A 115,343-nucleotide genomic window follows, 5' to 3' on the forward strand; every position below is an offset into this window, starting at 1 on the left:
CAGGCTTCAAATCCAACCAGCTTTCACAAGAAGACAGGATAAAAGCCATCGCGAATAATAATAATTTTATACGTGTTTTCATCTCTTTATTTTTTAGAATCCGACATTCAAGGTTAAACTATAATTTCTGGCATAAGGATAACTGATTCCCCGTTCCTCTTTCACACTTGACCAACGTCCCAAATCATTCGCATTAAAACGTATTCCCAAAGAAGCCAAATGCCACCTGCTAATCAAATTAGTGGGGAAGTCATATCCCATAGACAGACTATTAAAAGACAAATAATTATAATCTTGCACGAAACGAGAAGTCGGACGAATATAAGGATTCGCTTTCATATCATAATAAGGCACCCTGTTCCCCGGTTGTCTCCAACGTTCAGCCAATACCCGTTTATCCACATTTTTATTTGTAATATCGGCATTTTCAACCCGATTGATCAAAGTCTCATTATAAGTCTGTCCCCCCCATTGGAAAAGGAAAGAGGCATTCAGGAAAAATCCTTTATAAGATACATTCAACCCGAAAGCCCCTTGAGCATCCGGAGTCTCGTCGCCAACAACAACCTGATCATTGGCATCCCATGTATAGGTACTGGTCCCGTTCTTTTTAATAAACTTTTCCTTACCGTTAGACGGATCTATTCCGGCAGAACGAACGGCATAAATTGCTGTTGTAGAAGCCCCCACCGTGTATCTTTTTAATGGAGCACTCCGTAAATCGACATAATAACCATAATCTTTTTGATCATTATAGTTCTCATCCAAAGCCTTATTGTAAGCCTCTGCCGCTTTACCTAATTTAGTTATTTCATTACGATTGGATGCGACACTACCGATAACTGTTACCATCCAGTCTTTATCCCTATATAGTGTGGCTCTTAAATCAACTTCCACACCTTTGTTCACAACAGTCCCCGCATTCGAATAATAAGTTGAAAAACCCGATGATTGGCGTATTGAAGTTTCATCAATCATATCTTCCGTTTCCTTATGGTAATAATTTACCTTCACGTCCAACAATCCATTCCATAAACCGAATTCAATCCCGGCATCAAGAGTGTTAGTCGTTTCCCACTTCAATTTCTCATTTCCTAAATAATAAAGATAAGAAGCAGGTCCCGTGTAATACCATGCGTCACTATCCATTGAATAAGTAGTTACTGCCGTATAAGAAGGAAAATTCACCTTACCGGTACTTCCGTATGATCCGCGAATCCTTAACAAGGTAATCATTCCCATGTTTTTCAAGAAATCATAGTTATGAATATTGATACCGGCACCCACAGACCAAAAAGGAGCAAAACGCTTATCCGCACCAAATTGAGAAGAACCATCCAAACGCCATGATCCGTCAAAAAGATAAATATCATTATAAGAATAGTTCACACTAGCCAATAAACCGAACAAACGAGAGTTCGTTTCATCATGTTTTGTTTTGTCCTTTTGCTGAGCGGCAAATTCGGAAGAATGTACCGTTCCCATAGGAAAGCCCTCAAAAGTCATACTATTCGTTGAAGAGTGGGATTCCACCGCTTCAATTCCGGCAGTTGCATTAATAAAATGTTTTTTAAACTGACGATTGTACAGAAAAAGACCTTTTGCCGTCCAACTGTAACTTTCTGTCAAAGCTCGATCCAGTCGTCCCAATTCGTCAATAGTATTAAATACTCTTTGCGTGTCGAAATACGGGTCCCGAGGGTCCTTAAACGTTTCTGCTTTGGTATCCGTTTTCGTGATACTAAACTGTCCTTTAAACTGCAATCCTTCCGCTAAATACCAATTAATATTAAAATTGTCTATCAACTCGTTATATCTGGTCTTTCCACTATAACTATCTAATGTAGCACTGTATAACGGATTAGCAATATCACGACCTAATAGAGGTCTGTACGATTGTATCAGTTTACCCTCATCATCATGAATTCGCCAATAAGGCAACATATCAACGTAGGTACTAAAATTTCCATAAGGAGAATTTTGAGAACGGGTTGAATTATAAGAAACATAATTACGTATTTGCAATTTATTATAGCGATAATCCAAGGTTAATCCTGCCCCCATGCGATCCCGATATGACCCCTTCATCACTCCCCCATTCGTTTCATATTTCAAATCAACCCCATAACGAATACTTTCAACACCCCCTTCGACATATACACTGTGTTTATGATTAAACACATTCCGCAAAGGTTGAGCCATCCAATCCGTGTCATACCCTCTTAACACTTGTTGCAACAACTCATTATATTTCATCTCGTAATCCACAGCAAGAGACTCATTATCTGGACTATACACCCCACACAAACGTTCCAATTCAAGTTTCTCCGCGGCATTACATACATTATAATCAGAAAGATCCGGAAGATCTAAAGAGAATGTTCCATTATAACTCACCATCAATTGTCCCGGTTTGGGTGCGATTGTCGTGATAACCACAACACCATTCGCGGCACGGGATCCATACATTGCCGTGGCCGCAGCATCTTTCAATATGGTAATCCCCTCCACCCGGTTCATATCCATATCATACACTTTCTGCACGTCTACTTCAAAACCATCCATAATAAATATCGGGAGATTCGGGTTATCCTTCAAATCGGTATGTTGTTCTTGTTTCATTTGTTCTACATCCAACCCTTTCTTCATACCGATACTCGATTCACCCCGAATATTAAACTCGGGCAATGCATTCGGGTCTGAACCCCACATCGAATTTTCCCGGATGCGAAAAGAAGGATCAAACACCTGAAGCGCACTGATAATATTCTTATTATTCGTTTTCATTAACTCACTCCTTGTCACCGCAGTCGCGTTTCCCGTGAAACTCGATTTCCTGATATTGTTGTACCCCGTCACGACCACTTCATCCAAAGCCTCCACGTCCTCTTCCATCATCACGTTAATCTCCTTCTGGTTCGTTACCTTCACTTCCTTGGAAATCATACCTATAAACGAGAATACCAGCGTAATGTCTTTCTGATCCGGCAACGTGATTTTATACACTCCAGCCGTATCCGTCACCACACCTACTGAAGTACCTTTGATCAACACTGTGACTCCCGGAAGCACTTCCTTTTTATGATCCGTGACCTTTCCCATGATCGTCTTGGCTTCCTTTTTCTCATCCTTGGGAGCCTCCTTGATAATAATCATGTCATTCTCGATCTCCGCGATAAATCCGGTACCTCTCAAAGCGTTTACAAGGACTTCGGACAACAAGGCATTCCGCATTTTTACAGTGATATTATTCACCGTTTTAATCTTGTTATAATCATACAAGAATCCCATGTCGCACTGACTTTTGATAACGGTAATCAACTCCTCGATTCCCGCATTCCTCAAATCAACCGTGACCCGTTGATTTTGTGAATGAACGGCGGCATTCAATCCGAAATTAAACACCAGCAAAAAGATACAAAGCTGTTTCATTAATAAAATCATTTTTTTACACCACCTTTTTTTGAAAGGCGTGCACATTTTACCTCTTTTTTTCATAGATTTGTGTTGTAAAAATTAAACAATCGAATAAGCTTGCCGGCTTATCGTGTGACAGGGGAATATTGCCGTATTCTCCTGTTTCATTTTTCTATCTCATCACCTGTACTACTTTTTTATCTATTACAAATTTCACATCACTCGTGCGTTCTATCAAACTCAACAAATAGCTGAAATCACCAAATCGTTTTATTTCTCCCGAGAACATAACATTCTTCACGTCTTCACTCCGGTAGAAAACTTGAAAATCATACCAACGTGCTAACGTGGTAAGAATATCTTCCAAACGCTTTTGCTTGAACACGTACACACCATCTTTCCAAGCAACGTATTCCGCCACATCCACATTCCGTTCCGTCACCACACCGCTTTCCTTATTAAAAGCAACTTGCATCCCCGGTTGTAAAACATAGCTTTTATCCGTTTTTCTAAAATTGACTTTCACTTTTCCCGAAACCAAAGTCGTATAGTCGCTCACCTCACCCGCGTAACAAGTAACGCCAAAACTTGTTCCCAGAACAGTGATATCCTGTTCTCCGGCATGAACGACAAATGGTCTTGCCGTATCCCGCTTTACCTCGAAATAAGCCTCACCCTCCAAGTACACTTCTCTGCTCTCTCCGGCAAAAGCAACCGGGTAATTCAGCCGGGAAGCAGAGTTAAGCCACACCCTAGTCCCGTCCTCCAGTTCTATCTGGTATTCTCCCCCTCTCGGTACACTCAATTTATTATACACGATTTCTCTTGTGCCTTGTTCTTCTTGTGGCGACACGTAACTCAATCTTGTACTATCCGCAATAATCCGATTTCCGGTTTTCTCTTGAAGTGAATAATGTTTCTCTCCCAGATAATACACTGCCCCATCCGCCAACTCCAATACCGCAGTATTCTGCCCAGGTACAATCTTTTGAACGACAGATTGTATTTTGAGATCCGAGCGTTTATACGTGTACAAAAACAGACAACAACCCAACACGACAGCCACAGCCGCTGCGATTCCCGTACCCCAGATAAAAAAACGCTTCTTCTCTACTTTTCTCTGCTTCTGCATCCGGTTTTCAAATATCGACCATGCTTCCTGTAACTCGGTCTTCGACAACTCCCGTTTTTCATCCCGTAGCAACTCGTCCCGTATCTTCTCGTAATAACGACGATGTTTCACGTCTTCATTCAACCACGTGTCAAAAATCTTCTCCTCTGCCGGAGAGAGAAATCCTTCTATCTTTCGATATATTAACCGGGTTGATATTTGTCTGTTTCCCATAATTCAATGTTCAAATACACCCCTATAACGGCTTGCCCCTTGTTTTGTGTGACAAGAATTTTATTTTTTTCGGGAAAAAATCATTTTTCACTCGTGTAAATTATTCTTTTAGCCAAACCCATTTCACTGCATCGGCGGTTAACTCTTGAGAAATAACTCTATCGTTCATTTTTATTTGCTCTTTTCTATCCCTGTCACTTAAGGTCACTCTCGCCTCTTTCGTAAAATCAAACACACCTAAAGAGATCCATCCCACGTCATCTCCATTCACGAACGCCACCACCTCATGCTCCCCGTTTCCGTCGAAAATGGAGTAATAAAACTCTTGTTTTCCATCCATATCGATATACGTTGGTTTTGCATGATGAAAAAATACTTCATATTTACCCTCTCGAGGCAATTCGGTACTCCATTCCACTTTTTGCTTGCCTGTCCCCGCCTGCTTCACATACGCGCTTCGAATGGGATAACCATAAAAACCGCCATTTATCACGGGAGTCCATGTAGTTTGACGAGAATATTTGGCATCATATTCAGGACGTTCTTCATCTTTTCGCAGCAAAGACAAGAGATTAAAATCTTTTGACTTCACCACCCTGAAGCCGGGATCCTCATTATCAACGATAATCTCATCCGCATTTCTATTTTGAAAGAAAACGGAAGAATCGACACTAACCACACGAGTCGCAGTATCCACCCATCCTCGAACATCCTTCTCTAACGACAACTTCCAACTATCCGGAAGATTTTGAGCTAAAGGTGTCTCGATACAATAAAAATTCCATATCCTCCCTCGATCCCTTGCCGTGATCATCCTCCCCTCGCGCGGTGGGATTGTCCATACCTGAAAGTCACTTGTCGCAATAAGCCCCGGCACATCACCCCGGTTAAACACTTTAAAACAGAACACCACGTCGGTATTTTTCTCTCCGAACTTGATTGCACGTGCATCCCGGATGTCAAACAAAGGCAACCGATTGGAGCCATACCAGCGCTCAGCGAGAGAATCCAAACGCAAACCGAAAGATTGATAAAATTGTTGACAATACTCTTCCCAAGCCACCTCTTTAAAACTATTTTTCTTCAAAATGTCATGATGAAATTTAAGGAATGAGTCACTTTTGACATTTAACATGATAGACATACATAATTCTTCGCTTTTCTTTTGAATTATACTTCGCAACACTTCCGGGGATAACGACCTATCATGCAACGCATCCTTTAAACTTCCATGTTTCAAGTATTCTATCACATCAAAATTATTCTCTTCAAAATAAACAATACTCCGTTGACAACGAAACAACGCATAATTTATAGCTTCATTGATTAGTGGTATCTCGGCAGAGGAAATAAAAGTCGTTTTTCCGCGGAATGCAGGTCTTATATTACAACTTCCTTTCCCGAAAATCGGGTCAAACGTCTCGTACTTGAACATCCTCATTACTCCTTTTTTCTCCTCTTCCCCCTTTGGAACCTCATACCGGTAATTTCTCACGGTATGTAATTTTTCTGGGAGAAACACAAGACCGGCCTGTTCTCTTTCCCCGGTTAATTGCATCAAATCGGGGAAAACATGATAGCCACACGGTACTTCCAAAAGGGTAAACCACCGGTACGGGTAATGACGGGTCGGGTCAAAACCTTTCCTCTCGAGAACGATTTCAAAAGCCTCTTTTAAATCTCTGGAACTGTCTTTCAACTTGTACACCATCGCCCAATCTTCCTTCGTGAATTCTTCACCAAAACTCAAGCACTCCTCTTGTTCCAATATACCCTTCATATCCTTCAATTTCATGGCAATTTCTTCATCGGGAAAATCATATCGTTCGAGAAGATACTCGTGCCCCGGATGATAATAGAGTGTCAATCGGGTTGTATCAAACTGAAGACCTAGTGCGATCGTTATTGTCCGCTTTTTGTAATTACCAATACAAAGGCTAATGCCGGGCATGTCATGAGTAAAACGGAACGAAGTTACCCCTTTTCCCTCTTCAATTGTTTCTCCTTGGGCTATCGCGATTAACGCGGGATCATGCTCCACCCTTAACGAATACCGGGTAAAATTCAAATCCATTCCTCCCGAGGCACCGTACGGGGGAAGTCCCACGGGATACCACAAACACTTCGGGGGCAACAATTTGTACCCTTTCTCGCAAAAGGCTGAAGTATTACCGTGACGAAAGATCCCGCCGACATTCACGTCCGGGGAATAATACTCGTCGGAAGATACGTCCAAATAACAAAAGGCATTTTCAATATTCCCCTCGTAATCAATCAAAACTTCCAACGAATCGCCGGGAACCAGTTTTTCGTCCACAAGCACAGCCTGATGCTCCCTCCGGAAAGAAACAGGCTGCCCCTCCACCTTGATAGAAGTAACTTTCAAACCCGGATTCAAGTACATAATCAAAGGCATCTCGCCCGAAGTCCTATTCTCAACGGTCATCCGGCTATTCACGGAAATCCCTCCGTCTGCAAGTTCCTTCACGTGCAAGTCATTGCTTGCCACCCGAATCTTGGAATCTCGTTCATATTTCTCGTACACCCCCTTGTAAACTTCCCTTAACTCTTCTTTTTTCCCGTACCGACCAAGATAAATAAACACTCCTCCTGCGGCAAACACGAGTAAAATGCAAGCAATGCTTAAACAGACTTTCCGAGTCCGCACGTAATTAAAGATTCTCGGGTAAGGAATAATCGAGAACACCGCGAAACTACCTCCCATCAACAAAATACTTCCTCTTTGCAACAAATAATTCCCCGGATTCACGTGTCCCGTGAAATCTGAAAACATATTCGGGAGATAACGGGCACAAGGATCCAGCACCCCATGTAAAAATCCGGCACCTAAAAAAGTTATCCCGCCCAGTAACAAAAACGACACAATTAAACTTATCCCCGGATTACGGATAACACGAACTACAAGACAAGAAAAACCAAGAAAATAAACAGAAGCAGGTAACGTAAGAGTGATCCAATAGAATAAATAATAAAACAAATTAAAAGACCCGGGATACAAGACAAGATTAAAAATAATTGAAGTCAGGAATAAAAACCAATTGAGCAGGGTAAAAACAAGCAATAGCCCCAAAGCATACCCCGTAACCATCTCGCTGTTCCCCTGTGAACGAACGTACAACGCATCTCTGGTACCCATGTTTAGCATTCTCCAATCGTTCACCACAAAACACACGACAAAAAGTAACTGGATAACATTAAAGTAATAAGCACTTTTAAAAGGTATTGCCGAGGATAAGGCCAAAGAAGTCCAATCCGGAGCAAATTGCAACACATACTTTACCGAACCGGAATCACTGCTTCCTAAAGATGTGAACTGGTAAAGGATAAGCCCACAAATTGCCAAAACCAGAAATAATCGAAATAAGATACTCCTGCGTGCACGTCTAAATTCGTACAATGCCTCAATCCAAATGTTACTTTTGTTCATGCTTTTGAGTTGTTTATAAAAAAGTACAAACTTGTCTTCTATACTCCCCTCCTTGTTTCTCACAATTCAATGTTCAAACGCACTCCTATAACGGCTTGCCTCTTGTTTTGTGTGACAAGAATTTTATTTTTTTTGAAAATTACAACTAATTTACTATCAAAGAGTATTCTTCACTGTATATAAATGACAAGAATTAATGTATCCCTTTCATTGGACAATATATCCCTTAATTTCTTGTATCCCCGGGAAACTTGTGTACGAATCGTATTGATTGATATTCCTAACTCTTCCGAGATTTCCAAATATTTTTTACCCTCGATTACATTCAATTTTATAATCAAGCGACATTGTTCCGGTAAACTTTCAACAGCTTGATTTACCCGATCATATATTTCCTCATCAACATTCTCATCCACATCCTCAGCCACGATCATAGCGTCAGCCATCAGAAATTTATGACGATCTATCACCTGCAAATGACGTAAATAATCCAGTGCGGCATTTCGAGCAACTTTATAAAGCCACGATTTCAAATTAAAGTTATCCGGTAAAGAACGACTGCTCTCAAACAATTTGAAAAAAATATCCTGTACTATATCTTGCGCAACATCCTGATCTCCAACATGTCGATTCACAAACACGAGAAGTTTCGGATAATATTTCTTAAATATTATCTCATAAACACGAGGATCTCGCTTTCGCAACCCATGTACATCATCCGGATTAGATAAATCAGTCAACTCCAATTATTTATATTCACATCTAAATTCCATTAAATGAACGTTTGTTAAGATATAAAATCATAAAGATTATCCAAAATATCGAATATGGATAAGTTGTTGTGTTACAAATTAATGTATAAAAAAGACTTAGACCTTAGTAAATAATGAAATTCGTTTTTTGGCACATCATCAAACGTTCATTTCTTGCTATCAAAAATAGCTAGAAATTCCGTTCACACAACACCTCATCTCATTTTTTTTTGAACCGTTTATTTAAAACGAACAAACCGCCCCGTAAACAGGGCGGTCTTATAAACCGAAAACAAACAAATAATCTTACAACTGCCTCTCCAACTCCGTGAAATAATACGACACGTAATCAACATTAGCCTGAATATTCAAATTCGGAATAAACGCTTTCCCAATCTCCACGAATTCCTTCAACGCCTCTTTATCTTCCTGTGACCGGAAATAAACAGACACAGGCATAACCATCATCATCACATCGGCATCCGAGAAGCGGGGAAATTCCTTGCGGCATAGCTTCAACAACTTACCCGTATCCTTCTTTTTATAGGCATTTGCCATAGCCACGTAGGCTAATAATCGTTTCTTCTGGTCTGTTTGCAACTCACGGATAACACGTTCCATCACTTTAACATCGTCCGGAGTCGTTTTAGTATCCCGCCCCCAAACAATAGAGGAAAGCACTCCCGCGTATAGATTTGCCAAGCGGGTATCTACCTTTTCTCGCCCCACGTGCCGATAGAACTGTTTTCTGTTTTCCAGTAAAAAATGATAATTAGCAGAACCGAAAGGAGCCAGATCATTATTATCAAACAAACTCCAACACGCCGGTTCAACCTTTTCCGTGTCAGTCAATTGCTCTGTCAACAATGCGGCAACTTCCCTCACTTGCCGGATATCGCTTACCTTCAACAAAGCCTCCACATACTCCAATAGAAATTGTTTATCCCGTTCTCCCCGCTCGTAACGCACGTTTAAAGTCCCCACGGTCTTCTCGCTTTTCATGGAATTTTCCACCCGGTTGATAATTCCGGCAACATCGGAACCGCCGACCAATTTATCATGCACAGTCCCGTCCGGTTTTATCAACACGAATGTAGGGTAAGCTCCAATTCCCAGTTTCTTTGCTAAAGCGGGTCCTTCTCCTTTTTCCATGTCATACTTCACGTTGACAAAATGGATATTGAAGAAGTCCCCCGCCTCCGCTCGTGTAAACACTTTCTCTGCCATCATTTTGCAAGGACCGCACCAAGATGTATAGGCATCCAGAAAAATCCAACGATTCTCCGCTTTCGCTTTCTCCAAGGCTTCCTGAAATGTCAACTCTTCAAACTTCACCCCCTCCTGCGCCCAAAGCCATCCGGACAACAGAGATATTATCAATATTAAAAATGTTCTTTTCATGATGTATTTTTTTAGTCCGTAAAGTCTATAAGGTCCGTAAGGTCTTTGGTCTCCCCTGCGGGGTGCTTTTTTATAATAGCAAAGCTGCCGATAGACTTGTCTGAAGGATACCCATGACCTTATGGACCTTACAGACTTTATAGACCTTATGGACCTTAGTCCCCCATTCTACTCCTTATACCCGTCAAATCTCTCACGATACCTATTACCGGCAGCCTGAATATCCCAATTGTATTCCTTGAAATATTTGGTAATCACCTCGTATTTCAAAGCACGGGATTTACTGTTATCCAGATACTCCTTCTTAATATTCTCGTAAGATTCCATAACCAACAAGCGAAGCCATTCCGCGAAATCCCCCTCGAACGAGCGGGAAGAGCCTCCTGTAATATATCCCCCGTTCCGGCACAATTCAGCCACGGCTTTTTTATACTTGATCACGTAAGGGCGACTGTTCACCTCATCTTCGTCATCATCATTCGCGTCCGGATTCTCCTCTTTCCAAGCATCCTCATCCTTATCGAACTCATCTCCCAGCTTCTCGTAAGCCACTCCGTCATCATACGCCTTGCCTGCCGCCACGAAATCTTTCAGAGGCTCCTCCATCCGGGCAACAATCATGGTACCTATTTTTCTCCACACCTCCGACGCCAACACGGAATCCCGGTAATAGTGATTCACGGGATCGGTCACCTCTATCGCCCCTTCCGACGTGTTCGGCCACATCAGAATCAGCCTGCTCCGCCCCAACGCTTTCACCGGGTAAATCCAATAAAGCGAACCGTATTCCTTCACGTAAAACAACTCCAGCGGGAAATACGAGTTAGCGTATTCTTTTGACACGTTACTCAACAATGCTTCCGAGTAATACAACACTTCCGGGATTTTCTCCTCGTCCAGATTCTTCGCCCCTCTCATGGCCACAAGGGCGTCCTGCGCAAGAATAGCATTCGTCAACTCGTCGATACTACTGAAATAAGTACGCACCCAAACCCCGTAATCGTTATACATCGATTTCACCCGGGGATCGGCATTCTCGTCCGGACCAAACATCTCGACGATACCCAAATCATCCGTCGGGGACAATTTACTCTCCTTGTTACAACCGCTCAAAAACAACACAAGCGCGGTCAACATCAAATATATAGTCTTAGATTTCATCATGATATACATTTACAAATTTATAATCCGTCATCTATCTCGGGTTTATCGGCATATTCGGGCTATTCAATTGTTCAGACAACGGTATCTGTAACACGTAACGCAAATCCCCTTGATTCAACGTGTGTACCTGCCCGTTCTCGTAAGCATGCCGGATACCCGGCTTACCGAGCCGCCTCAAATCAAACCAGCGCATTCCCCCGTCGAATGCCAATTCCACCCGACGTTCTTCCAAAACCCGCTGCAAGGCGGTTTCTGCCGTGAAATCAGCCTTATCCAGTGCCACGTAATCCGTTTTCTTGATACGAGTCACCAGCAAACGGTTCAAATCCTCGATAGCCAAATCCTTCTCTCCCGTCCGGGCGTAAGCTTCCGCGCGAGTCACGTAAGCCTCGCTCAACTTCAACCCGATATAATAACAATCACTCTGCTGAGTCGCGAACATCCGGTACACCGTCGGTCCCTGTTCCGCGTAATCGGCACTCCCCGGATCGGCATTCGATTCGAAAATATACCTCCGGTAATCCACCACACCGGGATCACGCTTGCAAAGATTCAACAACTCTTCCGTCGGTTTAAAACGGGTTTTGTAATAATAATACGGGTTCCCGTTTCCCTTGCCGCCCACGAAGAACAACACCTCGTTCCGGTAATCCGTGTCAATAAACCCGTAAGTATAGCTGAAAGCGTTTGAAATCTTATCCAACCCGTCCAAGTAAGACTGTATCTCGTTCATGTCGAACAAAGACTTCGCGTCGATCACGTAACTTGCCGCCTCGATCGCTTCCTTGTACTTACCCGTGAACAAATAGACACGAGCCTTGAAAGCCTGCAAGGCGATATAATCAAAACGATACTTGCCCTTACTTTCCTTGCCTACCAAGTCCTTGGAAGCCTCGTCCAAATCCTTTTCGATCTGTTCCCACACCTTCCCGACGGACACGCGCACGTTATTCTGGGTATTCTGGTGCACGTCCGAGGCACTCAGCGGCATCGGGACACCCGGTTTATCCATGTTCTCGTCCGCGTAATTCTCGGCGTAAAGATTCACCAGATAAAAATAGCAATAGGCACGCAGGGCATAAGCCTCCCCCCGAACTGTTTCGAACAAAGCCTTTTCTTCCGTGGTGGGAGTCTTCCCGGCGAACTCGTCCAGCACCGTGTTGGCGTAAAATACAGACGAGTACAATTGTTTCCAGTACGTATCCTCCGCCTCGTTATACTGGTGCGTTGCCGCCCAGACGAACCATGGTTCATACGACTTGGTAACAGCCGACGTGGCGCTCAGGTTCGCGTACACGTTATCGGTCGCCAAATCGGTATTGATAAAGAAATTCTCCCGGGGATAGCCGCCCAGCAGGACAGATTCGAAATCCTCCACGCTCTTCGGCAACATACTGTTCACCGGTTTTATATCGAGCAAATCACAACCGCTGAACAACGTCAGCAGCAAAAACACGGATGTATAAAATATCTTCTTCATAATCAAAAGCATTAAAATTGTACAGATACTGAAAACGAATAAGAACGGGGCAACGGTAAATAGGTGTTCCCGAAAGAAACATTCGCGTTACTCGCCGAACTGTATTTCATGATAGCTCCCGTCGCTTCCGGGTCTTGTCCTTTCAGCCTAGAATTCTTCCACACGTGCAAATTATTTCCCTGCAACATGAAACGGATACTCTGTATCCCCCACTCTTTCAACTTTGCCAGTTTCAGGTCATAACTCAAAGAAACATTCTGCAACCGCACGAAATCACCTTTTACCGTCCGCAGGTCACTATTATTGTACATCGTGGCATTTGACGGGTAAGGATAGAACACGGCATCGTCAAATTCGTTCGCTTCCAACCGCGGGATATCCGTGTGTGCCTCGTCACCCGGGTTCCGCCATCTGTTCGCCCATTCTCTCGACATATTCTGTGTCGCTTCCGGGTAAGCGAAAGCCTGTCCCGTGGTCATATTCCTCAAGCGGATCACGTTCCCGAAATTGCCCACGAGCAACACGGACAACGCCAGATTCCTGTACTCGAAAGTATTCGTGAATCCCCCTTGTATCTTCGGCATCGTCGTCCCGGAATACACCAAGCCTTCGACATCATTCATACCCTTCAACACTTTTTCATCCTCGGCGTCATAGAATTGCGCCCGTCCATCTTCATTCAACCCGGCATAGCGGTATGACCACAATCCGTTGATCGGCTTACCCACGATAGCCGCCGACGCGTAATCCGTCCGCTGGGCATTGGTCATAGAACCATACGTCGGGGTGGAATACACGTCCAGTATCTCGTTTTTATTATAACCGAAATTCAAATTGGACGTCCACCGGAAATCCTGCAAATCAATATTCACCGTGTTCAAGGCAAACTCCCACCCCGTGTTTTTCATCGAAGCCCAGTTCACCGACACCGACGGGAAACCGGAAACGAGAGATACCTCTTTCTTACCCAACAAATCCACAGCCTTCTTGTAATAGTATTCCAACGAACCGTACACCCTCCGGTTGAAAAGCCCGAACTCCAAAGCCAAGTTCGTCGAGTAATTCTTTTCCCACTTCAAATTCGGGTTCTTCGGCGCCTCGATCACCAGATAATTCTCCTTCTTCACGGCATCGATAGTACCTACCTTCGCTACTAGATCGGAATAAGCATCCGCCACGTTCCCCTGACTGCCGTAAGAACCTTTCAGCGTCAGGTAAGTCAACCATTTCACGTCCCGCAAGAAATTCTCTTCCTTCACCTGATAGTTGAAACCGACAGACCACAGCGGTTGGAAAAGATCGTTGGTCTTCACCCCGAAACGATTCGAGCCGTCCGTGCGGGCATTGAAACTCACCGTGTAGCGATTCATAAACGTGTACCCCGCCACGCCGAACCACGAAACGGCAGCCGACTCGTTCAAGTTCTCCACCCAATAAGGCTCCCCGATTTTCGCCATCAAATCCAATTGCAAAATTTGCTGGTGTCCCCTATCATGGGCATAACCGTAAATCTGCGTGGTTTCCTCCTCGTACTTCGTGGTCCGTATCTCCTGTCCCACCATCACGTCGAAGCGATGATCCTCGTTAATCACCGGCATATAAGTAAGCTGGTTACGGAAAGTAAGCGAACTGTTATTCGTTCCCCTGCTCCGGCGGTATCCCCCGTCATGCCACACGGACTCGTACGTCGTGTTATCCTGCATCGTCTTCTGGCGGGAACGCACGAAATAACTATCCTCCGTGGCGATATCCACGTCCGTGGTATTCTGTTTCGAGAACGAGAACAAGCTGCTGAATGTCAAGTCGGATAATATCTTCCACTCGATATCCACCGTTCCTTTCAACCCGTAACTCTTTGACTTGCGCCAACTTTGTTCCCTATTCTCCAGAAAGTTAAATTTCAAATCATTATAATACATGTAATTGAAATCCCCGTTCTCGTCGTAAGCGTTATGGGCACGAGTCGTGTAAATCGCCCACTCGTAAGGATTCTCCCGTGAATCCACCGCGAAGAAACTCTTGTTATTGCGCATATTCACGTCGAGCATTCCGCCTACCCGTAAATTATGCCTTAACTTGGTAAACACCTTGGCTGCCATCGTGTACGTTTCCATCCCGACATCCTTCGCGGTTGCCTGCTCGTCCATGTAACTACCGGAAAGATAGAACGTCGTCGTTTCCGAGCCGCCGGAAATACTGATACTATGCCGTTGCGTGATCGCGTTACGGAAAAGATACTTGAACCAATCCGTGTTCACCGTTTCCAACCGATTCACTTTCTGCTGGAACTGTTCCCACGTCATCTTGTGATCATGCACGTCGATAAAATAACGCTCGAAATCGGAAACCGTACCGTATTCGCCCGCTTTATTGGAATTTGCCTTCAGCAATCCTTTTTCCAACATCTCCATGTTAATATCCACCCGTTCCTTCGAGTTCAACATATACGCGTCTTTCAACTTCGGACGCATTCCCACGCTCACGCTACCGTTATAAGTCACACGGGTTTTCCCCGCCGTTCCCTTCTTCGAGGTAATCACGATGACACCGTTTGCCGCACGCGTACCGTAAATAGCCGTGGCTGCCGCGTCCTTCAACACGTTGATCGACTCGATATCATCCACGTTCACCCCCCCGATACCGGAAGCGATCAAGTTCCGGTTATTCAGCAAATCGTCCACGTTCGCGTCTACCGGGTCTTCCAGCACGATACCGTCTACCACCCACAACGGCTGCACGTTCCCGCTAATCGTGGAAGTACCCCGTATCCGGATTTGCGGAACAGCACCCGGGGCACCGCTCGTGCTCACGATCGTCATACCCGGCACCTGCCCTTGCAGCAACTTGTCGATACTCGGCTGGTTTACCATTTTCAAGCGATCCATATCCACCGTCGTGATAGAAGAAGTCAATTTACGACGTTCTATCTTCTGGTATCCCGTTACCACCACTTCCTCCATCTGGCTCACGTCCTCTTCCAGCACCACGTTTATCACTTTCTGTCCCGTGTACGTCACGGCTCTCGTCTTCATACCTATAAAAGAAAATTCCAACACGATAGAAGCCTGTTCCGGGAGCGACAATTTATACTCCCCGTTAATATCCGTCGCCGTACCCGTGCTCGTCCCCTTCACGAGAACCGTCACACCCGGCAGCGGTACGCTATCCTTATCCATGACCATCCCCGTGATGGTGACGGACTTCACCTGTTCCTGATTCACCGGTTTGTAAGAAATCACGATCACGTTATCCACCACCTCATAACTATAATTCCTCCCGAACACCAACCGCACGAAATCAGCCAGCGAGCCGTCCACGAGCTCAACGGATACTTTCCTGTTCACGTCGATCTCCTGTTTATTGAAAAAGAAGTCCTGTTTCAACTGCTTTTCCGCTCCCCGCACGGCTTCTTCCAACGTAACATCTTTTAATTTAAGGTTGAGCACCGTCTGGCTCACCACGGTGGCAGACACGTGTACCAGCCCCACCAACAAGATCATAAACACTACTTTAGTCACACGGAATAAGTTAAAAAATTCCCTGTTCGTGCCGGAATGGCACAACTTTCGTACTTTTTTCATAACTTTGAATTTCAAATTAATATTGAGGTTCTTCTTCGGGAGAATCAGATGAGGATTGTTGACGGCAATCCTCATTTTTCTCCGGTTCAGTTCTTAATTGCTACATATATTTTTCTTCCTTGAACATTAAATATCACGTTACTCGTCTTCTCCACGAGCGACAACACCTTGCGCAAATCCATATCCCGGTTGATCGCTCCCCGGAATTCATACCGCCTTACCTCGGGAGCCTGATACTTCACCTCGATATCATACCAACGTTTCAATTGGTGCATCAACTCCTCCAAGGTGGTAGATGGGAATACAAAGCGTCCGTCCCTCCAAGCGATAAACTGGTTCACATCCACTTCCTTCACTTCCGTTTTTCCGGATTCCACGTTCCAGACACTCTGCATTCCCGGTTGCAACACAATTTGTTCCCCGCCTCTCTCTTCCGAGAAACGCACGGAACCTTCCACCAATGTAGTGTATATATTCTCTTCGTCCTTGTAAGCCTTTATATTAAAAGATGTCCCCAGCACCGTCACGCTCGACTCGTTCAAATAAACCCGAAACGGACTCATCGTATCCCGCTTCACTTGAAAATACGCCTCTCCCTTCAAATATACATTCCGCCCGTTCACGGCAAAACGCACGGGAAACCGTAATTCGGATTCGGAATTGAGCCACACTTTCGTCCCGTCCGCCAGTTCCAGTTGGTAGAAACCGCCCGTCGGCACCTTTAACGTGTTGTACACCAATTCTTCGCTCTCGTTCACTTGTGCCTGCACGTAAGTCAATCCCCGCAAGGAATCATCCCGTATCCCGGACACGACATCATTCCCGATACGTTTCCCTTTCCCGTCAAGCACGACCTTCTCCCCGTTATCCAGAATCAACTCCACCGCGTTGCTTCCCGGCTTGAAACTCCCGGCTTGCTCAGCCAACCCTATACTCCTCTCTCCCGGCAGACCTCCCGCCATCCAAGTCACATACCACCCCAGTAACAGAATAATTGAAGCCGCAACCGATGACCACGTCATGATCCGACGACGACTTTTTCTCCCGATCGCTTTCTCGAACCGGGTATACTCTTTCGCCCGCTCCCTCTCGAAATCCACGTGAACATATTGCCCGTGAAGTGCCGATAATTCCTTCAACAACTCCACGTGTCCCGGCTCGTCCATCCACTTCTCCACCTGCCCGTCGTCCAACTTATTCCGGTGCGCAAGTATCTGATTTGCAAACTCTATATCTTCTTCTCTATGCTTCATTTCTTTTCGCTTTTCACAGCTAATACACGTACCCCCCGAAAATGGGCGACAAGAAAAATAAAGTTTTTTCCTTTTTTTATCATGAATCAACCCGACCGATACCCATAAAGAGGATACGCTCCCGTTATCCTATAACGTAACATCCCCGTGATTTTTGAATAGCCCCGGCGAAAGGCAAATCCACAGAAACACCAGATGTGTTAAACTTGTTTATTTTTCACTAAAACGTGGGCTAAGTGTGGGCGAACTACGGGCTAAGAGTGGGCGATGCCGCCTAAAAGTCGCCTAAAACCCTAGCGAAAGCCACCTAAAAATAGAGTAATACCCCAGCAACGGGGTAGGTCAACCCCGAATTATACTTTATTTTCCCAATATAAAAAGTAGTACCAAATCATCCTGCAACTCGTCCCGCAAGAATTTCAACGCACGGGTAATATGCGTTTTTACCGTGTTCAAACTGATGTTCATCTCTTCCGCCACCTCTTTATATTTCTTCCCGTCCACGACACATTTCACCAACGCCTCCCGTTGTTTCTCGGATAACAATGCCAATTTCTCCTCCAAGCGTTCCAGACGTTTCTCGTAATCATCCAACTCTTCCGCCGCCGACTCCAACAGCTCCCCGACCATTCGTTCGTTCACCTCGATTACCCGCAAATGACGTAAATAATTCAACGCGCTGTTTTGTGCCAGAGTAAACAGGTAAGACTTTACCGGATACACCGGATTCAAGTGTTTCCGGTTCTTCCAGAGCGTCAGGAAAACATCATGCACGATATCTTTCGCCACCTCCTCGTCCCGCACGTAATTATACACGAACCCCGCGAGGTTGTTGAAATGCAACCCGAATAACTCCTCAAAACCACGATTATCCAAAAGTTCCTGCTTCATTTTACATTTTTCTCGTAATGGACGCTCCCAACTTCACATTCACAAAAATATACTTTTTATTAAATTAAAAAAAGAGTCTGAGAAATTATATGTTTACAAAAAAAGAGGAATTATCTTTTTCACAAGACAATTCCTCTCCAAACATCAAAATGAGTATTGTTATCTACCAAATAATTCCATCAATTTCGTATCCAGCCACCCGCCGCGAGCCGTCATGTGAACCACTTTTCCGTCCGGGTCAATCAGGAAACCGCTAGGAACCCCACTCACTCCAAACATTTGCACACACTCTTTATCGAATTTCTGTCCTTTGGCTCCGCAAACCTGAGTCCAAGCCATTCTTTCTTCCTTTAATGCCTTTTGCCATTTAGCCGTATCGTCATCAATGGAAACACTCACGATATCAAAGCCTTTATCATGGAAACGCTTGTAAGTCTCTTTCAAATGCGGAATATCATGTCGGCAAGGACCACACCATGAAGCCCAAAATTCAACCAATGTATAACGCCCTTTTTTCACGTATTCCGACAATTTCCTCTCTTGCAAATCAACGTCCAACACGGTGAAATCCGGCATAGCATCATTTATATACAACGGCTTGCCTGCCAACACGTCCTCCACTTGTTTTCCGGCTTCGCTTGCCCGCACTTGGGGTGGGAAAAACTCTAAAATCTTTCGCGCATCCGCACGCCCGTAACGTTCAACGGCTAAATTCCCCACAACATATAGAGCTACCGGAGAATCCCCGTGTTCCCGAATAAAATCCACTCCGCGGTAATAAATACTGTCGCGAATAGCATCCATCTCTTTCACGCATTTAACCATGTCTTCTTCACTGCCTTTCTTACGATAATACACCTGACAATATCGATCGAAAACCTCTTCGTACTTCAAGTTTAAAGGCTCTACCTGTTGAATGTAAGTTGCAAATAAATCATGCGTGACAGAACCTTCAACACGCAAAGATGCAGGCGTTTTCTTGTCCAGCTTCGAAGGCATTTCAGCAAAAGGAATGGCGATATGAACTTCCGAATTATCCAAATAAACGGGAAAACGCAAGATATTAGCCCAACCATAAACACGTTGAGCGGGATCCTTGTAAAAAACGATATTCCGCAACTCCGGGGAATCCAGTTTCCCCCGGAATTCGAAACGTCCCTTCTTTATTTGTACACTATCATAATAGACCCGTTGCTTCGCGTCAGTTAAAAATATCCATTCATTCTCGGGAGCTCCTTCAAGTTCCCCTTTAATAATAAAACCGTCGGATTTTGCCTGACACCCCACGATAGTCAGCCAACTGATTATAATTGCTATTAATTTCATTCTATCCTATATTTAAAATTTCGCGTACCCCGAACACAAGGGGGGAATTTCCACATATCTCCCCCGTGTAAAGAGAATTTTTATTAACTTACATATCTGATTAAAGAAAAACAAAATCCGTTATTTCGCCAAAACCTTCATGCACTTGTTTTGCCGGGAACACTCCGTTGTCCGAGCCAATATACCCGTTGGCCGAAAGGTTCAGAACAACAAAGTCACACGTACCGTCTTCCATTTCAAAAGCAATTCCCAAGCTACGGGATAAATCATACCCGTAATTTTCATACCCGATTGTTATATTAGCCGCTTTCTCCGGCTCTGTACGGGCAAATTCCATGTGGCGGATTCTCTTACTGCCCGGATGAGTGTACACCGGAGTTGCCTTACCTCCTGTTTGCTGAAAATCAAAACGATATAGAGTATTACCCGATGAATAGAAAAGAATACCGCTATAATCCGATGTCGATGCGAAACAACTATTTTCATCCAACCCCTCGGGCTGATTCAACCGGTAGTATGCCCGAAATGCAGGCGAACCTTTTTTATTATAACCGATACCGTAGGCGTCGAACTCGTAAACAAAACAACCGCCCTTGCCGTCTATTGCCAAAGCATTGGCATACATGTATATGTCATTCGACGACTTATAAAAATACCCCGGACCGATAAACAGCACTTTGTGTTCGGGATCAAGACTATTCGGATCGGCATCCGTGTTATTATCACTCCGAACAGGTATCGAAGCCAATGTACGAGCCGACGGATTGTCATTATCCGCCCAAACTTCCGGATTCGGATTTCCCCCACTACCAAAATTATACCACTGGGCAAAACGATGCCCCGCTTGATCATACATCAAGGTAATTTGTCCGATTTTTGCTGCATGTGAGATATATACATCCCCGGTGAGCTTTTCATCAATCTTCGGTTCATATATCTTCATGGCTGCCGGGGTCTGGTAAAAACGTCCGTTTGAAAGCAGCAACCCTTGCCGTGTACCCTGCCCGTCAATATTTTCCACCTTGCTGAAATCAAAGTTAATTTGGGCATTCTCGTAAACCATACGGCTCAGACTGTCTTTTTTCTCGAATTTGTACAGTTGATTATACACGCCGGCTTCATCGGGAATATCCGTGATGACAGAAAACATATTAATCGAACTGGAATTATAATAACTACATCCCTGTTTAACACGTCCCAAACATAACGGCTTCCCTTGAAAGCGTTTACCCGTCGCATCGTAATAAACATCTTCTTTTACTATCATTTCCTCGCCGACATACTCCACTGCACCTAACTCCGTCTGCCCGTCTTTACTGTGCAATATCATCCATGCCCCGTCATACGGTTTACCCAATTTCAATTTTGTATTATACTGGTACTCGATCCCTGTTGAAGTATCGTACACCGTAAGCCGGAAATAATGCTCGTATTTCAAGTCCGGGTCTTCCAAATCTATCGTGAATCGCAATTCTTCCGTCTCGCAAACCGTATCCACTTTTGATTGCACCGAAGAACCCACGTAAAAATTAGTGCCTGTCGTGGAATGCAACCACAAAAACTTCAGATTCTCTTTGTTCTGCTCGAGAGATTGAGATAATTTCGGGTCTATCGTCACTATCGTTTCATCCGTGAAACGATAGTACACTTCCTCCAACCCGGACTCCACTGTATTAACGTCGGTATAGTCGTAATTACCCTTGTCGTCGTAACAAGAAGCCAAAAGTAAAATGATCAATATATAAATGTACTGTTTCATAGCTTTTCATTTTTATGTACTAACTTGCTTGCTCGGGAAACGCGATCCACTCTCCCGTGTCCTTGTCGATGAACTTTGGCATCGAATCGTCCTCCGCGCACTTCGCCTTGTACTCTTCCAAATCCAGATAAAACCGGTTTGCTTTACCAAGTGCCGTTATTTTACTAACCCACTTCTCGAAAGATACACAACCGTATTGTGTCATCAGGTATCTGGCTTTCACTTCACCGAAACCACCCAAATACTTCTCGTAATTATTCCACAAAGCTTCATCATATTGCCACAACTTTTCAGTCACGATATCCTCGATAATCAACTTCACCTCTTGTCGTTCCTCGAACCCTCTGGTAAAATCGGAATTAGCGTAATCAAAAGTCAAAACAGCCGTATCGCTAACCTGCAAAGCAGGGCGTTTGATCACGATCGCGAAGGTCGCTGCAAACGTATCAGCCTTTACGACATACCCTTCTTCCTCCGGGAAAATAATTCCGAATGTATCTGTCGATGAAGGTTTAACAGCCAACGCCACCCGACGCGGGTGAGCAACGACATCTCCCATGATCTTCACTGCCAACCTGACCGTATCGTACATCAGATTTTCACCCTGTTCATTAATACCGAAATTAAATTTATACAACAAAGTAGCACTTTCCGACCATACCGGACCTTTCCCCGTGTAGTCGGTTGCCCATGCTGCATCCGCGAGGAAATTGATTTGTCCTCCCTCCTCGTATTGCACCATCTCGTATTCGTTACAACTACTTAAAAGCAACAAGGCAAACAACAAACTGTATATTATCTTTTTCATAAACTCGAATCTAAAATTTATTTCCCTGTTTGTCCAAACAACACTTCATTATCCGGCCAACTGAACATGTAATTATCTTCCGTCATATTCGTCATCGGTTGGTCCAAAAAGCTCTTGTACGCGTGACGTTTATAGAAGAAAAACAATTGTCCCTCCCCGTAAAACTCCTTCCGGTACTCTTTTTCAATCTCGTTCAACCGATTCAATTCCGAACGGTCGCTTACCGGGTCAATTCCCCGCACGCCTCTCACGACATCCAGATACCCGGCTGCCTCTTCAGCAGTCGCGGCACATTCTGCCAGAATATAATACATCTCCGCCAACCGGATCAATACAATCGTGTTCTCGGTAGAAGGCCACTTGTTATCCTGATTGTACTTCAACATTCTCATTCCCGAATTTGTACTCTCGAAGCTGACACCTTCCTTTAAGCGAAAATCATTCATTCCGTCATGAGTCACGTCAAATATCAATTTCAGATGTTCCTCGTTAACCGTGTAAGAAGTCGTTGTCATCCATTTCGCCACCTGTTGATCAAAATCATCGATATAGATAGAAAAGATAATTTCTTTTGAGCGCAACACGTCATTGTCTTTATTCAACAATTCGAACTGTTCGCTATTAATTACCTGCTTGGCATAATTCCCGGCTTCCGTTTTGTCTCCGGCATACAGGTATACGCGGGCAAGCATCGCTTTCACGGCAAACAGATTCATACGCTTGTGACGATAGACAAGAAAACGGTCTCCGGCCATATTACTCTCTTCCAAGGTAGTCGTGGGAAAGTCAAAATACAACGGGTCGGTATCCGCCAACAACGCTTCCGCCCTTTTCAAATCGGCAATAACACTATCGACAACCGCACTGGACGGATCCATCGCCTGCACATCCTTGTTAAATTCCGTACGATAAGCTATCCGTTTCAAGGTCGGATGTTCCGAGTAAATCGGTCCGTACATCCGCAGCAGGTCAAAATGCAGGAAAGCCCGTACCCCCAAAGCCTCTCCTTTAATAATCTCGTAATAATTCTCTGTCGTGAACACGTGGCGATTCTTGTCACAGTAATACAATATATTATTCAAGTTGGCAATAATATTGTACATCTCTCCCCAGATACTCCCCACCCGGTTTTCATTCTTATCCGACGGATACACGTAATATAAATAATCATCACTTCCGGGAGTATAACGTCTACCCAGAATATCTATAAAACCGTAAGTCATATCTCTTCCATACAATCCGGTGGAAGCCATTTTAATGTAAACACCGGTCAGAGCCTCTTTGAATCCTAATTCACGGCTGAAGACTTCCTCTTCCTTCACTGTCGTTTTGGGATCCACGTTCAACCAATTCGAGCAGGAAGAAAAGAATATCGTGCAAAGGCAAATTCCTATAATATACTTTTTCATACGCTATAAATTTAAAAGACTAAATTTAAGGACATGGATACTTGACGGGAGAACGGGTAATCAACCCCTCGCTCCATCTTAATCGTCGAGAAACGGCAAATATCCTCCATGTACAAACCGATAGTGGCAGAGCTGATGCCCGCACGCCTCAGCCAACCGAATTTCTGCGCATTTGCCCGGTAGGACAAATTTATCGTGGAAAAATAGAACTCATTATCATCCATCACAAAACGGGAACTCTCTTTGGTATCTGTCGCGTAAATCGATTTATTAATCGCTTTAAAGAAAGTATGATCTCCCGGTTCCTGCCAACGATCGTACAAAGCACGACGATCGGCATTCAATCGAAGATTGGCATTTTCCACCTTGTTAATCAATGTCTTGTTGAAAGTCTGTCCACCCCAATGGTATTGCCCCGCCAGAGTCAGACTGAAACCCCGGTAAGTAAAAGTGGTAGAAACCGACCCCGAGAATTTGGGTTCACTATCCCCGTAGGGTACCTGATCGAAAGACGAGTATTCACTTGTTCGTTTCCCGTCACGAGTCAGAAATACTTCCTTACCGGAAGCCGGGTCGATACCCAAGGAGCGTACTACCCAAATGGTGGTTTGCGAGTAACCGTTTTCATAACGGGGTAACGGGTATTTCTCACGCTTTTCATCCAAATTCGACGTACTCTCGTATTGGTCAGCCAATGCCATTTGCTTCTCGTTCATCACCTTCAAGGCGTTGGATATTTCCTCGATCCGTGACTTATTCCGCGAGCCGGTAAAAACGACATTCCAATAAGCCTGATTCGACGGGTTGCTGTAAGGCATCAAACGCAGTGTCACCTCGTACCCTTTGTTCGAGATCTTACCCAAATTCTCTTTCATCGTTGAAAAACCGACCGAAGGAGCCATGGTAAAATCCAGCAGGGTATTTTTCGTGTATTTCTCGTAATATTCAAACTTCGCACTAAAAATATTGTGAAACATGGTAAAATCCACGGATGCATTATAGTTTTGAGTCTGTTGCCATTTCAAATCTGGATTTCCCAAACCGTATATTTCCGTACCGATCACGTCCGAACTTTTATACGTCTTCAACAACTTGGCGTAAGTATACATCTGCAACGACTGGTAAGGCGTAAAACCCTGTGAACCGGTAATCCCGTAGGTACCCCTCAACACCAACTCGTCAAAAATACCCAGATTACCGATAAACTCCTCTTTATTGGCATTCCAACGTGCCCCCACTGACCAGAACGGCGCGTAACGATTATTCTCACCAAACTCGGAAGAAGCATTGATACTCATACTATAATCGACAGCATACCGTTGTTTATACGAATAATTCAATGTCATCATAAAATCCAGTCCCCGGGACACGCTCTCGCTACCACCCGTCGTCTGGTATTCCGTTCCCATGTACACTTCACTCAGTTTATCATTGGGAAAACCTTTCATGGTGATAGAAGTTACTTTGTTGGTATTCTCCTTTATACTGTAACGGGCGAAAGCCGAGAACAAATGGTCTTCCCCGAAATTCTTATTATAAGAAGCCTGTAAACTCAACCGGTAACTACTTCCCTCCGACTTCGACCAATAATAAGACCCCTTCTCCGCGGGATCTGTTACCGCGTAAAAATCATTATGCTGTGCCGATTTGAAAGTTTCCACGGTTCCGTCTTTCCGCGTCAACGTGAAGTCCAGACTCAAACGCAAAGCATCTATCGGTAAATATTCCACCTTCAACGCTTCCCGCAACGTGAAACTACGGCTATCGTCTTTCGAATCAAATTGTGCATTCCAGAGAGGATTCAACGTCGGGGTTTTATAATCGGCTATATACGTGTCCCCTACCCGATGATCATCCAGCACCTGCTTGATATTCCCGTTATCGTCCGTCTTGCGGTAATAAGGATTGATTTTTGCATAATCTTGAAAACTCCCGTAAGGTGAGGTACGAGCCCCATCAGAATAATCTACCGACAAAGAATTATTAATCAACAATTTGCCAAAACGGTAATTCAAATCAATCTTTCCGGTCTTCGTGTTCAGGTCCGATTTTTTCATAACACCCGGCGACCATTTGGCTCCCAGATAAATTTTATAACGCAAAGACTTATCTCCACCTTCCGCCGTCAAACCGTGACGATGAGCGAAAGCTGTCTGTACCGGTTCTGATAACCAATAAGTATTCACCCCTCTCAACACATCCTGCTGGATTCTATTGTAATATGCCTGCAACGCCACATCATTTTTATTGCTGTAGAACCCGGACAATTCCTCCACCCGTAACTTTTCTTCCGCGTTCATCAAATCGTACACGCTCAAATCCGGCCATTGCAGTTCGTAATTACCATTATACGTAAACCGTAATTTCCCGGGTTCCGGGGCTTTGGTTTCCACCACAACCACCCCGTTAGCCGCTTCCGAACCGTAAATCACCGTCGCTGCCGCATCTTTCAATAGCGTGATTGATTCCACCTGTTCCGGGTCAAGGTCCATAATCGTCGTGGCATCCACCCCGATCACCCCGTCCAAAACAAACAACGGCTGGTTCGGGCGGGAATTTACATCACCGCGCAACACCACGACATCATTACTTTCATAATTACCGATACTCGCCTGCCCGCGCATCTGAAAATCGGGAATAGCGTTCGGGTTCGAACCTGCCAGATTACTGGTATTCATTTTAAACCCCGGGTCCAACATTCCCAAGGCCTTCAACACGTTTCCCGAAGTCATGCGCTTCAGTTCTTCGCCCGTCACTCTCGTGGCAGACCCCGTAAAACCTTCTTTCTTACGAGTAAAAATACCGGTTACTACCACTTCTTCCATTGTTTCCACGGCTTCTTTCATCATCACGTTAATCGTTTCCTGTCCCGTGAATTTCACTTCCATCGTCTCCATACCGATAAAAGAAAATACCAGTACAATATCCCCTCCTTTAGCGAAAGCCAGTTTATAGGCACCATCAATATCCGTGGCTGTACCAAGACTCGTGCCCTTGACCACAACCGTCACTCCCGGCAATAACTCCCCTCGCGTGTCTTTTACCACTCCCGAAACGGTCACCTCCTGTAGCTTTGCTTTCTCCACTTTCTTTTTTATCAATATAGATCCCATCTCGAAGCGGTATTCAAAAGGAGTACCCGCGAATAGTTTGATCAAAACGGAATCCACCGTCACGTTTTGCAGGTCTAAAGTAACCTTCGACATCGAAGACAATTGATCCGGATCGTAAACGAAATTCAATTTCGTCTGTTCCTTGATTTGCCGGAATACAACCGAAACGTCCACTTGTTTTACTTTAATCGTAACTCTCTGCTGCTGTGCCATTCCCAAAAAAGGCAAACACAGAAACACGACCAGCAGGATTACCCAATTCCCTCGTGAAAGCTCTGACCTTTTTCGTTCAAAAAAATCAGAAAAAACAAATCGAATCTTGTTTTTTTTCATACATTTGTAAATTAACGATTTGAACTAACGGATGCTACAACATCCTTTACAAAACCGTAAGCTGTTGACGCACCTTACGGTTTTTATTTATCTCTAACTCTTATTTTATATTTCCAGCCGCTTGCACCGTAACCGTGTTACCCTTCACTTCAAAACGCAATGTGGCAGGTCCCTCTATCAAACGAAGTACCTGCTCTATATCATCATAACGGTCGATCACTCCCGTAAATCGTTTTTGTTTCACGCTTTCATTCGTGTAAAATACCTTCACGTCATACCAGCGACTCAGCCGCTCCATAATCTCCTCGATCGTTTCACGCTCAAAAACAAACTCACCGTTTCTCCACGCGATATAAGCATACGGATCCACATCCTTCACCTGCACCGTTCCGCTCTGTTCCTCAAATTCCGCCATTTGATTCGGTTTCAGTATCACCTCCTTGCCCGTCGAATTTACCCGGATACCCACTTTACCATTCACCAGTGTTGTTTGTATCACACCCTTTTGATAAGTATTCACGTTAAACTCCGTTCCGTATACTTTCACGTTCATATTGTCAGTCGACACGATAAAAGGATGTCCTTCATCATGAGTAACTTCAAAATAAGCCTCTCCCGTCAAGAAAACCTTTCTCTCTTCCCCGTTAAAAGTAACCGGGTAACGAAGTTCCGTCTTGGAATTTAACCAGACTTTCGTACCATCAGCTAACGTCAACCGGTAATATCCCCCCACAGGAATCCGCAAGGTATTAAAAACAGGCTCGATCTTTTCATCTTTTTCCTGCACTCTCGCGTTAGCGTAATTCAACCCGTTCAAAGAATCATTTAGAATACCCGTTTCCTGCATCCCTTCAATTAATGCACCTTGTCGCGTCAGAACCACCCGTTCACCCGTTCCTAAAATCAGTTCGGCTTTTACACCCGGCACCGCTCTTTCCACTCGTGCAATCAATCTCTCCTCGTCCAAATTTCTCCATTCATCTACCGTCCGCCCGATGAAAAGAGCAGCAATCAACACGATTGAAGCCGCCACGGACCAACGCAATGTCATCCATCGCCCCTTCCGATCTACCGCGGATTGTTTCAACCGAGCCAATTCTTCCATTTCCAGATGCCCGAACTCTTCAACAGCCAACCTCTCCCTCACGGTAGCCAACTCATCCAGCAACCGCACGTGTTCCTTATCTTTCATCCACAATTCAACGGCAGCATCATCCAATTCTTCCCGATTCGTCAATATCTGTCCGGCAAACTCTATATCTTCATCACAATATCTCATGATTATTTAAATTTTACAATAACACAACAACACCCGTGAAATGGGTGACAAACAGCTACAATTATTTTATATTTTTCTTTCATTCCGACCAACCGACTATAACAATCTGTTATTCATCAAAATACCCAATACTTCTCAATTCACTTCTTTCAGAAATACAACTTTTTCTGAATCAAATCCCCAAAAATCACAACTTTTTCGGAATGGCACAAAAAAAAGAATGCTCCTTAAAGCACTCTCTATTTTGAACATTTGATGTTCTCAACTCATTTCTTATACTTCTCCAATGATTATTTTAAAGTGAACATCAGCAACACCACATCTTCCCGCAACTCGTTTCTCAAGAATTTCAATCCGCGGGATATATGAGTTTTCAAGGAATTTACACTGATCTCCATCTCGTCCGCCACGTCTTTATATTTCCGTCCCTCGACAAAACATTTCATCAATACTTCCCGCTGCTTCTCCGGCAATTCAGCCAATTTTTCATTCAATCGGTTTAGTCGTTCCTCGTAAACTCCCAGTTCTTCACCTGCATTCTCCAATAAATCCGATACCTCCCTCTCGTTCATTGCTATCACCCGTAAATGCTTCAGATAATTCAACGCGTAATTCCGGGCTAAAGTAAATAAATACGATTTCATGGAGTAGGAAACATCCAGACGCTTCTTGTTTCTCAACAAGGCAAAAAATACATCATGAACGATATCTTTCGCCACCTCCTCGTCATTCACGTAGCTACATACAAATCGCATCAAATCTTGGAAATAAGATTTGAATAAATCTTCAAAAGTGCTATCATTAAAATCAATATTCCCCATGTTTGTATGTCTCAGTAACAATCACATGTCACCACAAAAGTAAACTTTTTTCGGATACGACAAACAAACATTTTTATATTTCACGCGAACAACCGCTATTCCTCGACATTCTCCATCACGATAGAATCACGGATTTCCCCGCTCACCAGCAATAACGACAATTCCGAAACCTTTGCCTGATATATAGCCGACAATTTCCGGTCTACGGCATCAATATAACTACGTTGAAATTCCCGGAACTCGATTCCCGAGAGAGAACCGATCTTGTATTTTTCCAAAGCCGCATCCAGATTTGCCGCCGCGACATCAGCACTCTCGTTTTCGAAATTCACCATCAACAAGTTGTTCTCGTACGTGTTATACAACAACGCCAAATCCCCGAGCATCTCTTTTTCTGCCTCTTGGTATGAAAGCTCGGTATTCTCCAACTCGATCTTCGCGTTTTTAATCTTCGTACGATTCTGTAAACGACTAAAAATAGGTACGTTCAGCGAGAAGCCCCAGTAAAATCCGTTCGTCCTGTTTAACGTGGTCGCGGAAGACGGTGTATCCGTTTTATTATAGTTATACCCGGAAGTAAAATCCAACGTGGGGAACAACACAGCCCGGGTATTTTTCAAATCCAAAGCCGAGATTTTCTGATCCTTTTTTGCCAGCAACAAAGTCGTGTTACTTTGTAACGTCCTTTGTTCCAATACACCTAAAGACAAAAGAGGTCCCAATAAAATCGTATCCCGCACGTATTCCACCAACTGCAAGTCAGTATTCATCAACTTGTTCAACGTGATGTAGGCTCCTTTTAACGCTTCTTTCTGTTTCACGTAAACAGAACTGTCTGCGTTTAAATCTATCTTTGCCTGTTGGGCTTCCAAACCGGAACGATTACCCACCTCGTAGCGGGTCTGTGCTTCCTCGTAGCGTTCATTAGAAACCTCCAACGAACGAAAAGCCGCCTTCAACTTATGCTGTTGCACCAGCACGTTATAATAGGCAGCGCTTACATTCACGATCAGATTCTCCACCGCCTGCTGAACGGCAAGTTCTCCCATCGCCAGCAACTCTTTCTGCTTCTCGTGCGTGGTAAACATCTCCAACCCGTCGAACAAACGCCAGTTCAGTGCAACCCCGGCAGAATAATTATCCGTCTTTATATCGGACATCTTATTCACCTCTCCCGCACTATTTTCCGTTTTGGAATCATTACGCGTCTGTGTCTGTTTTGCATTCGCATCCACGGTAGGTAAAAAAGTAGAGTAATTCAAATCATTCTTTGCCATACGGGCTTCATTCCGGATAATCTTAATAGAATAATTCGACTCCAACGCCTGCGCTATACATTCCGGCAAAGTCTTTCGCTCTTGGGCGAAACAATTGAAAATTGAAAATTGAAAATTGAAAATGAGCAATAAAAATATTGCCTTCAATGCAATTCTCTTATATTGTAACCCACATTTTATCATATCAACTTGTTTTATTCCTTTCAAAAAACTCATGAATATATCCATTTTCAATTTTCAATTTCTTCTATGATCCGCACTTTCTTTGCTGACAAATACGTGTAAATAGCCGGAATCACAAAAAGAGTCAATAACGTGGAACAGACCATACCGCCCACCACGGCTATACCCATAGCGACACGGCTTTCTGCCCCGGCTCCCGTCGCCATTGCCATCGGCAAAATACCTAATATCGTGGATAAACTGGTCATCAGAATCGGGCGCAAACGTGCCACGGCAGAATCCTCGATTGCTTCCCTCATGGATAAGCCTGCCGCCTTACGTTGATTAGCAAATTCCACGATCAGAATACCGTTTTTAGATACCAATCCGACTAACATGATAATACCGATCTGGCTGAAAATATTCATCGTCTGCCCGAAGTACCACAAGGTCACCATTGCTCCGATCAAAGCCAAAGGCACGGTAAACATAATAATCAACGGATCCCGGAAACTTTCGAACTGTGCCGCCAATACCAGATAAATAAATACCAATGCCAACATGAAAGCAAACATCAGACTGGAAGAACTTTCCACGAAATCTTTCGAAGTACCGGACAAAGTAGTCTTAAAATCGTCATTCAGCACCCGGTCAGCAATCCGGTCCATCTCCTCCAATCCTTGTGAAAGCGTTACCCCTTTCGCCAATCCTGCCGATACGGTTGCCGACACGAAACGATCGTAACGATACAACTGCGGCGGCATCGAACTCTCGCTAATAGAAATCAAGTTATCCAGATGCACCAACTCTTTATTGGCATTTCTCACGTATATACCTTGCAGGTCACTCGGTTTATTCCGGTCTTTACGTTCCAACTGGCTCAATATCTGGTACTGCTTCCCGTCCATAATATAATACCCGACACGTTGCTCGCTCATCGTCAACTGCAACGTTTGAGCGATATCCTGCACGGAAACCCCCATGGCTGCCGCCTTATCGCGGTCAATGTTCACGGTCAACTCCGGTTTCGTGAATTTCAAGTTCAAATCGGAAGCCGAGAACATCGGGCTTTTATTCACCTCATCCATAAACACGGGCAGCATCTCTTTCAGATCTTCCAGATTCTTCGCCTGAATCACGTATTCCACGGGCAATCCACCGCGACGTCCTCCGAACGTCTGTTGTTGTGAAACCAAAGTACGAGCCCCTGTAAATTGTCTTACCTTCAAAGCAAGTTCATCGGCAATCTCCTGTTGTGTACGTTTCCTGTCATCCGCATCGACCAACCACAACTGCAAGCTCGCCCGATTCGTCTGTCCGCCCCCGATAAACTCGATGACTTTCTCCTGCTCCGGTACAAAATCCTCAACAAAAGTTGAAATCTCATCCGCGTACCGGCTCATGTATTCGTATGTCGCACCCTCCGGCGCCACGGAATTCAAGCGAATATTGGAACGGTCTTCCAAAGGAGCCATCTCTGACGGTATCAACAACCAAAGAAAATAAATAGCCACCCCGGAAGCGCAAAGGATAATAATGGATACATAACGCACTTTCAAGAACATCTGCAACCATCGTCTGTACATGTCGGTCATCCCCACGAAGAAAGGTTCCGTTTTCCGGTAAAACCAATTCTTGGCAGCATCCCGGGTCAATAATTTAGTGGAAATCATCGGGGTAAACGTCAACGCCACGAATGACGACACGCAAACCGCCCCGGCGATAACAATACTAAACTCACGGAACAACCGTCCTGTCGTCCCTTCCAAAAATACAATTGGAAAGAACACCGCCACCAGCACCACCGTGGTAGCGATTACGGCAAAGAAAATCTCGTTAGCCCCCTTGAATCCCGCTTGCAAAGGCGACATTCCCTGCTCTATCTTCGTAAAGATATTCTCCATCACCACGATAGCATCGTCCACCACCAACCCGATCGACAGCACGACGGCAAGCAAGGTCAGAATATTGATCGTGAAACCGGCAATATACATGATAAAGAAAGAGGCTATCAATGATATCGGAATTGCCAGCACGGGAATCAATGTCGTCCGCCAACTCCTCAGGAACAAGAATATAATCAATACCACCATGATAAACGCCTCGAATATGGTATCCTGCACCTCGTTGATAGAACTACGGATAAATACCGTGTTATCGAAAGCGATTGTCGCGTCAATATCATCCGGCAAATCCTTCTCCAAATCCTTCATCACCACGTATGCCCTATCCGCAATATCAATATAGTTTGCACCCGGCTGCGGTATCAAGGCACACATCACCATCGGTATCCCATTACGCTTGGCTATACTTCGGGTATTCTCGGCATCAACTTCTGCGACACCGATATCGCTAAACCGGATAATCTGTGCACCATTGCGGGCTATCACCAGATTATTGAAATCATCTATCGACATCAAACGCCCCAACGTCCTAATCGTCAATTCCGTGTTATCTCCTTCTATACGACCGGAAGGCAACTCGATATTTTCTTTTTCCACGGCACTCTGCACGTCCATCGGCGTCAGCCCGTAAGCTGCCAGTAACGCCGGGTCCATCCGCAAGCGCACCGAATAACGCTTTTCTCCCCAAATATCCACGCTACTAACCCCGGGTATCGTCTGCAACCGTTCCTTGTAATAACGCTCGGCATAACCGCTCAAGTCAATCAGAGAACGTTGTCCGCTTCGCAAAGAAATAGCAAATATAGGTTGGGCATCCGCATCCGCCTTGTAAACGGTAGGCGGGTCTATATCTTTCGGCAAACGCCGCAAAGAACCGGAAACCTTATCACGCACGTCATTAGCGGCAGTTTCCAAATCCACGTCCAACTCAAATTCTATCGTGATTCGACTCTGCCCGTCACGGCTGGTACTACTTAGCGAACGGATTCCTTGAATACCGTTAATCGCCGACTCCAACGGCTCGGTAATCTGCGTTTCGATCACATCGGCATTCGCCCCCACGAAAGACGTGGAAACCGAAATCACCGGGGGATCAACACTCGGGTAATCGCGTACTCCCAAATACAACAACCCGATTGAACCGACAATCACCAAAAGCAGGTTCAACACGGTAGCCAACACGGGACGTTTTATACATGTCGAAGATAAACTCATCTAATTTTAGATTTTAAATTTTAGATTTTAGATTCCTACCGCACAAGACCGACGCTTAGGATTTCACCTCCATAAGCCCCGCGCCTTTTCATTTTCAATTTTCAACTTTCAATTATTAAGGCTTACATTCACCGCCATCCCTTCACGCAACTGCATCAATCCGCCGGTCAACACGGTATCCCCGATTTGGATTCCTGCCGTTACCTCAACAAATTTATTATCGCGGCTTTCCGTCTGCACGGCGACACTGGTTGCTTTACCGTTTTTCAGTACCCACAAACGCTTACCGTTCATTTCGGGCACCACGGCTTCCGTGGGAATCAAAATAAATTTCAATCCTTCCGCCGTGTTCCATTGTCCCTTCACGAACATTCCCGCCATCAGGTTATCCGTGTTTCGATAACGGGCACGCAATATAGCTGCATGCTTATCATTGATCTGCGGGTCGACGGCATACACTTCTGCGCTAATATCATGATCCAATCCCGCCACTTCAAAATCAATCTTCCTGCCCACGATAGGAACTCCCACGATATATTTCTCGGGTATCACAAATTCTACTTTCAGAAAAGAATTATCCACGATTGTGGATACTTTCGTGCTGGGTTGCAGGTAACTCCCCACGCTCACGTATCGAAAACCCATTTGCCCGTCAAAGGGAGCCCGAATCTCGGTACGGATAATCTTCACCTTCAGAAGTTCGATATCCGCCAGATTCATATTATACTCCGTTTCCAACTGCTGAAATTCTTCCACGCTTATCGACTCCCGCTTCAACAACACCCGCAAACGCTCCAACTTCGCTTCCTGCAATTTCTTTTGAAACTCCAACCGCTCCAACTGTGCCTTCAAATCGGAATCGTCCACCTTCACCAACAAATCCCCCTTCTTTACACGAGCACCCTCCTTAAACGCGATCTCAACAATTTTCCCGGCTGTCTCCGAAACCAACTCCACCTCCTCGTTAGCCACCAACGAGCCCGTCACCGGAATACCGGTTGAAGAAGTTGCAAGAGAAGCCACAATACCGGTTACCGGTAGCGCCCCCCTCGATGCGGCACGGGGTGATGCAGCCGTTTTCGGGCTATCGTCAGCACTATCACTTGAAGAAAAATCCAAACGAGGGATCAATATAATACCCACAACAACAATCGGTATACCTATCTGTAAAACTCTTTTTAATCCTTTGTTCATATTAAAAACATTACATATAATTACCTTAGTGTTCGCTTACTTCACAGGCATTCACGACACTATTGTTAAGACATCAAATATCTTCAAAAGTTTATTGGCAAACCGTTAAGACTTTGTTAAAATACCAAGGATTTTAAATTTAATTTCAGAACCAATGCCTCCACTTGAACACCACGAACCCGAACACGGAAAAAAGAATGGATATCACGATCACGATCAAAAAACCATACGGGTTTTCCTCCAGTGAATTGGGCACGTTCATCCCGTACAAACTGGCTATCAACGTCGGCAACATCAAGATAATAGAGATAGAAGTCAATCGTTTCATCACGATATTCAAATTATTGGATATCACCGAAGCGTAAGCATCCATCGTCCCGCTCAATATATCGCTGTATATTCGGGCGGAATCCTGTGCCTGCCGCAACTCGATCTCCACGTCTTCCACCAGATCCTCGTCAAAAAATTGCCGTTGCACCTTCAACGTCTTCATCTTGATCAGCAAATTATCATTTCCTCGCAACGAAGTGATAAAAAAGACCAAAGACTTCTCGATCTTCAACAATCGCTGCAACTCCTCGTTACGAATGGACTTCTCCAGTTCCACCTCCGCCATGTGCATCTGCGCGTTGATTTGCTTCAAGTATTTCAAATACCAAACCGAAGAAGACAGGAAAAGGCGAAACACCAAGTCCCAGTTATTCTCTATCTCCAGATTTTTCCGGATCACGTAATTGATAAAATCCGGTATCATTGCCGTCTGGTGATAACACACGGTCACGAACACATCCCCCTTCACGATAATACCCAGAGGCACCGTGATAAAAGGAATACTGTTATCTACCGATTTGAAAGGAATACGCATAATCATCAGCGTCCATCCCTCTTCCACTTCCAGACGGGAACGCTCGTCAACGTCCTCGATGTCATCAATAAAAGCCTCGGGAACACCCTTTTCGTCGATTAAATATCGAATATCTTCTTGAGTTGGTGAAACAACATTAATCCAGCAATTGGGTTCCCATATTTTTTTCTCAACGAACCCTACTTTACCCATTAGGAAAGTTCTCATAATAATTCCTCCTTCAATTTATGAATAGAGGCTTTATTCGGAACCCCTACTCAGATTAATACCGTTGATGATAGTCGTCCATATCTTGTTCTATGAATTTTGCTACAAAAGTAATCTTTTATTTTTAAGATAGTTGCTTTACAACTGGTTTTATTTTTTCAGATCAATAAACACGGGAAGATGATCGCTATACCCACCGATATACTTTGGTCCCCTGTAAGTCGGTTTCGGACGTTTTCCAAAACTTCCTTTTTCTTCCTCCATCAAAAAATCGGAAGCCACAATTTCCATTCGCCCGGAAGAACGCAAACCATGTTTCCCGTCCAACAAAGTCCCGGAAACAATCACGTGATCCAGCGTCTGCCACTCTCCCTTGAAACGATAACTTCCCCGAGTCTTTCCCAACAAATAATAACCGGTATTATAAAGCTCGCGGGAGTTTATTTCTTGTCCCTCCGGATTTTTCGTTCCCAACGCCTGTTGTGCACGAGTATTTGCCCGTCCGTTCATATCCCCCATAATCACGATCATCGCTTCCGGCTGACACGATTGTATTGAATCGACTTTCTCCCTTACAACAGAAGCCGCTTTCACCCGTTTCCATTCACTTTTAGCCTCCCCGCCCCGCATGGAAGGAAAGTGACAGACAAAAAAATGCAACGTATCGACTTCCCTCAATACCCCTTTGCAATAAAGGATATCCCGGGTAGTTTCCCCTCTCCCCAATTCCACGGGAAAAAATTGACTTCTCAATTCCCGGAACACCGTTGTATTATACAAAAGAGCCACATCAATCCCTCTCGCGTCGGGCGAATCCTCGTGTACAATCCCGTAATTCCCGTCAACCAATCCGGTTTTTCGAATCAAATCTAATAAAACCTGTCGATTCTCCACTTCCGCGAGACCGATAATCGTCGGCAATCTTTCGCTCGCGAGCAGCACCCTTGACACATTCAATATTTTCCGGTAATAACGTTCTTTCGTCCAATACATTTTTCCCCTCGGGGTAAAACCTCCGTCCGCTATCAAAGAATCTTTACGAGTATCAAACAGATTCTCAACATTATAAAACACCACTCGACAAGAATCCGTCTGTCCTGACACCCTTCCGTGAAGCAGGCAAAAGAGAAGAACGAAACATCCGATAGTCCTTCTCATCAACATATTACAATAAAATAATCCTTTTTTCCAGCAAATGAATAATTTTACTTTTCAACGCATTCGCGTTAATCGGTTTGGCGGCATAAGCATCGAAACCACTCGCCATGATTTTCTCTTCATCCGAGGCATAAGCATACGCCGTAACGGCAATAACGGGTACGGTTGAAGATATTTTACGTATCTTTTGAACCGCCTCGTATCCGTTCAATTCCGGCATATTAATATCCATCAACACCAGATGCGGGCGATGTTCCTCGAACAAATTCACCGCTTCTATCCCGTTCCACGCGTGTAGCAGCTTATAATCTTTCTTCAGAATAGACTCGAAAAGCATGTAATTACTCGGGTTGTCCTCGGCAATCAGAATTTTCAATTTGTCCTTTTCCACCGCCTCCTGTATGATAAACTCGTCTTTTTTGTTCTCCTCGTGATGCAATTTCACGGGATTATAAGGTACTGTAAACCAAAATGTAGAGCCATTACCGATTTCCGACTCCACCCCTATTTTTCCACCCATTCGTTCCACGATAGTTTTACAAATTGGCAATCCTAACCCCGTTCCTTGGGCGAAAGAATTTAATTTCACAAAACGTTCAAAGATAGCCTCTTTCTTATCGGCACTAATTCCGCAACCGGTATCCGTCACGTAAAAATACAAGGTATTCTTTTCCAGCAAATGATACCCGAAGCGAATACTTCCCTTTTCCGTGAATTTCGTCGCGTTATTAATCAAATTCGCTATAACTTGAGTCAATCGGTTCTTCTCCATATGGATACAACATTCCGGCAATCCTTCCTCGAAAACTATTTCCACCGCGGAAGTTGTCAATCGCAACGCGGAGGTTTGCTCCAGTTCATGCAACAAAGCGTTCAAATCAAAATCCGAATAAACAAACTCCATCGAACCGGATTCGATTTTCGAGAGATCGAGAATATCATTAATCAACTGCAAGAGCAACTTGTTATTATTCTCGATGATATTCACGTACTCCTGCTTTTCACGCTCCTCTTCCGCGGAAGCCAATATATTGGAAAAACCGACAATAGCATTCAACGGCGTTCTGATCTCGTGGCTCATATTCGCGAGGAAAGCCGACTTCAGACGATTGGATTCTTCGGCATGTTCCTTCGCCTCCCGTAAATCCAGTTCCATCTTCTTACGTCCCGTGATAACCAAAGAAGAACCGACCAATGATAAAGCCTTTCCGTTCTTATCCTTTTTCTCCACGGCAGCCTGCGCTTCCACCCACTCGAATGAATAATGGTGATTATTCCTGTCCAGAACCCGGTACTCCTCTTTTATCTTTTCCACCTTTCCCTCGATCAAGGCAGAATAAGCCGCACGTACACGTTCCCTGTCATCCTTGTGAATCTTGGAGAAGTATTGATCTTGAGGTACAGACAAAGTATCTTCACTTCCTTGGTAATGTTGCAACTCTATCGGACGATTCACATCACACAACATAGTCCCGTCCTCCAAATTCCAACGCCACGGGATAATATTGGCAACATCCAAAGCCATTGCCAACTTATAATTCACGGACTCCAACAGCGCTCTCGTGTTCCGTAAATCGGTAATATCCACGCAAAAAACATCGATCATCCCGACTTGTTCCGAAGCGACAAGCAACACCTCGAAATATTTCTCGATAGCCTTGTGATAATACTCTATCGTGAAAGACTTCTTTTCGGCAAGCATCGTCTTGTACAAGACAAGATACTCTTTATAATTACTATTCAGAATCTCACTCCCTCTCTTGCCAACAATATTCTCACCACCTTTAAAATACTTGCAAAACATGGGATTAATAACTTGCACGACATAATCCTCCAGTTCCCCCCGACTATTGTATATCAATTTATGCTTCGTATACGCGATAGGCATATTATTAAATAATGCCTCGTATTTTTTCAAAAAAGACAATTCCTTCTCGTGCAAAGACCGTTCCTTCCTCATCAAACGTATCCTCTCCCACATCAAATAAAGAGAAAACAATAAAACGGCAACAACAAATATCATGTACCGGTTCTTGGACCAGAAACTCTCCGGAACAAAAAAGTAATGCGCGTTATCAGGATATATCGACGTGGGAATACCGGCTTTCTGCAATACATTATAACACAAATAATTATCCGGTTCAACTTGTTGCCAAGCAACATCCTTGGGACTCTTTCCCGCCATGATCTCCCGTAATGTCCGGGCGACCGTATGCCCGAACTCTTGTCCCGAATAAAAATATCCTCCCGCCAGCTCTCCATCCTCAATCCCTATATCTTCCAATATAAACACGGGATGATGATCGAAAGTACTTATCGTCTTATGATTATTACATGAAATATATTTATTACCGACCATACCCTCGCGTTGAAACCAAGAGAAATACAGTAACCCAACCTTGTTTATATCAAAAGAAGATATTGAATCCAACATATCATCCATAGTCATCTCCCCTTCCGTGAAATAACTTACTTGAAGATCCGGAAAATACTTCTGACAAACTTCCCGCATTTCGTATCTTACCTGCGCACTAACATAACGATGATCGGAAATAAGGACTACCTTTTCCATTCCGGGAAGCAACAATTTCATTTCATCAATCGTGCCCCTCACGTGAATGGGGCATTCGACAACCGTGGCATTATATCCTTTTATCAGTTCCCGAAAAGATTTCATCTCTCCCGGAACAATCTCTTCTTTCCCCAACACGGAAGTCCACGACGTCACATAATCTTCCTGCACGCAAAAGATTATCGGAACATCTTTCCACACCCCGTTAAAAGCATCTTCAAATAAACACCACGCGGGAGACCCGAGTACCACAATACAACGAGGCAATGGAATCGAATGTTTTTCTATTATCAAACGTTTCCTTTGCCGCGCGATGGAATCCTCCTCGACCAAAAGCATATTGAGGGACTCGACAAGAATATCCTCCTCGATCGAAGGATCTTTCCGAAGGCTGTCAATCACGTAATTCGACCACACGGTAACATCCGTGTACGAATTAATAACCAAGACATTATCCCGATCACGAGCCCACAAGGCCGAAAACTCAAACAAAATAAAAATGAATAAAAAACCGATCCGTAAAATATTCTTTAAGCACATGCCACATTTACCTTTATAAACGAGTACAAAGGTACAAATATAGCTTAAACTAACAACCGGAAAATGAATTAATTTCCCTACCTTGCCCGCACTTCGCAAATCACGGAATCGGCAATCACTAAATCACCGAATATTTCCCCAGTTCCTCCCAATACTCCAACGCCCGCCTCGTGTGGGGAATCACGATAGTTCCCCCGACAAGATTGGCTACCGAGAATATCTCGAACAACTCCTCCGTGGTCACCCCGAGTTGATGACACTTTTCCAGATGATACTTGATACAATCGTCACAACGCAAGACCATGGAAGTTGCCAATCCCAACATCTCTTTCACCTTGGCGGACAAAGCGCCATCCATATATGTATTCGTATCCAAATTATAGATACGTTTGATTACCTTATTATCAGCGGCAAGAATCTTTTCGTTCATTTTAGCCCGGTACGCCCGGAACCGTTCAACCATTTCACTCATAACTCTTTCAATAAATTCCGATCAACTTCAAAATATCATTTATATTCGCGAATAGCAACAAGAATATCAAAAAGAACATTCCCGCTATCTGGGCATTCTCCATAAACTTCTCATTCGGTTTGCGACGGGTAATCACCTCGTACAACAGGAATACCACGTGCCCCCCGTCCAAAGCCGGTATAGGCAACAGGTTCATCACACCCAGAATCAATGACAGGAAAGCCGTCAAATCCCAGAACGCGTGCCAATCCCATACACTCGGGAAAACATTCCCGATAGACACGAAACCACCCAAAGATTTGAACGCCTCCGCGTTTTCAAACAACTTGAACTGCTTCAAATAAGATTTTACCTTATCCACTCCCATGTTGATACCCGCGGGCACGGACTCCAAGAATGAATATTTTTTCACGGCAAATTCGAAATCGGCTATAATCCTCGGCTGTATCCCCATGAGCTTGGAGTCGCCCATATCGAGATAGAGAGTTAATGTATCCTGCCCTCGCAACACTCTCACGTTCATCACGCTATCCCGATGATTCATCACCAGTGACTGGAACTCGTCATAATAAGTAAATCCCCGTCCGTCCACCTCGATAATCGTGTCGGTCGCCAACATCCCGGCATTCCTTGCCGGTGCGTCTTGAGCGAAAGCCACAATCTCACCGTTATACTTGTAACGAGGTGCCAACAAAGCCTTCTGGTCAAAACCATTGGAGGAATAAGCCAGTATCTTCTTGACCAGAGTAGGAGGTATTTCAAGGCTCACAACCCGTTCATCCCGTAGCACTTGCATAGTCTTCGGCTCATCCAGCAAAAGATGAAGCATGATATCACTGAAACGCTCCACTTTTTTGTTATCGAAAGACAAAACGATATCCCCGTTACGCACCCCCGCGTCCAACATAATACTGTCACACACGACACCGTATTTCACGTTTTCCGCCGGCAGATACTCCTCGCCCCAAGTATAAAGCACCATGATATATATAAAAAATGCCAGCAGGAAATTCACCAACACCCCGCCAATCATGATTAGCAACCTTTGCCATGCCGGTTTGGAACGAAATTCATAAGGTTTTGGCGGCTCTTTCATCTGCTCCAAATCCATCGACTCGTCAATCATCCCGGAGATCTTCACGTATCCCCCCAAAGGCAACCACCCCATCCCGTACTCGGTTTCCCCCTTTTTAAAACGGAAAATCGAAAACCACGGGTTGAAAAAAATAAAAAACTTCTCCACCCGTACCTTGAAAAGTTTTGCCATAAAGAAATGTCCCATCTCGTGCAACATCACGAGAATCGACAAACTCAACAAAAACTGTAATATCTTCACTAATACATCCATGTTCTGATTTTAGATTTCTTGATTTCTTGATTTATGATTTTAGATTCCAATCGTCAATCGTAATTCATAAATCGTAAATTATTTATTTTTCAATTGCTCTGCTATTCTCCGTCCCTCCCGGTCGGTCGCTATATAATCCTCCAACGTCGGCTGTCCGATGAAACTGACTTTATCCAGCGTCTTCTCTATCACGTCGGACATCGCCGTGAAAGAGATTTCCCCTTGCAGGAAGGCAGCCACCATCACCTCGTTCGCGGCATTCAACACGCAGGGGGCATTACCGCCGCGGTTCATCGCCTCGTAAGCAAGTCCCAAATTGCGGAATGTCTTTATATCCGGTTTCTCGAACGTCAAGTTAGAACACACGCTAAAATCCAGACGGGGAATATCGGAATGTACCCGTTCCGGGTAAGTCAACGCGTATTGTATAGGCAAACGCATATCAGGTACACCCAGTTGGGCTTTCACGTTCCCGTCTTGAAACTGTACCATCGAATGTACCACGGATTGGGGATGCACCAGCACTTCAATCCGCGAAGGCTCCACCCCGAACAACCACTTCGCCTCGATAGCCTCGAATCCCTTGTTCATCATCGAAGCGGAATCAATGGTCACCTTGGCGCCCATGTGCCAATTCGGGTGCTTCAGAGCTTGAGCGGCAGTTACCGTCCTTAAATACTCGTGATCTTTCCCCCGGAAAGGTCCCCCGGAAGCTGTCAACAATATCTTCTCTATCGGGTTATCATGCTCTCCCGCCAAGCACTGGAAAATTGCCGAATGCTCCGAATCCACGGGCAATATCGCCACCTTGTACTCCTCGACCAAACGATTGATCAAATCCCCGGCGACAACCAGCGTCTCTTTATTTGCCAACGCGATCGTCTTTCCCGCTTTTATCGCGTTGATCGTCGGGAGCAAACCGCTATACCCGACCATTGCCGTTACCACCACGTCAATAGTAGACGTTTGCACGACTTGAGCGATAGCGTCACTTCCCCCGTACACTTTTATATCTTCATCCCGCAACAAATCCCGCAACTCCCCCAACTTCTCCTCGTTCCCGAGCACCACCATATTAGGTTTAAATTGTTTCGCCTGTTGCGCCAACAACTCCACCTGATTATTTGCCGTGAGAACTTCCACGCGAAACCGTTCCGGGTTAGCCTCGATTACCTGTAATGTCTGTGTCCCGATAGACCCGGTCGATCCTAATATTGCTATATTTTTCATTAATTTCTAATCGTAAAAACTCTAATCACTTAAATTTAATAAACGTCTCCGGGTTCAATGCTTTCCCCCCTTGCCACAATTCAAAATGCAAATGCGGTCCCGTTGTTTCCTCCCCGGTATTTCCCACCACGGCAATAGCCTCTCCCGCTCGTACAAAATCTCCCTGCTTCTTCAACAACACCGAATTATGCTTGTATATTGAAACCAGATTCCCTTGATGCTGCACTTGAATAACGTATCCCGTCTTGATCGTCCAGTCGGTAAAGATCACCACACCATCCAGCACGGACAACACGTTAGAATTTTGCTTCGCGACCAAATCGACACCGTAATGACGGGTTCCCTCGTCAAAATGATTCGTCACGATACCGTCCAACGGTGAAAAGAAATGATAGAAATCATCATCCGAAAAACTGACTTGTCCCAACGCCAAATTATACCGCTCCTCTCTCTCCATCACCTCCCGGAAACCCGCTTCTTCTTGCGACACGCCCAACATCGTCGTGTCATAATTAATTTTTACGTTCTCGCTTGAAGCCATGTAATGAGTCGTATCCAACACCTCGTCCCTCAAAATCATCTGGATGGAACGCAGGAAACGATCTTTCTTCTCCACCTCGTTCAATAAAGAATCTACCCGTAAGGCATTCTGGGTAAGCTGTCTTCTCAACTGTTGACTAGGATAACCGGGAATAAATTCTCTCAAATTCGTGAAAGCAATTAACATGATTGTCAAAATAATCAACACCACCGCCAACGAGCTTAAAGCCGTCAGCACCTGCAAGGGGGATAGACGAAGATGCATCACCTCCTCGTAGGTAGACTCATTAAAAATGGTCAACTTGTAGCGATTCTTTAATTTATTCCAGTATTTCCGTTTCTTACTCTTCATCCGAATATTTTTAGCCTCCAAAAATAGTACAAAAATCCAATTTTCCCATCCCGAAGGTTTAGAAAGTTTATAAAGTACCCGCCTTTCGTCCGTATAACCCACAAATTGCCACACCCGCATCACGAGTCAATTCCATTTTTCCCCTCTAAAACAACCCTAATCATACTGAAGACCTACAACAAACGTAAATATATAATGAACTTATCTTACACGTCATTTATAAAATAATCTACACAAATCCAAACCAAGCAATGTCAAAAATCTATCGTCATAGGAGTTTCATGGAAGTATGATGGAAGTATAATAGAAGTATTACCCAACCAACACCCTCAAAAATAGATATAGCAACCTTCCCCGTCCCCTATCTTCTTACTAAAAACCTATTGATTTTCCCCCCTCGTTTACAATTTTGACGGGTACTGGTAGATACGCAAATGGAAATAAGGCATCACGGCAAGCAAATGATCGAAAATATCAGATTGCACTTTCTCGTAAGCCACCCACTCCTGAATGCGTGAAAAACAATAGATTTCCAACGGGATTCCCGTGGCAGACGGTTGCAATTGCCTCACCATATACGTCATATCCATATTCAGATTCGGGTTTGCTTCCAGTTTCCGAACGGCATATTGACGGAAAATCCCCAAATTCGTCAGTCGCCTCTCGTCCAACACATCCCCTTTCCCCTTGTTCTGTTCTGTCAGCACGGGAAGTATATCCTCAATATATCCCTTCAGAACGTCAGATTTTCTCAACATGGCGATCTCCTCGTCCGACAGGAAATGCACCGAATTCATATCTATATTAATAGAGCGCATAATCCGCCGTCCCGCCGATTCCTGCATTCCCCGCCAGTTCGTGAAAGAATTGGAAACCAACTGGTAAGTAGGCACTGTCGTGATCGTCATATCCCAATTTTGCACCTTCACCGTGTACAAATTGATTTCCAGCACCGTCCCGTTCGCGTTATTACTCGGCATCACGATCCAGTCCCCGATACGCACCATCTGATTGGACAACAACTGCACACCCGCGACAAACCCCAGAATCGCGTCTTTGAAAACCAACATCAATACCGCCGCGAAAGCACCCAATCCGACCAACAGATTACGGGGCGACTCCCCGATAAACACGCTCACGATCGTGATAACGACCGCCGACACCACGAATATTTTGATTACCTGCACGAACACCTTGATAGGTCTGTCGCGCGCTACCGGGTAGGACTCGTAAATCCGGTTAATGGCATCCAGTACCGTGACAATCACGTATCCCGCCACCACCAGAATCCACGCCACGATAAAACGGTGGAAAAGCTCAATATGCTCCCACTTCCCGTAAACAATCTTAAAGGCAAAATCAATAAACAGCGGGGGTATCAAGTTAAAAACTCTCTGGAAAACATGTTCATCCAAAAACACGTCATCCCACTTGGTCTTGGTACGCTTGACCACTTTGGCAAGCAACCTCATCACCCCTTTACGGAGAAAAAGAGTGAATAAAAAAGCGATCAGACAAATAACCGCGATCTGCAACATCACCTCCACGAGTGAAGCAGTTTCGGGATCTTTAATTCCCAAGTTTAGCCAAGAAAACCACTTACTTATATTTATTTTCCAAATCATACTATTCCTCTCCTTTTTTATATGCCCTATACGAGAATTGAACAGGAAAAAGTTAAGAATTACAGATTTTTCTGATTCCAAAACACCTGATAAGTTAAAATCATATTAACATATAATCTTTCCGACTACCCCGGGAAGCCTTCATTTTTCTCTATTTTTACAATTCCGCCATAAATTAACGTTAAAGATTTTAAGCGACAGGATAAATTTGCTTACACTTTACTATATTTGCAGACACAAACATTAAAACATTAAAATAATTCGTATGACAAAAAGACTATTAACCGTGTGTGCTTTATTGGCGCTACTCAGCTCTAGCTTGTTCGCCCAATATGACATGAAAGCACCACTTCCCAAAGACCCGAATGTCAGAACGGGAAAATTAGCTAACGGCTTGACTTACTACATTCGCCACAACGCGGAACCCAAGGACAGAGCAAGTTTCTACATCATCCAGAACGTGGGAGCAATCCTCGAAAACGATGACCAGAACGGATTGGCTCACTTCTTGGAGCACATGGCATTCAACGGTACCAAACACTTCCCCGGAAGAAAAGGTATCACCAATATGCTGGAAAAACACGGGGTTGAATTCGGTAGAAACGTGAACGCCTATACCGCGCAAGACGAAACCGTGTACAATATCAGTGATGTTCCCACCACGAACGAAGGACTCTTAGACACTTGTCTGCTCGTGCTTCACGACTGGTCACACTACCTTCTGCTCGTTGACGAAGAAATCGACGGTGAAAGAGGCGTTATTTCCGAAGAGTGGAGAACCAGAAGAGACGCAGGATTCCGCATGAGAGCCGTAACCATGCCGGTTCTTTTGAACGATTCCAAGTACGCAAAAAGAGATGTAATCGGTGATTTGGACATCATCAAAAACTTCAAATACCAGACTCTCCGTGATTACTATCACAAATGGTACCGTCCCGATTTGCAAGCGATTGCAGTTGTCGGAGATTTCGACGCTGAAAAAATGGAGCAAAAGGTAAAGGAATTATTCTCCAAGATCCCGACTCCGGTAAATCCTGCCGTGAGAGAAACTTTCGAAGTCCTTCCCCACGACGGAATCAAGTTCGTGTGCGCCACGGATAAGGAAGTAACCAATTCTTCCATCGCCGTGTACATCAAATACCCGGCTCCCACGAAAGAAGAAAAAGGACTGAACGAAGCCTTGAAGAAAGGACTTGTTCAATCATTCTACAACACGATGTTGGCTCAACGTATCTCCGAATTACTCCAAAAAGGTAATCCTCCCTTCATCAACGGAAGCGCAGGCTTCGCCGGTGGTATTGTGAGAGGCGTCAACGCTTATTACTTCGGGGCAACAGCAAAACCGAACGAGGAAGCTGAAGCATTGGAAGCCATCTACCGCGAAAATGAAAGAGTAAAAAGATTCGGCTTCACGCAAGGAGAACTCGAAAGAGCAAAAACAAACATGTTGGTAGGTTTGGAATCGGCTAACAAGCAAAAAGACAAAACCACTTCCGAAGACTATATCGATGAAATAAAAGAAAACTTCCTTGAAGGAGATCCTATCGTTGACTTCGATTACTATTACGAGTTCGCGAAAGCGGTTATCCCGACAATCACCGTTGACGAAGTTTCCGCGTTGGCAAAACAATATATCGTTCCGACCAACATGGTAATCATCGTGCAAGGACCGGCAGAAGGCGTGAAACACATCACGGAAGCAGAGGCCCTCGCCACGTTGAAAAAAGTTGAAGATTCTCAACTTGAACCCTATCAGGACGAATCTGCCGAAGCCAAACTGATCAACAAAGAGTTGAAAGGCTCAAAAATCATCGCTACCAAGAAATTACCGCAATTCGAAGCAGAAGAGTGGACACTGGAAAACGGTGCGAAAATTGTATTCCGCAAAGCAGATTTCGAGAAAGACCAAGTAGCCGTGGCTTCTTACAGCAAGGGGGGTACCTCTCTGTACGGTGTTGACAAATTAGCCTCCGCACAAGTTGTCGCTGATTTCGTTGGAGCTTACGGATTAGGCGACTATGATGCTATTACCTTGAAAAAATTGTTGACAGGTAAACAAGCAAACGTCGGTATCGGTATCGGCGGATTGTCAGAATCTGTCGGTGGTGGTTCAACTCCCGGGGATTTCGAAACCTTGATGCAATTAATCTATCTGAAATTCGAGGAACCTCGTTTCGACAAAGAAGTCCACAACGCGATCATGCAACGTAATTATGCGGCTATCGCGAACATGAATAACAACCCGAAAAAAATCATGCAGGACTCTATTAACATGATCATGAGCAATTACAGCCCGAGAACCCTTTTGTTTGGGAAAGAATTCTTGGATAAGATCAGTATAGAGCAAATCGAGGAAATTTATCGTGACCGTATCAAAGATATCAGCGACTTCACGTTCTTTATCGTGGGTAACATCGACGCTGAAACCGTGAAACCGTTGGTTGAAAAATACTTGGGTTCCGTGCAGTCCTTCAACCGCAAAGAGAAGTGGGTTGACAACAAGGTAAGAGGCCCGAAAGGAAAAACAGTGAAAGTGATCGAACTTCCGTTGCAAGACCCGAAAGCTACCGTTATCACGAGCTTCTCTAAAGATATGAAAACCAGTATTCACGACAATATCTGCCAAAACATCTTGAAAGGAGTACTCGATCAAAGATACCTGACAAATATCCGTGAAAAAGAAGGCGGTACCTATGGAGTAAGCGTTCAAGCCGGATCATCCAGAGAACCGTACGAAAGTTATAGCATGAGCATGATGTTCGATTGCGACCCGGATAAGGCTGACCACTTGAAATCATTAATCTATGCCGAAATCGACTTGTTAATGAAAGAAGCTCCTACACAGGAAGAGATCAGCAAGGTTATCACGACCATGAAGAAAAACCGTGAACAATCCAAACCTCACAATAACTATTGGATGAGTGCTATCCAAACTTACTACCTCCGCGGTATCGATATTACCGACCCGAAAAACTTCGATAATATCATCGACAAGATCACCCCGAAGGATGTACAGAAATTCACCAAGAAATTATTCAAGGGTGCCGACGTGGTTGACATGATGTTCATACCGGAAGCAAAATAATTATTATTTGATATAGAAAAAAGACCGCTCAAAAGCGGTCTTTTTTTTTAAAACCCTCTATATTCATCTACCATACTCAAAATCAAAGCACCGTAGCGCTCCACTATCTTTTTCCCGATTCCCGGAACGGCAAGCAATTCTTTCGTGTTTGTCGGTAGCAGATTACTGATGCCCAGCAAAGCTTTTTGCTGTAACACCGTGTACACGGGTAGTTTCAAACGTTCGGCTTCTTTATTCCGCCATGTCCGAAGCGTGGTATATAATTTCGGGTGCAATATGTCGGAGGACACTTCCGCCTTTACCGTACCCGCTTTCTTTGCCTTGATTTTCACTTTCGGGGCATCAATCAAGGCTTTTGCCTTCGCCCGTAAATAAGCGGTCACGGAGAAACCATTCCCTATCGTCTTCAAAGTCTCCATTTTCAAGGTTATTTCACCCCGGAAACGTTCCATGGCTTGTTCGACGGACTTCCTTACTTCCTTGTTGTCAATTTCCGGTATCGCTTCCTCCAGAAAGTCCCCGAAAATTGTCTTCGTGTGTTCACGAAAATAAGCCGCACCTTTACGTACCCGTTCCGCGATCACCGGATTGTTCTCGTAAACCCCGTCTTCCGGCATCAAGCCCTCCAACTGGTTTTGAAATCGCTCCGATACCATCAACAGCTCCTCCGCGCAACGGGCTCCCGCCACGCGGTAACGCTCCACCCATTCGGGATACAAGCGACGCAATTGCTCGTCCAGTATTCGGTACAAATAATGCAACCGCCAACGTATAGACTCGTAATCAAATTGTTCCAGCAACAACTCCCGGAAGTACGATTGCCGTGCCTGATGCAGCTCCTCCGTGCCGGGTTCATGTTGCTCCACCTCACTCACGAACTGATCGATAGCATTATCATTGATCAGTGAACGGGGCGTCACGAGAGAACTCAACACCAATCCCTCGAAAGTCTTGCAACGGCTCAACGCCACGTATACTTGCCCGTGAGCGAAAGCCGCATTCGCATCCACGATTGCCCGCTCAAACGTCAATCCCTGACTTTTGTGTATCGTGATCGCCCACGCCGTCTTCAACGGGTACTGGCTGAACCGCCCTTCCACCATCTCGACGATCTCCTTCGTTTCTTCGTCCAACGTGTATTTCGTGTTCGTCCACTCCTCCCGGTTTACCAGAATCCGCATCCCGTCCTCTTTCCCCACGACTTCGATCGTGTTATTGTTAATCGCCGTGATCTTGCCTATTTTCCCGTTATAATAACGTTTCTCCGGGGAGGAATCATTCTTCACGAACATCACCTGTGCCCCTTTCTTCAACACGAGTAATTCATCCGTGGGGTACGAGTACGCCGGGAAATTATCTTTTATCTCCGCCCTGAACGTGTAGGCTTGGGTATTCAATGCCGCCATTTTCAGATCATTAATCCGCTGCGCTTGATGATTATGCGTGGTCAGCGTGATATACCCGTCCTCATCCGAAGGGGTAAATCCCGGTATACATCGTTGATTCAAAGTATTCAACACGGAGGCATCAATCTGTTTTTCCCTTATCCGGTTCAACAGTTCCAAAAAGATACCATCCTGCTGACGGTACACCTGCTTCAGCTCTATCGGCACGTAACGGGTTGCCGCCAACGCCTTGCTATGGAAAAAATAAGCCGACTCGTAATGTTGTTTCAACAACATCCATTCGTCATCCTTCACCACGGGAGCCAACTGCTGCAAGTCCCCGATCAACAACAACTGCACCCCGCCGAAAGCCTCGTTACGGTTCCGGTAACGACGCAACACGTCGTCCACCGCGTCCAGCAAATCCGCCCTCACCATACTCACCTCGTCGATCACCAGCAAGTCGATCGTCTTGATAATATTTATTTTTTCCCGACTGAACTTATTCGTGAAACGAGCCTTCCCGTCATGCGTTATCACATCCGTGACACCCGGTATATACGGCCCGAAAGGCAACTGGAAGAACGAGTGAATGGTCACTCCACCCGCGTTAATCGCCGCCACACCCGTCGGAGCCACCACGATCATCCGCTTCGGGGAACGCTCTTTCAAGTTCCTCAGAAACGTGGTCTTTCCCGTTCCCGCCTTTCCCGTCAGGAACACGTTCACCCCGGTATATTCCAAGAAATTAAACGCCAACTCTAATTGTGGATTACTTTCCATGAATCAACACTTTTCGTGAATTATTACATATTCAGGTCATTACAGACGCCCTACTATGCAAAGATATGGAAAATCTACACATTTTATTAGGATTATTCGTATTATATATCTATTTTCGTGGAAATTTACATGAAATACCATCTATGAAGATTTATCATTTCTTTATGACAAGAAATTACAGGGTGAGAGGCTAACGAAGTCTGGGACTTGTTTTTCCGGCTATCTTGAGAAACTTTCCATTCACGGGAAAGATTCTATTTTCGCATTTATTATTTAAAAAAGAAACGACACATCCCGGGGTGAGATGCGTTTAAGCGTTTAAAATTCATACAAAACAACCATGAATAATTGGAAAAAAGTATTCGCTATTATATGGACAGGACAGTTTTTCTCCATTCTGACCAGTTCACTTGTTAATTTCGCTATCATATTATGGCTGACATTCGAAACCAAATCGGCTGAAACACTGGCATTTGCCACGATATCGGCCTTACTCCCGCAAGCCGTGTTAGGTCTATTCTCCGGTATCCTCATCGATCGCTGGAGCCGGAAATGGATTATGATACTATCGGATAGTTTTATTGCCTTCTGCACCTTCATTCTTGCCGTACTGTTTTACTTCGGGCAGGCAGAGGTATGGGCAATATACACGTTACTGGCATTACGTTCTGTCGGATCGGCCTTCCACATGCCCTCCATGCAAGCGTCCATCCCCTTGTTGGCACCGGAATCCCAGCTTTTACGCGTCGCGGGAATCAACCAGATCATACAATCCGTCTGCAACATCGCGGGGCCCGCTTTAGGGGCATTAGCCATCACGATGCTCGATATGACTTACGTTCTTATGCTTGACGTGGCAGGTGCGTTACTCGCTTGTACCTCGTTATTGTTTGTCACCATCCCCAACCCGAAACCCGGTGAAACGAAAACGAAATTGAACCTATGGCAAGATTTACGGGAGGCGCAAAGGGAAGTCACGAGCCATAAAAGAATGACACTCCTTTTCCTGCTTTCCATACTGGCAACTCTTTTTATCATGCCTATCAGCGTATTGTTCCCGTTGATGACTCTCAATCATTTCTCCGGAAGTGCTTACCAGATGAGTCTGGTAGAGGCAATATGGAGCGTCGGTTCCCTCGCGGGCGGACTCGTGTTAAGCCTCCGTCAATACAAGGTCAATAAAATAGTGCTGATTAATTCAATGTATATCCTGCTAGGTATATCATTCCTGTTCTCCGGGCTTTTACCGCCCACGGCGTTCGTGTGGTTCGTGATACTGACAGCCATAGAGGGCGTATCAGGCTCCGTGTACTACGCCTCGTTCATGACCGTGGTACAAACAAAAGTCAATCCCGCCGTCCTCGGTCGTGTATTTTCCATATTCATGAGCATCAGCATGTTCCCCTCCATGATCGGGCTAATGGGAACCGGATTTATCGCCGACAATATCGGCATCTCGAACACCTTCGCCATCGGCGGACTCGTTGTCTGTGCCATCGGTATTATCTCCTTCTTTATCCCCTCCCTGTTCGCGGTCGGACGATTAACTATCGAAGGAAAGACTCGAAATATTTGAGCAAGCAAAGAGGGGCTTCCGCAATGGAAACCCCTCTTCTCTCTTATTATTAATCAAATCTTATTTGTTGGCACGAGCTTTATACTCTTTCAAACCGTCTTGCAAAAACTTCACGAATGCATCCCGGTCTTTGTTATGACCTCTGGCAGGTTGCAATACATGTGGTTTCAGCTCTTTGTCACTTCCATGACGGCTATCTAGCAATATATAGTTCGGTTGAGCGTTGGATTCAAACATTTTGATCTGGAAATCAGTGTTTTTCTTTCCAAGCGTGTTTTTCTTCTTACCGTCATAGTCGGAAACATATACTTCCTCTGCCGGTAATTTGGTCTTATCGTCCACGTAGAGAGCCACAACAACATAGTCGTTTTTCAACATCTCCATCACGCGAGGATCAGACCATACACTCTGCTCCATCTCTCGGCAATTCACGCAACCGTGACCCGTGAAATCGATAAACAAGGGCTTATCTTGCGCCTGTGCGGCTTTCAGAGCCTGATTGTAATCGAAATATCCATCCAATCCATGAGGCAAGTGCAAGAAGTCGGAATATTTCACCGGCTCATCGGAAACACCGTTGGAAGATTGATTCCCCACCCGGACACCACTTTTCATGATCTCCTTGGCGTTATCGCGAACGATACGGTTAATATCGAAGTCTATCGTTTCTTGTGGCGGGAAGTATCCGGCAAGAGCTTTTAACGGCGCACCGAACATACCCGGTATCAAATAGATCACGAATGACATCGTGATAATAATCATCACCAAACGAGGAACACCTATATGAGTCAATTCACTATCGTGAGCGAATTTGATTTTACCCATCAAGTACAATGCCTGCAAAGTGAATACAGCTACCCAAATAGCGATGTAAACCTCACGGTCTAGCAATCCCCAGTGATAAGTCTGGTCGGCTACCATCAAGAATTTAAGACCTAAAGCGATCTCTATAAATCCTAATACCACTTTCACGGCATTCAACCAACCTCCGGACTTCGGAAGATTGCTCAATTTCGAGGGGAAGAACGAGAAGAACCCGAAAGGCAAAGCCACGGCGATAGAGAATCCTAACATACCGATAATCGGACGTAACACGGATCCGCGAGCGGCCTCAACCAACACGGTTCCCACGATCGGCGCGGTACAAGAGAATGATACCAGTACCAGCGTGAATGCCATGAAGAAAGCACCTACATATCCGCCCTTATCCGCTTGTTTATCTGATTTGTTCACCAACCAAGCCGGCAACACGATTTCGAACGCCCCGAAGAAGGAAGCGGCAAAAACCATGAATATGATAAAGAAGCAAATATTAGGCAGCCAGTTCGTACTCAACCAGTTGATAAATCCCGGTCCTAACAGGAAAGAGATAATCAATCCCAACGCCGTGTAAATACCGACGATGGATAAAGCGAAGAATATAGCTTTAGCTTTTGCCTTAGCCTTATTGGCATCCCCGTGCATAAAGAATGATACCGTCATCGGGATCATCGGGAACACGCAAGGCATCACGACAGCAAGCAAACCACTACCGAATGCTACCCAGAAGAATATCCACAGGTTATCGTCCTGCTCTGCATCCTTCTCCGCGGAAGCCTCAGCAACAGTAGCTTTAGCACCACCTTTGTCCTCTAACTTAATGGTAAAATCTTTTGAACCCGGCACGCAAGCACCCTCTTGGCAAGCCTGAAATTCAACACTACCGGTCACGGCAGTTACTCCCGGATCGGTAACCTTGATCTTTTGCTTTACGGTATACGTGTCCGCGAAATACAGCACATCTACCTTAAAGACATCATCGTGTTTTTTGTGCGGTTCACTCTCTACCGGAGCCCCAACCAATTCTACACCTTTACCAACTTCCTCGATCGAGATTGATGTTGGCATCGGTCCTCCTTCCGGGGTATTGATTGAATAAACCGTCCACCCGGGTTGGATTGTTGCTTTAAAGGTCAAAGTGTACTCGTTATCCCCGGTTTTCTCCTGCGAGAACGTCCAACTGGTCGGGTCGGAGATCTGGGCAAAAGCCGAGAAGGCACCCATGAACAACGTAAAGATCAACGTCAATAGTCTTTTTTTCATAAAAAATTATTTAATAAAACATCAAATTGCATGCTTCTCGAAATCGTATGCATTATCACACAGCGGACACAAAAGTACCATTAATTTGCAGTAGCGCAAATCCATGGTACTATTTTAACATCGATTTAATACGAGAAAACAAAATTGTAAGTAAAACTACCTATTCTGATTCTATTTCTCTATTAAAACGATTAAAAAACTTATACTCGTAAATATAAAAAGAAGGCACCCCGACCACTTTCAAATGTATACGATGCTTAAAAGCCCACTTCCTGCGTAGTGACCAGAAACCTTTTTTAAGATACGCCTCGATAAACGGATGTACCTTCAACACCAGATATTTAATTTTCTTCTCTTCCACGAGGTATTCCAGTTGGTCTTCAATCTTGTCGATCACCAGAATAGCGGCATCCGCTTTCCCGCTCCCGTGACAAACGGGGCAAGTTTCCGTCGTCGTCACGGTCATTTCCGGACGCACCCGCTGGCGGGTGATCTGCATCAATCCGAATTTACTTAAAGGAAGTATGGTGTGTTTAGCACGGTCGAGTTCCATCGCCGAGCGCATTTTCTCGAACAATTTTTGGCGGTTCTCCGCACTCTGCATATCTATAAAGTCGATCACGATAATCCCTCCCATGTCACGCAGTTGCAATTGGCGGGCAACCTCGTCGGCAGCAGCCAAATTCACTTCCAACGCGTTGGATTCCTGATCATCTCCCAGCTTCACGCGGTTCCCGCTGTTCACGTCGATCACGTGGAAAGCCTCAGTATGCTCGATAATAAGATAAGCACCGTTCTTGAACGAAACGGTACGTCCCAGCGAAGACTTGATCTGTTTATCTACCCCAAAATGGTCGAAAATCGGCACATCGGTAGATATATATTTCACGATATCTTCTTTCTCCGGGGCTATTGTACTGATATAGCGTTTAATTTCTTTACTCACGGCTAAATCATTGACATATATATTCTCGAACGAGGGATTCAAAATATCCCGGAGAATGACACTGGTCCGGTCTATCTCCCCCAGTATCAATTTGGGAGGTTCGATATCCCGAATATGCTTGAAAGCCATTTCAAAACGCTCCACAAGCTCTGTTAATTCACTGTCAAACAACTCCGCATTCTTCCCCTCGGCGACAGTTCTGACGATCACCCCGTAATTCTTGGGGCGTATACTTTCAATCAGTCGTTTCAAACGCTTCCGTTCCTCGACCGACTTAATTTTTTGTGACACCGATACCTTTTCAGAAAAAGGCATCAACACAAGGTGACGACCGGCGATACTTAACTCAGACGTCAAACGCGGTCCTTTCGTAGATATAGGTTCTTTCGCCACCTGCACGGCAACGTATTGTCCCACGGAAAGCACTTCCCCGATTTTCCCATTCTTGTTGATTTCCGGCTCCAGCTTCAATTTAGCGACAGGCATCCCTTTCCGGGCGATACACTGTTTGATATAACTGTCTAAAGAATAAAACTGGGGACTGAGATCAAGGTAATGTAAAAAGGCATCTTTCTCGTAGCCCACATTAACGAAAGCAGCATTCAACCCGGGCATAATCTTCTTGACTTTCCCGTAGTAGATATCCCCTACTGCAAACTTTACGCTAGTCTTCTCCGTCGTCAACTCTACCAATCGCTTGTCTTTTAACAAAGCGATCACAATTTCTTCCGCTTTTACATCTATGACTAACTCAGTATTCACTACCCGATAATTAATCTATTAATCAAAATAAACCTAAAGGCACTGTAGCCCTTAGGTTTATATTTTCTACTCACAAACGATGACTATTTCTTCTTATGTCTATTCTTTCTAAGTCTCTTCTTCCGTTTGTGAGTGGCCATCTTATGTCTTTTTCTCTTTTTTCCGCTTGGCATAATTTCACTCCTTTCTTTATTTTACTTGATCTTTAACCTGATTCACGAAACTCTTCGAAGGCTTGAACGAAGGTATATTGTGAGCCGGGATCTTGATTGTTACATTTTTGGAAATGTTACGAGCGGTTTTCTCTGCTCTCTGCTTCACGACGAAGCTACCAAAACCTCTTAAATACACATTCTTTCCATCAATTACAGAACCTTTAATCGCTTCCATGAAAGCTTCAACAGTCGTTTGTACTGCAACTTTTTCAATACCAGTGGTTCTGGAAATTTCATTCACAATGTCCGCCTTTGTCATTTTCTTTAAGTATTTAATATTCAATAATATATTTCATTTATCCTAGATTTCAGTCTGCAAATATATATCTTTTCCACAAACAATGAAACAAACTTCGCCATTTTTGTCAATATTTTTTGATGTCTATGTTATTCAAGCAAAGGATAAACCCTATAATCGTACCCGTAATAAAACAATTTTCTCATCTTTTTTCCTATATTTGTACCCGATAACAGCTAACTCGTCGTTTTTATAGTATAATTTACAATTTAATTAAAAGAAGTATGAGAAAATCTATTGTATGCGTGTTCATGATGCTTTGTGCATTACATTTATTCTCTTCCTGCAACGACGGGATTGTCAGAACATGGAAACTTAGTCAAATCAAAACGGAAGAAGTCCCGGGAGGGAAACCGAAGTTCGTGTCCGGACCTCTATTCATGACATGGGAAGCATCCAACGATGCCGTGCTGGGCTTCTTCAAAGTTACAGGCATCCCCACGATGGTCGTTCCCATGGGAAGCAGCAAGCTGGCTCAACAATTAAAAGACATCACGTTCCAGAAAGACGGTAATGTTGTTGTGACCTATGCGGTTCCAAACCAAGAGGGAACAGAACCCCAATGGGAAAAATCCAAACCGGGAATGGTTACATACAAGGTAAAAGACGATCAAATCCTCTTTTTCCCGAATGTTGACAATCTTCTGGCTTCCTTGCCGGCAGACAGCTTGAGAAACAACGCCACGCTGAACGAAGCCGTTGAAATGGTAAAGAACGGCATCCCGGTAAACTACAAGCTGGAAGGCAACACGGCGAAATTATTTATCGACAAACCTTTCATTGAAAAAATATTCCCCCTCATTCTCGCCGGACTCGATAACGTTGATCCCGCCACGATGGGAAACATGGGCGGAATGATCAAAGGATTGCTTCAAGGCATCCCCTCCGTTTTGCAAAAAACCACGAAACTGGAAATAGGGTTGAATCTGGAAAAATAATTTGACTTTATAGACTTTAGGAGCCGAAGGTTCGACATTACGGACTTTCAGACCTGATGGACGAGAGGGTGTGTTTTTACACCCTCCCCCTTATTATTCGGAAAGATTAAACTTTCTCAGTTTATTATATAGAGTGGATTTACTGATACCCAATAATTTCGCCGCATTTCTTTTGTGACCGCCGGTTTGTTTCAGTACCTGCAGGATGTGTTCTTTCTCCTTGGTTTCCTCTTCTTGCACCGAAACAGTTGTTTCCGTCTGTTCCTTTTCGCAGCTCTGGCTCTCTTTTTGTTCCTGTAATTTCTTTTCCTGTTCGAGCAAACGATCGTGAGCCGCTATCGCCTCGGGATGATTACGGCGTACAAAACCTCCCACGCTCTTGTATTGCAGTCCCAGCCGCCGGGCAATAGACTTTAGCGTTTCGGTTGTCGTTTCATACAGGCGCACCGCCTCGTCATATTTCTCCGCACTACGTGCCAAGACCGACCTGCCGTTCGATAACTTCGTCCTGCCAAGAGTTGCGGCAAGCTCCGGTTCGTGCTCGTGCAGATACTTCCTGAATACATCGGGATTCAACCCGAACTCTTTCGCCACTTCCGCCATGGGGCTCCCGGTTGCCTTCAACCGTTCGATTGCCCCGGCGTACTTTGCGGCTGTTGATTTCAAGTAACATTTTGTCCCGGTAGGACGGGTTCCCTCTCCACGCCCGTCAACATCGTGACGTTCCTCCATCAACTCCTTGTTCCACAACCGCAAATGATGGCGCAATCCCATGACCGTGACTCCTGTTGCCGCGCAAATCTCCTCCTGCGTCATGGCGGTAGTCCGGTACAGCCGTATCGCCTCACGGTACTTTTTCTCGCTCTCGGGCATGGGCTCGTGCTTCCTGCCGTTCCCTGTCAACTCTCCCCGGATCTTGTTCGTTTTTGCACGCTCGCGTTTGTTCGCCCGTGCCCGAATCAAGTCCTTATAATAATACAGCAAATGTTCCCGTAGTCCCGAGGACGAGAGTCCGTACAAGTCAGCGGTCTGCCTGATGGTATCCTCCGTGATTCGCAGGTGCTCCACGGCTTCGGCATATTGCTCCTTGCACCACGATTTCACACCCCGATGCAAGTTGTCGTTCACCCCTAAACGATGCCGTTCCTTTTCGCGTCGTTCCAGTATTTCAGGATAGTGGTTCCGTAACTGGTTACCGAGGGCGGAAGGGTTCAGTTCAAACAAGCGAGCTATCTGCGACACGTTGAACTCGATATACGCCGCATCATCGCACGCCCGAATAGCATCCTTGTATTTGGCGTGGGCAGCAGCGGTTTGCCCGCTCTTCTTCCGCAACCGGACTTGAGCTATCTCCGGACCGCACTCGACACCATTGCGTTTCAGCATCAATTGGCGATGGTAACTAGCGATATAGCGAGAAAATCCGGTGTGAGAAACCCCACACCGCCGACATATTTCGACACAGGAGAGGTCTGTGGCGACATACAATTCCAAAGCCGGACGATATTTTGCTTTTGTCTCCGGCTTGCACCCTCTCATCCGGTTACATTCGTTCTCTGTCATGGATACTCCTATGGCTGTGTTTTAGTTGGGCGCACGGGAAAACCGTCTGTAGCATAGTAATTATTACACGGCCAAATATGGGGAGAATAGGTACTACCATCTACAGTAGTACCGCCTTGCGAGAATTCAAAATGTTTGACATTATACCGGAATCCAGCATCAGCACTATTTACAGGTACATCATAAGGAGAGGCTTGCGAATGCCATATCTGACCATTAACACCATAAGTGTGTAATAAGGCATTATCATCCCAATCTCTATATCCATTCAAAGGGAATCCTAAAGAAATCAATTTTGTTTTATTAGTATAGAATTCTATTATTCCATCTTTATAGTCCGGCTCCTTCATCATATTCTCCTCAATAACGGCATAGGAATTCGTACTAAAACTACCTGTTATGCCCTTGCCGTCCTCTGTAAAGCCGGTGAATTCATAGAGAGAACTTACATTATATCCTGCCGGACAAGGGTCATAGATTGTCTTAATAACCTTATCGTCTCCATCCCAATTACTATTGTCCCAAAGATTAAAATAAATATTATCTTGAGGTCTATAAGGCTGAGTAGTACTATTGTTGTTTATACGAGGACAATTCTGCCATTTGTCTGGGTTTTTGATAAGGTCAGCTGTCACCTTATACGATTCCTTTCTATCACTATCGCTTGCATACATTAATGACGGAGCAGAATTTTTCATATTGCCACCGGCGTCATACCATGTCTTGGTTGTCTTATCTGCATTGCCACCGGCGATGAATGGGTCTTTACGCCCCCATTGGAAATAAGGATTATTTCCACAAGGGATAGCTACGTGAGGCTCTTGGATGATTTTCACGGTCATCGATAGACCTTCTTGTCCTGCTTGGCTAATAAGCTGTGTAAACCTTACCTCACACTCGTGCCTGTCATAATACCGGATAGGCTTGCCTCCGGAACACCATCCGAGATTAACAGGCATTATTTCAAACTCCTGCTCCTGCGGTTTAGTCCATTGGTCAAACTCTCGGTATGGACGGCTGAGCACTACATTTTTTTCAGAAAAATCAATCGCCGTGACCCAAATATGCCAGCTCCACATGATTGTATTTTTCGAATCTTTAAGTGCTATCACAGCATTGCCTTCCTTGATGTTTCCAATTGAGAATCGGACACCTCCTATTCCACTACATGCACCTGGTTCATATCTTACGTCTGTAATCAGATTTAACTCATCCTGCCATACCAGCGATGCCGAAACGTTAGTTTCGCCGGTATCTTCCAAAATATAGGGACTTCTAATCTCGTCACCCTTATAATTCTTAAATTTTTTAAGATAATGTGCAGAATATCCAGGCAGCTCTGTCCCTTTAAAGGTGTAGGCATCGGAATTTACAACATCATTAGTAATGGCATTACCATATACTAGGGGAAATTCGTATGTTCCTTTTGCATCCACAATATAGCAATTGGCAGTATTTCTCTTACCGTCTTTCATCGATAGGTCACCGCCTTTGTTAGCGTTCACCGAAAGCATCGAATCCAGCTTCACAGACGTATAAGGGTTATTATACTTAATCTTCAATTTATACACACCATTCCCTTCATGTGTAGTGGTGAAACCGCCAAGCCAATCCGGACATGTTTCGGTAAATTCATCGCTACCGGCATCCTTGTACTCGATTTTATATTCCACCGGATCATGATTCTCCCAACTATCCGCCTGGTACATAAAACTCGTTACTGTAATGAAATTGTCTCCCATGAAAGTGTTTCCATAATTTGGCATGGTATTGTTGTAGGTTGGCACAAAATATTTGCCTCGGTAATCAACTGTTTCAGGATGAGTTACCCAAAGACGGGTCACATAGTCAATGCGCCAGTCAGGCTCATCGGCGAATCCGTTGAAATGCAGCGTCAGTTTATAATGGCAGTTGCGCTTGGCGTTATAATCCTGCACAACGTTTTGTCCAAGCATGAAGCGATAGGTAATGTTACACATTCCCGGTCGCTCTGGATTTGTAGACTCGTAATAGGCATCCACCTCAATATAGGTGGCGTATGGTTTTTGCCTGTATTGATACAAGGTATCAAGAATACCATCGTTGTTGTTGTCAATCTGTTGTTTATTAGGTCCGGTTCCCTGCATATTCTCGTAGAAGAAAAGTGAACTAGGGTTATTCTCAGAGTGAGCGTTAGGATCCATCACCCATGACATTGTTCCGTTTTCACCCGTTTCCTGTACTCTCGGGTAGCAAGGCGTGTCTTTTGTGATGAGCGCGGGATAGCTCGCATCATAACTCGCAGATTCGCTGTACACTACCTCTTCTCCTGTTGGAATAAGATTCTCGTCACTCTTGGCGGTGTTATCGTTACCGAGACTACATGACTTAGGTATATTTTTTATACGTAACTCTTTGAGATAAATCGAAACACCCTCTTTCAGGCTTGAACCGTCAAATGCCACGGTCACTTTGGAAGCGGCACGGCGTACCCACGCCTGTAGTTTCTCGCTCTGCTTGTTAATAGTCAATACAGGCGCTTCGTTACTTTGGGCATCCGAGAAGAAATGACCGAACATCTGGTTATTGGCACCTATATCATCTTTGTTCCATATTAAAGAAATATTTTTTAATCCCGCTATCGTTTTAATAACGTCATTATATCCGGATAAGTCCCCCATGTTGGCTACCGCGTAGATATAATACTTCCCGTAAGGTACAGTCAAACGGAAGGTGGCACACGGTGTTTCGGATTCTGCCAATGGCAACGTCTTGTCTTCCCCTCCGATTGATTCCGTTCTATTCTCGTCTTTTCTCTTAATATTTGTAATAGTATAATTCTCAACCGGATATTTATTTACCAAATTTCCATCTTCATTATATAGCAACACGCACAGGCTCTTGATTGCCTTTATGGCATCCCCCGCAGAACGCGAGTTCCCATTCAGAGTGGGGGTAAGAGGTTTAAACTTCACTGTTCCACTAATCACGCATTCTCCTTCGCCTACTCTTTCATCATCAATATACAAATCGTCCTTGCAAGAAAACGTGCCGATAAACAGCAGGCACAAGAGGGTATATATGGTTATCTTACATTTCATATCTGTTGCGATTTCTCGAATTCGTTCGTTTTTTCTTTAGGGTCGTCCAACCCGAATTTCGGATCCAGTACTACACCCCAGTACGGTTCCACATCTACTTGCCACTCGAGGGCGTTAAACACGATATTTACCTTCACGTGCGTGTTACGGAAGAGCGAACCGAGGCGTGGCAATGTGGAAGTATAAACTGCTGTCGTTTTGTTTCCATCCAATAATTCTTCTTCCGTGCGAATGGTCACTTTGTATTCCTGTAGCTTCAAAGCGTTATCTCCGCTTTTCACGCTCTTGCTCTCCGGCAAATAAATAGCGGCGGAAGCTACCTCGGGAAGTGTTTCGTCCGTCTTTGCCGGTAGCACCAGCGGGGAGGAAAGCAACCCGTGAGAAACATGCGTCGTTCCCATCGGCACCTCATAGTCCGTCAACCACTCGTAGTGGTCCGTTTCCGTTTTTCCCGTTTCTATTACCATCCAATCTATCCAATTCTTGTCCGTGGCGTTGGATGCCCCTTCGTCGAAGGGCAATTCTTTATAATTGTCCACGCTTGTACTATCGACCACCCAACAGTGCCCCCCGGCATTCTTGTTCACGTGAGGCATCAGGTACATTTGGTCGGTTATCAGGTTCTCGACCTCAATGCCGGTCACGGAAATCTTTCTCCGCGAACGGTTTTCAAAATTGAACGAGAATTTGGTGGCAGCCCGCACCACGTACAGCGTGTATCCTAATACGTATTCATCGTTTGTGATATTTTCCTTATCCGGTACCGTGATATCATACACAGCGGTCATGGGTATGCCGTCATCGCCGGGCTTGTAAGCGGGTTTGAAGACATACGCCTCCACCGGCGCTTTGCCGGATTCATTCGGGAGAAATGCCTGGTTAGTGAAATCAAACGGCTTTCCACCCGTATCCTTCAAGTTCCCGTGGTTGGCAATCAGGTAAATTCTCTTCTGGCGACCGGCTTCCACCTTGAAGGTGTGCCCGTCTGTCAACGGAATTCCGGTTGAAGCTCCTTTTACCAAGCGGTTGTGTTCCACCTCCCACTTGCCGTCATCCCCCGGTTCTTTCGACACAATCACGACCAGCAACTGCCTGATCTTCTCGTCAGCGCCCTCTTCACCCTCACCCGCGCGGGAAAAACCTCCTGCCACGTCAGTGTGGAAAGTGAGGAACACGCTGTTATCCTTTTCTTCTCCCTCTTCGCGAGACAGTTTAAAGGAATCCTTGTTGCACGAGGTGAATCCCAGCAAGCTGCAAAGCAGGAAAACTATGCTGATGATATGTCGATGCTTCAGTTTCATAAAAAAAACAGTTTTCTCTTTCTTGTATCACATTTTTCCGTCCATCACCATTCCACGTCATTGATACGTACCACCCAATCGTTTACCACGATGCGTGTGTTCAACCAAATATCGTTACTCCTCAAGAAGAAAAACAGCGTCCAACGGCTTTCGCGGTCCAAGTATTCCTGATCGCCCATCTTGTAACGCTCGCCGCGAAGCAACAACAGGTAGCGCTTCAGCGGAAAATCTATCACAGTCTTCCCGGTCTCGTGGTTTTTCACCAGAAGGCGCGGGTTGTTCTTCATCATCAACCGCGAGGTACTCAGTTCAGCGTACGCCACGTCCACGGGTTGGGGCACCACCTCGTCGGGCCCCACGATAGCGACTCCCGTCTGTGCCTGTCCCTTCGCCCAGGGAATGTAGGTTACGGTTTCCCCCTCGGGGAACAAAACGGCATCGTGTATCAGATCGTTGTCATACCCGAACAGGATGTTGTCATCGATAATCTCGAAGTCAAAGTCGTCAGCGTTGACCGTTCCCCCGTTCTCTTGTTGCAGCACGACGCGTATGCTGTTGGTGTTCTTCCTCATCTCCACCGTTCCCTCGTTGTAAAGGTCGGCGGTCCCGAGGGTAAGTTCTCCCCAGAACATATCGTGCAGCTCGCGCCGCTCAGGCACGGTGAGGCAGTCGGCATCCAGCATGACTTTCAGGTCAGTCCGCTTGCTGCCCACCACGGGAGTCTCCACCGGCGAGAAAGAACTCTGTTCGCACGCCATTCCCCCGTATGCCGCGAAATGATAATTTCCCTCCTCGAGCTCCAGCACCATCCGGTAATTCTCGTCCTGTAGTTCCGCCCCGGTCACCACCCGCGTGTCCACGAGGTTGTCGTCCTCGTCATAGATATAGAGTGTCAGACAGTCCACCTGCTTGTGAAATGCATTGGCATACTCCATGTTGTACTCGTAGACGAAGCGTAACGATACACCGTGCGGGCACGGGTCAAGGTCTTCATTGATGAGTTTGCACGACGAAAAAGCAAGCCCCATGGATGCGACACTTAATGCCGCACCCACGAGTCTTGATATAATATTTCGTTTGCTACTTCGCATGGGTATCCTCTTAGAATTCAATATTATTCACGCGAACTACCCAAGGCAACACCTCGATAGAGAGTTTAAAATAGATCTTACCTTCTTCGTCCGGTTTATCAGGATCTTCCGGGTCAGGATCATTCTCCGAGATGCGAGGATGCCCCAGCCGACTAATATCAGTAACAGCCAATTTATACACGTTATTGCGTACTACACCAAATTCCATGGCCCCCATGGTGGTTGCATTATTGTTATCGTTATGACGATTCCAATAGTAGTAATAACAATAGTACCCCTTAGCTATTACCTGCCCCTTTGCATCCACTTCCTTGCTAGACTGGTAAATAGTAAACTCAACACCCTCGCTAGTTGCAATTCTTTTGAATTCCTCACGAGCGTCTTTATCTTTATCTTCCTCTGAAAGCCCAGAATCATCTACATTCTCAGCATCCTGCCATTTTGCCCACCAGAAATCGGGACTATTCACGTCAGTACTATAAACAGGTGCTGCGCCTTCGGCTGCCGCTTTCGGCTGCTTATCCTCCTCCTCACTAACCGTGCCGAATACAGCATTATAGAACGCCGGATATGACTCTTTATTATCGATGGCAACAGCACGTACTTCTTTCCAAGTTAGATACAAATTACCACTATGAGCGTATAAAATCGGGTCTTCATTAGGATTCCCAGTAAGTACATCGCCTGCATTATTTATAGTGTTATACAATTCCCCATATTTTTCGGAACCTCTTAATGCATCCGGGACAACCATTTTACCTTTAAACACAATACCCGTAGAGATACCATGTTTTTGATTGGCAACATCAGTCGGAATGGTATTCTCTGTTACATAACGCCAGATTTTATAGCCTATTTTATCAGTAGCATTCCAACCGTCATCGGTATCATCTAAACCGTCAAGCACATCTGAAATTTCTGATGTGTACCATTGCCCGCGTGCATTCTCATTAATAGTCCACATATTAGTAAGTGTAGTATCACCCAAACAGAAATTGAAATGGCTAGCATATACTTTTCCTTTCTTTTCCAAAGTTCCAGTTTTAAAGGTCGGATCAGTATCTACCACGTAATTGGAAAGCGTTTCAACTCCGCAATAAGCGAAGTTATTAGTATTAGTTTCAGGGAAACCGGGTACTTTATCCGAACCGTCATTTGACACGCGACGAAGATAATAGAACTCCTTACTCATATTTACCAAAGCCATTTTCGTTAATTCTATTTGAATAAGAGTTTTATCCTCATTATTATCTTTATATGTCACCACATCATAGGTACAGGGCGATGTTGAGGCTAAAGGACTTCCGTCTTTGAAATCGAAACGAGCCACGGCACGTTCCACATCGATGGATCCTACCTCAATATTATTTGTTTTACCATTATCAATCTCGGAGCTACTTCCCAGATAATTAGGTCCGGTTAGATCGAATGCTTTTTCTGCCGTATTATGGTTATCCCATCCGGACAACGTTTTGGGTATTTCCTTTTCGATATCATTCGATTTGGCGGTAGCCATCAAAAAGCCTTGCTTGTGGTCTGAACCACCCCAAACAGCACCCCCATCTTGTTCAGTCGTAGTAGGAAATACACCTTTGTCACTCTCTATAACTTTTCCCGTTTCATCAATCCACTCTGCACCACTGCTCAAGCCCTTAAGTTTAGTCTGTAACCGTAGTGTGGGATTACAGAACACGTACACGTTAATTTTCTCTTTGCCGGACTTTAATGTACCATTTCCATCACCATTATCAGTATTAGTATAATACTGTGACAATTTCGATTTTTCAATAGATTGAACCGTCTTGATTTTGCCGTCACTCGGAGTAGCAAATCCGTTTTGTGTACCGCAAGCGATGAATTTATTCGTCCCTTTTTCAGCCAGTACCAGCAGAACGGTATTCACGACATTTTCATGATCCTTACCGATTTCAGTACCGCTTGTACTCGTCCCATAGTCACCATTAGTACCAGTATTGGTAATACTTCTCCCCCCCATTCCTCCTGCCACGGGCAATTGCACCGTCACGTTCATGTAAACGGCGTCTTTTGGGCCATTCTGATCCCCCTCTGGGTCGTCGCCTGTCAGGGCATCATGACTGCAACCAACAAACGCCAAAGCAAGTGCAGTTGCAAAAAACTGAAATAATTTTCTTTTTTTCATAATATGGTTATTTAAAATTTATTTGATTATTCTTCGTATTTAATTATTCAGTGAATCTTCTTTCCTTCAATTCTTTCAAGGTAGCGGCAGCCTTCTCGAGTCCCATTTCCCGGGCTTTTTCCAGGAATGTCACCGCTCTCTTGTAATCCTTCTCGCGTATGGCGAGAGCACCCCTCGCGTAGACGGCTTCCGCCGAATCGCCCGCCTTCTCGAGATAACGGTGGGCTGCCTCGTGGTCACCGTGGCGCATGGCGGCATTCGCGGCGTTCAGGTTGGCAACCGCGTCGTCCGGGAACATCCGCACCGCCGTTTCAAACACGTCGGTAAACTCCGGCGAACCCGGTTCGTACATCCTCGCCACGAGGTAGAACTCGTTCAGGCTCAAGTTCTGTGGTCGTTCCGCCAATATACGTTTGATCTCTTCCACATCGCTGTAGCGGCGTATATTGTAATCAATGCGGTAATCCGTGTGACGCAATGCCGGGTAACAATACTGCAACAGGAAACGATATTCTTCCGGGTAGGTGCGTTTGATTTTTGCCTCCTTCGCATCCGGCTCCATGTCACTGTCAATCATCCCTAGAATCTCCGCGCGATGATTGATATTGGAATTCTCCACGTACCGCCGCAATCCTTCCCAATCCTCCGGCTCGTGTTCCGTGATTATAATGTCATCGGCAAAATCATACAATTTCCGAATATGCTCCTTGAGCGACCGGGTACGCCCTATCGCCAAGTCCCGGTTGTGCGCGTACGGACTTTCGGGCGAAGCGTACCCCTTGAGCCACACCGACACGATGGTCACATCCTTGTCCCCCCGCACCGAATCGATGCTTGCCTCGATCTTACCCAACTCCTCCGTGTTGCGACGGTAGTCGGGGTAAATCTCCGTTTTGTCTACCGGGAAGTCGATAAATGCCGAACCCGACAGCGAACGGCTTTTCATCATTTCGGCTTCCGGGCGCACGAACACCAGTTCCGGGAAGAAGGCCTCGTCGTGCCTTCCCAGCGGACCGTCGTATTCCGCCACGATCTCATGGCAACATCCCCAGTCGCCACGATGCAGCTTGAGCGTCGCCCCGTCCATCCACTCCTCGTACAGGACGGAGCGGTTGTAATCAATACCATCCGGCTTCCCGGATGCCCGAAACACCATTTCACTCTCACCCGAAATCATGCTCACGCCATTTCTCACGTAATAATAATACCGCCTGCGCCCGTAAATTCCCACCGATGGCAGGTCGAGCGAATCCGTCCCGTTGACCAAACGAGGCGTGAGCAACACGGCACGATTCGATTCCACCTCGAGTCCAGTCAAGTCCATCTCCATCTCCACCGAGAGGTATTTGCCGTTCCGTTCCATCTTGAAACGGCTAACGGAAACACCAGGCGTGATATTTTTCACCTCCTGCGCCACAGCCCCCGGCAAACATCCCAACCCCAGCAGGGTTGCCACTATGAATATCATCCTTTTCATCTTTATCGCACTTTAAAACAAGTAAACTAAATTGATCGCCACTTTAGTGGGACCCACGTAATGATGCGACTTATCCCTCGCTATTTTCTCCCCGCACACGGCGCACGGGAACTTGTCATAGCGAGTGTAGGAATAGCCGAAACCAAACTCTGCTTCCAGGTTCCAATGCCGCCCCAGTATCCAGGCATAACCATAAGCTACCCCCAACCCGGCAAACCAACCTTGATAGCGAACTCCCTGCAACTTCCGCGCATCGGTGCCCAAGAAATGAAGGCGCCCATTGAATCCTCCCATGTTATACTGCCCACCGTGCATGTGAGCTCCAAGAAAATGACCGGCGAAACGGTCGCAGAACCAGTACCGCACCTCGGGCTGCAAGAGCCAGTGCCTCCATCTCCTGTCATGTGACAATGTCCAGGCATTGAATTGCCCCGTGACGTCAACAGTCCAACGCGGTGCCACCCCCACCTCCACACCTAGGTTGGGAGAGAAGATAACATCCGAAACCAGATTGGTCTTAACCGCCACCTTCTGAGCCTTGACGCCCGAGAACAGCGCCAGCAGGACCACCGTGATAATTAATTTAAGTTTCATGTCCATTATCTGTTACAATACATTTGTTTTATCATTCCCTTCACAAGGGACTCACACCTGTTTCCCGCACGAGAAGTAGCCACATGTAAACGATATAGTGGAGTATTTTCTTCTCCTCGCTCATGGCAAAACTGTTACAATAAACATATCTCATATCCAAAAAAGATCGTTTATTAACATGGCAAAAAGGAGTACTCGTAAGTATTTACTAAAAAAACTAAATATCTAGTTGCGAGGAACAAAAATTATTATTTGAAAGATTTGCGATAAATAAAAATGCTGTATCTTTGTAACGCAATAAACGATCGTTTATTGATATGAACGAAAATTATCTTAAGTATTCTATCCATAAAATTGTAATCGCTTAATTCTGAGAAATAAAAAAATGCACGAGGAGGATTTGCGGTAAATAAAAATACTGTATATTTATATCACAATAAACGATCAATAAATAAAATTATAAAACCGGAAAATCGCCAACATCTTCCCCTATTCCCGAAACTTATTAAGCACAAAAAACTATCCAAGGGCAGGTGACACGCACCGGACCTACCGGCAATGGAATATCGCAGGACTGAATCTCGTGTATTACCCGAGCCTCACCCGAACCGTTTCCCTACCCACACTTAGCCTTTCCCCACCTCCATAAACACAGTAGAATTAAATCATAAACACACCATCAACGGTGATTTACGTTCATGCTACGTCCATGCTTCGAAGATGCTACGTCCATGGTGGCGAGCATCGGTAATGCAAGCATTAACAAAGGGGTAAGCAAGACACAAGAGATAATTTACAAAATATATTTTTGTTTCTCCGAAAATATTCCGTAATTTGTGACGAATTTTAACCCATACTTATTGATATATGGTAAACAAAGTCATTCTAATCGGAAATGTCGGGGGAGATCCCGAAGTAAGATACCTCGACGGAGGTGTAGCCGTGGCTCGTTTCAGCCTTGCCACATCGGAGGTGTACAATAACAAAAACGGGGAACGCGTGACGCAAACCGAATGGCACAATATCGTTCTTTGGCGTAGACTTGCCCAAACCGCGGAACAATACGTGAAAAAAGGCATGATGCTGTACGTGGAGGGACGCATCAGAACCCGTTCATGGGACGACCAGAACGGCGTGAAGCGTTACACGACGGAAATCTACGGTGACAACTTCCAGATGTTATCCCGCAAGCAAGACGGCAACGACCGTTCGCAAGACACCCCCATGCCACCGGCACCGGATTTGAGCGCGGGAAGTGACGATAGTGACGATCTACCGTTTTAATTTTTACGCCTATTCTTTCGGCGATTTAAGTTTAACCAATTATTCTAATTTTGGACGCAGATTATATTCCCCTCGCGGGACAGGTTTTCACGGGTGCCTTCACCCTTATTGATTTAGTTTTTTGCATCTTATTATTGTTCTTATTATTGTGCTCTGCGCTGGTTTCCGGATCGGAAGTGGCGTTCTTTTCGCTCTCCCCCTCGCAATTAAAATATCTGGAAGACAAGGGCTACCACAAAGCACTCAAATTGCACGAGAAAGCGGACAGACTGCTCGCAACGATATTAATATCCAACAATTTCGTCAACGTGGCTATCGTGGTGATTTCCACCTATCTGGTCAATTCCTTATTTGACTTCTCGGCATACCCGGTACTTGGTTTCGTCATTCAAGTCATCGTGGTCACTTTTGTGATTTTGCTGGTCGGGGAAATCATCCCGAAACTATACGCCAACCGTTCGCACCTCAACATGGTCATTTTCATGGCAGGCCCGCTGACATTCCTGTCCCACGTGTTCCGTCCCCTATCCACCTTGTTGATAGGTTCGACCTCGATTATCCGGAAACGCATGGATAAAAAAGACGGAATCTCTATTGACCAGCTTTCCAAGGCTCTCGAGTTAACACAAGATACTTCAATCAACGAGGAAAAGGACATTCTCGAGGGAATTGTCCGTTTCGGCAATATTGACGCGATAGATATCATCTGTCCCCGCATCAACGTGATTGCCATCGACTCGCAATCCACGTACAGGCAAGTGAAAGAAATCATATCGGAACACGGCTACTCCCGTATGCCTGTTTACGAGGAAAATCTGGATAATATCATCGGTATCCTCTACGTCAAAGATTTATTGCAACATTTGGATGAAACCGACGAGTTCAAATGGCAGACGTTGATACGTCCGGCATACTTCGTGCCCGAAACCAAAAAAATCAACGACTTGCTGGAAGAATTTCAAGTAAAGAAAGTCCATCTGGCTATCGTCGTGGATGAATACGGCGGTACTTCCGGTATTGTCACCATGGAAGACATCATCGAAGAGATTGTCGGCGATATCAACGACGAGTACGACGAGCAAGAGATTGCCTATACCCGGGACAAAAACGGGGCTTACGTGTTCGAGGCTTCCACCCTCTTGAACGACTTCTACAAAATCACGGATATTGATGAAGACACGTTCCGGGAAGTGGAAGGCGATGCGGACACGCTCGCCGGATTGATACTTGAATTGAAAGGCGAATTACCTCAAAAAAATGAAATAATCACTTACAAGGAACATCAATTCAAAGTCCTTGAGGTTGACAACCGCCGCATCAAGAAGATACAATATTCTAGTTTATAAGGTTCATAAAGTTTATAAAGTTCATAAGGTAACCAAGCACTAGCGGGGACTAAGAATTTTATGAACCTTATAGCTTTACAAACTTTATAAACTTCCTTCACTGCATCGGTTTCCCGTGCGCCGTGTACGGGGTACGTATACCCAATATTTTACATAGCGTGGGTAAAAGATCGGACATCATGGCATCCTCTTTTATCCCCGGTTTCACGCCCGCCCCGTACAGGTATAGCGGCACGATAGAACGTTTGCTGTGACGGAAATAAGTATCCTCCATTTCCTTCAACTCGGAAACCCACGTCGGGTGAATACAGAAAAGCACGTCACCGCTACGTTTGTGCGAGAAAGAATTTTGCACCAACCGGTTCATACCATCGGGGAAAGAGGTATGAATCAATGAATAAGCGGTCATCACTTTCGCCACGCCCTCGAACTCGATCATGAAATCGGCCACCTTGTCCTGTACCTCCTTCACTTCCAGCTTTCGTTCTTCTATCAGCCCCCGGTTCAAGTAAATTTGTCCCTGATCGTAATCGGCTATCCAATCACCGGGACCGTATATTAATGCCAGATAAGACTTCAGTAACGCCACCGCCCGGAAAATACTGAAATAATCGGAATTGACTTTTATCTTCCGCAAATCCTCCGGCATCAATTCCCGCGTTTCCGAGAAAGTCATGAATACCGTGTAGTTCCCTTTCCCGACCTTGGCATCCAACTTTCTCAACAGTTCGGCAACATCCATATCCAAACGGATCAGCATATCTTTCTCTTCCTCCGAATCAATGGCAAAATCACGATACATGTAATCCAGACAGGAGAAATTCACCGCCAGAAGATCAGGATCGTTATCCTCCCCCAAACGTTCCGCGTCAATCAACTTTTCCGCCAAGACTCGCACAAGAGTATTCCCGTAAGGGGTAGCCTTCAATACCCGGTAAGTATTGTATTCCCTTTTCGCCCGGGCTATATCGTAATAGAAATGATTGCGCAACCGGATACGTGCCGCCGATTTATCCTCATCGGAAAGCATCATCCATCCTTTGTTCACGAAATGATCGCTCTCCACCCACGTGTTGTAAGCCCTTAACCAATCGGGTAACACCGGTTGATAATAAGTAGACGATACCCACTTCCCGGTCTTCTCGCTAAACCAGATAGCCATATCCGCGCTAGACCCGCCGCTCAACACGGCTTCATCGCCATTCATGGCCACACTGTACACCCGGGACATCGGATTATTCATCTTCATCGCGCTTCCCAGACTCATCGTCTGCAAATAATCCGGTGCCAGACTTTTGATACTATCCGCTTGCTGCTCACCGATTTCCGTATAACGATCTGAATTTGTTGCAAATTGCCGTTTCCGACGCAAACGATCATGCCACGCTCTCGACACGATACCGTGTTCCGCGGGAAGCATCCCCGTGTATATCGAAGCATGGTCCACCCCCGTCTGCGTGTACATGTAATTGTAATTGGCATTCACCCGCAAGCCCTGTTGTACCAATCGTTTCAACCCGTTTTCGGACAACTTGTCACCGTACATATCCAACCATTCCGGGTAAAAATGACTTACCACGATTCCCACGACCAATTTCGGTTTATTTCCCTCGGCAAACACGTTTTGTACGGCTAGAAACGCTAAACCGAGCAATATCAATTTTCTCACGACTAATATTCTCATAACATTCAGAAGTTTCAGATTCTCAGTATTCGTGCAAAAATAATCAGAATATGATAATTTACAACCTAAAATTCTTTCAATTCTTAATTGTTTCGTATCTTTACGCCAAGAAACTATAAACAACCACATCCATTATGACTGAGAAGAAGTGTCTATTAACTGACAAATTGAGGAATTACGTTTATCGTCACGGAACGGAACTCTCGGACGATAAACTAAAAGAAATGGGAACTTCCCTGGAAGAGATCAACGAGAACTTCTCGGGAATGGAGGATATAGCTAACAGCATTTTCGAACAGGAACGCGTAGCGTTCGAGAAGATATTTGAAGAATACGATTTTGACGGTTGGAACGCGATAGATATTTTATTACTGGTAGGAAATGAAATTCACGATCGTTTCTTTAACGTGTCGCCATCCGTTTCGTTCAAGTTGGCCGAAACATTCCCGGGTATTTTTGAAAGCCATAAACAACGGCGTTCCGATTTTATTTACGAGAAGATAAAAATAAATATAGAGAAGGGGATGCAACAGGGAATGTACAAAGATGATGTATCCAGCGAAATGGTCGCTCGCATGTATATCGCCAAACTCAACGACATTCACAACCGGGAGATATATCCCCCGGAAGTATTTGACTTCGGAACGATTTTCAATAACCTGATCGATGGCGTGATTCGCACGATCACGAACGAGGAGGGGTGGCAATATTACAAGCAAAGGAAACAGCTGTACAGCGTGTTGAGTTTTAACAGGTAAAATAAAAAAACATGAGCGTAAAATATCAAATAGACGATATAGATCGGAAAATCTTGTCCCACTTGGTGAAGAATGCAAGAGTCCCTTTCCTCGAGATAGCGCGGGAGTGCGGTATATCCGGGGCAGCGATACACCAGCGGGTGAAAAAAATGGAAGACGCGGGGATTATTGAAGGCTCACGTTTTATAGTGAAACCCGATGCCCTCGGGTTTGGCGTGTGCGCTTTCATCGGGGTAGTCCTCGATCACGCCCACACGTACAAAACCGTCGTGAAAGAAATAGAAAGTATCCCGGAAGTCATGGAATGCCACTTCATCACGGGAGGATTCACCTTCCTGTTGAAATTAAGATGCAATGACCACCAGCACCTGATGGATATTTTAATCAACACACTTCAAAACATCCCGGGCATAGCCAAAACGGAAACTTTCATTTCATTGGATGAATTGATCGACCGGCAAATCATGTTAACCGCGAGCGAACAATAGTTCGCCTGCGGCGAGTTGCAGGCAACTCAATCAAACCTTTCCGCCATCCTTTTTATGGGACAATTTCGGGGCGATTACTTTCAACACTCCCGGGTGGACTTTCACGGTAACGGGTGGTACCAACGTGTAAGGATCACCGTCAATATGGGCTTTTGCCAAATCCCCTTCGATAAACGCCTCCGTGCATTGAATCTCGCTGAAATAAGGCAAGCGGGCAATCTTTGAATTCATGAAACAGTACAGGAAACGGGGAATCTGGTAATACTTGGGACGCTTCAATATACATATATCCACCAACCCGTCACGCAAGGAAGCCTTCGGGGCGATAGAAGCGTTATTGCCGTACTGCGAACTATTCGCCACGCTCAACACGAAGCACTCCTCCTCCCACGTCTTGCCGTTCACGTGAAAACGATAACGTTTACCGGGATAGCGGAACCACATCCGCACGATTGAATAAATATACGAGAATATTCCCCTTATTTTCATGGTACTGAAGAAATGAGCCACCTCGGCATCAAACCCGAAGCCGCTCACGTTCAGAGAATAGAGCCCGTTAATCTCTACCACGTCTATATTCGTCGTTTCGCTCTTCAATATCTGTTTCAGCGCTTTTGTCATCATCTGGGAGAAACCCAAGTGGCGGGCAAACCCGTTACCGCTTCCAAGGGAAATTACCCCGAAAGCGATACCCGTCCCCATGAGTGCCGTACCGATCTCGTTCACCGTTCCGTCACCGCCTGCCGCCACGATATGCGTGTAATTCTGACTTTTCGCCTGCTCCACGATCTCTTTCGCGTGCCCGGCATACTCCGTGAATCGAATATTATACTCGATATGCTTGTAGGCGGCAATATGCCGGATACGGTATGGAATCTCCCACCCCAAGCCAAATCCCGAAATCGGGTTCACGATAAACAATATTCGATATTTATCCATCTTTTCAATTTATGATTTAAGATTTATGATTTAAGATTTAAGACACGAACAACTAGCACGCAATCATAAACCCAAAATCATAAATCGTAAATTACTTCGTTTTTCTTCCAATCCCGTAATACTCGTACCCAAATTCCTGCATTTGTTCCGGGTTGTAGATGTTTCTTCCGTCAAAGATAATCTTGTGTTTCAAGGCTTTCTCGATAAAGGTAAACTTCGGTATCTTGAATTCCGCCCATTCCGTCACGACAATCAAGGCGTCGGCACCCTCCAAGGCATCGTACATATTATCTGCATACTCTATCCGGTTGCCAATCCGCCGCTTGCACTCTTCGACCGCGACAGGATCGAAGGCCCGTACCACGGCACCCGCTTCCAGCAATTTCTCTATCAACACCAGCGAGGGGGCTTCCCGCATATCATCCGTTCCGGGTTTAAAAGCGAGTCCCCACATGGCGAAACGCCTTCCCTTCAGCTCTTTTCCGAAACGCGAGGTTATCTTCCGGAACAACACGCTCTTCTGGTTCTCGTTCACACGTTCCACGGCCTTCAATAATTCAAGACTATGCCCGTGGTCGTCACCCGTGCGAATCAACGCCTTCACGTCTTTCGGGAAACAAGAACCGCCGTAACCGCAACCGGCATTCAGGAATTTCTTCCCGATACGGGTATCGCTACCGATTCCTTTCTTCACGGCCTCCACGTCCGCACCCACGATTTCGCACAGGTTAGCGATATCATTCATAAAAGAAATACGGGTTGCCAACATCGAATTGGCTGCATATTTCGTCATCTCCGCCGACAGGATATCCATAAAAAGAATAGGCGTATTGTTCAATATGAAGGCGTGATACAAACGCTCCATAACGTGTTTGGCTCTATCGCTTTCCACCCCTATCACTACCCTGTCCGGGGAAATGAAGTCATTCACGGCGTCCCCCTCTTTCAGGAACTCGGGATTGGAAGCCACATCAAACGGGATATCCGCCCCCCGTTTCTCCAGAGCCGCCTTAATCGTGGCTTTCACTTTATAATTCGTTCCGACAGGCACAGTAGATTTAGTCACCACCACGATATAATCGTTGATAATCTCCCCTACCTCCCGGGCAACATCCAACACGTAATGCAAATCGGCACTCCCGTCCTCGTCGGGCGGCGTACCCACGGCAATAAACACGGCATCCGCATCCTTCAACCCCTCCCGTAATGAAGTGGTAAAAAAAAGACGCCCGTCTTCCCGGTTCCGGATTACTAACTCCGCCAGTCCCGGCTCGTATATCGGCATACCCCCGTCGTTCAATAAATCAATTTTCGTACTATTCACATCGACGCAAGTAACAGTCACTCCTGTTTCTGCCAAACATGTCCCGGACACAAGTCCCACGTAACCGGTTCCAACAACAGCTATTCTCATATATTTTTTCCTTTATTTGCCTTGTTTTACTTGTTCGCAAAAATATGAATTAAAAATGAACAACACCGCTTTTTTTGTGCTATATTTGTAAATACAATACATAAGATTCAAATATTTGGTAAACATGAAAAAGGTTATTTTTCTCATTTCTATTTTGCTCCTGACAATCAATTTCTTCTCGTGTAAAGAGAAAACGAAGGAACAAAGTAAACTGGAGTACAGCAAATACATTTCAGGCTTCACGCAAGGAATGATAAAATCCACCGACCCTATCTACATCCGGTTGGAAGGAAAAGCGATGAAAACAGGCGACGACGTTCTCGTGCAACCGGAAAAATTAATGAAAATCAGCCCGAAAGTGGAGGGAAGTGTCACTATCCGGGACGGTAATACCATAGAATTTACTCCGACGACTCCGATGAAGAACGGGCAGACCTACGAGATTTCGCTGGCATTGGACAAAATATGCAACGTGCCGTCCGACCTGTCGACTTTCCGCTTCAACGTGAAAGTGCTGCCCCTCGTTTACGCTTTCCAAGAAGGCAGCCTCAGTGTCGATCCCAAGGACAACGACAAATTCTCGTATCGAGCCTCCGTCACCAACTCGGACGCCGTTACCCCCAACGAGGTGGAGCAACTCGTGAAAGCAAAAATCAACGGGCAAAACCAGACACTCGAATGGGAACACACCCCTTATATTCATTATTTCACGATAGCCGGCATCACCCGCGCGAACGACAGCCAATCCCTTGAATTGAGTTTCGACAAAAAAATAAAGAACGGTAACGACCTAATCGTTGAAATACCCGGCAATAAAGTCTTCTCCGTGCTGGAAGTAAAAGCGAGCGAAGAAAATTCCCGCACGATTGACATTACGATGTCCGACAACGTGGACATCAGTCAGGACTTTCAAGGGCTAATCACGATCGACGGGGTCGGCACCTTGAACTTCAACACGCGAGGCAATATCATTCGGGTATATTCCAACGAACGGGACAAGATGCAAGGCGTGGTTCAAGTTAATATATTCAAGGGAATCAAAAATACCACGGGCGAAAAACTCCAATCGGATGCCACTTTCAACGTGAGTTTCCAGTCAGCCAAGCCCGCCGTGACGTTCATCGGCGAAGGCACTTTCACCCCGGCAGAAGGCAACGTGCTTATTCCTTTCTCCGCGGTCGCCTTGAAAGCCGTGCAATTACGGGTAATAAAAGTATTCAACCAGAATATGAACTTCTATCTTCAGGAAGGAAATTACAACTACAGCAGTGACTACCAGCTACGCCGCGTGGGACGCATCATTCTCGACAAGAAAATCTCGCTGGAGAAACCGGGAGTACCACAAGACAACAACAAGTGGCAGGACTATACAATCAATCTGGCAGACCATATCCAACTGGAAAAAGGCGTGATTTACCGGGTACAACTCCGATTCCAAAAGTCGTACACTACCCTCGATTGCGCCAAGGAAGCCCAAGACGCTATCTCTGAAGAAAACTGGGATGAAACGTCTTCCGCGTATGACTATTATGACGATGACGACTATTATTACAGCTATCCCTCCGATTACTCGTGGGAAGAGCGGGACAATCCCTGTTCCAATTCCTACTATTACGTGAGTGACCGGTTCCCGAAAAAGAATCTCATCGTAACATCTCTGGGTGTCATTGCCAAAGCGGGTTCCGACGGCAAATACGTGGTTGCCGTGAATGACTTGCTCACGGCGGCACCCGTGGAAAATTGCAGGATATTCTTTTATAACTTCCAGAACCAAAAAATAGACTCTACCGTCACCAATTCGGCAGGAATAGCGACATTGCGGGTTCCCGGCAAACCTTTCGTTATCGTGGCGACCAAGGGCAATGATAAAACCTACTTGAAAGTCAACGACGCCTCGTCCCTCTCGCTCAGTAATTTCGACGTGAGCGGTGAAGTCGTGCAGCAAGGACTCAAGGGCTTCATCTATGGCGAACGGGGCGTATGGCGTCCGGGAAATGACATTCATCTCTCTTTCATGCTGGAAGACAAGGAGAACGTGATTCCCGTCGGACATCCCATTATAGCGGAACTCTATGACCCGAACGGTAACGTGACTCAAACCCGCAAAGCGGGACGCGATGAACACGGTTTGTATTGTTTCACGTTCAGCACCGACGAGCAGGCCGTGACCGGATACTGGCAGGCTGTTGTACGTGTCGGGGGTGTTTCTTTCAGAAAAACCGTCCGTATCGAGAGCATCAAACCGAATCGTTTGAATATCATCGCCAACTTGCCGGGCAACGTGCTCGGGGAAGGCGTGACGAAAAACACGATACCCGTTCAAACCCGATGGATGCACGGGGCGAAAACCAGTAACTTGAAAGTTATCACCGAACTACGGCTCTCGAAAGGCAATACCACCTTCCCCGGGTACAACGGGTATAACTTCGACGACCGTTCCCGTTATTTCAACACGACAACCGAAACATTCTTCGACGGCACGACGGACTCTGACGGAAACTTTAACCTGTCGGCAAACAACATCACCTCGGAGAACGCACCCGGTATGCTCAACGCCCTGCTCACGACGCGGGTGTTCGAACCGGGCGGAGACTTCAGTATCGTCACTTCCGGGTTCAAATACTCCCCCTACAAGGAATACGTGGGTATCAAACTACCGGAATCGGACGATAATTGGTACAAGGCGGGCAAACCGATGACTATCAGCGGTGCCGTACTTACCCCCGAGGGCAAACCTGTCAACAACAGAGATATCGAGGTGGAAGTCTACACCTTGGAATGGCGTTGGTGGTGGGATTCGGAGAATGACTATATCGGTTCATACGTCAACCGCTCATACCGTCGCCCCGTGTTCAACAAAACGGTCAAGAGCCAGAACGGCAAATTCAACGTGGACGTGACCTGCGACCAGTGGGGACGTTACTACGTGATCGCACGGGATAAAGAATCCGGTCATTCCACCGGTTCCACGTTCTACATCAGTTCTTGGCGCAACGACATGAATATCCCCGGCATGGCAACCCTGCTCACGCTCACCAGCGACAAGAAATCCTACCGTGCCGGAGAAAAAATCAAGATTACATTCCCCTCCTCGGCAGGTAGCGTGGCTCTCGTGAGCGTCGAGAACGGAAAGACCGTGAAAGACATTTTCCGGGTTCCGACAACTGAAGGGACGACTTCTTTCGAGATTCCCGCCACGAGCGAGATGTGCCCCAATATCTATGTCAACGTGTCACTCATACAACCTCATAAAAACCGGAACAACGATAAACCGATACGCCTGTACGGGGTTTTGAATATTGACATCGACGACCCGGAATTACGACTCACTCCCAAAATCGACATGCCGGAAGAGCTCCGCCCGTCACAGAATTTCACCGTCACGGTAAGTGAAAACGACGGCAAACCGATGACCTACTCTATCGCTATTGTCGATGAAGGACTGTTAGCCATTACCTCGTTCAAAACGCCGAACCCCTTCCCCGCTTTCTACGCCCGGGAAGCCCTCGGCGTGAAAACATGGGACTTCTACGACGACGTGGTAGGAGCCTTTGGCGGACGCTTGGAGAAAGCCTTTGCCGTCGGTGGTGACGAAGCCCTCGACCCGGAAGAAACCCGCAAGAGCGACCGTTTTACCCCCGTGGTGATATTCAAAGGTCCTTTCACCATCAAGAAAGGAGAGAAGAAAACCCATTCATTCAACATGCCCGAGTATATCGGCGAAGTCCGTACCATGGTCGTTGCCGAAGATAACGGTCGCTACGGTTCGGCATCCCGTAACACGAAAGTCAACAAACCGCTGATGCTCAACGTCACCATGCCCCGTTTGTTCACACCGGGCGACATCATCGAAATTCCGGTCACGGTATTTGCCATGAAAGACAATATCAAAGATGTCACCGTGAACCTCAAGACGGACGACAAGATAGAAGTTATCGCCCCGGCAAGCCAAGAAATCAAATTCTCCGGCACGGGTGAACAGATCGTGTTCTTGAAAGCGAAGATTAAAGAAAATACCGGTAAATCCACGCTTACCTTCACCGCTCAAAGCGGATCGGAGAAAGCTCATTTCAGTTGTGATGTAGACATCCGAATCCCGAACCCGAGAATTACCCGCGTGGATGCCCGCGAAGTGGCAAGCGGCGAGTCAATCACCTTCAACAACACGATGGAAGGACTGGAACCGACCTCGTTCCTTGAAATCACTTCTATCCCGCCCCTTAATCTGGAGGAACGCATCCAATACCTGATCCGTTACCCGCACGGGTGTGGCGAGCAAATCACTTCTGCCGTATTCCCGCAACTGATGCTTGACAGGCTGATGGATCTCAGCGAAGCACAAAAAGTAACCGTGGAACTGCACGTGAAAGACGTTATCAATCGCTTGAGGAACTACCAGTTAAGCAACGGGGGATTCAGCTACTGGACGAACTCCAACTATGTATCCGACTGGGTATCCACCTATATCACCGACTTCCTGACGCAGGCAGAGAAACTCGGTTACCGCATCCCGGCATCCATGAAGGCTTCGGCTCTTGATTACCTGTCGAAACAAGCGAATAGCTGGCGCCGGGACGATTATTATTCCGAGTTGGAACAATCCTACCGTCTTTACGTGCTGGCATTGGCGGGTAAACCCAACATGGCGGCCATGAACCGGATGAAAGAGGATAATTACAACAACCCGATTGCCCGTTGGCAACTGGCGGGAGCCTACGCCCTCGGCAAACACGACAAAATTGCCCAATCGCTGGTAGCCAACCTTCCGGCAGAAGCCAAACTCTATCGCCAACTGGGCAGGTGTTACGGCTCCGATCTACGGGATAACGCAATTATCATGCAAAGTATGGTAGACATGAACATGAAAGACGACGCCTACAAACTGTTGCAGAAAATGGCTCGTAAATTTGCTTCCAACGAATGGCTGAGCACGCAGGAAAGTGCCTTCGGACTTTGCGCTATCGGCAACTACGCGGGACGCTACTTCAAGGACGGCAACGGCATTGACGTGCAAATCGGAAAAGAGAACTTCAAAACCACGAAGACCGTACTGCAAAAAGAATTGGCAGTCAAAGATAACCGTTCAGAAGTAACCTTGAAAAATAACACTTCCGGCACACTCCACGTGCGCACGATCAATAGCTCAACCCCATTGGGTGTGATCACCGAAAGCGAAATGTCCGGGCTGAAAATGACCGTCAACTACTATCGTAACGGCGTGCTCAACAACCGGACGGATTATCGCCAAGGCGAAGACATCGTGGCTGAAATCACGATACAAAACACAGGAAACATCGGGTTATACGAGGAACTGGCACTTACTTTCATGTTCCCCTCCGGCTTCGAATTTCTGAACGAACGCCTTACCACGAACGAGAACCCGTTCAAGGGAGCCGACAATGCGGACATCCGCGACGATCGGGTGTATCTCTACTTCTCGCTCCAGCAAGGCGATTCGAAAACCTTCAAGCTACGCTTTAACGCGGCTTACCCCGGTAATTACCTGCTTCCGGCAGTCACTTGCGCGGCGATGTACGATAACTCCATCACAGCAACCCTACCGGGTAACAAAATCACGATCACCCGGGGAGAATAACTCTCTCCCCGGCGCATACGAGGGCGTGTTTTGACACGCCCTCTCGTTCATAAAGTCGAAAAGTCCATAAAGTCAAACACACAATTACACTGAATATCAGCATAATATTAAATCATAAACTTTATAGATCTTAGGAGCCGAAGGCTCGACTTTATGAACTTTATAGACTGGAGGTGTGTCAAAACACACCTCCATATACCCGTTAATTTAATATATTTTTAAGACAGAGATTCATGTTTATTATTTAGAAATAATCTACATTTGCAAAGCAAAGTAAAAAGGTATGCGTAGTAAAAACGTAAATAAATTCATTCACTTATTCTTGTTAGCTCTATTTTTGAGCTATTACGGGAGTATCACGTTTTTCTCGCACTATCATGTGGTCAACGGGGTAACAATCGTACACTCGCACTTCTTCTGCGGTCATACCGATTCGGACGGCGGTGCAAATCACACCCACTCGGCAAAAGAGCTTACCTTAATCGCCCATTTGAGCAATTTCATCACACTGGTCAGCGTTGCCCTTGTCGTTAGTGTTCCTCACTTGATCCACAAAATACATTACTATATTCATAATCAGGAGGAAGAACCTGATAAACAAACATTCACCTTAAGCCCCCTTCGGGCTCCCCCCTTTACAGTGTAAATAGTTTATTCTGCCGAAACAACAGTTCCGGTAAGAATCTCGTGTAATAAAGCAATACCCCTGCTATTTCACGAGGCTTTCACCTATTAATGATATTTCTATTTTGAAACAAGACGCGAGGTCGTGTCAATACCATACGGACACGCTCGTGAAAAATATTGGTTATGAAAAACTTACTTACACTTATTATATTCCTTCTTCTCGGTCTTTTCTGTCGTGCAGACGAGAAAGGAAGCGTCAAAAAAACGACAGACGCGAATGTCAACGGACACATTATCCATAAAGAAACGGGCGAACACCTGCCGTTCCTCACGATATTACTGAAAGGTACGAACATCGGAACCGCTACCGACGAGAGCGGACACTATTTCATGAAAAACCTCCCCTTGGGAAAATACACCCTGCGCGTGCAAGGAGTAGGCTATAAAACCGTAGAAAAAGAAATCGAGATCGTGAAAGGCAAAACGCAAGAGATCAATTTCGTCATCGAGGATGACGTCGTGATGCTTGAAGGAGCCGTGGTCACCGCCAACCGGAACGAAACCGACCGCCGGGAAGCCCCCGTTATCGTCAATGTCCTGTCACCCAAAATATTCGAAAACACCAACTCGGTATGCCTGTCGCAAGGATTGAATTTCCAACCGGGACTACGAGTGGAAAACAACTGCCAGAACTGCGGTTTCCAACAAGTACGTATCAACGGGCTGGACGGGCCTTACTCTCAAATACTGATTGACAGTCGTCCCATGTGCAGTTCCCTTGCCGGAGTTTACGGTCTGGAACAAATCCCCGCTAACATGATCGACCGGGTAGAAGTTCTTCGGGGTGGCGGCTCGGCATTGTTCGGAGCCAACGCTATCGCCGGGACAATCAACATCATCACCAAAGAACCGTTACACAACTATTTTCAAGTAGGACATACCCTCTCCGCTATCGACGGCGAGAGTTTCGACAACGTGACCTCTTTCAACGGGGCTATCGTCAACGAGCAACGGAATGCCGGAATCCACCTGTTCGGGATGGTGCGCGACCGCCAGCCTTATGACCATGACGGTGACGGGTTCTCCGAGCTAGGGGAGATCAACAGTACCACGCTGGGCTTCCGTACCTATTACAAGCCCACGCATTTCAGCAAGTTATCCATGGAGTACCACCATATCAAAGAATTTCGCCGGGGAGGTGACAACCTTCACCGTCCCCCTCACGAGGCTGACGTGGCAGAGCAAGCAGACCACAACATACACGGCGGCGGGCTGAACTACACCCTTTCATCCAAGGATTACAAACACCGTTTTAACGCCTACACCTCGTTACAAAACATCGCACGGGAATCCTATTACGGTGCCGGTCGCGACACGAACGCCTACGGGCAGACTAAGGACTTTACCGTCGTGGGCGGAGCACAATATTCCTATGACTTCGACAAATTCCTGTTCATGCCCTCCATGTTGACCGCCGGGGTTGAATTCTCGCACAATAAACTGAATGACAAAATGCTCGGCTACAACCGGGAAATCAATCAGGAAGTAAACGTATATAGCGTCTACCTGCAAAATGAATGGAAAACGGCACGTTTCAGCTTCTTGCTGGGCGGGCGTCTGGATAAAAACAGTCATGTAGACGATCCCATATTCAGCCCCCGGTTGAATATCCGCTACAACCCTATCACCGATCTCAGTTTCCGGGCAAGTTACTCGGAAGGATTCCGGGCTCCACAGACCTACGACGAAGACCTGCACGTGGCAGCCGTGGGCGGAGAAGTAACTCTTATTCAAGTCGCGGAAGACCTGAAAACAGAAAAATCACGCAGTTACAGCGCGTCCGTTGATTACTACACCACGCTGGGAGCCGTGCAAATCAATCTGCTCGTGGAAGGCTTCTACACCCGCTTGAAAAATCCTTTCGTGCTGGAAGAGGTCGACACCGGTGATGAAGAAAATAAAATACTGGAACGCCGCAACGGTTCGGATGCCAAAGTAAAAGGAATCAACATAGAGGGAAGAATTGCCCCGCATAAATCCACTCAACTACAATTCGGCGCGACTTTCCAAAGCAGTAAATACGCCGCTCCCGTGGCATGGAGCAATGACCCCGATGTTGCCCCCTGCCGGAAGCTGCTCCGCTCCCCGGATCAATACGGGTATGTCACGCTGAACTTACTCCCGTTCAAGAACTTCTCCACCGCCCTATCGGGAACCTACACGGGTCCCATGTACGTGGGACACTTCGCCGGTTACATCGAGAAAGACGTGCTGAAGAAAACCAAGTCCTTCTTCGACGGTACCGTAAAACTGGCTTATGACATCAAAATCGGTAGCGGCTACACGGTACAAATCAACGGTGGCGTGCAAAACGTGTTCAACAGCTACCAGAATGACTTCGACAAAGGTGAGTTCCGTGATTCCGGTTACATCTACGGTCCCGGTCTTCCGAGAACCTATTTTGCTGGAATCAAATTCGGTATATTCTAACAAGAAACATCAAGATTACCTTCCTTAAATATCCCGTGGAGTCCGTTCTGAACTCCGCGGGATTCTCATTTTATACCAAAAGGTATAATACCGTTTAGTAGAAAATATTTTATACCAAAAGGTATAAAATATTTTTACCAATAATTGGAAATATCTCGAATAAATCATACATTTGTTGAAAACAAAGAAGATATGGATTCACCTTTTCAATACGGGAAATTAGCCATGGGCGCAACCTTCGTGAATAGAGTTCACGAAAAACAAATACTCAAAAATAACTTGTACTCGGGTATTAACACGATGTTGATTTCTCCTCGTCGTTGGGGCAAATCATCACTCGTCAAAGAAGCCATGCATGAACTCATGGCAGAGCGCCACGATGTAAAAGTATGCTTTTTAGACGTATTCACGATAAGAAGCGAGGCGGAATTTTACCAGACTTTCGCACAAGCTGTAATTAAAGCCACCAGTAATAATTGGGAAACTTGGATTACCCATACGAAAGAATTCTTGAAAGCTCTTTCTCCCCAAATTACCATCGGGACAGATCCGATGACCGATTTTTCAATAGGTTTTGAAATTCATCAAATTAAAGAAAATGAACATGAACTTTTGAATTTACCGGAGAAAATTGCCGTTGCAAAAGGAATGAAAATTATTGTTTGCATAGACGAATTTCAAAATCTGGCAGGATTAAAAGACTATGAACATTTGGAAGGCAAAATGCGTAGCACATGGCAGCACCACCAGCATGTCAGCTATTGCCTTTACGGGAGTAAACGCCACATGATGATAGAGATATTTAACTCATCCTCAAAACCTTTTTACAGGTTCGGACAAATCATGTTTCTGGGAAAAATAGACAAGCAGGAATGGGTGTCATTTATCGTCAGCGCCTTCAAACACACGGGCAAAAACATCACGGAAGAACTCGCGGGAATTATCGTGGAGAAAGTAAGTTCTCACTCGTGGTATGTACAACAATTATCTCATTTTGTCTGGAGCATTACAAAAGAAACGGTAACACTTGAAATCATAAACAAAGCTTTCCAACAAATCGTAGATACCAATCTTCCCCTATACGTTGCAGAATGCGAAGCCTTATCTATTTCACAGCTCAATATCCTGATCGCTATCGCGAATAATGAACAAACGCTTACAGGGGCAAAGGTTATGACTAAATACAAACTGGGAACGCCACAGAACGTGACGAAAAATAAAGTGATACTGCAACAAAAAGATATTCTGGATAATACACCTCAAGGCTTTCTCTTTCTTGATCCTGTTTTCGAATATTGGTTCAAGAAGGAATACATTAAATAAAAAAGACTGACCGGACGGTCAGTCTTCATTTCCCTTAGAGTTTTATTACTTGAATCAGATGTCTTTAATTAACTTCTCCGACAACATCTTCGCTGCTCACCAGTTTGCGTTCGTTATTGCTCTGGTTCAGTCCGCTGTCTGCTTCTTCCTCATTACTGCCGGAAAGCGTGTAAGTTCCGCTATCTTCACGGGTAACAGTTTCGATTGAACCATTCTTGTATTCTGTCCAGAGTAATTTAACAGGTACGGATTGTTTTCCTTCCGGCACGATAGAAGTCAGGTCGAAAGATACCATTCCACGACTCCACACGTGATTTGCACGATCCCCGTCCTTAGGAGCTTCCCCGTAAGCATTATGGCGTAAAGTCACGTATACCGTGTCATTATGCGCCACCACATCATCTTCTACCAGATTGATAAAATGCTTGGTTGAAGAACCGGATTTCACGGGTATTCTGAACTCCACGTTCAGATACTTACCACCGAACCATGCTTCGGACACGTTAATCGGATCGTTACCGATACTATCCTGTCGCACTTCCTCGTTTTCCTTGATGAAAGAAAGTTTCACCGGATCCTTTGTCAACACGTCGGTAATACGATACAAACGAATATAATAATTCATTCTACCTTCCAACCCGGTTTCATCTCTCTCGCTCCCCAGAATCGAGTAGTTGGCGAATACCCGCAATCCTTCCTCGGCATCCGAAGAATTTATCCCGTATCCCTCGGTCACGATCAAACGACTTCCGTCATCCCGACGGATAGCATACTTGGAACGAGTACCGTTATCTATCTTCTCGAGGTTACCGTAACTGATCCACGAACTTCCACCTCCCACGTAATAATACTCGTCATCGTCATCACACGCCGCGAATACGGCAATAAATAATGACAACATTAATGCAATTTTCCATGTTCTCTTTTTCATAGCTGTTTTTTTAACGTTTATATATTAGATGCCAACAAAGCTCATCCGTTGCGTCAAACGCTTGAATTATTGTATTTTTTAATTTTCGTTTGTCTAAATTTATTATTTTCGAGGACAAACAAAAAGAACTATATTTGTGATGAATTTTTGAAACCATGAAATATATATTCATCATATACACGAGCATTTTGTTCATCTTTTTGCCCATCCACGGCTTCACGCAAGAAACAGGAACACCGGGAAAAGGAGAAGGCATACTCCAATTTCTGAAACGCTTCGAACGCACGAAGCCGGAACATTACACGCAATTCATGGAACTCAACAAGAGTAAGCTGGACAAAAATAACGGCCTGCGGTTAGGCGTGAAATACACTTTACCGCCGATGAACCGGGAAGGTAATGAACCTTTATTCGGGGAGAAACTGGCGAAATACACGATAGAGTCCGACGAACTCAAGGGGGCCTGCTTTTATCTGGTTTCCGGTCATGGCGGTCCCGATCCCGGGGCTATCGGGGTGTTACAGGGACACCAACTGCACGAGGACGAATACGCTTACGACATCATGCTCCGGTTGGCACGCACCTTGATGTCGAAAGGAGCCAAAGTTCACATCATCATCCAAGACGCCGCGGACGGTATCCGGGACGATAAATTCCTTGCCACCGGCGATAGGGAAACCTGCATGGGCGATCCCATCCCTTTGAATCAAGTACAACGCCTCAAACAACGTTGTGACAAAATCAACACGCTATTCCGCAAAGACAAGGAAGCCTATCGACGGGCTATCTTTATCCACCTTGACAGCCGGAGCGAGAGCAAACAGATTGACGTTTTCTTTTACCATTACGAGGGTAGCGCCAAGGGCAAACATCTCGCCAACACGCTACAAGACGTGTTTAACAAGAAATACGACAAACATCAACCTAACAGGGGATTCTCCGGAACGGTAAACACCCGTGACCTATACGTCATTAAACAAACGCTCCCCGTGGCCGTTTTCCTAGAATTGGGTAACATCCAAAACAGCCGTGACCAACAACGTTTCCTGCTAAACGACAACCGCCAAGCTTTAGCTAATTGGATTTGCGAAGGCTTGACACAGGACTTCCGCCACTATTCAAAATAAGGCAGAAAGACGCTCCAAACAGAGTGAAGAATTATTTTTCTTTCACCATTAATCCCAACGCCTTACCCCATTTGGTAGCGATAGATATCGAGCCGTCTTTCGGCAACATTTTTCTCAACCCGACAAGACATTTATCCAAGTAACGATACGATTCTTTGAACGTGTTGCTCCAACCCGCCTGTACCAGAATATCTTTTGTCACGTAGCAATTCTTGTTCTCGCACAACACTTTCATCACCTTCATTTCCAACGGACTAAATAATATCACTTCCCCGTCCACGACAAGTTCACGGTTCACAAGGTCAAGATACACCCCGTCGCTAATATCTATCGTTTTCTCGCTACGCTCACGAAATCCGATTTGTCTTAAAGCGGCTTCTATACGAGCTTTAAATTCAGCTTCATCCATATCCTTGCGGATATAATCATTTGCCCCGCTCTTAAATCCGGCTACCGCGGCGGATGAACTGCCAATACTACTGATAAACAAAATAGGAATGACAGAATCATCTTTCCGAATCACTCTAGCGACCTCCAAACCTGTCATTTTCGGCATCATCACGTCGAGCAACGCCAAGTCCGGTTTCTTCTGACGATAAACCTCAAGCGCATCCTCCCCGTCGGTAACGTGGTAAACCGTGTGCCCATTCTTTTTCAAGTAAGTTATGAAATCCTCGTAATACTCCGCCGAATCCTCAGCGTACAAAATCTTAGCCATTTTCCCGTTTGTAAAATATTAATCGTTTTCGTCTGTTACCAAAGGCACCATGACCGTGAACGTGGTTCCGACGCCCTCGGTACTGTCCACCCGAATCACACCGCCATGAGCCTCTATTACCTGTTTCACGTAACTCAACCCGATTCCGAAACCGTGTACATCGGCAGAACGACCGCGAGCAACCCTGAAATAACGCTCGAAAATCTTCTCCCTCAGTTTCTCCGGAATACCAAATCCGTGGTCTTTTACCGATATAATCAGCATATTCCCCTCGTCCTTGCACGATATCTCGACTTTCGGCGAACCACCCGAATACTTGATAGCGTTCTCGATCAAGTTACTGATGGCGTTCGGAAAGTGAATCGGATCGGCTTCAATCACGTTCCTACTCAATTGATAATCCACTTTGATCGAAACATTTCTTTTCTCGAACACGGAATTGAACTGTCGAACAAGTTCATCAATTGAATCCTGCAAAGATAACTTTTCCCACGTAACCTTGAACCCTTGTTTCCATGCATTTAATAATTTAAACACGAAATTATTCAAATGCAGCACTCTATCAAACCCTCCATTCAATGCTTCCAATTGCCTTTCATTCAAATTATCAACCCCCTCCTGTTTTAGCGCAAGGAGCTTTTTCTTAATTATCGACAGCGGGAACTTCAATTCATGCACCATACTGCTCATAAATTCCTCTCGGACTTTTGCCACGTTTCGTTGGAAAGAAATTGTCTTCACTTGATAAATAGAGCATATAACCAAGAATATCATTATAAGAAATGAACTAATAAGAATACTTGTCATCTGGGCAAAAAATGTTTTATAGGGCGTATCAAAATAAACTATCAAACCATGATGACTTTTTATTCCTAATTCAATAATGTTAGAAACAATACGTTTATTTACCCTTGAAGCACCATTTTCTGTTGTAGCGACAATCTGTCCTCCACTCATATCAACTAATTCAAGAATATAATTATCTGTAATTCCATTACGTTCAAAATAAACATGACAAATACTATCCAACATTATTATATTTTCAGCAGATTGCTGATTAATAAAATCATAACAAACCTTTCTAAGAACTCCCAAATAACCACTCTCTTTATCAAAATTAACAACAGTTGTATCTCCTCCATAAACAAAGGTTACCAACTCTTGATTTAAATCAAAACTAACTCGAGGATAGTTCTGTCGTATTGTTTTATTTCGTACTAAATGTTCCTCGAATCCTGTTTCTACCGCCATTGCCAAAACATTGTTGACAGTATTCAAATACTCTGTTTTCTTATATTCAATTACTCGATTTAACCAAAATCCTTGCAAAATCAATAAGCAAGCTATAGCAAATATCGAAACGCCCCACGCTATATGGATTCTTTTATTCATAAACATTAAATTTTATAAGACCATCAAAAACACTGAAATTCTTACCTTATTATATATGTTTCCCTCGCACTGCAATTTTAAGAATAAATTAAGAAAAATAGGAACAAATGAGGAACAATTTATCTCAAATTTTCCCTATATTTTTGTAACACATCAAAACGCTCAATATAATGAAAAAAATTATTATTAGTATATTGTTTGTATCAGTAGTCCTCGGACTAACATTAGTGAATGTTACTCTAAGGAATGATGCCACGAATATAGATATAAAATTAAAAAATATCGAGGCATTTGGAGAAAATGAAGGTGGGGATGAAAACCCATGCATTGTTATAGGGTCACTTTGTATGTATTACGATAAAGATCAAAATCCTGTATTTTACCCGGGACTTGCCCTCGATGTAAAATAACATGAACATGAAAAAGGCATTATTTATACTATTAGCCGTTGCTTTCGCCTACAGTTGTTCTGATGAAGTTCGGCCTGTACCGAAAGAGCAGAATCCTTTGTTTAGCATGAGTCGTGCTGTCTCACTAGACAGGTTGGATACAAAAATCAATCTACAAAAGCTGGGCATTATAAACCCGACAAAAGTAATCAAGAAAGATTCTATACTTATCGTGCTTGACCGGGAAGGGTTGAACAAGATTTCCATATACAAACAAGACGGAACATTGTTGGGAAATTACCTCCCGACAGGTTTAGGCGGCAACCAAGGTTTGTATATCTTAACGATGCATCTTGACGAGAAAGGAATCTTATCAGCCTATGACTTCGGGAACAACCGAATGGTCGAGTTCGACATGAATCAACTGGGACAAGCCGGATTCGGTCCTACCTTTACCCCCGTGCCCACGGACAAGAAACACTTGTGCGCTGCCAAATGGGGTTCCACAATCGTGGCAACGGGTATGTTCGACCAGCGTTACGCTTTACTGGAAAACGGGCAAGAAAATTTCTTCCTTCCCTACCCGAATTACCGGAACGCCGACAATTCCCAGAAAAGCATCTTATTTGCAAGTAATATCATAAAGATAAAACCTGATGGAACGAAATTTGTCTGTGCGAATATGCAAAGCGGTATCATAGATTTATGCTCTCTCATACCTTGCAACACCATCACTCGCATCACCGAGCAAAATCTCTATTCTCCAAAAGCCACGGTCAAGAGTACCAGGAGAAAGCCCGTCGCGTATTCCACAGACAATCTCTTCGGGTTTGTTGATATTGAAGTATCTGATGAATACATATTTGCCCTCTATTCCGGGAGAAGTTACAATAAATACAAAGAGAAGATAGGCTATGGTGAACGGATTGTAGTGTTCGACTGGGAGGGCAATCACGTTCACACCTATTTACTAGGGAATCCGTTCACCTCTATTTCCTTTTGTAAAGAAGAAAACGCCATTTATGGCTTGACAAACCATCCGAATTCAGTGTTGATTAAATATGCATTGGATTAATTTCCGTGTGAGAGTTTTGTACCTTGGGATGTTCATCCTCCTCGGGGGATGCCATTCCAAGGATTACAAAGCCCGAAAAGTAATTGAAGAATGGTACGGGAAAACAATCACGTTTCCCACCTCCCCGGCGGCTAAAATCCTCGGGAGAGACACGACCGTCACGCTCACGGAACTATTGGATAAAGAATACAGCGTTCTTACTTTTTTTGATTCTACCGGGTGCACGGAATGTAACATGAAATTACATGACTGGCACTTACGCGTGAAAGATATAGTCGGACAACAAGATAAAGTGAATTTTATCTTTATCGTCCACGCCAAGAATTTCGAGGCCGTATCGGCATTTGCCGTGAAGAACAAATTCAATCACTTGATATTTTACGACACGGACAATGCCCTGTGGAAGGCGAATCCGAACCTGCCGCACGACCCCGAATTTCAAACATTCCTACTCGACCGGGAACAAAAGGTCGTGTTAATCGGTAGCCCGGCGAGAAACAACTCGCTGTGGAAACTGTACAAACAACAAATTAGTGTAAAGAATTAAATGACACAATGGATTAACAACACCGTGAATTTCCTGTCCTTCATGGGCTTCCTTCTATTAATCGCCACGATGCTGGTGATCGATTCGGAAAGCATGAACGGGATTGTTGTTGCCAAACGTTTTTGGTTCTACACTTTCATGTGTATAACCGGAGTCATTTCTATCATTCTGGCTTTTTACAGGAAATCGACCACGAGTGTCGATGAAATCAAAACTATCATAATAGGGATTTTGACTGTAGTGATTATTGGCATATCCCGTAACTCCAATCAGGAAATGATGAACGCGGAAGTATTTCTGTTAATAGTCATTTCCTATTTTTTCTTCGATATCTATTTTTCTTACAATAAAAAATCGATCAAGACATTTCAATTCGTTCTGATCGCGCTCGCTTTATTTGAAGTCATTTGGGGATACTGCCAATTATACGCTTATATCCCGGAAATGCAAACAAAATTTCAATTATCCGGGTCCTTCGACACCCGATACGCTTATGCCGTATACTTGGCCTCGATTACCCCGATTGCGCTTTACTGGACAATCACACTATATCAAAGATTAAGTGCCAAATTCTCGACACCGTCTTATACCGAGCAAGCAAAGCCGGAAATCATTGACGAGATCATGTTGTTCGTGCTATCAGCCCTCTCCTTGTTGGGCATACTATCTATCATGCCTTTTACAGGGGAAGCCATCGCGTGGCTCACCGCGGCGTGCGGATGCAGTGTTGTTCTGTATTTCAAATTCAACATGCACGCTTTCATCAAACGCTTACAGACACAAAAACAAAGAATAACCCTCTTGATCTGCGTGCTGCTTATCAGCACCGGTATCGTGGGCGGCTACTACAAATTCCGGAAAGATCCAGTGGACGAAAACCTTCTGGCGTGGAAAATATCCATGAACGTGCTGACGGAAAACCCGTTATTCGGCATTGGTATCGGGAACTTCCAAAAAGCATACGGGGATGCCCAGTCTTACTATTTCGAACACGGCAACCGGACAGAAAGAGAACTGGCATTAGCCAACACGCCGTGTTACCCGGTCAGTGACATTGTCCGTATCACAGCGGAAACCGGATTGCTGGGATTATTACTTATCCTCGGGTTTGTCGCCACGATTCTTATAAAAAGTATCCGAAGTTTAAAACGATACCCGGAGAAGTTAGCTACCCTAGGTGCATTAATTTCGCTCTCTATGGCAGGACTGATGTCCTCCCCTATCAGATCATTACCGTTAGCCATCATCCTGATGCTCTTGCTCGCCTTGTGCGCCCCCCGGGAAGCCCGTCAAGAAAAAGCCGGACTGAGTTTCAAAGTAATTTATCTCGCGTTGGCAGGCTTGGTGCTTTTCACCGCCTTCCCCGAAATGAGAAAATACAACTCCTATCGCACATGGGCAGAAGGAAAACTATATTACAACATGAAGATATACGCGACGGCGGTTAATATATACGCCCCGCTGGCAAAGAATCTAAGACATCCCGGATTTCTTATCGAATACGGGCAAGCACTCTCCCAAACAGGCCGATACGAAGACAGCATCGCTGTTCTCCGAGAAGTATTACAATCTGTATCCACCCCGGTAATATACAACATCATCGGGAAAAACTATCAGGCCATGGGAGAGTACAAGCTCGCCGAACAGAACTTCCGGAAGGCCCATTACATGACGCCTAGCCTCGTGTATCCCAATTATTTGCTGGCAAATCTTTACCACGAAATGGGATTACATGACAAGACCTTGCAATGCGCCCGACAAGTAATCACTCAAAAACCAAAAAAGGAATCAAAAGAAACACAAGAAATGAAAGCACAAATGGAATCGCTCATCAAGAGTATCCATTAAAAGAGCCATCCTCGGACCGTTCTGGTCCATTTCACACCATAGTACATCTAAATCCATCACTTTGGGGAGACATTCTAAGTCTCCCTTTCTTTTTTGTACCCATAAATCCGTATATTCGCGACATTCTAAATCAATGACACAAACCATGAAATATATATTATCGTTCCTTTTCACCACGATTCTCGGCATCACGCTCCTCTCCGCACAGGATTACCCGAAGCGCGAATTTCGCGGGGCATGGATACAAACCGTGTTCCAGAGTGAATACGCCAAAATGTCGCCGGATGAGATGAAAGTTGACTTTATCCGCAAGCTGAATTACCTGCAAGAATGCGGAATCAACGCCATTGTCTTTCAAGTACGACCGGAAGCCGACGCGTGGTATCACTCCGAGATTGAACCGTGGAGTCGTTTCTGCACCGGCAAACAAGGTGTAGCGCCGGAGCCGTTCTTCGACCCGATGGCATTTCTCATCAAAGAGTGCCACCGACGGAACATGGAATTTCACGCTTGGCTGAATCCCTTCCGGGCATGCACGTCGGGCACTGCCGCGTTAGCGGACACGCACGTTTATCACGAGCATCCCGAATGGTTCGTCACTTACAACAAGCAATTACTTTTCGATCCCGGTATCCCCGCCTGTCGGAAATACATCTGCCGAGTGGTAGAAGATATCGTGAGCCGATACGACGTGGACGCCATCCACATGGACGACTATTTCTACCCCTACCCCGTGAACGGAATGCCTTTTCCCGACGATAACAGCTTTCGCGTTTACGGGTTGAAGAAAGGATACTCCGAGGACGAACGGGACAACTGGCGACGGGAAAACGTGAATCAATTAATCCGAGAGTTGAAACGCACGATCGTGAAAACAAAGGCGTGGGTACGCTTCGGCATCAGTCCTTTCGGGATATATCGCAACAAACAAAACACGCCGGACGGTAGCGGAAGCAATACCAACGGGTTGCAAAACTATGACAACCTGTACGCAGACGTGACGCTATGGGTCAAGAAAAAATGGATTGACTACAATATCCCCCAAGTGTACTGGGAAATCGGACACCCGGCAGCGGACTACATCACCCTTGCCAAATGGTGGGACAAAAACGCCCACGATATCCACCTTTACTTGGGACAAGACGTGGCACGCACCATGAAAGCCGGTGACCTGACCACCAAAATGGAAACCGCCCGTTCCCTACGCCACGTGAAAGGCAATTGCTTCTGGCCTGCCAACGAGATATTATGGAATAACGAGGGCATCGCCGATAGCCTCCGTGAACATTACCACCACTACCCGGCATTGCTTCCCGCCTACACGCACATGTACAACGGACGACCAAAGAAAATCGCCAAACCCCGTGCCAAACGCACGGACAAAGGCTACACCGTGAAATGGTTCTCCGTCGGCGACCGTGAAGATCCCCGCAATCCCCAGTATTTCGTGATCTACCGCTTCGCCCCGAAAGAAAGCATCAACCTCAACGATCCTTCCAAAATAGCCGCCATCACGCACTACACGGAATGCTACCTACCGCTTCCCCGAACAAAATACCGTTACGTGATCACCGCCGTCGACCGCTTCCACAACGAGTCAAAAGGGAAAAAGATAAAACTTAAATAATTTTCACATGAAAAACATTATAGATAAGTAGCTGTAAGATATATCAATCTTATCAAAATCTACATTGGTCCCATGATAAAGTATCATTGCAATTGCCCTCCATTTTTGCGACATAAAACAATCAGATCATCCACCGCATCATCTATAGACTGAAGATGCTCCGTTTCGTAGAACTCATCCAAAAAATGAATTCCTTTGAAATGATACAAATACAAAAACGCACTTTTAACCGAAAGCTGAAAGCGTTTGGCAAAAGCACGAATGCAAGCATTCATATAAGGTATTTTATATTTATCATTCATCGTGGATAGATATTAAATAATTTGATACACACAAAAATACAAAAAGTACAGTTCAACCGGACATTTGAACCGTACTTTTTTCTAATTCAGCAACAAATATACTCCCCAAGCAGAGCATATTGAAAAATTCGCAAGCATGCACAATTCCGAGAAGCAATTTATAATTTAACTACTTGCATGCTTGCGACATACAATCCATCACGCACTCATTTCAGCACATCTGCCAATTTCACCGTAATCTCCTCCGTACTCATCTTACCGATAATTTTCCCATCGGGACCAATCAGATACTTCGTGGGGAGAACGTGTACATTGTAAATATCCGACAGATCATTCGACTTGTCATAACTGTTACCTATTCTTTTCAGACCACGCAACAAATGATAGAACATGCCAATACCATCCTTTTTAATGGCTTCATGCCATAAATCGATAGTAGTATCATTATCTGCTATACAAACGATCTCCAATCCTTTCGCGTGATACTTGTTCCACAGCTCAATCAGATGCGGGTTGCCGGCACGACAAGGTACACACCACGAAGCCCAAAAGTCCAAAATAACATACTTACCCCGTAAATCACTCAAACGGAAAGACTTACCATTAATATCCGTGGCTGCAATCTCCGGTGCCAACATCCCCGGACGCAATCGCCTCATAACCTCAAGTTCTTTCCTCACCTCTGCCGTCATCGGACTTTCTCGCACATGAGGAGTCAAAAAATTAAACACCTCTTCCAACTCCTCCAATGACATAATACCCGTCAGCATCCTTAAATTACTCCCCACCGCTTCGACATCATTGTTCTCCCGAATCAGTTGCAATTGACGCTTGTACACGGCAGTACGGAAACGATCCATCAATTCCGCACTTTCCTCTTTCAACTTCTCGTAAGCATTTTGATCCGTTTGCTGCAATTGTTGCAATTGCTCAAATACACGAGCACATTCCTGAAACTCGGGTTGCTTCATAAGCTCCTCGTGAGCATACGAGATTTGCCGAAATACATCTTGATTACGGCTCCCCACGATCTTTGGATCACTGAAATAACGAGCCCCGTATTGATCAACCGCATCATCCCAATCCAACGTCACCTCGATACGGCCATTTTCAGCAATAAACCCGAAAGCTGCAGGAGATTTTCCCTCGGGAATAAGCTGAATAACTACCCCCTCCGGATGATCAAGCTTACCGCTAAAAGCGAAGACGCCCTCTTTCATTTGCACCGTATCATACACGGGAACAGCCTGTTCTCCACTCGTTTTATTCAATATTGCGATTCCGTTTCCTACATGCTCGACAGTTCCCTTTATCACGTAACCGTCCGTGTGGACTTGACAAGCCCCTAACGCAAGCACAAGTCCCACGAAAAATAATATCCTTTTCATTTTACCTCGTTATTGTTTATTTAATCTTTACCTCAAATTCTTTCTCTTGCGGCGGCAAACAAACATGACTGTCACAGCACTGGTAAGAAAATGTGAATCTTATACTTTCGGGCAATTTATCACAACGCACACCCTGCGTGAGAGTCACTTTTCCCTCGTACACCATTGTCCCCGTCTTGCCAAAAGGTACGGCAGCAGGCATATTCATACCCCCATCCAAAGAACATCCATCCGGCAATTGGAACTCCACCTTCATCGGAATATAAGGATCACTTTCACTGACTTCCCGATAAATATGGAATCCTCTGTACAATTCGATTTGGATACTTACTTCCGCTACATTCTTATCTTTCATTTTCCCCGTAGCGGAAATGATAATCGGATTATCAGCCGAAAGCTTTGCCACAACCTCCGCATCCGTCTCTTGTACTGTAGTTTCTTGCCCCTGACGAGCTTTCCGCCGTTCAAGAACAGAATAATCATTACCCGGCGTGTTGCGAGAACCATCTATCATAAAGAACCAACCGCCGGACTCGGTAAAGAACATCTTCTCTTGATACCGATCATACCACTTACGCCATTCCGCCGGAGTAGCGAAATCGCACAACGTATAACGGGTAAGAACACGCCAAGCACGTTCCGTTTCCACGCCATTTTCCAAACAAGTAATTGCTTTGTCTAACAATCGTTTATCGTTTGTGGCGATCTGCCATGCCTTTGCATCTTCGTCAAGCACAAGACGGCGCCCTCCGCCACCTCCATAAAAATAAGGCGTATTACTATCATAATAATGAGCGTACTTCGCTTCATCTTCTCCGAACTGCGCATACAACTCCGGATCGGCATACTGTTTCAAGTGCTCGGGGAAAGGCGGAAGTGACACCTCCATCGGTTTATAGTTTGCAAAAAATGATTCTTCCTGCGGATGCAGTTTTTCCCCTTTCGCTTTCCGCACTTTCAACTGCTCGTAAAGATCCTCCTGCATCTTCTTCATCGAATTCAGGAATTTGATTTGATCGTCATAGGAAGCTCGTGAAGAGTTATATTTCATCTCTCTCGCCGAGATCCGGGTAGGAATATTCTCATTATATTTTCTTACCAACGGTGCTTCCTTGAAACGAGAAATATAAGCAACTGCATTAACAAATACCACTTTCGCCTCCTCCGTCATATACTGTGGCGAAGCGATAAAACCCCACATCAAAAAATTACCATGACGACCTATAGCCACGGCATCGTGCGACTTAGCACATACGCCACTCGAAATATATTCGCAATCAGGCGAATCGGCATACCCCCACGGGCGTGATACCAATCCTACCCCGAATCCCATCTCCGTCTTGTAACCTTTCGTCTGCACACGCCACATCGGCAATGTTTCAGGTATCGGTTCATCATATAAAGCTTGATAATAAAACGCCTCATCAGGGGTAGGCAGTTGTTCGAACGTCAATTCCGTCTCAAACGGTCCGTGAAAAATAGGATGTCCAGTTTCCACGTGATGAGCGTAAGCATCCAAACAAAGACAAAACCAATCATGCTTCACCCCAAGGATCGTCCCTATTTGGCTACTGACACTACCGATAGTAATACACGGTGCCGAGAAATCATCAGGAAGATAACGAGCCGGTATTGATTTTATTATTTGTCCGGAAGCATCCCGTTGCACTTGCCTCTGTTCGAGCACAGGGGGAAGTCCGTCGAATATCGTCACGTCATACTCATCGGACATTTCCGGTGAATAATCTGTAGCCTGAATGACCGTCACCTCACTAAAATATTTCCGCAACAAATCACCAAAAGCCTGTTTGCGTAATTCAAGTCCTTTCTCGATTACACCTTCCGCCAATATATCCCGAGCATCAGGATTCCAATCGGAATTGCCCGCTAAATAGAGAATACGTAACTCACTTGGCTTCTTATCACCGGCTATTGTGCCGGTGATCGTCCAAAATGCAAATAAAATAAATAATAATATCTTTTTCATATCTATAATTCTTTATCTATAATGAATCACTTCCAACCTTCATTTTGTTCCCATCCCATCAATTCGCATTCCGTAGCGTAGAATGGCAGAGCCCAACGCGGGTCGTTAGCGGGAATAACCAACTCGGTGACAGAGGTAGGATCTGCCGGATTGGAAAGAATCTGCCTACGAATTTCAAGACCGGCATTCTCCGCACCGTTCAATCGTTTCATCTCAAAGAAACGCCAGAAAGGTCCCATCTCGCGACTACGCTCATCCAACACCTCCTGTACTGTCCCGCCGATATTCTCGGCGGCTACCTGATCCGTGAAGCGAGTGCGGCGAAGCGTCTTCAAAACTTCTGCAGCATCACCCGTCTGTCCCTTACGTGCCAGACATTCCGCTTTGGTCAGATACATTTCTGCCGTGGTCATACCTACTATTTGAGAAGCCCCGAACTGTGACATAAAATGCCAATGGGAACACAAATCCCAAGGCTTCAGCCATTGTTGAGTTTCCCAGCTTATCGTAGCCATTCCTTGTTCGTTATACTCCAACAGTCCGGCACAAACCATCAACGGACTATTGTTTTCATAAAAATGCGTCCAACGGGCATCATTTTCTTTATCCGTAAAGAGATTATAAAACGATTCGGAAACTGGCACACACCACGTAGTAACATCATTCGACATACAAGGCAAATAAAGCTCCCGGAAAGAAACAACCGACTGATTGTACAAGTTCATTTGAGTAAATGGATAAGATATAAATCTCATTGTCGACATATCAGGAGTTCCGTCCTCGTTACAATACACCACAGGCTGTGCCGGTGTCAATACATTGTTCGGATCAATTGCCACATTCACCAGTTCGTCATTTCCCGTCAAAGCATTCTCCGCATTAGTCAAAGCGGTTTCGTAATCTCCGCGGTAAAGGGCAATACGTGCACGAAGTGCCTGCACGGTAGGAACCGTGGGACGAGTGTTGAACTCGAAATCAAACGTCGTACGTCCGGCACGCTTCAACGCATCCTCCGACAAACGCAAATCCTCGTAAATCTTTTCCAAGGTATAGGCCACCGTCTGGCGTTCCGGAATACCGGTAGACTCCGTATCCTCTCGATAACCGATACCGGGAGCCTCCTCCTCCCACTGGCAATATTGTGTCAACAGCAGAAAGTGATAAAAAGCACGACCGAAACGGGCCTCACCTTCCACTTGAGCTCGAATAGCAGAAGTTGTTTGAACTACCTTGTCCATGTTCTCCAACACCGTATTGAACGTATAAACCCGCTCCCACACTCGCTTCCAAGTCATATCGGCAACCATATTATCGTTTTTCAACGAAAATTCATTCCAGCAATACAATGGATATGCACATTGCATTTGCAAAAAATACATCGGCATCCCTTTAGAATAAAAATCCGGACTGACAGATATCCCGTCACCCATGAGATACTGTTCCTGCATAAATCCACCAACTTGAAAACGAGCTGCACTTGCAGTAGAATTCTCCCCACCTAAATAAAGATTCGCTTGTCCAGTCAGCCCGTAGAGTTGCTCCATGTGATAAATATAGGCGTTACCTGATTTATCAGCCGTCTCGTCCAAATAATCCTCGCAAGAGCCCAACAACATCATGGAACCTAACAACAAGGCAAGTATAATTAGTTTACTTTTCATATTCTTTTGCTTTAAATGATATTTACCAATTTTTGAACCCGAGTTTCAACCCGAAAGTAAATGTAGGCATTGGTTTGATATTACCCACCGGATAATCCGGGTCCATATTCCCATTCTTGCTCCAAATCAGTCCTAGATTACTTACTTGAGCGTACACGTTGATACGGTTAAACATGCCTTGGCGGGACAACAGGCTTTCCGGCAGATCATACCCTAAATAAATTTCGTTCAAGCGGATATGATCACCCTTGATATAGTTATTCTTGAACAACAAGTTGGCAAAAGACATACCTGTCGACAACGTGTTATATGTTTGCCAATTCTCGTCATTATAGAGAGGATATGCTGTATAACTCTTTTGATTAGCATAACCTTGGTCATACACGGCAAAAGAATTATCCAACTGCTTGGAATAATTGGCTGCCCTTATTGCCGTATCAAAATAATTTCCTTTATTGACATAATAACCGAACCGTCCGGTAATCATAAAGGAGAGAGTCAGTCCCTTCCAACTAAACTGGTTGGAGAAGCTTAAATCGCTTTTCGGCGTTCTTGAACCAATATAGTAGAACCAATTACTTTCATCCAGATTTCGAGGGATGTATTCCGAGGCGTGAGTCGTTTCCTGAGTAAGGATAGTTTCCAACGCACCGTCTTTACCTTGCAATTGAACGTAACCCTCCGACGTGTACCCGGCAGGCTTCAACACCAAAATCATATCTAACGGATAGCCTTCCACGAAACCGGGATTATTCGGTAAGATCGGAGAAGTTAAATTAAACTTCGCCACTTTATTATAATTGTAGGCATAATTCAACGTTCCCCGCCATTTCAAATCGCCCGCAACACGCAAGTCGGAAGCCAACGAAAATTCCACTCCCCGGTTCAGTACTTCCGCATTATTGAACACGGCTTGGTCCGTACCCTGTGAAATTGACGGTACAGTAGCGGCGGAAAGCACATCGTAGGAGTACTTGTTATAGAACTCCAGGCTTCCGGAAAGCTTGTGGTTAAAGAAAGAAGCGTCCAAGCCGATATTAAATGTTCGTGATTTTTCCCAAGTCAAGGTTTCATTGCCGCGTGCATTGATGGAATTGGAACCGGGAAAAATGACATCGCCATCATTCGTGGCCACCGTGGTCACACTAGAAGTACCTTTCTTGCCTGCCGCTACACCGGCAACACCGAAAGATGCGCGAAGTTTCAATTGATCAATGCTATTCATTTGCTTCAAGAACCCTTCCCGGGAAAGCAACCAACTTACCCCTACCGACCAGAACGGTGAAAACTTATCGCGTTGGCTCTTGGACTGGAAATTCGAAGCATCCGTGCGAAAACTTGCCGTGAGGGAATATTTGTCGTCAAATGTATAAGCGACATTGGCATACACCGAGAAGAAACGGTCTTCCCACACGCTTAAACTTCCCAAAGTCTGATAAGGATTGTTTGTCTGCTGTCCGAATATATCCGTAAATTGCTGAGTCTGGTAATCAATAGTCGTCGCTACTGAATTCGTGTATTTGTTATAACCATAACGGGTAATGGAAGGAGTCGTCTCCATGGTGGAAGACAAAACTTCCGTACCAGCAAGCGCCGTAAAAACATGCCTATTCTTATTCAGCGTGTAATCGGCTTGTCCGCGCAAATTATACGCCTCGTAAACATGTCCGCCATCCGTGAAAATACCGCCTTGAGGAAAATAAGAATCATATAAACCGGTCGCCTCGTTTAATTTCGAAAAAGTGTTGTAATAATCGCGGACATAATAAGATTCCGGCTCATATTCTTGATGATTGGTATACCGTCTCCATTCATATTGCCCTTTGGCACTTACATTCAACCCCCAAGTCATAGCATAGCTGAATCCTCCCTGCACGCGGTAATTTACCGTCTTGGTATCGTTGTCCATATATTTCCGGTCTTCTGCCGGGTTGTAATGCCAGTCGGCAGGTGTTTTACCCTCATACACGCTGTTTAAAATCGGTTCATAAATCGTATTATCGAAAGGCACATGAATAAAATTCCCATCATCATCTACCAGACGACTCCACGGGCTAAAATTTCTCTTTATAGTCGCCACGTCTGCTCCATTATTGTTTGCTTTAGAAAACGTGGAATGAAGACTTACGTCAAAAGTCAAATTTTTAGTCAACTTGGCACTAGTCGTCATATTTAACATGATTCGTTGCTTATCGTTACCTTTGAGGTAACCTTTCTCATCATCGTAAGAAGCGGAGAAGGCATAGTTCATCCGATCACTCATTCTCCGTAACGCTACGTTATACTGGCTGCGCAGGGCGTGGCGAAAAATATAATCATTCAGATCATCTTTCCACACCCCTCGATTACCCAATTCTATCAAACGTCTCCTAGCTTCCTGATACTCGGCATCGGTAATATTGTGCTTCAAATCCCGTTCGAAAATCAATCGGTAAGGTTCCGCCAGATATATTCTATGGTATTGTGAATTAGCATAAGGATCAGCACTATGATTTATCGGAACGTATTTGTTTACCAATTCGACATAACGGAATTGGTTTTCTGCAGAAGCCATATCAAAATAATAGTCCAAATCCACCCGAGAACTGACAGACCAATAGGCATCGGCTGTGATGTCAAGTTTGTTACCAGCCTTGCCTTTTTTGGTAGTGATAACAATCACTCCGTTAGCCGCACGAGCCCCGTAAATGGAAGTAGCAGCGGCATCTTTCAGCACGGAAATACTCTCCACGTCATTGGGGTTGATAGTGGCAAAAGGATCACTACCTTCGGTGTAACCGCTGATAGGGAAACCATCCACGACAATCAACGGATCGCTATCGGACTGGTCATCTTGAAGCGTACCTTTACCGCGGATAATAAACCGGGTAGTTTCTCCTACCGGCGAACTCTGCAATGTCAACCCCGGTACCAACCCGTTCAACACCGAGGCGATATTAGCTGTCGGCTTTCGCTCCAAAGTTTGTGCATTCACTATCGCGTAAGCACCCGTGGCACGCTCCTTGGAAATCGTCTGGTAACCGGTAACCACCACATCGTCCAAAGTCTCGCTATCCTCCTCCATCGTCACCCGGATAAATTCCTTTTTCTCCACCGCAATCTCCTGCTTTTTCATGCCCACGAACGAGAAAACGAGTACATGCGTCCCTTTTTCCGGCAAGCGAATCTGGAAACCTCCCGCCGAATCCGCCACGACTCCCGTGGTCGTTCCCTTCAACACGATTGTCGTTCCCGCCAGCGGGACTCCTTGCATGTCGACCACCACACCTTTGACAATCCTCTCCTCCACTTTTTTCTGCTGCTGAACAGCCTCCTTCCAAATCACGATTGTCTTCTCCTCGATCGAGAACTTCAACCCCGTACCTTTCAAACAACTATTCAGAATCTCCTCGATCGTGGCATCTTTAAACACAACATCCCGATTCCCAATACCTCTCAAATCGGCATCACTGTACACGAAACTAAACTCCGTGCGCAATTTGATCTCGTTAATGATCTGTTTCATCGAGGCACCCTCCAACTCCATATTCACCCGTACCTCCTGAGAATAAACTCCGGCATGCACTTGCAGCGCAAACAAAACCGATAAAATAAACGTCGCTTTCATCATTAAAATCAACTTCATTAATTTTCTATGCCTATCCCGGTGCGGCATAACATTTTTTTCCATAACTTTGTATTTAAGATTCGACAATATTTCAACTCCTGTTTGCAGCAGGATTGAAAAGTTTGACAAGGGGCAGTGTTTGCAGCACCGCTCCTTTGTTTTTATTTCACTCTAATTTTATTCTCATTAATCTCAAACTTCACCTTTCCCGTCCGTTCGATAAACTTCAACACGTGGGCGATATCTTCGTGCTTCTTGATATTCACCGAATAGGGAATCCGCTTCAACTCCTCGTTGGCGTAAGTCACGTCGAACGAGTACCAACGTCCCAATTCATCCAAGATGACAGATAACGGCTGATTATCAAACACCAATCGCCCGTCCTTCCAACCGACATACAACTCTACATCCACTTCCGCCACCGTCAACCGCTCACTCTCCCGATTGAAATCAGCCTGTTGTCCGGGTATCAACTTCACACGCTGTCCTTCTGCCGACACGTCCACCCGTCCCTGCACCAGCGTGGTCAACACGTTTTCCTCTCCCTCGTATGCACGCACCCCGAAGGATGTACCCAACACCAATACCTCCACGCCTCGCGCCTCCACCGTGAAAGGCTTCTGTTCATCACGCACCACGTCGAAGTAAGCCTCTCCCCGCAAATACACTTTCCGCCTCTCGCCCGAGAACTTCACGGGATACCTCAACTCTGACTCGGCATTCAGGTATACCGTTGTCCCGTCCGCCAGCACGAGCGTGTATTCCCCGCCCCGCGGTATCCGCAACAAATGATATTCCTCCGCTCCGCCCGGTTGTCCCCCTTCCGCGTCTTCATATCGCAATGTATCGCCTGCATTACTTACCCCGTTCCCCACCGTCCGGTTTGCCCCGTCTGTCAACAAAACCTTGTCACCACCCGGCAAAATAAGTTCAGCCTTTGCCTTCCCCGGAGTTATTTCCGCCACAACAGCCACCTGTGCCTTCTCGCCCTCACGATTCAGGGAAAAATAAACAATTCCCCCGATAACCAACGGTAAAGCAAACATCGCCGCGTACCGAATCCACGACAATCTCCGCGCACGCCGTTCCCCGCGTGTCGTCCGGTTCAAAATCCTCTCCCACGCCCGATTTTCCGCCTCCGACGACTTCACGAACCGACGGAATCCTTCTTCCAGATTCCGCATGGACACCAATCGTTGAAACATCTCCTCGTGCTCTTCGTTTGCTTCCCGCCAAACCCTCAACTCCCGTTCACCCGCATCATCCAACTCACCCTTCACGTGGTTCAAAATCAATCGTTTTATCCTATCGTCATCCCGTATTTGCATACTTTTGTTCTTTGGTTTTATACTAAAGCACGCGAAGTAGCGTTTGGTGTAATACCAAAACACACTTTTTTTCATACTTTTTTATTTTACGCTAAAAATCAAGCTATTATATAGCTACAATTTCTGAAAAAATTTAGGGGTAATCCTCCAAAAGATATTTATCTTTCTACTACATACAAAGTATTTCAATTGAATAAATTTGTATTCAATTACTAAATAATTCCTATTTATTTCCTATTATAATAGGATATGAATGGGAGTTGAATAGGAGTTGAATGGGAGATGCTATAAATCAAGTACAAATCAATATAATATAAAATATTACTTATTTTATAAAATTAAGGATTAACACGACTCGTTCTTAGGAAATCCACAACAGGATAGACAACACATTTTTCAAACGCTCTTTCATGTAATGATTGGCGTTATTCTTGTGCTTTTTCACGGTATTAACCGAAATATTCAATTTCCGGGCAATCTCCTCGTGACTGTTCCCGTCCAGACTCATTTGGTATACCTCTTTGCAGGCGGGGGACAGTTCGTCGAACACGGAAAGCAAAGCCTGAAATATCTCGGATTCCAGAATCTGATCGAGAAAAGACTCCGAATCATCCCCTTCCCGAATCATCCTTTCGGCATATTTATTTTCCACCTGCCGATGCCGAAGCAAATTCAAGCAATCGTGCCGCACTGCTTTATAGAGATAAGCCTTCACGGCATTTTCCACCCGAAATTCCATCCTTTTTTCCCACAACGCCACGAAAGCATCCTGCACGACATCCTCGATCACATCCTCGTCAGTCACGTACTTCGCCGCGAAATAACGCAAGGCAACCACATACCTGTCGTACAGCACACGGAACGCTTTCTCCCCTCCGCGAGCAAATTCCTGTATTATATCTACTTCTCTCGTGTCCAAATTAACGCCATTTTCTTCTACAAAAATACAATAAAAAATGGAATAACTTATTTACCCCGTGATTTACAGAACACGTCCGATACTTTTATAAAATTCCTCTTTCGCTTCAATCTCCAAGAACGGAGAATGCCCACAACGTTCCAACACGTGTAGATCATAATTGACTTTAGCCTCGCGCAAAGGTTCGATTATTCCATCTAACGGGTGCGGGTCCAAGCTGCCATGAATAACGTGTACTTCGGATCGTAGCCGCGGAAGAATCTTCATGAAATATCCCTCCCGCCGGAGTGTTGCCGCCTCCGCCCAAACCCGTGCATACATCTGTCCGTCCGGTTCGTATTCATTCGTGAAATCCGATACATGATAGTTATCACATTGGGCAACGAACTTACCCAATTCTTCCATATCTTTATCCGTGGCGTTTCCCGATAATTCCCGCAGGCATCTTTCAAAACGTTCCCGCTCCCCCGGCGAAAGTCTTTTCAAACGATTATCCATGATTTGAGGTACATACTTTTCCTCGAAAGGGGGACACCCGACCAGCACAAGTTGTTTTACCCGTTCCGGGTATCGCACGGCAAACAAGATAATCAGCCATGCCCCCCATGAATGACCGACAAAAGTCACCGCCCCATCGGTTTCACGGCAAACCTGCTCGTGAAGTTCCTGTATCAACTCCTCGATCGAATAGCGGGTCTGGAATGGTTCCAACACTCCGTTTTGTAAAGATAGTTCTTCAGCCATAGGCTTTAAAGAACCTTTAGCACCCGGTCCGCCATGAACCAAAACAACGGAGTACGGGGCACTCCCGTATCTACGCGTTATATTCATCCCTTTTCTTTTTAGGCAGCTTTTTGACCACTTCTTCCACCGAGTGATTTATCAATTCTTTGATTAGTTTATCGGGCACATCACTTTCCAGATATACCGTTATCCAATATTTTTTATCCGAATAGAAACCAAAGAAAATCCCCTCGTAACGCTCCATCAACTCCACCGATTTAGCCGGATCACATTTCAAGTTCGCCCAGAATCGTCCGTCCTTAGTGCGCAACGGGGCAAAAGTAAACATCTTATCCATGATTTTATAGACCAAGGTGTACTCGTCAAACGGCATACATTCCGTCGCCCCTTTAACAGACAGGCAATAATCTCTGTATTCTTCAATATTCATCGGTAAAGTTTATAATAACACGTTATCCAAAATTTTATCCAAAACGCCCACGTAGTAATAAGGGATATTAAGTAACTTGAATATTTTTCCCGTACTAGACTCTTTCACTTCGTCTACGCTCATTCGATTGCTCCAAACCCTGATTGCCAAGTCGTGCGGAGCATCAGACATAAAAATATGAAGCGAGCGAAGATGAGCATTCGTTCCTGTTTTCACTTCAACAGGTAGCACGTAAGGCTGTCGCTTCCATACAAAATCGACTTCTGCCGTGGAATTCCTTTTATTACCAACCCAATAATAACGCCGTTCGGATACTTTTGTCGTATGCGCCAATAATTCTTGAGCCACAATATGCTCTGCCACACGCCCCCTATAGGCATCCGATATATCCGATACAGAAAACACTTCCTCGCGGACTTCCGCTTTATAATTCATTAAGCCGGTATCCAACCATATTAATTTAGGACGACGACTCAATTGAGCCTCTAAAGGCAGTCGGTTGCTCAACGTGGGATAAACCAATTCTAATAGCATCGCTTTCTGAATTGTACGAAATGCCTCACTGACTTCTCTCGAACGATAATCCGAACCTCCAAATCGTTCAAAAGTGATTGTTTCGCCACCCTTTTGCCATCCCGCCTCCAGTATATGCCTCATTATTTTGGTTTGCGTGTCATTCGGGGAATATTTCTCCACGTCATCGCTATATGAAGTTATTAACCCATCATAAACGGTATCCAATGAAAGTAAATCTTTTGTTCGCGCATACATCTTGATGGCCTCCGGCATTCCGCCTACAATACAATATTTACGAAATTCATACATTAACCGGTCATGAATCGCATCAGCCTTTAATTCTTCAATAGCTTGCCTATCAAAATCTTCTCCGATTCCATTCAAATATTCCAAAAAAGAACAAGGATGCAACGCCATGTATTCCACCCGTCCTACCGGAAAAGATATCTTCCGGTCAATGACATTCTCCAATAAAGAACCAGCCGCGATAACATATATATCAGGTCGTTTCTCATAGAAATAACGAAGCATGGCTACAGCCTCAGGTGAATTTTGTATCTCATCAACAAAAAGCAAAACAGTCCCTTTGACAGGACTCTTCTTTAAATAGAAAAAGATAGCTTCCACCAATCTATGTATCTCCCGGTATTGAATAAATAATTGACGGTCCTCTTCTTCATCCAGATTTAGCTTTAGAAAACAGTCAAATCCTGTAGCGAAATTCTCCACCAAAGTGGTTTTCCCTACTTGTCTAGCCCCACGCAAGATTAGAGGTTTTCTCATGGGATTCTTTTTCCATGCTTCCAAATAAGATAATGCATACCGATATATCATAATCATTGTTTAAAAACAAGTTACAACACAAAGATAAGCACATTTGTAACAAAACCAAAGCAAATGGAATCAATATTTGTAATGATTCCAAAGCAAAAAATAGGTTTTCATGTAAAGAATCCAAAGCAAACGTTTCCCTACCTCACGTATCCATTCTTGTAAAAATCACAGGCTTCCTCTATTCTAGCGGGTTCGTCGGCTTTCAGCAGCAACAGCAATTCACGGGTAAATTCGATGTACCCGCAGCCATTAGCGGTCACGATATTCCGGTCGCCGACGGCTTGTGCCTCGACGTAACCCGCTTCATTCGTGTACCGTTCTCCGGCATATTGTTTCAGGTAGGGAAGCGTGTTGCTCGTGTGCTTCACGTCATTCAAGAAACCGTGGATACCCATGAAGACGGAAGCGTTGCAAATCGCACCCACGATTTTCCCTCGTTCCAAGGCTCTCCGGACGATAGATACTACTTGTTCCGCCTCGGGCGAAAACCAACTCGTTCCGCCGACCAGAACCAAAGCTGCGTAATCATCGGGCATGGTCTCGAAACTATAATCGGGCAGCGTGCGGAATCCCCCTATCGAGGGCACGAGTTCCAAAGTCGGGGCGACGGTCCTTACCGTGTATTTCACTTCACTGCCCGGCATAACTCCGGTACTCAACGCGGTTGCGAGGAATGCCCCTTCCCAATCGGCATATCCATCCAGAATAATAAATAAAACTTCTTGCTTCATATTAATTATCATTTTATCCAATAACAAAAGTAACTATTTTTTCAAACAAGGGATGGAAACAATAAACCTTTCTCTTCGTTTTTTGTCTTAGAATCAGATAGATTAAAAGAACGAGCATGGAATTATATATATGGATTCCACGCGATTATAAACAATTAAAGAATAAAACATGAAAACTTTAACCCTAATCATTTCGTCATTATTCCTTTTAATGACAGTAAGTTTGAACGCACAAGAACGAGGTCCACAACATCGAGGCCCGAGAGGTCACATGAACCCCGAAGAAATGGTCAATAAACTGGTCGAGCGCACGAAAACAGAACTGAAACTCAATGAGAAACAAGAAAAACAAGTAAAAGAATTGTTCACGGAAAATTTCATAAAAATAGGCGAAGTCATGAAAAAATACCAAGGACAACGTGATTCCATGACGTTCTACAACCAAAAAATAGAAGACCAACAAAACTTATCCTTAAAAAAGATTTTGACGGAAGAGCAATATAAAATTTACCAAACCAACTTGGAAAAGAGAAAACAAGAAATGGCAAAACGTCGCAAAGAAGGTATGAATCACCGCGGACAACGGGGCGGACAAGACAACCCGGCTGTGAACGGAAAGAAGCATGACTGCAAAGGATGCGGCGGTTGCGGAGAGAATAATTGAGCCTACCTTAAGAATATAAAACAGGAGGGAGTTTAAAATGACTTTTAACTCCCTCCTGTTTAACTGAAAAGCACTAACTTACTTACGATTAAAGTATTCCTCTACGGCTTCGACCAATTTCGGACCGTGCGGATTGCGGGCAATAATCTTCCCGGAACCATCTATCAGCAGCGTGAACGGTATGGCTTGAACCCCGTAATCATTACGGGAAGCGCTTTCCCAACCTTTCAACTCGGAAATTTGAATTCCTATCGGTTTGTGTTTTTCAAGAGAACTTTGCCATTTTTCCCGTTCTTTGTCAAGCGAGATACCGATGATTACCAAGCCTTTTTTCCCGTATTTTCCATACAATTCTTTCAACAAAGGCATTTCTTGAATACAGGGCACGCACCACGAACCCCAAAAATCCAACAACACGAGTCCTCCTTTTTTCACTTGTTCCGACAAACGGACTTCTTTCCCCTCGATAGTTCGCGCAACAATCTCACGGAAAGGCCTCCCCACTTCCGTTGCTTTTTGCGAACTAGAAAAATAATTCTGCTTTTCCTGACGTGTCCTTATGAACGTTTCGTACTGTTCCCGAAGTTCCGGATTGATTGTCGGGTAGATTCTCTCGACAAATGCATCACTATAAATATCTTTCGAGCAACAAGTGAAGAAAAAATAGTCACCCGTGCTTGTTCCGGCATACTCGCTGATAAATTCCTCGGCAGCAGGTACCATGATTTCTCTAAAGATAATTCGACTTTGCTCGTTGTAGTAATTATTTATCTCGTTACTGACATTGCCCGCTAATTGCTGCACGCTATCCCGCTCGCGGAATAATATTTGGCTTCTGCGTTGAATTTCCTGTTTTCCTTTCCCGATTGTCGCCATGTAACGGTCATTAGCAAGGGTTCCGGACAAGGTTATCCCTGTCGTGTCATAAAGAACTTTAATATTGCCACGCTCGATAATCACCGGTACGGAAGACATTCCCGGAATCCTGTTGTCACGAACGTCCTCGATGGTCAATACAAACACCGCGGGTTCCTGTACCGTTCCCCGAAACCGGAACTCTCCGTTTTTGATTATACCGCTATCTACCGGAATGGATTTATCTGGCAAGAAAAAATATGTCGCGGGAGATAACAATACCCGACATCCGTCGTAACGTGTCGGCAGACTACCGGTAAGCGTGTAATTATTCCCGTCCCCGCAGGAGCAAAAGAGTCCCGCTACCGCAAGCAGCAGGACTATAAAACTATTTTTGAATACCATCATTTTTCCTCTTTTAGCATTTCAACCACGTAAGAAATTTCATCCATCAAACCGCTGGGGCTTCCACCGTATCCTTCTGCCAGATAACGGATACGACCGTTTTTAAGGATGGCTTTCTGGGGAATGCCCGAAGTCCCGGGAAACATGGATTTATACACCATATCACGAGATTTCTTTCCCTCTCGGTTAGCATCGTAAAGTACTTCCATACCGTGGAAGTTATTCTTTTTCCACAGGGCATCTATTTTTTCTTTATTGGGTTCGTCCTGCGTGATGATGAAATAGAATTTCACGCTTGAATCACCGGCATAAAGGTCTACAGCCATTTGCATCCCGTCTAACGCCGCAATACACGGGGCGCACCACAATGCCCAAAAATCGAGAATCACGATATCATTCTTTTTGAAACTTGCAGATTTTACCTTACCGCCGAGATGCGATTCCAAAGCAAACGGCTCAAAAGGTATGTCTATCATCTTTGCCCGAAGTTTATTCTTTATTTTTTCCACTTCACTTTTGGGCTTCAATGATGATACCCAAGCTTCAAAAGTCGCCGGTTTCTTTTTTAAGCCATTGTAGTACACTCTCAATTTGTCATAAATAACCGGAGTCATCTGTCCTGCACCTGCTGCCCCCTTCATCGCCTCGAAAGCCTCAGCCTGACGTCCTAATTTCTCCAAACTTGCCACATACGCCTCGTTCCCTGCCGGATAAAAGAGATATCGTTGCTCTTCTTCTATCGCGTTCATCGTGTTGACGGCTTCCTCGTAACGCCCACTTTTCTCTGCCACCTGCGCGTGAACACTAATATAATAATACAACCACTGACGAGCTAATTCTTCCGCTTGCCGAGGTGAATATTGCAATCCTTGCATATAAGAACCGTCATTCACTTTCCGTATCATCTCGTCAATAAATCTCTTGGATACGTCAACAAAAGTTTCTGCCGGGATGGGAGTTTTCCGAATCGCGTATTCCACGGTTTTCTTGTAAACAGCATTAAGCATAACCATATCCATTTCCGGCAATATTTCCTCCAATTTCTTGTAGTCGCTTTCCTTATAATATTTTACAGCCAGTTCCCGGTAAAAATTAGAGTACACGAATCCTTTCGAATCGGGATTCTTTCGCCACTCCGCTATCGGGAAATCTTTCCTGAATTGCTCGGCAACGACAAAATATTCATCGGGAGTAACGGTGTTTAATGTAAAAGAATGGTTAAACCGGGCTAAACCGCCACGGGGAAACATTTCGAGAATAACCTGATCTACACTATCCGCTTTTTCTTTATTCTTTAAATCATAACGATAGGTATGGCTTATTTCCATGTATTCATTCTCTGTCAAATCAGCTTGGCTCTCCATTGTTTTAAGCAAATGTGCTATTCCCCGACTGGCATTTTCCCCGTACATCTTTCTCAAAACGGACTTCATTATACCGAAAAAATGACGTCCGTACTGGGGATAATGTTTCGTTTCCTGATCTACCCAAAACATCAAGGCTTCATCGGTAATTTCCTTGTAGTTCCCCGAGAAATAATTTCCAGAACCTTCACCAAATGAAGGCATACGGAACATTCCCCAAGCAAGATACCTTCCCGGCAGGTAATCCCCGACAACGTCTTTCGGGATGAACATAAATCCCTTATCTTCATTATTGTCCGTCGTATCCGGTTGCAAAGTAAAGGTGGATTGAAATTTAAAGGCAATGAAAGCACAATTATCCGGTACGTCGAATGTACCTTTCCACAATTCTCCGTCTTGTTTCAACTGCACGTCGCTGATCTCCCAA

77 protein-coding genes (2 of these 77 cut by a window edge) are annotated in these 115,343 nt (G+C 45.1%); 18 read left to right on the plus strand and 59 right to left on the minus strand.

From position 1 onward, the window contains the following. The 29 genes from ACK8P8_RS15010 to ACK8P8_RS15150 form a co-directional block, all read right to left on the minus strand. Positions 1-82 carry the 5' end (the start) of a RagB/SusD family nutrient uptake outer membrane protein gene (locus ACK8P8_RS15010; protein WP_369860775.1) on the minus strand. It extends 1,496 nt beyond the left edge of the window, so only the first 82 of its 1,578 coding nucleotides appear in the window; it begins with the start codon at positions 80-82; the stop codon falls past the left edge of the window. Between the two features lie 11 nt (positions 83-93). Continuing rightward, on the minus strand, positions 94-3,432 hold the full coding sequence (locus tag ACK8P8_RS15015; RefSeq protein WP_369860776.1) for a SusC/RagA family TonB-linked outer membrane protein: 3,339 nt from the start codon (positions 3,430-3,432) through the stop codon (positions 94-96). 157 nt (positions 3,433-3,589) lie between these two features. Further along, positions 3,590-4,762 (minus strand): FecR family protein, encoded by a 1,173-nt coding sequence (locus ACK8P8_RS15020; RefSeq protein ID WP_369860777.1) that lies wholly within the window; start codon positions 4,760-4,762, stop codon positions 3,590-3,592. Positions 4,763-4,862: 100 nt separating this feature from the next. Beyond that, the gene (locus tag ACK8P8_RS15025) at positions 4,863-8,210 is read right to left on the minus strand and encodes a golvesin C-terminal-like domain-containing protein (protein WP_410026014.1); all 3,348 of its coding nucleotides are present in this window, start codon (positions 8,208-8,210) and stop codon (positions 4,863-4,865) included. Positions 8,211-8,380: 170 nt separating this feature from the next. After that, positions 8,381-8,956, minus strand: coding sequence for an RNA polymerase sigma-70 factor (locus ACK8P8_RS15030; RefSeq protein WP_099290182.1), 576 nt, complete (start codon positions 8,954-8,956; stop codon positions 8,381-8,383). Between the two features lie 312 nt (positions 8,957-9,268). Beyond that, the gene (locus tag ACK8P8_RS15035) at positions 9,269-10,363 is read right to left on the minus strand and encodes a thioredoxin family protein (protein ID WP_369860779.1); all 1,095 of its coding nucleotides are present in this window, start codon (positions 10,361-10,363) and stop codon (positions 9,269-9,271) included. Between the two features lie 168 nt (positions 10,364-10,531). After that, positions 10,532-11,527, minus strand: coding sequence for a hypothetical protein (locus ACK8P8_RS15040; RefSeq protein ID WP_186977750.1), 996 nt, complete (start codon positions 11,525-11,527; stop codon positions 10,532-10,534). A gap of 31 nt (positions 11,528-11,558) precedes the next feature. Beyond that, entirely contained in the window at positions 11,559-13,007 is a 1,449-nt protein-coding gene (locus ACK8P8_RS15045; RefSeq protein WP_369860780.1) for a RagB/SusD family nutrient uptake outer membrane protein, read from the minus strand. 11 nt (positions 13,008-13,018) lie between these two features. Next, positions 13,019-16,588 (minus strand): SusC/RagA family TonB-linked outer membrane protein, encoded by a 3,570-nt coding sequence (locus ACK8P8_RS15050; RefSeq protein ID WP_303181531.1) that lies wholly within the window; start codon positions 16,586-16,588, stop codon positions 13,019-13,021. An 86-nt stretch (positions 16,589-16,674) separates the two neighbouring features. Continuing rightward, positions 16,675-17,841 (minus strand): FecR family protein, encoded by a 1,167-nt coding sequence (locus tag ACK8P8_RS15055; RefSeq protein WP_303181530.1) that lies wholly within the window; start codon positions 17,839-17,841, stop codon positions 16,675-16,677. A 360-nt stretch (positions 17,842-18,201) separates the two neighbouring features. Then, complete coding sequence (locus ACK8P8_RS15060; RefSeq protein WP_099290176.1) at positions 18,202-18,732, minus strand: RNA polymerase sigma-70 factor; 531 nt, start codon at positions 18,730-18,732, stop codon at positions 18,202-18,204. Positions 18,733-18,891: 159 nt separating this feature from the next. Then, positions 18,892-20,058 carry a redoxin domain-containing protein gene (locus tag ACK8P8_RS15065; RefSeq protein WP_410026015.1) on the minus strand — a complete coding sequence of 389 codons (1,167 nt, stop codon included), beginning with the start codon at positions 20,056-20,058 and terminating at the stop codon, positions 18,892-18,894. Between the two features lie 100 nt (positions 20,059-20,158). Then, positions 20,159-21,817: a PKD-like family lipoprotein gene (locus ACK8P8_RS15070; RefSeq protein ID WP_369860782.1), complete on the minus strand. Its 1,659-nt coding sequence runs from the start codon at positions 21,815-21,817 to the stop codon at positions 20,159-20,161. 19 nt (positions 21,818-21,836) lie between these two features. Further along, complete coding sequence (locus tag ACK8P8_RS15075) at positions 21,837-22,625, minus strand: DUF4843 domain-containing protein (protein ID WP_369860783.1); 789 nt, start codon at positions 22,623-22,625, stop codon at positions 21,837-21,839. A 17-nt stretch (positions 22,626-22,642) separates the two neighbouring features. Continuing rightward, positions 22,643-24,034: a RagB/SusD family nutrient uptake outer membrane protein gene (locus ACK8P8_RS15080; protein WP_369860784.1), complete on the minus strand. Its 1,392-nt coding sequence runs from the start codon at positions 24,032-24,034 to the stop codon at positions 22,643-22,645. 11 nt (positions 24,035-24,045) lie between these two features. Next, positions 24,046-27,480: a SusC/RagA family TonB-linked outer membrane protein gene (locus ACK8P8_RS15085; protein WP_410026016.1), complete on the minus strand. Its 3,435-nt coding sequence runs from the start codon at positions 27,478-27,480 to the stop codon at positions 24,046-24,048. 100 nt (positions 27,481-27,580) lie between these two features. Then, positions 27,581-28,759: a FecR family protein gene (locus ACK8P8_RS15090; protein ID WP_410026017.1), complete on the minus strand. Its 1,179-nt coding sequence runs from the start codon at positions 28,757-28,759 to the stop codon at positions 27,581-27,583. Between the two features lie 290 nt (positions 28,760-29,049). After that, positions 29,050-29,580 carry an RNA polymerase sigma-70 factor gene (locus tag ACK8P8_RS15095; RefSeq protein WP_303181518.1) on the minus strand — a complete coding sequence of 177 codons (531 nt, stop codon included), beginning with the start codon at positions 29,578-29,580 and terminating at the stop codon, positions 29,050-29,052. Between the two features lie 95 nt (positions 29,581-29,675). Further along, positions 29,676-31,040 carry a TolC family protein gene (locus ACK8P8_RS15100; RefSeq protein WP_186977771.1) on the minus strand — a complete coding sequence of 455 codons (1,365 nt, stop codon included), beginning with the start codon at positions 31,038-31,040 and terminating at the stop codon, positions 29,676-29,678. A 47-nt stretch (positions 31,041-31,087) separates the two neighbouring features. After that, positions 31,088-34,138 carry an efflux RND transporter permease subunit gene (locus ACK8P8_RS15105; RefSeq protein ID WP_099290168.1) on the minus strand — a complete coding sequence of 1,017 codons (3,051 nt, stop codon included), beginning with the start codon at positions 34,136-34,138 and terminating at the stop codon, positions 31,088-31,090. A gap of 108 nt (positions 34,139-34,246) precedes the next feature. Then, on the minus strand, positions 34,247-35,332 hold the full coding sequence (locus ACK8P8_RS15110; RefSeq protein WP_410026018.1) for an efflux RND transporter periplasmic adaptor subunit: 1,086 nt from the start codon (positions 35,330-35,332) through the stop codon (positions 34,247-34,249). Positions 35,333-35,477: 145 nt separating this feature from the next. Continuing rightward, on the minus strand, positions 35,478-36,404 hold the full coding sequence (locus tag ACK8P8_RS15115; RefSeq protein WP_227215376.1) for a magnesium transporter CorA family protein: 927 nt from the start codon (positions 36,402-36,404) through the stop codon (positions 35,478-35,480). 150 nt (positions 36,405-36,554) lie between these two features. Continuing rightward, positions 36,555-37,562, minus strand: coding sequence for an endonuclease/exonuclease/phosphatase family protein (locus ACK8P8_RS15120; RefSeq protein ID WP_410026019.1), 1,008 nt, complete (start codon positions 37,560-37,562; stop codon positions 36,555-36,557). 7 nt (positions 37,563-37,569) lie between these two features. Beyond that, positions 37,570-40,626, minus strand: coding sequence for an ATP-binding protein (locus tag ACK8P8_RS15125; protein WP_255469590.1), 3,057 nt, complete (start codon positions 40,624-40,626; stop codon positions 37,570-37,572). Positions 40,627-40,792: 166 nt separating this feature from the next. Continuing rightward, a complete protein-coding gene (locus ACK8P8_RS15130; protein ID WP_410026020.1) occupies positions 40,793-41,146 on the minus strand; it encodes a carboxymuconolactone decarboxylase family protein in 354 nt (117 codons plus the stop codon). Positions 41,147-41,153: 7 nt separating this feature from the next. Then, positions 41,154-42,494: an RIP metalloprotease RseP gene (rseP, locus tag ACK8P8_RS15135; RefSeq protein ID WP_186977783.1), complete on the minus strand. Its 1,341-nt coding sequence runs from the start codon at positions 42,492-42,494 to the stop codon at positions 41,154-41,156. A gap of 78 nt (positions 42,495-42,572) precedes the next feature. After that, positions 42,573-43,724, minus strand: a complete 1,152-nt coding sequence (locus ACK8P8_RS15140) for a 1-deoxy-D-xylulose-5-phosphate reductoisomerase (RefSeq protein ID WP_410026021.1) — start codon at positions 43,722-43,724, stop codon at positions 42,573-42,575. A 25-nt stretch (positions 43,725-43,749) separates the two neighbouring features. After that, entirely contained in the window at positions 43,750-44,616 is an 867-nt protein-coding gene (locus tag ACK8P8_RS15145; protein ID WP_099290395.1) for a M23 family metallopeptidase, read from the minus strand. 401 nt (positions 44,617-45,017) lie between these two features. Continuing rightward, positions 45,018-46,241, minus strand: a complete 1,224-nt coding sequence (locus ACK8P8_RS15150) for a mechanosensitive ion channel family protein (protein WP_186977787.1) — start codon at positions 46,239-46,241, stop codon at positions 45,018-45,020. Between the two features lie 265 nt (positions 46,242-46,506). Here ACK8P8_RS15150 and ACK8P8_RS15155 point away from each other — a divergent pair, with 265 nt between their 5' ends. Beyond that, positions 46,507-49,326 (plus strand): M16 family metallopeptidase, encoded by a 2,820-nt coding sequence (locus tag ACK8P8_RS15155; RefSeq protein WP_410026022.1) that lies wholly within the window; start codon positions 46,507-46,509, stop codon positions 49,324-49,326. A 47-nt stretch (positions 49,327-49,373) separates the two neighbouring features. On the opposite strand, the gene ACK8P8_RS15160 is transcribed toward ACK8P8_RS15155, so the two are convergent. Then, the gene (locus ACK8P8_RS15160) at positions 49,374-51,494 is read right to left on the minus strand and encodes an HRDC domain-containing protein (protein ID WP_410026023.1); all 2,121 of its coding nucleotides are present in this window, start codon (positions 51,492-51,494) and stop codon (positions 49,374-49,376) included. A 340-nt stretch (positions 51,495-51,834) separates the two neighbouring features. Between ACK8P8_RS15160 and ACK8P8_RS15165 the strand changes: the two genes are divergently transcribed. Continuing rightward, complete coding sequence (locus ACK8P8_RS15165) at positions 51,835-53,070, plus strand: MFS transporter (protein ID WP_410026024.1); 1,236 nt, start codon at positions 51,835-51,837, stop codon at positions 53,068-53,070. 60 nt (positions 53,071-53,130) lie between these two features. On the opposite strand, the gene ACK8P8_RS15170 is transcribed toward ACK8P8_RS15165, so the two are convergent. The 3 genes from ACK8P8_RS15170 to ACK8P8_RS15180 all read right to left on the minus strand — a co-directional run bounded on the left by ACK8P8_RS15170 (position 53,131) and on the right by ACK8P8_RS15180 (position 57,352). Then, on the minus strand, positions 53,131-55,152 hold the full coding sequence (locus ACK8P8_RS15170; RefSeq protein WP_099290152.1) for a protein-disulfide reductase DsbD family protein: 2,022 nt from the start codon (positions 55,150-55,152) through the stop codon (positions 53,131-53,133). 160 nt (positions 55,153-55,312) lie between these two features. Beyond that, on the minus strand, positions 55,313-56,860 hold the full coding sequence (locus ACK8P8_RS15175; protein ID WP_099290151.1) for an Rne/Rng family ribonuclease: 1,548 nt from the start codon (positions 56,858-56,860) through the stop codon (positions 55,313-55,315). A gap of 189 nt (positions 56,861-57,049) precedes the next feature. Continuing rightward, the gene (locus ACK8P8_RS15180; protein WP_444860995.1) at positions 57,050-57,352 is read right to left on the minus strand and encodes an HU family DNA-binding protein; all 303 of its coding nucleotides are present in this window, start codon (positions 57,350-57,352) and stop codon (positions 57,050-57,052) included. A gap of 245 nt (positions 57,353-57,597) precedes the next feature. Between ACK8P8_RS15180 and ACK8P8_RS15185 the strand changes: the two genes are divergently transcribed. Then, a complete protein-coding gene (locus ACK8P8_RS15185) occupies positions 57,598-58,311 on the plus strand; it encodes a hypothetical protein (RefSeq protein WP_186977797.1) in 714 nt (237 codons plus the stop codon). Between the two features lie 93 nt (positions 58,312-58,404). Here the strand turns inward: ACK8P8_RS15185 and ACK8P8_RS15190 are convergent, their stop codons facing one another. The 7 genes from ACK8P8_RS15190 to ACK8P8_RS15220 are packed head-to-tail and all read right to left on the minus strand — an operon-like array spanning position 58,405 to position 69,578. Then, complete coding sequence (locus ACK8P8_RS15190; protein WP_255469591.1) at positions 58,405-59,874, minus strand: helix-turn-helix domain-containing protein; 1,470 nt, start codon at positions 59,872-59,874, stop codon at positions 58,405-58,407. 8 nt (positions 59,875-59,882) lie between these two features. Further along, positions 59,883-62,954 (minus strand): DUF4906 domain-containing protein, encoded by a 3,072-nt coding sequence (locus ACK8P8_RS15195; RefSeq protein WP_186977799.1) that lies wholly within the window; start codon positions 62,952-62,954, stop codon positions 59,883-59,885. After that, entirely contained in the window at positions 62,951-64,255 is a 1,305-nt protein-coding gene (locus ACK8P8_RS15200; RefSeq protein ID WP_186977801.1) for a hypothetical protein, read from the minus strand. The genes ACK8P8_RS15195 and ACK8P8_RS15200 overlap by 4 nt, the downstream gene beginning before the upstream one ends. 44 nt (positions 64,256-64,299) lie before the next feature. Further along, entirely contained in the window at positions 64,300-65,346 is a 1,047-nt protein-coding gene (locus ACK8P8_RS15205) for a FimB/Mfa2 family fimbrial subunit (protein WP_186977803.1), read from the minus strand. 10 nt (positions 65,347-65,356) lie between these two features. Beyond that, complete coding sequence (locus tag ACK8P8_RS15210; RefSeq protein ID WP_186977805.1) at positions 65,357-67,507, minus strand: Mfa1 family fimbria major subunit; 2,151 nt, start codon at positions 67,505-67,507, stop codon at positions 65,357-65,359. Positions 67,508-67,550: 43 nt separating this feature from the next. After that, positions 67,551-68,984, minus strand: a complete 1,434-nt coding sequence (locus tag ACK8P8_RS15215; protein WP_186977807.1) for a DUF3868 domain-containing protein — start codon at positions 68,982-68,984, stop codon at positions 67,551-67,553. A 12-nt stretch (positions 68,985-68,996) separates the two neighbouring features. Then, complete coding sequence (locus tag ACK8P8_RS15220; RefSeq protein WP_186977808.1) at positions 68,997-69,578, minus strand: DUF3575 domain-containing protein; 582 nt, start codon at positions 69,576-69,578, stop codon at positions 68,997-68,999. 867 nt (positions 69,579-70,445) lie between these two features. Here ACK8P8_RS15220 and ACK8P8_RS15225 point away from each other — a divergent pair. Both ACK8P8_RS15225 and gldE read left to right on the plus strand, forming a co-directional pair. Further along, positions 70,446-70,862 carry a single-stranded DNA-binding protein gene (locus ACK8P8_RS15225; RefSeq protein WP_186977809.1) on the plus strand — a complete coding sequence of 139 codons (417 nt, stop codon included), beginning with the start codon at positions 70,446-70,448 and terminating at the stop codon, positions 70,860-70,862. 50 nt (positions 70,863-70,912) lie between these two features. Then, a complete protein-coding gene (gene gldE / locus ACK8P8_RS15230; protein ID WP_186977810.1) occupies positions 70,913-72,208 on the plus strand; it encodes a gliding motility-associated protein GldE in 1,296 nt (431 codons plus the stop codon). 97 nt (positions 72,209-72,305) lie between these two features. Here the strand turns inward: gldE and ACK8P8_RS15235 are convergent, their stop codons facing one another. Next, on the minus strand, positions 72,306-73,892 hold the full coding sequence (locus tag ACK8P8_RS15235; RefSeq protein ID WP_186977811.1) for an alkaline phosphatase family protein: 1,587 nt from the start codon (positions 73,890-73,892) through the stop codon (positions 72,306-72,308). Between the two features lie 134 nt (positions 73,893-74,026). On the opposite strand from ACK8P8_RS15235, the gene ACK8P8_RS15240 reads away from it, so the two are divergent. Beyond that, the gene (locus ACK8P8_RS15240; RefSeq protein WP_099290145.1) at positions 74,027-74,650 is read left to right on the plus strand and encodes a hypothetical protein; all 624 of its coding nucleotides are present in this window, start codon (positions 74,027-74,029) and stop codon (positions 74,648-74,650) included. An 11-nt stretch (positions 74,651-74,661) separates the two neighbouring features. Further along, positions 74,662-75,138 carry an Lrp/AsnC family transcriptional regulator gene (locus tag ACK8P8_RS15245; protein WP_186977812.1) on the plus strand — a complete coding sequence of 159 codons (477 nt, stop codon included), beginning with the start codon at positions 74,662-74,664 and terminating at the stop codon, positions 75,136-75,138. Between the two features lie 30 nt (positions 75,139-75,168). Here the strand turns inward: ACK8P8_RS15245 and ACK8P8_RS15250 are convergent, their stop codons facing one another. Together ACK8P8_RS15250 and ACK8P8_RS15255 are read right to left on the minus strand one after the other, a co-directional pair. Continuing rightward, a complete protein-coding gene (locus ACK8P8_RS15250) occupies positions 75,169-76,077 on the minus strand; it encodes a diacylglycerol/lipid kinase family protein (protein ID WP_186977813.1) in 909 nt (302 codons plus the stop codon). A gap of 91 nt (positions 76,078-76,168) precedes the next feature. Beyond that, positions 76,169-77,491, minus strand: a complete 1,323-nt coding sequence (locus ACK8P8_RS15255; protein ID WP_186977814.1) for a UDP-glucose dehydrogenase family protein — start codon at positions 77,489-77,491, stop codon at positions 76,169-76,171. A 124-nt stretch (positions 77,492-77,615) separates the two neighbouring features. Between ACK8P8_RS15255 and ACK8P8_RS15260 the strand changes: the two genes are divergently transcribed. The 4 genes from ACK8P8_RS15260 (at position 77,616) to ACK8P8_RS15275 (ending at position 87,527) form a co-directional block, all read left to right on the plus strand. Next, on the plus strand, positions 77,616-83,087 hold the full coding sequence (locus ACK8P8_RS15260; RefSeq protein WP_369860796.1) for an alpha-2-macroglobulin family protein: 5,472 nt from the start codon (positions 77,616-77,618) through the stop codon (positions 83,085-83,087). Between the two features lie 283 nt (positions 83,088-83,370). Continuing rightward, positions 83,371-83,733: a DUF8478 family putative metalloprotein gene (locus ACK8P8_RS15265; protein WP_186977817.1), complete on the plus strand. Its 363-nt coding sequence runs from the start codon at positions 83,371-83,373 to the stop codon at positions 83,731-83,733. Positions 83,734-83,897: 164 nt separating this feature from the next. Beyond that, complete coding sequence (locus ACK8P8_RS15270) at positions 83,898-86,204, plus strand: TonB-dependent receptor (protein WP_186977819.1); 2,307 nt, start codon at positions 83,898-83,900, stop codon at positions 86,202-86,204. Positions 86,205-86,396: 192 nt separating this feature from the next. After that, positions 86,397-87,527, plus strand: a complete 1,131-nt coding sequence (locus tag ACK8P8_RS15275) for an AAA family ATPase (RefSeq protein WP_227215397.1) — start codon at positions 86,397-86,399, stop codon at positions 87,525-87,527. A gap of 64 nt (positions 87,528-87,591) precedes the next feature. Here the strand turns inward: ACK8P8_RS15275 and ACK8P8_RS15280 are convergent, their stop codons facing one another. Next, a complete protein-coding gene (locus tag ACK8P8_RS15280; protein WP_227215398.1) occupies positions 87,592-88,458 on the minus strand; it encodes a NigD1/NigD2 family lipoprotein in 867 nt (288 codons plus the stop codon). A 155-nt stretch (positions 88,459-88,613) separates the two neighbouring features. On the opposite strand from ACK8P8_RS15280, the gene ACK8P8_RS15285 reads away from it, so the two are divergent. Next, positions 88,614-89,585: an N-acetylmuramoyl-L-alanine amidase family protein gene (locus ACK8P8_RS15285; protein WP_099290136.1), complete on the plus strand. Its 972-nt coding sequence runs from the start codon at positions 88,614-88,616 to the stop codon at positions 89,583-89,585. 31 nt (positions 89,586-89,616) lie between these two features. Here ACK8P8_RS15285 and ACK8P8_RS15290 read toward each other — a convergent pair whose 3' ends face one another. Both ACK8P8_RS15290 and ACK8P8_RS15295 read right to left on the minus strand, forming a co-directional pair. Continuing rightward, on the minus strand, positions 89,617-90,303 hold the full coding sequence (locus ACK8P8_RS15290; RefSeq protein ID WP_186977829.1) for a response regulator transcription factor: 687 nt from the start codon (positions 90,301-90,303) through the stop codon (positions 89,617-89,619). An 18-nt stretch (positions 90,304-90,321) separates the two neighbouring features. Continuing rightward, positions 90,322-91,695 (minus strand): sensor histidine kinase, encoded by a 1,374-nt coding sequence (locus ACK8P8_RS15295; RefSeq protein ID WP_227215400.1) that lies wholly within the window; start codon positions 91,693-91,695, stop codon positions 90,322-90,324. A 170-nt stretch (positions 91,696-91,865) separates the two neighbouring features. Here ACK8P8_RS15295 and ACK8P8_RS15300 point away from each other — a divergent pair, with 170 nt between their 5' ends. The 5 genes from ACK8P8_RS15300 (at position 91,866) to ACK8P8_RS15320 (ending at position 97,181) form a co-directional block, all read left to right on the plus strand. Continuing rightward, complete coding sequence (locus ACK8P8_RS15300) at positions 91,866-92,105, plus strand: hypothetical protein (protein ID WP_227215401.1); 240 nt, start codon at positions 91,866-91,868, stop codon at positions 92,103-92,105. Positions 92,106-92,112: 7 nt separating this feature from the next. Then, a complete protein-coding gene (locus ACK8P8_RS15305) occupies positions 92,113-93,159 on the plus strand; it encodes a BF3164 family lipoprotein (RefSeq protein WP_369860797.1) in 1,047 nt (348 codons plus the stop codon). Then, a complete protein-coding gene (locus tag ACK8P8_RS15310) occupies positions 93,146-93,706 on the plus strand; it encodes a peroxiredoxin family protein (protein ID WP_186977835.1) in 561 nt (186 codons plus the stop codon). The genes ACK8P8_RS15305 and ACK8P8_RS15310 overlap by 14 nt, the downstream gene beginning before the upstream one ends. Continuing rightward, positions 93,707-95,554 (plus strand): hypothetical protein, encoded by a 1,848-nt coding sequence (locus ACK8P8_RS15315; RefSeq protein ID WP_369860798.1) that lies wholly within the window; start codon positions 93,707-93,709, stop codon positions 95,552-95,554. Positions 95,555-95,699: 145 nt separating this feature from the next. Beyond that, a complete protein-coding gene (locus ACK8P8_RS15320; RefSeq protein ID WP_369860799.1) occupies positions 95,700-97,181 on the plus strand; it encodes a glycoside hydrolase family 10-like protein in 1,482 nt (493 codons plus the stop codon). A gap of 83 nt (positions 97,182-97,264) precedes the next feature. On the opposite strand, the gene ACK8P8_RS15325 is transcribed toward ACK8P8_RS15320, so the two are convergent. The 11 genes from ACK8P8_RS15325 to ACK8P8_RS15375 form a co-directional block, all read right to left on the minus strand. Then, the gene (locus tag ACK8P8_RS15325) at positions 97,265-97,483 is read right to left on the minus strand and encodes a DUF3791 domain-containing protein (protein WP_099290126.1); all 219 of its coding nucleotides are present in this window, start codon (positions 97,481-97,483) and stop codon (positions 97,265-97,267) included. A gap of 206 nt (positions 97,484-97,689) precedes the next feature. Continuing rightward, a complete protein-coding gene (locus ACK8P8_RS15330) occupies positions 97,690-98,871 on the minus strand; it encodes a redoxin domain-containing protein (protein WP_369860800.1) in 1,182 nt (393 codons plus the stop codon). Between the two features lie 16 nt (positions 98,872-98,887). Beyond that, positions 98,888-100,858: a protein-disulfide reductase DsbD domain-containing protein gene (locus ACK8P8_RS15335; protein WP_369860801.1), complete on the minus strand. Its 1,971-nt coding sequence runs from the start codon at positions 100,856-100,858 to the stop codon at positions 98,888-98,890. Positions 100,859-100,884: 26 nt separating this feature from the next. Continuing rightward, positions 100,885-102,519: a RagB/SusD family nutrient uptake outer membrane protein gene (locus tag ACK8P8_RS15340; RefSeq protein ID WP_369860802.1), complete on the minus strand. Its 1,635-nt coding sequence runs from the start codon at positions 102,517-102,519 to the stop codon at positions 100,885-100,887. 22 nt (positions 102,520-102,541) lie between these two features. Further along, positions 102,542-106,189 carry a SusC/RagA family TonB-linked outer membrane protein gene (locus ACK8P8_RS15345; RefSeq protein ID WP_369860803.1) on the minus strand — a complete coding sequence of 1,216 codons (3,648 nt, stop codon included), beginning with the start codon at positions 106,187-106,189 and terminating at the stop codon, positions 102,542-102,544. A 98-nt stretch (positions 106,190-106,287) separates the two neighbouring features. Then, positions 106,288-107,529: a FecR family protein gene (locus tag ACK8P8_RS15350; protein WP_369860804.1), complete on the minus strand. Its 1,242-nt coding sequence runs from the start codon at positions 107,527-107,529 to the stop codon at positions 106,288-106,290. Between the two features lie 286 nt (positions 107,530-107,815). Next, complete coding sequence (locus ACK8P8_RS15355) at positions 107,816-108,373, minus strand: RNA polymerase sigma-70 factor (protein ID WP_369860805.1); 558 nt, start codon at positions 108,371-108,373, stop codon at positions 107,816-107,818. A gap of 63 nt (positions 108,374-108,436) precedes the next feature. After that, the gene (locus ACK8P8_RS15360) at positions 108,437-109,204 is read right to left on the minus strand and encodes an alpha/beta fold hydrolase (RefSeq protein ID WP_227215409.1); all 768 of its coding nucleotides are present in this window, start codon (positions 109,202-109,204) and stop codon (positions 108,437-108,439) included. Beyond that, a complete protein-coding gene (locus ACK8P8_RS15365; RefSeq protein ID WP_186977854.1) occupies positions 109,188-109,547 on the minus strand; it encodes an MmcQ/YjbR family DNA-binding protein in 360 nt (119 codons plus the stop codon). Before ACK8P8_RS15365 ends, ACK8P8_RS15360 begins: the two co-directional genes overlap by 17 nt. Before the next feature lie 9 nt (positions 109,548-109,556). Then, a complete protein-coding gene (locus ACK8P8_RS15370; RefSeq protein WP_369860806.1) occupies positions 109,557-110,897 on the minus strand; it encodes an ATP-binding protein in 1,341 nt (446 codons plus the stop codon). A gap of 137 nt (positions 110,898-111,034) precedes the next feature. Continuing rightward, complete coding sequence (locus ACK8P8_RS15375; RefSeq protein ID WP_099290117.1) at positions 111,035-111,628, minus strand: type 1 glutamine amidotransferase family protein; 594 nt, start codon at positions 111,626-111,628, stop codon at positions 111,035-111,037. A gap of 169 nt (positions 111,629-111,797) precedes the next feature. Here ACK8P8_RS15375 and ACK8P8_RS15380 point away from each other — a divergent pair, with 169 nt between their 5' ends. Further along, positions 111,798-112,292 carry a DUF4890 domain-containing protein gene (locus tag ACK8P8_RS15380; RefSeq protein WP_141560862.1) on the plus strand — a complete coding sequence of 165 codons (495 nt, stop codon included), beginning with the start codon at positions 111,798-111,800 and terminating at the stop codon, positions 112,290-112,292. 78 nt (positions 112,293-112,370) lie between these two features. On the opposite strand, the gene ACK8P8_RS15385 is transcribed toward ACK8P8_RS15380, so the two are convergent. Further along, a complete protein-coding gene (locus ACK8P8_RS15385; RefSeq protein WP_099290115.1) occupies positions 112,371-113,555 on the minus strand; it encodes a TlpA disulfide reductase family protein in 1,185 nt (394 codons plus the stop codon). Next, positions 113,552-115,343, minus strand: the 3' portion of a protein-coding gene (locus tag ACK8P8_RS15390) for a TlpA family protein disulfide reductase (protein WP_099290114.1). It continues 230 nt past the right edge of the window; 1,792 of the gene's 2,022 nt are visible here — the last part of the coding sequence; its start codon lies beyond the right edge, outside the window — the gene reads right to left on this strand; its stop codon occupies positions 113,552-113,554. The genes ACK8P8_RS15385 and ACK8P8_RS15390 overlap by 4 nt, the downstream gene beginning before the upstream one ends.

Source organism: Butyricimonas muris (genome assembly GCF_046365375.1).
GTDB classification, from domain to species: domain Bacteria; phylum Bacteroidota; class Bacteroidia; order Bacteroidales; family Marinifilaceae; genus Butyricimonas; species Butyricimonas muris.

Coding starts and splice junctions, on each gene's coding strand:
- ACK8P8_RS15015 (WP_369860776.1), bottom strand. CDS start 3,432: ATGAAACAGCTTTGTATCTTTTTGCTGGTGTTTAATTTCGGATTGAAT.
- ACK8P8_RS15020 (WP_369860777.1), bottom strand. CDS start 4,762: ATGGGAAACAGACAAATATCAACCCGGTTAATATATCGAAAGATAGAA.
- ACK8P8_RS15025 (WP_410026014.1), bottom strand. CDS start 8,210: ATGAACAAAAGTAACATTTGGATTGAGGCATTGTACGAATTTAGACGT.
- ACK8P8_RS15035 (WP_369860779.1), bottom strand. CDS start 10,363: ATGAAAAGAACATTTTTAATATTGATAATATCTCTGTTGTCCGGATGG.
- ACK8P8_RS15040 (WP_186977750.1), bottom strand. CDS start 11,527: ATGATGAAATCTAAGACTATATATTTGATGTTGACCGCGCTTGTGTTG.
- ACK8P8_RS15045 (WP_369860780.1), bottom strand. CDS start 13,007: ATGAAGAAGATATTTTATACATCCGTGTTTTTGCTGCTGACGTTGTTC.
- ACK8P8_RS15050 (WP_303181531.1), bottom strand. CDS start 16,588: ATGAAAAAAGTACGAAAGTTGTGCCATTCCGGCACGAACAGGGAATTT.
- ACK8P8_RS15055 (WP_303181530.1), bottom strand. CDS start 17,841: ATGAAGCATAGAGAAGAAGATATAGAGTTTGCAAATCAGATACTTGCG.
- ACK8P8_RS15060 (WP_099290176.1), bottom strand. CDS start 18,732: ATGAAGCAGGAACTTTTGGATAATCGTGGTTTTGAGGAGTTATTCGGG.
- ACK8P8_RS15065 (WP_410026015.1), bottom strand. CDS start 20,058: ATGAAATTAATAGCAATTATAATCAGTTGGCTGACTATCGTGGGGTGT.
- ACK8P8_RS15070 (WP_369860782.1), bottom strand. CDS start 21,817: ATGAAACAGTACATTTATATATTGATCATTTTACTTTTGGCTTCTTGT.
- ACK8P8_RS15075 (WP_369860783.1), bottom strand. CDS start 22,625: ATGAAAAAGATAATATACAGTTTGTTGTTTGCCTTGTTGCTTTTAAGT.
- ACK8P8_RS15080 (WP_369860784.1), bottom strand. CDS start 24,034: ATGAAAAAGTATATTATAGGAATTTGCCTTTGCACGATATTCTTTTCT.
- ACK8P8_RS15085 (WP_410026016.1), bottom strand. CDS start 27,480: ATGAAAAAAAACAAGATTCGATTTGTTTTTTCTGATTTTTTTGAACGA.
- ACK8P8_RS15090 (WP_410026017.1), bottom strand. CDS start 28,759: ATGAGATATTGTGATGAAGATATAGAGTTTGCCGGACAGATATTGACG.
- ACK8P8_RS15095 (WP_303181518.1), bottom strand. CDS start 29,580: ATGGGGAATATTGATTTTAATGATAGCACTTTTGAAGATTTATTCAAA.
- ACK8P8_RS15100 (WP_186977771.1), bottom strand. CDS start 31,040: ATGATAAAATGTGGGTTACAATATAAGAGAATTGCATTGAAGGCAATA.
- ACK8P8_RS15105 (WP_099290168.1), bottom strand. CDS start 34,138: ATGAGTTTATCTTCGACATGTATAAAACGTCCCGTGTTGGCTACCGTG.
- ACK8P8_RS15110 (WP_410026018.1), bottom strand. CDS start 35,332: ATGAACAAAGGATTAAAAAGAGTTTTACAGATAGGTATACCGATTGTT.
- ACK8P8_RS15115 (WP_227215376.1), bottom strand. CDS start 36,404: ATGAGAACTTTCCTAATGGGTAAAGTAGGGTTCGTTGAGAAAAAAATA.
- ACK8P8_RS15120 (WP_410026019.1), bottom strand. CDS start 37,562: ATGAGAAGGACTATCGGATGTTTCGTTCTTCTCTTTTGCCTGCTTCAC.
- ACK8P8_RS15130 (WP_410026020.1), bottom strand. CDS start 41,146: ATGAGTGAAATGGTTGAACGGTTCCGGGCGTACCGGGCTAAAATGAAC.
- rseP (WP_186977783.1), bottom strand. CDS start 42,494: ATGGATGTATTAGTGAAGATATTACAGTTTTTGTTGAGTTTGTCGATT.
- ACK8P8_RS15140 (WP_410026021.1), bottom strand. CDS start 43,724: ATGAAAAATATAGCAATATTAGGATCGACCGGGTCTATCGGGACACAG.
- ACK8P8_RS15145 (WP_099290395.1), bottom strand. CDS start 44,616: ATGAAGAGTAAGAAACGGAAATACTGGAATAAATTAAAGAATCGCTAC.
- ACK8P8_RS15150 (WP_186977787.1), bottom strand. CDS start 46,241: ATGATTTGGAAAATAAATATAAGTAAGTGGTTTTCTTGGCTAAACTTG.
- ACK8P8_RS15155 (WP_410026022.1), top strand. CDS start 46,507: ATGACAAAAAGACTATTAACCGTGTGTGCTTTATTGGCGCTACTCAGC.
- ACK8P8_RS15160 (WP_410026023.1), bottom strand. CDS start 51,494: ATGGAAAGTAATCCACAATTAGAGTTGGCGTTTAATTTCTTGGAATAT.
- ACK8P8_RS15165 (WP_410026024.1), top strand. CDS start 51,835: ATGAATAATTGGAAAAAAGTATTCGCTATTATATGGACAGGACAGTTT.
- ACK8P8_RS15170 (WP_099290152.1), bottom strand. CDS start 55,152: ATGAAAAAAAGACTATTGACGTTGATCTTTACGTTGTTCATGGGTGCC.
- ACK8P8_RS15185 (WP_186977797.1), top strand. CDS start 57,598: ATGAGAAAATCTATTGTATGCGTGTTCATGATGCTTTGTGCATTACAT.
- ACK8P8_RS15190 (WP_255469591.1), bottom strand. CDS start 59,874: ATGACAGAGAACGAATGTAACCGGATGAGAGGGTGCAAGCCGGAGACA.
- ACK8P8_RS15195 (WP_186977799.1), bottom strand. CDS start 62,954: ATGAAATGTAAGATAACCATATATACCCTCTTGTGCCTGCTGTTTATC.
- ACK8P8_RS15200 (WP_186977801.1), bottom strand. CDS start 64,255: ATGAAACTGAAGCATCGACATATCATCAGCATAGTTTTCCTGCTTTGC.
- ACK8P8_RS15205 (WP_186977803.1), bottom strand. CDS start 65,346: ATGCGAAGTAGCAAACGAAATATTATATCAAGACTCGTGGGTGCGGCA.
- ACK8P8_RS15210 (WP_186977805.1), bottom strand. CDS start 67,507: ATGAAAAAAAGAAAATTATTTCAGTTTTTTGCAACTGCACTTGCTTTG.
- ACK8P8_RS15215 (WP_186977807.1), bottom strand. CDS start 68,984: ATGAAAAGGATGATATTCATAGTGGCAACCCTGCTGGGGTTGGGATGT.
- ACK8P8_RS15220 (WP_186977808.1), bottom strand. CDS start 69,578: ATGAAACTTAAATTAATTATCACGGTGGTCCTGCTGGCGCTGTTCTCG.
- ACK8P8_RS15225 (WP_186977809.1), top strand. CDS start 70,446: ATGGTAAACAAAGTCATTCTAATCGGAAATGTCGGGGGAGATCCCGAA.
- ACK8P8_RS15235 (WP_186977811.1), bottom strand. CDS start 73,892: ATGAGAATATTAGTCGTGAGAAAATTGATATTGCTCGGTTTAGCGTTT.
- ACK8P8_RS15240 (WP_099290145.1), top strand. CDS start 74,027: ATGACTGAGAAGAAGTGTCTATTAACTGACAAATTGAGGAATTACGTT.
- ACK8P8_RS15245 (WP_186977812.1), top strand. CDS start 74,662: ATGAGCGTAAAATATCAAATAGACGATATAGATCGGAAAATCTTGTCC.
- ACK8P8_RS15250 (WP_186977813.1), bottom strand. CDS start 76,077: ATGGATAAATATCGAATATTGTTTATCGTGAACCCGATTTCGGGATTT.
- ACK8P8_RS15255 (WP_186977814.1), bottom strand. CDS start 77,491: ATGAGAATAGCTGTTGTTGGAACCGGTTACGTGGGACTTGTGTCCGGG.
- ACK8P8_RS15260 (WP_369860796.1), top strand. CDS start 77,616: ATGAAAAAGGTTATTTTTCTCATTTCTATTTTGCTCCTGACAATCAAT.
- ACK8P8_RS15265 (WP_186977817.1), top strand. CDS start 83,371: ATGCGTAGTAAAAACGTAAATAAATTCATTCACTTATTCTTGTTAGCT.
- ACK8P8_RS15270 (WP_186977819.1), top strand. CDS start 83,898: ATGAAAAACTTACTTACACTTATTATATTCCTTCTTCTCGGTCTTTTC.
- ACK8P8_RS15275 (WP_227215397.1), top strand. CDS start 86,397: ATGGATTCACCTTTTCAATACGGGAAATTAGCCATGGGCGCAACCTTC.
- ACK8P8_RS15280 (WP_227215398.1), bottom strand. CDS start 88,458: ATGAAAAAGAGAACATGGAAAATTGCATTAATGTTGTCATTATTTATT.
- ACK8P8_RS15285 (WP_099290136.1), top strand. CDS start 88,614: ATGAAATATATATTCATCATATACACGAGCATTTTGTTCATCTTTTTG.
- ACK8P8_RS15290 (WP_186977829.1), bottom strand. CDS start 90,303: ATGGCTAAGATTTTGTACGCTGAGGATTCGGCGGAGTATTACGAGGAT.
- ACK8P8_RS15295 (WP_227215400.1), bottom strand. CDS start 91,695: ATGAATAAAAGAATCCATATAGCGTGGGGCGTTTCGATATTTGCTATA.
- ACK8P8_RS15300 (WP_227215401.1), top strand. CDS start 91,866: ATGAAAAAAATTATTATTAGTATATTGTTTGTATCAGTAGTCCTCGGA.
- ACK8P8_RS15305 (WP_369860797.1), top strand. CDS start 92,113: ATGAAAAAGGCATTATTTATACTATTAGCCGTTGCTTTCGCCTACAGT.
- ACK8P8_RS15310 (WP_186977835.1), top strand. CDS start 93,146: ATGCATTGGATTAATTTCCGTGTGAGAGTTTTGTACCTTGGGATGTTC.
- ACK8P8_RS15315 (WP_369860798.1), top strand. CDS start 93,707: ATGACACAATGGATTAACAACACCGTGAATTTCCTGTCCTTCATGGGC.
- ACK8P8_RS15320 (WP_369860799.1), top strand. CDS start 95,700: ATGAAATATATATTATCGTTCCTTTTCACCACGATTCTCGGCATCACG.
- ACK8P8_RS15325 (WP_099290126.1), bottom strand. CDS start 97,483: ATGAATGATAAATATAAAATACCTTATATGAATGCTTGCATTCGTGCT.
- ACK8P8_RS15330 (WP_369860800.1), bottom strand. CDS start 98,871: ATGAAAAGGATATTATTTTTCGTGGGACTTGTGCTTGCGTTAGGGGCT.
- ACK8P8_RS15335 (WP_369860801.1), bottom strand. CDS start 100,858: ATGAAAAAGATATTATTATTTATTTTATTTGCATTTTGGACGATCACC.
- ACK8P8_RS15340 (WP_369860802.1), bottom strand. CDS start 102,519: ATGAAAAGTAAACTAATTATACTTGCCTTGTTGTTAGGTTCCATGATG.
- ACK8P8_RS15345 (WP_369860803.1), bottom strand. CDS start 106,189: ATGGAAAAAAATGTTATGCCGCACCGGGATAGGCATAGAAAATTAATG.
- ACK8P8_RS15350 (WP_369860804.1), bottom strand. CDS start 107,529: ATGAAAAAAAGTGTGTTTTGGTATTACACCAAACGCTACTTCGCGTGC.
- ACK8P8_RS15360 (WP_227215409.1), bottom strand. CDS start 109,204: ATGAATATAACGCGTAGATACGGGAGTGCCCCGTACTCCGTTGTTTTG.
- ACK8P8_RS15365 (WP_186977854.1), bottom strand. CDS start 109,547: ATGAATATTGAAGAATACAGAGATTATTGCCTGTCTGTTAAAGGGGCG.
- ACK8P8_RS15370 (WP_369860806.1), bottom strand. CDS start 110,897: ATGATATATCGGTATGCATTATCTTATTTGGAAGCATGGAAAAAGAAT.
- ACK8P8_RS15375 (WP_099290117.1), bottom strand. CDS start 111,628: ATGAAGCAAGAAGTTTTATTTATTATTCTGGATGGATATGCCGATTGG.
- ACK8P8_RS15380 (WP_141560862.1), top strand. CDS start 111,798: ATGAAAACTTTAACCCTAATCATTTCGTCATTATTCCTTTTAATGACA.
- ACK8P8_RS15385 (WP_099290115.1), bottom strand. CDS start 113,555: ATGATGGTATTCAAAAATAGTTTTATAGTCCTGCTGCTTGCGGTAGCG.